Annotated in this window: 116 protein-coding genes, 1 tRNA gene and 1 pseudogene (2 of these 118 cut by a window edge); 63 read left to right on the plus strand and 55 right to left on the minus strand. The window is 70.6% G+C overall.

Annotated elements, in window-relative coordinates; translation table 11 throughout:
- Positions 1 to 147, minus strand: partial view of an ATP-binding protein gene (locus tag QFZ74_RS16360; protein ID WP_307621541.1) — the beginning only. It extends 246 nt beyond the left edge of the window; 147 of the gene's 393 nt are visible here — the first part of the coding sequence; it begins with the start codon at positions 145 to 147; the stop codon falls past the left edge of the window.
- Positions 148 to 326: 179 nt separating this feature from the next.
- Between QFZ74_RS16360 and QFZ74_RS16365 the strand changes: the two genes are divergently transcribed.
- From QFZ74_RS16365 to QFZ74_RS16375, 3 genes are all read left to right on the plus strand, one after another.
- On the plus strand, positions 327 to 1,169 hold the full coding sequence (locus tag QFZ74_RS16365) for a helix-turn-helix transcriptional regulator (protein ID WP_307621542.1): 843 nt from the start codon (positions 327 to 329) through the stop codon (positions 1,167 to 1,169).
- 11 nt (positions 1,170 to 1,180) lie between these two features.
- A complete protein-coding gene (locus QFZ74_RS16370) occupies positions 1,181 to 1,363 on the plus strand; it encodes a DUF397 domain-containing protein (protein ID WP_307621543.1) in 183 nt (60 codons plus the stop codon).
- Between the two features lie 308 nt (positions 1,364 to 1,671).
- Complete coding sequence (locus QFZ74_RS16375) at positions 1,672 to 1,998, plus strand: antibiotic biosynthesis monooxygenase (protein WP_307621544.1); 327 nt, start codon at positions 1,672 to 1,674, stop codon at positions 1,996 to 1,998.
- A 120-nt stretch (positions 1,999 to 2,118) separates the two neighbouring features.
- Here the strand turns inward: QFZ74_RS16375 and QFZ74_RS16380 are convergent, their stop codons facing one another.
- The gene (locus QFZ74_RS16380; RefSeq protein ID WP_307621545.1) at positions 2,119 to 4,431 is read right to left on the minus strand and encodes a heterodisulfide reductase-related iron-sulfur binding cluster; all 2,313 of its coding nucleotides are present in this window, start codon (positions 4,429 to 4,431) and stop codon (positions 2,119 to 2,121) included.
- 212 nt (positions 4,432 to 4,643) lie between these two features.
- Between QFZ74_RS16380 and QFZ74_RS16385 the strand changes: the two genes are divergently transcribed.
- The 5 genes from QFZ74_RS16385 to QFZ74_RS16405 all read left to right on the plus strand — a co-directional run bounded on the left by QFZ74_RS16385 (position 4,644) and on the right by QFZ74_RS16405 (position 9,997).
- Entirely contained in the window at positions 4,644 to 5,720 is a 1,077-nt protein-coding gene (locus QFZ74_RS16385) for an MraY family glycosyltransferase (protein WP_307621546.1), read from the plus strand.
- 94 nt (positions 5,721 to 5,814) lie between these two features.
- A complete protein-coding gene (gene dnaK / locus QFZ74_RS16390; RefSeq protein ID WP_307621547.1) occupies positions 5,815 to 7,656 on the plus strand; it encodes a molecular chaperone DnaK in 1,842 nt (613 codons plus the stop codon).
- On the plus strand, positions 7,653 to 8,315 hold the full coding sequence (gene grpE, locus QFZ74_RS16395; protein ID WP_307621548.1) for a nucleotide exchange factor GrpE: 663 nt from the start codon (positions 7,653 to 7,655) through the stop codon (positions 8,313 to 8,315). The genes dnaK and grpE overlap by 4 nt, the downstream gene beginning before the upstream one ends.
- A 45-nt stretch (positions 8,316 to 8,360) precedes the next feature.
- Entirely contained in the window at positions 8,361 to 9,539 is a 1,179-nt protein-coding gene (gene dnaJ / locus QFZ74_RS16400) for a molecular chaperone DnaJ (protein WP_307621549.1), read from the plus strand.
- A 5-nt stretch (positions 9,540 to 9,544) separates the two neighbouring features.
- Positions 9,545 to 9,997, plus strand: a complete 453-nt coding sequence (locus tag QFZ74_RS16405; RefSeq protein WP_307624176.1) for a heat shock protein transcriptional repressor HspR — start codon at positions 9,545 to 9,547, stop codon at positions 9,995 to 9,997.
- Positions 9,998 to 10,067: 70 nt separating this feature from the next.
- On the opposite strand, the gene QFZ74_RS16410 is transcribed toward QFZ74_RS16405, so the two are convergent.
- The 8 genes from QFZ74_RS16410 to QFZ74_RS16445 all read right to left on the minus strand — a co-directional run bounded on the left by QFZ74_RS16410 (position 10,068) and on the right by QFZ74_RS16445 (position 17,089).
- On the minus strand, positions 10,068 to 10,298 hold the full coding sequence (locus QFZ74_RS16410) for a hypothetical protein (protein ID WP_307621550.1): 231 nt from the start codon (positions 10,296 to 10,298) through the stop codon (positions 10,068 to 10,070).
- Positions 10,299 to 10,318: 20 nt separating this feature from the next.
- Positions 10,319 to 11,182: a peptidoglycan-binding protein gene (locus tag QFZ74_RS16415; RefSeq protein WP_307621551.1), complete on the minus strand. Its 864-nt coding sequence runs from the start codon at positions 11,180 to 11,182 to the stop codon at positions 10,319 to 10,321.
- Between the two features lie 35 nt (positions 11,183 to 11,217).
- Positions 11,218 to 11,865 carry a hypothetical protein gene (locus QFZ74_RS16420; RefSeq protein ID WP_307621552.1) on the minus strand — a complete coding sequence of 216 codons (648 nt, stop codon included), beginning with the start codon at positions 11,863 to 11,865 and terminating at the stop codon, positions 11,218 to 11,220.
- Positions 11,866 to 11,899: 34 nt separating this feature from the next.
- Positions 11,900 to 12,049, minus strand: a complete 150-nt coding sequence (locus QFZ74_RS16425; protein WP_307621553.1) for a hypothetical protein — start codon at positions 12,047 to 12,049, stop codon at positions 11,900 to 11,902.
- A 41-nt stretch (positions 12,050 to 12,090) separates the two neighbouring features.
- Positions 12,091 to 14,469 (minus strand): hypothetical protein, encoded by a 2,379-nt coding sequence (locus QFZ74_RS16430; protein WP_307621554.1) that lies wholly within the window; start codon positions 14,467 to 14,469, stop codon positions 12,091 to 12,093.
- Positions 14,456 to 15,292 carry a hypothetical protein gene (locus QFZ74_RS16435; RefSeq protein ID WP_307621555.1) on the minus strand — a complete coding sequence of 279 codons (837 nt, stop codon included), beginning with the start codon at positions 15,290 to 15,292 and terminating at the stop codon, positions 14,456 to 14,458. The genes QFZ74_RS16430 and QFZ74_RS16435 overlap by 14 nt, the downstream gene beginning before the upstream one ends.
- Before the next feature lie 138 nt (positions 15,293 to 15,430).
- On the minus strand, positions 15,431 to 16,408 hold the full coding sequence (locus QFZ74_RS16440) for a hypothetical protein (protein ID WP_307621556.1): 978 nt from the start codon (positions 16,406 to 16,408) through the stop codon (positions 15,431 to 15,433).
- Positions 16,409 to 16,438: 30 nt separating this feature from the next.
- Positions 16,439 to 17,089 (minus strand): hypothetical protein, encoded by a 651-nt coding sequence (locus QFZ74_RS16445; RefSeq protein WP_307621557.1) that lies wholly within the window; start codon positions 17,087 to 17,089, stop codon positions 16,439 to 16,441.
- 37 nt (positions 17,090 to 17,126) lie between these two features.
- On the opposite strand from QFZ74_RS16445, the gene QFZ74_RS16450 reads away from it, so the two are divergent.
- Positions 17,127 to 17,549: a hypothetical protein gene (locus QFZ74_RS16450; protein WP_307621558.1), complete on the plus strand. Its 423-nt coding sequence runs from the start codon at positions 17,127 to 17,129 to the stop codon at positions 17,547 to 17,549.
- Between the two features lie 45 nt (positions 17,550 to 17,594).
- On the opposite strand, the gene QFZ74_RS16455 is transcribed toward QFZ74_RS16450, so the two are convergent.
- The 7 genes from QFZ74_RS16455 to QFZ74_RS16485 form a co-directional block, all read right to left on the minus strand.
- The gene (locus QFZ74_RS16455) at positions 17,595 to 17,930 is read right to left on the minus strand and encodes a hypothetical protein (protein ID WP_307621559.1); all 336 of its coding nucleotides are present in this window, start codon (positions 17,928 to 17,930) and stop codon (positions 17,595 to 17,597) included.
- Between the two features lie 65 nt (positions 17,931 to 17,995).
- Positions 17,996 to 18,286 carry a hypothetical protein gene (locus QFZ74_RS16460; RefSeq protein WP_307621560.1) on the minus strand — a complete coding sequence of 97 codons (291 nt, stop codon included), beginning with the start codon at positions 18,284 to 18,286 and terminating at the stop codon, positions 17,996 to 17,998.
- Positions 18,287 to 18,391: 105 nt separating this feature from the next.
- Positions 18,392 to 18,988, minus strand: a complete 597-nt coding sequence (locus tag QFZ74_RS16465; RefSeq protein ID WP_307621561.1) for a phage tail protein — start codon at positions 18,986 to 18,988, stop codon at positions 18,392 to 18,394.
- Positions 18,989 to 19,083: 95 nt separating this feature from the next.
- On the minus strand, positions 19,084 to 19,485 hold the full coding sequence (locus tag QFZ74_RS16470) for a hypothetical protein (protein ID WP_307621562.1): 402 nt from the start codon (positions 19,483 to 19,485) through the stop codon (positions 19,084 to 19,086).
- Between the two features lie 250 nt (positions 19,486 to 19,735).
- Complete coding sequence (locus QFZ74_RS16475; RefSeq protein ID WP_307624177.1) at positions 19,736 to 19,936, minus strand: helix-turn-helix domain-containing protein; 201 nt, start codon at positions 19,934 to 19,936, stop codon at positions 19,736 to 19,738.
- 8 nt (positions 19,937 to 19,944) lie between these two features.
- Positions 19,945 to 20,490, minus strand: a complete 546-nt coding sequence (locus QFZ74_RS16480; RefSeq protein ID WP_307621563.1) for a hypothetical protein — start codon at positions 20,488 to 20,490, stop codon at positions 19,945 to 19,947.
- A complete protein-coding gene (locus QFZ74_RS16485) occupies positions 20,487 to 20,846 on the minus strand; it encodes a hypothetical protein (RefSeq protein WP_307621564.1) in 360 nt (119 codons plus the stop codon). The genes QFZ74_RS16480 and QFZ74_RS16485 overlap by 4 nt, the downstream gene beginning before the upstream one ends.
- 384 nt (positions 20,847 to 21,230) lie before the next feature.
- Between QFZ74_RS16485 and QFZ74_RS16490 the strand changes: the two genes are divergently transcribed.
- From QFZ74_RS16490 to QFZ74_RS16515, 6 genes are all read left to right on the plus strand, one after another.
- The gene (locus tag QFZ74_RS16490; protein ID WP_307624178.1) at positions 21,231 to 21,590 is read left to right on the plus strand and encodes a helix-turn-helix domain-containing protein; all 360 of its coding nucleotides are present in this window, start codon (positions 21,231 to 21,233) and stop codon (positions 21,588 to 21,590) included.
- A gap of 39 nt (positions 21,591 to 21,629) precedes the next feature.
- Positions 21,630 to 22,130, plus strand: coding sequence for a hypothetical protein (locus QFZ74_RS16495; RefSeq protein WP_307621565.1), 501 nt, complete (start codon positions 21,630 to 21,632; stop codon positions 22,128 to 22,130).
- 915 nt (positions 22,131 to 23,045) lie between these two features.
- Positions 23,046 to 23,420, plus strand: coding sequence for a DUF3592 domain-containing protein (locus tag QFZ74_RS16500; protein ID WP_307621566.1), 375 nt, complete (start codon positions 23,046 to 23,048; stop codon positions 23,418 to 23,420).
- The gene (locus QFZ74_RS16505; RefSeq protein WP_307621567.1) at positions 23,417 to 23,815 is read left to right on the plus strand and encodes a Uma2 family endonuclease; all 399 of its coding nucleotides are present in this window, start codon (positions 23,417 to 23,419) and stop codon (positions 23,813 to 23,815) included. The genes QFZ74_RS16500 and QFZ74_RS16505 overlap by 4 nt, the downstream gene beginning before the upstream one ends.
- A 338-nt stretch (positions 23,816 to 24,153) precedes the next feature.
- The gene (locus tag QFZ74_RS16510; RefSeq protein ID WP_307624179.1) at positions 24,154 to 25,260 is read left to right on the plus strand and encodes a sugar ABC transporter substrate-binding protein; all 1,107 of its coding nucleotides are present in this window, start codon (positions 24,154 to 24,156) and stop codon (positions 25,258 to 25,260) included.
- Positions 25,261 to 25,423: 163 nt separating this feature from the next.
- Positions 25,424 to 26,455 carry a helix-turn-helix transcriptional regulator gene (locus tag QFZ74_RS16515; RefSeq protein ID WP_307621568.1) on the plus strand — a complete coding sequence of 344 codons (1,032 nt, stop codon included), beginning with the start codon at positions 25,424 to 25,426 and terminating at the stop codon, positions 26,453 to 26,455.
- Here QFZ74_RS16515 and QFZ74_RS16520 read toward each other — a convergent pair.
- On the minus strand, positions 26,406 to 27,401 hold the full coding sequence (locus QFZ74_RS16520) for a helix-turn-helix transcriptional regulator (protein WP_307621569.1): 996 nt from the start codon (positions 27,399 to 27,401) through the stop codon (positions 26,406 to 26,408). The two genes, QFZ74_RS16515 and QFZ74_RS16520, sit on opposite strands and share 50 nt — an antisense overlap.
- Before the next feature lie 24 nt (positions 27,402 to 27,425).
- The gene (locus QFZ74_RS16525) at positions 27,426 to 28,421 is read right to left on the minus strand and encodes a helix-turn-helix transcriptional regulator (RefSeq protein WP_307621570.1); all 996 of its coding nucleotides are present in this window, start codon (positions 28,419 to 28,421) and stop codon (positions 27,426 to 27,428) included.
- Between the two features lie 313 nt (positions 28,422 to 28,734).
- Here QFZ74_RS16525 and QFZ74_RS16530 point away from each other — a divergent pair, with 313 nt between their 5' ends.
- On the plus strand, positions 28,735 to 29,070 hold the full coding sequence (locus QFZ74_RS16530; protein WP_307621571.1) for a hypothetical protein: 336 nt from the start codon (positions 28,735 to 28,737) through the stop codon (positions 29,068 to 29,070).
- A 288-nt stretch (positions 29,071 to 29,358) separates the two neighbouring features.
- On the opposite strand, the gene QFZ74_RS16535 is transcribed toward QFZ74_RS16530, so the two are convergent.
- Positions 29,359 to 30,582: an RNA-guided endonuclease TnpB family protein gene (locus tag QFZ74_RS16535; protein WP_307621572.1), complete on the minus strand. Its 1,224-nt coding sequence runs from the start codon at positions 30,580 to 30,582 to the stop codon at positions 29,359 to 29,361.
- A gap of 25 nt (positions 30,583 to 30,607) precedes the next feature.
- Here QFZ74_RS16535 and tnpA point away from each other — a divergent pair, with 25 nt between their 5' ends.
- Complete coding sequence (gene tnpA / locus QFZ74_RS16540; protein WP_307621573.1) at positions 30,608 to 31,024, plus strand: IS200/IS605 family transposase; 417 nt, start codon at positions 30,608 to 30,610, stop codon at positions 31,022 to 31,024.
- Between the two features lie 112 nt (positions 31,025 to 31,136).
- Here the strand turns inward: tnpA and QFZ74_RS16545 are convergent, their stop codons facing one another.
- A complete protein-coding gene (locus QFZ74_RS16545) occupies positions 31,137 to 31,538 on the minus strand; it encodes a pyridoxamine 5'-phosphate oxidase family protein (RefSeq protein ID WP_307621574.1) in 402 nt (133 codons plus the stop codon).
- A 164-nt stretch (positions 31,539 to 31,702) separates the two neighbouring features.
- Here QFZ74_RS16545 and clpB point away from each other — a divergent pair, with 164 nt between their 5' ends.
- Complete coding sequence (clpB, locus tag QFZ74_RS16550; RefSeq protein ID WP_307621575.1) at positions 31,703 to 34,300, plus strand: ATP-dependent chaperone ClpB; 2,598 nt, start codon at positions 31,703 to 31,705, stop codon at positions 34,298 to 34,300.
- Between the two features lie 61 nt (positions 34,301 to 34,361).
- On the opposite strand, the gene QFZ74_RS16555 is transcribed toward clpB, so the two are convergent.
- Entirely contained in the window at positions 34,362 to 34,865 is a 504-nt protein-coding gene (locus tag QFZ74_RS16555) for a hypothetical protein (protein ID WP_307621576.1), read from the minus strand.
- A gap of 188 nt (positions 34,866 to 35,053) precedes the next feature.
- On the opposite strand from QFZ74_RS16555, the gene QFZ74_RS16560 reads away from it, so the two are divergent.
- Positions 35,054 to 35,593: a YbjN domain-containing protein gene (locus tag QFZ74_RS16560; protein WP_307621577.1), complete on the plus strand. Its 540-nt coding sequence runs from the start codon at positions 35,054 to 35,056 to the stop codon at positions 35,591 to 35,593.
- A 12-nt stretch (positions 35,594 to 35,605) separates the two neighbouring features.
- Here the strand turns inward: QFZ74_RS16560 and QFZ74_RS16565 are convergent, their stop codons facing one another.
- Complete coding sequence (locus QFZ74_RS16565) at positions 35,606 to 36,796, minus strand: mannosyltransferase family protein (RefSeq protein WP_373462396.1); 1,191 nt, start codon at positions 36,794 to 36,796, stop codon at positions 35,606 to 35,608.
- 102 nt (positions 36,797 to 36,898) lie between these two features.
- Positions 36,899 to 38,098, minus strand: a complete 1,200-nt coding sequence (locus tag QFZ74_RS16570) for a pyridoxal phosphate-dependent aminotransferase (protein ID WP_307621578.1) — start codon at positions 38,096 to 38,098, stop codon at positions 36,899 to 36,901.
- A 116-nt stretch (positions 38,099 to 38,214) separates the two neighbouring features.
- On the opposite strand from QFZ74_RS16570, the gene QFZ74_RS16575 reads away from it, so the two are divergent.
- From QFZ74_RS16575 to QFZ74_RS16635, 13 genes are all read left to right on the plus strand, one after another.
- Positions 38,215 to 38,553, plus strand: a complete 339-nt coding sequence (locus QFZ74_RS16575) for a hypothetical protein (RefSeq protein ID WP_307621579.1) — start codon at positions 38,215 to 38,217, stop codon at positions 38,551 to 38,553.
- 412 nt (positions 38,554 to 38,965) lie between these two features.
- Positions 38,966 to 39,490 (plus strand): DUF2617 family protein, encoded by a 525-nt coding sequence (locus QFZ74_RS16580; protein WP_307621580.1) that lies wholly within the window; start codon positions 38,966 to 38,968, stop codon positions 39,488 to 39,490.
- Between the two features lie 134 nt (positions 39,491 to 39,624).
- On the plus strand, positions 39,625 to 41,238 hold the full coding sequence (locus QFZ74_RS16585) for a polyamine aminopropyltransferase (RefSeq protein WP_307621581.1): 1,614 nt from the start codon (positions 39,625 to 39,627) through the stop codon (positions 41,236 to 41,238).
- A gap of 60 nt (positions 41,239 to 41,298) precedes the next feature.
- Positions 41,299 to 42,261, plus strand: a complete 963-nt coding sequence (locus QFZ74_RS16590; protein WP_307621582.1) for an SRPBCC domain-containing protein — start codon at positions 41,299 to 41,301, stop codon at positions 42,259 to 42,261.
- Between the two features lie 34 nt (positions 42,262 to 42,295).
- Positions 42,296 to 43,093 carry an aldose 1-epimerase gene (locus QFZ74_RS16595; RefSeq protein WP_307621583.1) on the plus strand — a complete coding sequence of 266 codons (798 nt, stop codon included), beginning with the start codon at positions 42,296 to 42,298 and terminating at the stop codon, positions 43,091 to 43,093.
- 10 nt (positions 43,094 to 43,103) lie between these two features.
- Positions 43,104 to 43,652 carry an orotate phosphoribosyltransferase gene (pyrE, locus tag QFZ74_RS16600; protein WP_307621584.1) on the plus strand — a complete coding sequence of 183 codons (549 nt, stop codon included), beginning with the start codon at positions 43,104 to 43,106 and terminating at the stop codon, positions 43,650 to 43,652.
- 179 nt (positions 43,653 to 43,831) lie between these two features.
- Complete coding sequence (gene fbaA / locus QFZ74_RS16605) at positions 43,832 to 44,863, plus strand: class II fructose-bisphosphate aldolase (protein WP_307621585.1); 1,032 nt, start codon at positions 43,832 to 43,834, stop codon at positions 44,861 to 44,863.
- Positions 44,864 to 44,983: 120 nt separating this feature from the next.
- Positions 44,984 to 46,519: an MFS transporter gene (locus QFZ74_RS16610; protein WP_307621586.1), complete on the plus strand. Its 1,536-nt coding sequence runs from the start codon at positions 44,984 to 44,986 to the stop codon at positions 46,517 to 46,519.
- Between the two features lie 181 nt (positions 46,520 to 46,700).
- A complete protein-coding gene (locus QFZ74_RS16615) occupies positions 46,701 to 47,114 on the plus strand; it encodes a DUF3151 domain-containing protein (RefSeq protein ID WP_307621587.1) in 414 nt (137 codons plus the stop codon).
- A gap of 142 nt (positions 47,115 to 47,256) precedes the next feature.
- Positions 47,257 to 48,105, plus strand: a complete 849-nt coding sequence (locus QFZ74_RS16620; protein WP_307621588.1) for a tryptophan 2,3-dioxygenase family protein — start codon at positions 47,257 to 47,259, stop codon at positions 48,103 to 48,105.
- Complete coding sequence (gene kynU, locus QFZ74_RS16625) at positions 48,098 to 49,300, plus strand: kynureninase (RefSeq protein ID WP_307621589.1); 1,203 nt, start codon at positions 48,098 to 48,100, stop codon at positions 49,298 to 49,300. Before QFZ74_RS16620 ends, kynU begins: the two co-directional genes overlap by 8 nt.
- Before the next feature lie 69 nt (positions 49,301 to 49,369).
- On the plus strand, positions 49,370 to 50,245 hold the full coding sequence (locus tag QFZ74_RS16630; RefSeq protein ID WP_307621590.1) for an alpha/beta hydrolase: 876 nt from the start codon (positions 49,370 to 49,372) through the stop codon (positions 50,243 to 50,245).
- Positions 50,246 to 50,302: 57 nt separating this feature from the next.
- A complete protein-coding gene (locus QFZ74_RS16635) occupies positions 50,303 to 51,523 on the plus strand; it encodes a cytochrome P450 (protein WP_307621591.1) in 1,221 nt (406 codons plus the stop codon).
- Here QFZ74_RS16635 and QFZ74_RS16640 read toward each other — a convergent pair whose 3' ends face one another.
- Together QFZ74_RS16640 and QFZ74_RS16645 are read right to left on the minus strand one after the other, a co-directional pair.
- Positions 51,524 to 53,131: an ABC transporter permease gene (locus QFZ74_RS16640; protein WP_307621592.1), complete on the minus strand. Its 1,608-nt coding sequence runs from the start codon at positions 53,129 to 53,131 to the stop codon at positions 51,524 to 51,526.
- The gene (locus QFZ74_RS16645; RefSeq protein ID WP_307621594.1) at positions 53,128 to 54,057 is read right to left on the minus strand and encodes an ABC transporter ATP-binding protein; all 930 of its coding nucleotides are present in this window, start codon (positions 54,055 to 54,057) and stop codon (positions 53,128 to 53,130) included. The genes QFZ74_RS16640 and QFZ74_RS16645 overlap by 4 nt, the downstream gene beginning before the upstream one ends.
- 74 nt (positions 54,058 to 54,131) lie before the next feature.
- On the opposite strand from QFZ74_RS16645, the gene QFZ74_RS16650 reads away from it, so the two are divergent.
- Complete coding sequence (locus tag QFZ74_RS16650; protein ID WP_307621595.1) at positions 54,132 to 54,629, plus strand: GbsR/MarR family transcriptional regulator; 498 nt, start codon at positions 54,132 to 54,134, stop codon at positions 54,627 to 54,629.
- A gap of 229 nt (positions 54,630 to 54,858) precedes the next feature.
- Here the strand turns inward: QFZ74_RS16650 and QFZ74_RS16655 are convergent, their stop codons facing one another.
- A complete protein-coding gene (locus tag QFZ74_RS16655; RefSeq protein ID WP_307621596.1) occupies positions 54,859 to 55,695 on the minus strand; it encodes a diacylglycerol kinase family protein in 837 nt (278 codons plus the stop codon).
- A 194-nt stretch (positions 55,696 to 55,889) separates the two neighbouring features.
- On the opposite strand from QFZ74_RS16655, the gene QFZ74_RS16660 reads away from it, so the two are divergent.
- Positions 55,890 to 57,173: an adenylosuccinate synthase gene (locus QFZ74_RS16660; RefSeq protein ID WP_307621597.1), complete on the plus strand. Its 1,284-nt coding sequence runs from the start codon at positions 55,890 to 55,892 to the stop codon at positions 57,171 to 57,173.
- A gap of 179 nt (positions 57,174 to 57,352) precedes the next feature.
- Entirely contained in the window at positions 57,353 to 57,652 is a 300-nt protein-coding gene (locus QFZ74_RS16665; RefSeq protein WP_307621598.1) for a DUF3303 family protein, read from the plus strand.
- A gap of 4 nt (positions 57,653 to 57,656) precedes the next feature.
- Here the strand turns inward: QFZ74_RS16665 and QFZ74_RS16670 are convergent, their stop codons facing one another.
- From QFZ74_RS16670 to QFZ74_RS16680, 3 genes are all read right to left on the minus strand, one after another.
- Positions 57,657 to 58,307 (minus strand): hypothetical protein, encoded by a 651-nt coding sequence (locus tag QFZ74_RS16670; protein ID WP_307621599.1) that lies wholly within the window; start codon positions 58,305 to 58,307, stop codon positions 57,657 to 57,659.
- A gap of 139 nt (positions 58,308 to 58,446) precedes the next feature.
- A complete protein-coding gene (locus QFZ74_RS16675) occupies positions 58,447 to 59,139 on the minus strand; it encodes a GntR family transcriptional regulator (protein ID WP_307621600.1) in 693 nt (230 codons plus the stop codon).
- Between the two features lie 222 nt (positions 59,140 to 59,361).
- Positions 59,362 to 60,717, minus strand: a complete 1,356-nt coding sequence (locus tag QFZ74_RS16680) for an aspartate aminotransferase family protein (RefSeq protein WP_307621601.1) — start codon at positions 60,715 to 60,717, stop codon at positions 59,362 to 59,364.
- Between the two features lie 155 nt (positions 60,718 to 60,872).
- Between QFZ74_RS16680 and QFZ74_RS16685 the strand changes: the two genes are divergently transcribed.
- Complete coding sequence (locus QFZ74_RS16685; RefSeq protein ID WP_307621602.1) at positions 60,873 to 61,622, plus strand: hypothetical protein; 750 nt, start codon at positions 60,873 to 60,875, stop codon at positions 61,620 to 61,622.
- Between the two features lie 179 nt (positions 61,623 to 61,801).
- Here QFZ74_RS16685 and QFZ74_RS16690 read toward each other — a convergent pair whose 3' ends face one another.
- Positions 61,802 to 62,557: an SLATT domain-containing protein gene (locus tag QFZ74_RS16690; protein WP_307621603.1), complete on the minus strand. Its 756-nt coding sequence runs from the start codon at positions 62,555 to 62,557 to the stop codon at positions 61,802 to 61,804.
- Positions 62,558 to 62,843: 286 nt separating this feature from the next.
- On the opposite strand from QFZ74_RS16690, the gene QFZ74_RS16695 reads away from it, so the two are divergent.
- The 7 genes from QFZ74_RS16695 to QFZ74_RS16725 all read left to right on the plus strand — a co-directional run bounded on the left by QFZ74_RS16695 (position 62,844) and on the right by QFZ74_RS16725 (position 67,572).
- Positions 62,844 to 63,179, plus strand: coding sequence for a YbaB/EbfC family nucleoid-associated protein (locus tag QFZ74_RS16695; RefSeq protein WP_307621605.1), 336 nt, complete (start codon positions 62,844 to 62,846; stop codon positions 63,177 to 63,179).
- 93 nt (positions 63,180 to 63,272) lie between these two features.
- Positions 63,273 to 63,872, plus strand: a complete 600-nt coding sequence (gene recR, locus QFZ74_RS16700; RefSeq protein WP_307621606.1) for a recombination mediator RecR — start codon at positions 63,273 to 63,275, stop codon at positions 63,870 to 63,872.
- Positions 63,865 to 64,524 carry a DUF5063 domain-containing protein gene (locus QFZ74_RS16705; protein ID WP_307621607.1) on the plus strand — a complete coding sequence of 220 codons (660 nt, stop codon included), beginning with the start codon at positions 63,865 to 63,867 and terminating at the stop codon, positions 64,522 to 64,524. Before recR ends, QFZ74_RS16705 begins: the two co-directional genes overlap by 8 nt.
- 96 nt (positions 64,525 to 64,620) lie before the next feature.
- A complete protein-coding gene (locus QFZ74_RS16710; RefSeq protein ID WP_307621608.1) occupies positions 64,621 to 65,430 on the plus strand; it encodes a helix-turn-helix transcriptional regulator in 810 nt (269 codons plus the stop codon).
- Positions 65,427 to 65,669, plus strand: a complete 243-nt coding sequence (locus QFZ74_RS16715; protein ID WP_307621610.1) for a DUF397 domain-containing protein — start codon at positions 65,427 to 65,429, stop codon at positions 65,667 to 65,669. The genes QFZ74_RS16710 and QFZ74_RS16715 overlap by 4 nt, the downstream gene beginning before the upstream one ends.
- Before the next feature lie 275 nt (positions 65,670 to 65,944).
- Positions 65,945 to 66,943 carry a hypothetical protein gene (locus QFZ74_RS16720; RefSeq protein WP_307621611.1) on the plus strand — a complete coding sequence of 333 codons (999 nt, stop codon included), beginning with the start codon at positions 65,945 to 65,947 and terminating at the stop codon, positions 66,941 to 66,943.
- Between the two features lie 50 nt (positions 66,944 to 66,993).
- A complete protein-coding gene (locus QFZ74_RS16725; protein WP_307621612.1) occupies positions 66,994 to 67,572 on the plus strand; it encodes a Uma2 family endonuclease in 579 nt (192 codons plus the stop codon).
- A 5-nt stretch (positions 67,573 to 67,577) separates the two neighbouring features.
- Here the strand turns inward: QFZ74_RS16725 and QFZ74_RS16730 are convergent, their stop codons facing one another.
- Positions 67,578 to 68,285, minus strand: a complete 708-nt coding sequence (locus tag QFZ74_RS16730) for a TSUP family transporter (protein ID WP_373462485.1) — start codon at positions 68,283 to 68,285, stop codon at positions 67,578 to 67,580.
- Between the two features lie 220 nt (positions 68,286 to 68,505).
- Here QFZ74_RS16730 and QFZ74_RS16735 point away from each other — a divergent pair, with 220 nt between their 5' ends.
- The 4 genes from QFZ74_RS16735 (at position 68,506) to QFZ74_RS16750 (ending at position 73,092) form a co-directional block, all read left to right on the plus strand.
- Positions 68,506 to 69,798, plus strand: a complete 1,293-nt coding sequence (locus tag QFZ74_RS16735; protein WP_307621614.1) for an aspartate kinase — start codon at positions 68,506 to 68,508, stop codon at positions 69,796 to 69,798.
- The gene (locus QFZ74_RS16740) at positions 69,798 to 70,865 is read left to right on the plus strand and encodes an aspartate-semialdehyde dehydrogenase (protein WP_307621615.1); all 1,068 of its coding nucleotides are present in this window, start codon (positions 69,798 to 69,800) and stop codon (positions 70,863 to 70,865) included. Before QFZ74_RS16735 ends, QFZ74_RS16740 begins: the two co-directional genes overlap by 1 nt.
- A gap of 356 nt (positions 70,866 to 71,221) precedes the next feature.
- A complete protein-coding gene (locus QFZ74_RS16745) occupies positions 71,222 to 71,923 on the plus strand; it encodes a SigE family RNA polymerase sigma factor (RefSeq protein ID WP_373462397.1) in 702 nt (233 codons plus the stop codon).
- On the plus strand, positions 71,920 to 73,092 hold the full coding sequence (locus tag QFZ74_RS16750; RefSeq protein ID WP_307621617.1) for a hypothetical protein: 1,173 nt from the start codon (positions 71,920 to 71,922) through the stop codon (positions 73,090 to 73,092). The genes QFZ74_RS16745 and QFZ74_RS16750 overlap by 4 nt, the downstream gene beginning before the upstream one ends.
- A gap of 13 nt (positions 73,093 to 73,105) precedes the next feature.
- Here the strand turns inward: QFZ74_RS16750 and QFZ74_RS16755 are convergent, their stop codons facing one another.
- On the minus strand, positions 73,106 to 73,930 hold the full coding sequence (locus QFZ74_RS16755; RefSeq protein ID WP_307621618.1) for an SURF1 family protein: 825 nt from the start codon (positions 73,928 to 73,930) through the stop codon (positions 73,106 to 73,108).
- Positions 73,931 to 74,760: 830 nt separating this feature from the next.
- On the opposite strand from QFZ74_RS16755, the gene QFZ74_RS16760 reads away from it, so the two are divergent.
- Positions 74,761 to 75,204, plus strand: a complete 444-nt coding sequence (locus tag QFZ74_RS16760; protein WP_307621619.1) for an NUDIX domain-containing protein — start codon at positions 74,761 to 74,763, stop codon at positions 75,202 to 75,204.
- 70 nt (positions 75,205 to 75,274) lie between these two features.
- Here the strand turns inward: QFZ74_RS16760 and QFZ74_RS16765 are convergent, their stop codons facing one another.
- On the minus strand, positions 75,275 to 75,649 hold the full coding sequence (locus QFZ74_RS16765) for a recombinase family protein (RefSeq protein WP_307621620.1): 375 nt from the start codon (positions 75,647 to 75,649) through the stop codon (positions 75,275 to 75,277).
- Between the two features lie 487 nt (positions 75,650 to 76,136).
- Here QFZ74_RS16765 and QFZ74_RS16770 point away from each other — a divergent pair, with 487 nt between their 5' ends.
- The gene (locus QFZ74_RS16770; RefSeq protein ID WP_307621621.1) at positions 76,137 to 77,396 is read left to right on the plus strand and encodes an MFS transporter; all 1,260 of its coding nucleotides are present in this window, start codon (positions 76,137 to 76,139) and stop codon (positions 77,394 to 77,396) included.
- Positions 77,397 to 77,960: 564 nt separating this feature from the next.
- Here QFZ74_RS16770 and QFZ74_RS16775 read toward each other — a convergent pair.
- Complete coding sequence (locus tag QFZ74_RS16775) at positions 77,961 to 78,218, minus strand: hypothetical protein (RefSeq protein WP_307621622.1); 258 nt, start codon at positions 78,216 to 78,218, stop codon at positions 77,961 to 77,963.
- Positions 78,219 to 78,668: 450 nt separating this feature from the next.
- Positions 78,669 to 80,408 carry a recombinase family protein gene (locus tag QFZ74_RS16780; RefSeq protein ID WP_307621623.1) on the minus strand — a complete coding sequence of 580 codons (1,740 nt, stop codon included), beginning with the start codon at positions 80,406 to 80,408 and terminating at the stop codon, positions 78,669 to 78,671.
- A 111-nt stretch (positions 80,409 to 80,519) separates the two neighbouring features.
- On the opposite strand from QFZ74_RS16780, the gene QFZ74_RS16785 reads away from it, so the two are divergent.
- Entirely contained in the window at positions 80,520 to 82,346 is a 1,827-nt protein-coding gene (locus QFZ74_RS16785; RefSeq protein WP_307621624.1) for a prolyl oligopeptidase family serine peptidase, read from the plus strand.
- Positions 82,347 to 82,534: 188 nt separating this feature from the next.
- Here the strand turns inward: QFZ74_RS16785 and QFZ74_RS16790 are convergent, their stop codons facing one another.
- On the minus strand, positions 82,535 to 84,481 hold the full coding sequence (locus QFZ74_RS16790; RefSeq protein WP_307624181.1) for an NAD-binding protein: 1,947 nt from the start codon (positions 84,479 to 84,481) through the stop codon (positions 82,535 to 82,537).
- A gap of 176 nt (positions 84,482 to 84,657) precedes the next feature.
- Between QFZ74_RS16790 and QFZ74_RS16795 the strand changes: the two genes are divergently transcribed.
- The 3 genes from QFZ74_RS16795 (at position 84,658) to QFZ74_RS16805 (ending at position 87,948) form a co-directional block, all read left to right on the plus strand.
- Complete coding sequence (locus QFZ74_RS16795) at positions 84,658 to 85,692, plus strand: permease (protein WP_307621625.1); 1,035 nt, start codon at positions 84,658 to 84,660, stop codon at positions 85,690 to 85,692.
- Positions 85,689 to 86,516: a TIGR03943 family protein gene (locus tag QFZ74_RS16800; protein WP_307621626.1), complete on the plus strand. Its 828-nt coding sequence runs from the start codon at positions 85,689 to 85,691 to the stop codon at positions 86,514 to 86,516. The genes QFZ74_RS16795 and QFZ74_RS16800 overlap by 4 nt, the downstream gene beginning before the upstream one ends.
- A 127-nt stretch (positions 86,517 to 86,643) precedes the next feature.
- Positions 86,644 to 87,948: a hypothetical protein gene (locus QFZ74_RS16805; RefSeq protein ID WP_307621627.1), complete on the plus strand. Its 1,305-nt coding sequence runs from the start codon at positions 86,644 to 86,646 to the stop codon at positions 87,946 to 87,948.
- Here the strand turns inward: QFZ74_RS16805 and QFZ74_RS16810 are convergent.
- Positions 87,927 to 88,223, minus strand: a complete 297-nt coding sequence (locus tag QFZ74_RS16810) for a hypothetical protein (protein WP_307621628.1) — start codon at positions 88,221 to 88,223, stop codon at positions 87,927 to 87,929. The two genes, QFZ74_RS16805 and QFZ74_RS16810, sit on opposite strands and share 22 nt — an antisense overlap.
- Before the next feature lie 214 nt (positions 88,224 to 88,437).
- Here QFZ74_RS16810 and QFZ74_RS16815 point away from each other — a divergent pair, with 214 nt between their 5' ends.
- Positions 88,438 to 89,076, plus strand: a complete 639-nt coding sequence (locus QFZ74_RS16815) for a hypothetical protein (protein WP_307621629.1) — start codon at positions 88,438 to 88,440, stop codon at positions 89,074 to 89,076.
- A gap of 321 nt (positions 89,077 to 89,397) precedes the next feature.
- Positions 89,398 to 89,880 (plus strand): DUF5994 family protein, encoded by a 483-nt coding sequence (locus QFZ74_RS16820; protein WP_307621630.1) that lies wholly within the window; start codon positions 89,398 to 89,400, stop codon positions 89,878 to 89,880.
- Positions 89,881 to 89,935: 55 nt separating this feature from the next.
- On the opposite strand, the gene QFZ74_RS16825 is transcribed toward QFZ74_RS16820, so the two are convergent.
- From QFZ74_RS16825 to QFZ74_RS16870, 10 genes and pseudogenes are all read right to left on the minus strand, one after another.
- Positions 89,936 to 91,129 carry a PP2C family protein-serine/threonine phosphatase gene (locus tag QFZ74_RS16825; RefSeq protein ID WP_307621631.1) on the minus strand — a complete coding sequence of 398 codons (1,194 nt, stop codon included), beginning with the start codon at positions 91,127 to 91,129 and terminating at the stop codon, positions 89,936 to 89,938.
- Positions 91,130 to 91,279: 150 nt separating this feature from the next.
- The gene (locus QFZ74_RS16830; RefSeq protein ID WP_307621632.1) at positions 91,280 to 91,792 is read right to left on the minus strand and encodes a DUF5994 family protein; all 513 of its coding nucleotides are present in this window, start codon (positions 91,790 to 91,792) and stop codon (positions 91,280 to 91,282) included.
- A 222-nt stretch (positions 91,793 to 92,014) separates the two neighbouring features.
- The gene (locus tag QFZ74_RS16835; protein WP_307621633.1) at positions 92,015 to 92,263 is read right to left on the minus strand and encodes a hypothetical protein; all 249 of its coding nucleotides are present in this window, start codon (positions 92,261 to 92,263) and stop codon (positions 92,015 to 92,017) included.
- An 8-nt stretch (positions 92,264 to 92,271) separates the two neighbouring features.
- Positions 92,272 to 92,712: pseudogene (locus QFZ74_RS16840) on the minus strand (DUF5994 family protein); the annotation flags it as partial.
- Between the two features lie 356 nt (positions 92,713 to 93,068).
- Entirely contained in the window at positions 93,069 to 93,260 is a 192-nt protein-coding gene (locus QFZ74_RS16845; RefSeq protein ID WP_307621634.1) for a hypothetical protein, read from the minus strand.
- A 27-nt stretch (positions 93,261 to 93,287) separates the two neighbouring features.
- Positions 93,288 to 93,776, minus strand: coding sequence for an Asp23/Gls24 family envelope stress response protein (locus tag QFZ74_RS16850; RefSeq protein WP_307621635.1), 489 nt, complete (start codon positions 93,774 to 93,776; stop codon positions 93,288 to 93,290).
- A gap of 112 nt (positions 93,777 to 93,888) precedes the next feature.
- Positions 93,889 to 94,161 carry a hypothetical protein gene (locus QFZ74_RS16855; RefSeq protein ID WP_307621636.1) on the minus strand — a complete coding sequence of 91 codons (273 nt, stop codon included), beginning with the start codon at positions 94,159 to 94,161 and terminating at the stop codon, positions 93,889 to 93,891.
- A gap of 83 nt (positions 94,162 to 94,244) precedes the next feature.
- A complete protein-coding gene (locus QFZ74_RS16860) occupies positions 94,245 to 94,505 on the minus strand; it encodes a hypothetical protein (protein WP_307621637.1) in 261 nt (86 codons plus the stop codon).
- Positions 94,506 to 94,607: 102 nt separating this feature from the next.
- Entirely contained in the window at positions 94,608 to 94,835 is a 228-nt protein-coding gene (locus QFZ74_RS16865) for a hypothetical protein (protein ID WP_307621638.1), read from the minus strand.
- A 4-nt stretch (positions 94,836 to 94,839) separates the two neighbouring features.
- Positions 94,840 to 95,400, minus strand: coding sequence for a DUF5994 family protein (locus QFZ74_RS16870; RefSeq protein WP_307621639.1), 561 nt, complete (start codon positions 95,398 to 95,400; stop codon positions 94,840 to 94,842).
- A 274-nt stretch (positions 95,401 to 95,674) separates the two neighbouring features.
- Between QFZ74_RS16870 and QFZ74_RS16875 the strand changes: the two genes are divergently transcribed.
- Both QFZ74_RS16875 and QFZ74_RS16880 read left to right on the plus strand, forming a co-directional pair.
- On the plus strand, positions 95,675 to 96,205 hold the full coding sequence (locus QFZ74_RS16875) for a DUF5994 family protein (RefSeq protein WP_307621640.1): 531 nt from the start codon (positions 95,675 to 95,677) through the stop codon (positions 96,203 to 96,205).
- 143 nt (positions 96,206 to 96,348) lie between these two features.
- On the plus strand, positions 96,349 to 97,323 hold the full coding sequence (locus tag QFZ74_RS16880) for a magnesium transporter CorA family protein (protein ID WP_307621641.1): 975 nt from the start codon (positions 96,349 to 96,351) through the stop codon (positions 97,321 to 97,323).
- A gap of 160 nt (positions 97,324 to 97,483) precedes the next feature.
- Here the strand turns inward: QFZ74_RS16880 and QFZ74_RS16885 are convergent.
- From QFZ74_RS16885 to QFZ74_RS16895, 3 genes are all read right to left on the minus strand, one after another.
- Positions 97,484 to 97,557 (minus strand) — tRNA-Pro (locus QFZ74_RS16885).
- A 32-nt stretch (positions 97,558 to 97,589) separates the two neighbouring features.
- Positions 97,590 to 98,384, minus strand: coding sequence for a Pr6Pr family membrane protein (locus QFZ74_RS16890; protein WP_307621642.1), 795 nt, complete (start codon positions 98,382 to 98,384; stop codon positions 97,590 to 97,592).
- A 132-nt stretch (positions 98,385 to 98,516) separates the two neighbouring features.
- Positions 98,517 to 99,443: a metallophosphoesterase gene (locus QFZ74_RS16895; RefSeq protein WP_307621643.1), complete on the minus strand. Its 927-nt coding sequence runs from the start codon at positions 99,441 to 99,443 to the stop codon at positions 98,517 to 98,519.
- A 126-nt stretch (positions 99,444 to 99,569) separates the two neighbouring features.
- On the opposite strand from QFZ74_RS16895, the gene QFZ74_RS16900 reads away from it, so the two are divergent.
- Positions 99,570 to 100,037 carry a GatB/YqeY domain-containing protein gene (locus QFZ74_RS16900; protein WP_307621644.1) on the plus strand — a complete coding sequence of 156 codons (468 nt, stop codon included), beginning with the start codon at positions 99,570 to 99,572 and terminating at the stop codon, positions 100,035 to 100,037.
- A 111-nt stretch (positions 100,038 to 100,148) separates the two neighbouring features.
- On the opposite strand, the gene QFZ74_RS16905 is transcribed toward QFZ74_RS16900, so the two are convergent.
- The gene (locus QFZ74_RS16905) at positions 100,149 to 102,434 is read right to left on the minus strand and encodes a transglycosylase domain-containing protein (protein ID WP_307621645.1); all 2,286 of its coding nucleotides are present in this window, start codon (positions 102,432 to 102,434) and stop codon (positions 100,149 to 100,151) included.
- Between the two features lie 505 nt (positions 102,435 to 102,939).
- Here QFZ74_RS16905 and wblA point away from each other — a divergent pair.
- Complete coding sequence (gene wblA, locus QFZ74_RS16910; protein WP_307621646.1) at positions 102,940 to 103,278, plus strand: transcriptional regulator WblA; 339 nt, start codon at positions 102,940 to 102,942, stop codon at positions 103,276 to 103,278.
- A 259-nt stretch (positions 103,279 to 103,537) separates the two neighbouring features.
- On the opposite strand, the gene QFZ74_RS16915 is transcribed toward wblA, so the two are convergent.
- Together QFZ74_RS16915 and QFZ74_RS16920 are read right to left on the minus strand one after the other, a co-directional pair.
- On the minus strand, positions 103,538 to 104,893 hold the full coding sequence (locus QFZ74_RS16915; protein WP_307621647.1) for an ArsA family ATPase: 1,356 nt from the start codon (positions 104,891 to 104,893) through the stop codon (positions 103,538 to 103,540).
- Positions 104,890 to 105,882 (minus strand): ArsA-related P-loop ATPase, encoded by a 993-nt coding sequence (locus tag QFZ74_RS16920; RefSeq protein WP_307621648.1) that lies wholly within the window; start codon positions 105,880 to 105,882, stop codon positions 104,890 to 104,892. The genes QFZ74_RS16915 and QFZ74_RS16920 overlap by 4 nt, the downstream gene beginning before the upstream one ends.
- Before the next feature lie 71 nt (positions 105,883 to 105,953).
- Between QFZ74_RS16920 and QFZ74_RS16925 the strand changes: the two genes are divergently transcribed.
- From QFZ74_RS16925 to QFZ74_RS16940, 4 genes are read left to right on the plus strand one after another with little or no spacing between them, the layout of a single operon-like run.
- Complete coding sequence (locus QFZ74_RS16925) at positions 105,954 to 106,109, plus strand: DUF4177 domain-containing protein (RefSeq protein WP_100202903.1); 156 nt, start codon at positions 105,954 to 105,956, stop codon at positions 106,107 to 106,109.
- On the plus strand, positions 106,109 to 106,573 hold the full coding sequence (locus tag QFZ74_RS16930) for a RidA family protein (RefSeq protein WP_307621649.1): 465 nt from the start codon (positions 106,109 to 106,111) through the stop codon (positions 106,571 to 106,573). Before QFZ74_RS16925 ends, QFZ74_RS16930 begins: the two co-directional genes overlap by 1 nt.
- Positions 106,574 to 106,632: 59 nt before the next feature.
- Complete coding sequence (locus tag QFZ74_RS16935; RefSeq protein WP_307621650.1) at positions 106,633 to 107,511, plus strand: NUDIX hydrolase; 879 nt, start codon at positions 106,633 to 106,635, stop codon at positions 107,509 to 107,511.
- Entirely contained in the window at positions 107,508 to 108,356 is an 849-nt protein-coding gene (locus QFZ74_RS16940) for an MBL fold metallo-hydrolase (protein ID WP_307621651.1), read from the plus strand. Before QFZ74_RS16935 ends, QFZ74_RS16940 begins: the two co-directional genes overlap by 4 nt.
- Before the next feature lie 7 nt (positions 108,357 to 108,363).
- On the opposite strand, the gene QFZ74_RS16945 is transcribed toward QFZ74_RS16940, so the two are convergent.
- A protein-coding gene (locus tag QFZ74_RS16945; RefSeq protein WP_307621652.1) for a nucleotidyltransferase domain-containing protein crosses the window boundary here: on the minus strand, positions 108,364 to 109,120 show its 3' portion. The gene runs 65 nt beyond the window's last position; 757 of the gene's 822 nt are visible here — the last part of the coding sequence; the start codon falls outside the window, past its right edge; the stop codon is at positions 108,364 to 108,366.

Genomic DNA, 109,120 nt, shown 5'->3' on the forward strand with positions numbered 1-109,120 from the left:
GCCGAGCAGCTCCGAGGCGAGAAGCTGTGCGGGGTCGACGAGGGTGGGGAGTTGGTGGGACGTGAGGATGTCGGCGAGCGCGCGACGGCAGATGCCCACGGCCCGGGGGTCGTGGGGGACGTAGAGGGTGTACTCCCAGGTGGACATGGTGCTCCAGGTCGAGTGTGAGGGGCGGTGGCTTTGTCGCGGCCGTCCGGACAGGGCGGGGCGATGCAGTTCCGCTCCGGGGAGTGGCTGCTTCGTCACGTACAGTAGGGGTACATCTGTATCCCAGGCAAGCGGCATTGGGATAATGGAGACCTCAACTGGCCCGAGAGTGGGGGAACATGCCCGCAAGGAGTGTCATCACCGCACGTCAGGAGCGGCTTGGCGTGGAGCTGCGCAAACTCCGCGAGCGGGCCGGGCTGTCGGGTCGTGAGGCGGCGCGAGCGCTGGGTATCGCCGAGACCAAACTCTCCAGTACCGAGGTCGGGCGGGTCGGAGTCAGTGCGGAGCGCGTCCGGCACCTCGCGAGTGCGTATGCATGTGATGACGCCGAACTGGTCGACGTTCTGGTGGCCATGGCGACGGAGCGGGCGCGCGGCTGGTGGGAGGAGTACCGGGAGCGTGTACCGACCGGATATTTGGATCTTGCCGAACTGGAATGCCACGCCGTTGAGTTGAGGACCTTCCAGTGCATGCACATTCCCGCGCTGCTGCAGACCGAGGAGCAGATCCGGGCCATCTTCACGTCCACCGTGCCGAAGCTGACCGAGGAGGAGATCGAGGTCCGGACCCGGTTCCGGCTACGGCGGCAGGAGGTCCTCGGCGCGGTCGGTTATACGGCGGTGGTTCATGAGGCCGCACTCCGGATCCGAGCGGTCGACGCGAGGGCCACACGAAGGCAGTTGCTGCACATCCTGAAGCAGTCCGAGCGGCCTCAAGTCGCCGTGCACGTCGTCCCGTTCGGCGTGGACGGCTTCGCTGGGGTCGACATCCCGCTGGTCTACGTGAGCGGCCCTGTGCCGCAGTTGGACACGGTGCTGGCCGACAACCAGCATGGTGGAGCCTTCTTGGACGCTGAAGCGCAGCTCAGCAGGTACCGGGAGGTGCTCCGGATGCTGGAGGGCTTCGCGTTGGGGGCCGTAGAGTCGAGGGACTTCATCCACCACCTCGTACGGCAGCTGTGAAAGGTCCCGACATGGCGCAGTGCACCGTCTGGCAGAAGTCCTCGTTCTCCGGTGGCGGTGACTCCTCCGACTGCGTCGAGATCGCTGCTGCCCAAGAGGCCCTCCTCCTCCGCGAGAGCGACCGACCCGCCACCGTCCTCCGCACAACCCCGCCTCAACTAGCCCTTCTCATACGCCACCTGCGGACGCACTGAGGCACGGGAACGCCCCCGGGTTCCGGGAGGGCGGAACCCGGGGCAGTATCGGGAGGGGTGCCCCGACCCTCCTGGCCCACCGGGCCGTCGGGCGCATGAGCGGCCGCGGCCGGGTCGGCTCGGGAAGCGCGGGGGTGCGAGGCGCGGGGCGCGGGGGCCCGAGGTGCCTCAGGTGTCCGGAAAGGTCCCGTTCCTTGTCCGGCGCCATGTTCAACACCGCATGCGCGGAAAGGGTTGTATCGGCGCGCCGGGTGCGCTTCGGGGGGTGGGTGAGCCCGGCGGGTGGGGGCACCGGGCAGGATGGGCCCATGAGCGTAGTCAAGATCAACGTACTGACCGTGCCCGCCGAGCAGCGGGAGACGCTGGAGAAGCGCTTCGCCTCGCGGGCGCACGCCGTGGAGAACTCCGACGGCTTCGAGTGGTTCGAGCTGCTGCGGCCGGTCGAGGGCACCGACCAGTACCTCGTCTACACCCGCTGGCGGGACGAGGAGTCGTTCCAGGCCTGGATGGAGGGCCCGATGAAGGCCGCGCACCAGGGCGGCGCGGAGGGCGGCGAGCGGCCCAAGCCCGCCGCCAGCGGCTCCACTCTGTGGTCCTTCGACGTGGTCCAGCAGGCCGCCCCGAAGAACGCCTGACGCCACCCGAGAAGGCTGACGCCACGCGAGAACGCCTGACGCCGCCCCGGCGCACACACGACGGCGCCCCCTGCCTCGTACGAGAGCAGGGGGCGCCGTCGGCCTGTCGGGGGCCGGTCGTTACTTCACCGGCTCCGGCTCCGGGGTGTTCTCCGCCGCCGCGTCGTCCGCCGGGGGCTCGTCGTCCCCGTCGTCGGTGGCCGGGGTCTTCACGGAGGCCAGCAGGAGCTGGGCGACGTCCACGACCTGGATCGACTCCTTGGCCTTGCCGTCGTTTTTCTTGCCGTTGACCGAGTCGGTCAGCATGACGAGGCAGAACGGGCAGGCGGTGGAGACGATGTCCGGGTTCAGCGAAAGAGCCTCGTCGACGCGCTCGTTGTTGATGCGCTTGCCGATGCGCTCTTCCATCCACATCCGGGCACCACCGGCGCCGCAGCAGAAGCCGCGCTCCTTGTGGCGGTGCATCTCCTCGTTCCTGAGGCCCGGGACGCTGGCGATGATCTCGCGCGGGGGCGTGTAGATCTTGTTGTGGCGGCCCAGGTAGCAGGGGTCGTGGTAGGTGATGATGCCCTCGACCGGGGTGACGGGGATCAGCTTGCCCTCGTCGACCAGGTGCTGGAGCAGCTGGGTGTGGTGGATGACCTCATAGTCGCCGCCGAGCTGCGGGTACTCGTTGCCGAGCGTGTTGAGGCAGTGCGGGCAGGTGGCGACGATCTTCTTCGCCGACTTCGGCTTCCTGGTCGACTCGTCCTCGTCGTCCTCGCCGAACGCCATGTTCAGCGAGGCCACGTTCTCCATGCCGAGCTCCTGGAACAGGGGCTCGTTGCCGAGGCGGCGGGCGGAGTCACCGGTGCACTTCTCGTCGCCGCCCATGATCGCGAACTTGACGCCCGCGATGTGCAGCAGCTCCGCGAAGGCCTTGGTGGTCTTCTTGGCGCGGTCCTCCAGGGCGCCGGCGCAGCCGACCCAGTACAGGTACTCGACCTCGGACAGGTCCTCGATGTCCTTGCCGACGACCGGGATCTCGAAGTCGACCTCCTTGGTCCACTCCAGGCGCTGCTTCTTCGCCAGGCCCCAGGGGTTGCCCTTCTTCTCCAGGTTCTTGAGCATCGTGCCCGCCTCGGACGGGAACGCGGACTCGATCATCACCTGGTAGCGGCGCATGTCGACGATGTGGTCGACGTGCTCGATGTCGACCGGGCACTGCTCGACGCAGGCGCCGCAGGTGGTGCAGGACCACAGGACGTCCGGGTCGATGACGCCGCCCGCGGCGAAGCCGCTGTCGGACGCAGCCTCGGCGGTGCCGATGAGCGGGCGCTCGGCCTCGGCCAGCGCGGACGCCGGGACATCCTTCAAAGCATCGGCGGACGCCTTCTCCTCGCCCTCCATGTCCTTGCCGCCGCCCGCGAGCAGGTACGGCGCCTTGGCGTGCGCGTGGTCGCGCAGCGACATGATGAGGAGCTTGGGGGAGAGCGGCTTGCCGGTGTTCCACGCGGGGCACTGCGACTGGCAGCGGCCGCACTCGGTGCAGGTGGAGAAGTCGAGCAGGCCCTTCCAGGAGAACTGCTCGACCTGGGAGACGCCGAAGACGTCGTCCTCGCCCGGGTCGGTGAAGTCGATCGGCTTGCCGCCGGACGTCATCGGCTGGAGGGCGCCGAGCGCCGTACCGCCGGTGGCCTCCCGCTTGAACCAGATGTTGGGGAAGGCCAGGAAACGGTGCCAGGCCACACCCATGTTGGTGTTCAGCGAGACGACGATCATCCAGACGAACGACGTCCCGATCTTGATCATCGCGGTCAGGTAGACCAGGTTCTGCAGCGTCGTGACGCCGAGGCTCTTGAAGGCCAGGACCAGCGGGTACGAGGCGAAGTAGCCGGCCTCGTAGTGGTCGACGTGGTGCAGGGCGCCCTCGAGGCCGCGCAGCGTGTAGATCGCCAGGCCGATGGTGAGGATGACGTACTCGACGAAGTACGCCTGCCCGGCCTTGGAGCCGGCGAAGCGGGACTTGCGGCCCGGACGCGAGGGCAGGTTCAGCAGCCGGATGGCGATGAGCACGGCGATACCGAGAACGGTCATCACGCCGATGAACTCGATGTACATCTCGAACGGCAGGAAGCTGCCGATCACCGGCAGCACCCAGTCGGCCTTGAACAGCTGGCCGAACGCCTGGGCCAGGGTCGGCGGCAGCGTCAGGAAGCCGATCGCCACGAACCAGTGAGCGAAGCCCACGATGCCCCACCGGTTCATCCGGGTGTGACCGAGGAACTCCTTCACCAGCGTCACGCTGCGCTGGTAGGGGTCGTCGGTCCGGCTGCCCGCGGGGACGGGCTGGCCCAACTTGAAATACCGGACGAACTGGCCGATGGCGCGGGCGAGCAGCGCGACGCCGACCACGGTCAGGACCAGCGACACGATGATCGCGGCGAGTTGCATGGGGGCTCCTCGGGCCTGCGAGGGTCGTTTCGAGGTCTCCCTCGAAATTACTAAGCGGTAACTTATGCAGTCCGTCTGAGACTACCCGTATCTCCTCTCGCACTGTAGTCAGGCACGGGGTGATCTGGGTCGCTGGGCGGTCTGCCGGATCGGCAGGCAATCCGATCGTGTTATTCATCCCGAATTGCACTTTTCACCCCTAATTTAGAGCCGTGCTCTACGGGATCATCGCCGCCACCGCCGCCCTCCTCCTCGCCGCCGTGCTCGCGGTACTGCTGCGCGTGCCCGCCCTGCGCGCCGGGATCACCGACCGGCAGTGCCGACGGCCCCTGCCGCTGCTCGGCGGCGCGGCCGTCGTCCTCGCCACCGGCCTCGTCGCCGCAGTGGGCGAGTGGACGCAGGTCGCCCCGCTCGGCGACGGGGTCGGCCGGCTGCTCGTCGCGGGCTGCGCGGTCGCCGCGCTCGGACTGGTCGCCGACGTGTGGCGGCTGCGCGCGCGGGTGCTCGTCGCCGGTACGGCCGTCGCGGCGGCCTGCGTCGTGCCGTATGAGGAGACGGGCGTGGCCGCCGGGATCCTCGCCGTCGGCTGGATCGTCCTCACCGCCCTCGCCTTCCGGGCGCTCGACCACGCCGACGGTCTCGCGGGGACCGTCGGGGTCGTCACCGCCTTCGGGGTCGCGCTCTGCGCCGCCGCGGAGGTGATGGACGGACTCGCCGTCCTGCTCAGCGTGTTCGCCGCCGCCCTCACCGGCTTCCTCATGCACAACTGGCATCCCGCGCGCGTGGGTCTCGGCGCCTGCGGATCGCTGTTCACCGGCTTCCTGCTCGCCTCCGCCGCCGTGTTCACCCGGGCCGGGTACGGGATCGGGGCCGGCGCGGGCGTGCTGTTCGCGCTCACCGCCGTCGCGAGCGCCGACGTCCTGCTCGTGGTCCTCTCGCGGCTGATCGCCCGGCGCCCGCTGCTGCTGCGCGGCGGGCCCGACCACCTCGCGCACCGGCTGCGCCGACTGGGGCTCACCCCGCAGGGCGCCGCCGTCCTGCTGGGTCTCGGCTCCTTCTCCACCGTGCTGGTCGCGGTGCTCGCGCACACCGGGTGGGCCGGAGGGGCGGCGCTGTACTGGGTCGGCGCCGGCACGCTCGTCGTCGTCCTGCTTCTGCTGCGGGTGCCGGTGTACGGGCCGCGGCGCGACGTCCGGCGCGGAGTCCGGCGTGTGGACGTGCCCCGCGCGCGGGGACGTCGGATCGCATCCGTGCAGGCCGGAGGGCGGTTGCGCGTAAGGAACGGATAAGACTTGAGTCTTCTTCACTCAAGTCTGTTGACCGGTGGTGATCCTCATGCCACACTTGAGTCCGTTCCACTCAAGTCAGCTGGAGGAAATCACCATGGCACGTGCGGTCGGCATCGACCTGGGCACGACGAACTCCGTCGTGAGCGTTCTGGAGGGCGGCGAGCCCACCGTCATCACCAACGCCGAGGGTGCCCGGACCACGCCGTCCGTCGTCGCCTTCGCGAAGAACGGCGAGGTGCTCGTCGGCGAGGTCGCCAAGCGCCAGGCGGTCACCAACGTGGACCGGACCATCCGCTCCGTCAAGCGCCACATGGGCACGGACTGGAAGATCAACCTGGACGGGAAGGACTTCAACCCCCAGCAGATCTCCGCCTTCATCCTCCAGAAGCTGAAGCGCGACGCCGAGTCCTACCTGGGCGAGAAGGTCACCGACGCGGTCATCACCGTCCCGGCGTACTTCAACGACTCCGAGCGTCAGGCCACCAAGGAGGCCGGCGAGATCGCGGGTCTGAACGTCCTGCGCATCGTCAACGAGCCGACGGCCGCCGCGCTGGCGTACGGCCTCGACAAGGACGAGCAGATCATCCTCGTCTTCGACCTCGGTGGCGGTACCTTCGACGTCTCGCTGCTGGAGATCGGCGACGGCGTCGTCGAGGTGAAGGCCACCAACGGTGACAACCACCTCGGTGGTGACGACTGGGACCAGCGCGTCGTCGACTACCTGGTCAAGCAGTTCCAGTCCGGCCACGGCGTGGACCTGTCCAAGGACAAGATGGCCCTCCAGCGCCTCCGCGAGGCCGCCGAGAAGGCCAAGATCGAGCTGTCCTCGTCCTCCGAGACCTCGATCAACCTGCCCTACATCACGGCCTCCGCCGAGGGCCCGCTGCACCTGGACGAGAAGCTCACGCGCGCCCAGTTCCAGCAGCTGACCGCCGACCTGCTGGAGCGCTGCAAGACGCCGTTCCACAACGTCATCAAGGACGCCGGCATCAGCCTCTCCGAGATCGACCACGTCGTTCTCGTCGGTGGCTCCACCCGTATGCCCGCCGTCGCCGAGCTCGTCAAGGAGCTGACCGGCGGCAAGGAGGCCAACAAGGGTGTGAACCCGGACGAGGTCGTCGCCATCGGCGCCTCGCTCCAGGCCGGTGTCCTCAAGGGTGAGGTCAAGGACGTCCTGCTCCTCGACGTCACCCCGCTGTCCCTCGGTATCGAGACCAAGGGCGGCATCATGACCAAGCTCATCGAGCGGAACACGACGATCCCGACCAAGCGGTCCGAGATCTTCACCACCGCCGAGGACAACCAGCCCTCCGTGCAGATCCAGGTCTACCAGGGCGAGCGCGAGATCGCGGCGTACAACAAGAAGCTCGGGATGTTCGAGCTGACCGGTCTGCCGCCGGCCCCGCGTGGCGTCCCGCAGATCGAGGTCTCCTTCGACATCGACGCCAACGGCATCATGCACGTGACCGCGAAGGACCTCGGCACGGGCAAGGAGCAGAAGATGACCGTCACCGGCGGCTCCTCGCTACCGAAGGACGAGGTCGACCGGATGCGCCAGGAGGCCGAGCAGTACGCGGAGGAGGACCACCGCCGCCGCGAGGTCGCCGAGACCCGCAACCAGGGCGAGCAGCTCGTCTACCAGACGGAGAAGTTCCTCAAGGACAACGAGGACAAGGTCCCGGCCGAGATCAAGACCGAGGTCGAGGCGGCCGTCGAGGAGCTGAAGACCGCGCTCAAGGGCGAGGACAGCGCCGAGATCCGCACCGCCACGGAGAAGGTCGCCGCCGTCTCCCAGAAGGTGGGCCAGGCCATGTACGCCGACGCCCAGGCCGCGGGCGGTCCCGAGGGTGCCGCCGCCGGTGGTGCCAAGGCCGCCGACGACGACGTCGTGGACGCCGAGATCGTGGACGACGAGCGCAAGGACGGTGCCGCGTGACGGAGGAGACCCCGGGCTTCGACGAGAAGCCCGACGTCCCCTCCGGCGCCACCCCTGAGGACGCCGAGCCGCAGGCCGCCTCCCCCTCTTCGGAGGAGGCGGCGGCCCCGGCCGGGGACGCCAGCCAGATCGCCGGCCTGGTCGCCCAGCTGGACCAGGTGCGCACGGCGCTCAACGAGCGCACCGCGGACGTCCAGCGCCTCCAGGCCGAGTACCAGAACTACCGCCGCCGCGTCGATCGCGACCGGGCCGCGGTCAAGGAGGTCGCCATCGCGAACCTCCTGACCGAGCTCCTGCCCGTGCTCGACGACATCGGCCGCGCGCGGGAGCACGGCGAGCTCGTCGGCGGATTCAAGTCCGTCGCCGAGTCCACCGAGACCGTCGCGGCGAAGCTGGGGCTGCAGCAGTTCGGCAAGGAGGGCGAACCGTTCGACCCGACGATCCACGAGGCCCTGATGCACTCGTACGCGCCGGACGTCACCGAGACGACGTGCGTGGCGATTCTTCAGCCCGGGTATCGCATCGGCGAGCGCACCATCCGCCCCGCGCGGGTGGCCGTCGCCGAGCCCCAGCCCGGGGTCCAGGCGGCCAAGGCCGAGGGGACCGAGGAGAGCGGCGGATCCGACGACAAGGAGAGCGGTGGCCCGGACGAGGGCTGACGTAGACGCTCGGACAAGCACCGGTAGGAAGGAGGGACGTCGGGGATGAGCACCAAGGACTTCATCGAGAAGGACTTCTACAAGGTCCTCGGCGTCCCCAAGGACGCCACCGAGGCCGAGATCAAGAAGGCGTACCGGAAGCTCGCCCGCGAGTTCCACCCGGACGCCAACAAGGGCAACGCCCGGGCCGAGGAGCGCTTCAAGGAGATCTCCGAGGCGAACGACGTGCTCGGTGACCCCAAGAAGCGCAAGGAGTACGACGAGGCCCGCGCCCTCTTCGGCAACGGCGGCTTCCGCCCGGGGCCGGGCGGGGCGGCCGGCGGCAACTTCAACTTCGACCTGGGCGACCTCTTCGGCGGCGCCCAGGGCGGAGCCGGAGGCGGCGGCTTCGGCGGCGGGTTCGGCGACGTCCTCGGGGGCCTGTTCAACCGGGGCGCCGGCGCGGGTCCGCGGACGCAGCCCCGGCGCGGCCAGGACATCGAGTCCGAGGTCACGCTGAGCTTCACCGAAGCCATCGAGGGCGCCACGGTCCCGCTGCGGATGTCCTCGCAGGCGCCGTGCAAGGCCTGTTCGGGCACCGGCGACAAGAACGGCACGCCGCGCGTGTGCCCGACCTGCGTCGGCACCGGGCAGGTGGCCCGGGGCTCGGGCGGCGGCTTCTCCCTGACCGACCCGTGCCCCGACTGCAAGGGCCGCGGTCTCATGGCCGAGCACCCCTGTCCGGAGTGCAAGGGCAGCGGCCGCGCCAAGTCGTCCCGCACCATGCAGGTCCGCATCCCCGCGGGGGTGACGGACGGGCAGCGGATCCGGCTGCGCGGCAAGGGCGCGCCCGGCGAACGGGGCGGCCCGGCGGGCGACCTGTACGTCGTCGTGCACGTCGGCAGCCACCCGGTCTTCGGCCGCAAGGGCGACAACCTCACCGTCACCGTCCCGGTGACGTTCGCCGAGGCAGCCCTCGGCGGCGAGGTGCGCGTCCCGACGCTCGGCGGCCCCTCCGTCACCCTGAAGCTGCCGCCCGGCACGCCCAACGGCCGCACCATGCGGGCGCGGGGCAAGGGCGCGGTCCGCAAGGACGGCACCCGCGGCGACCTGCTGGTCACCGTCGAGGTGAGTGTCCCGGGGGACCTGACGGGGAAGGCTCGTGACGCACTCGAGGCGTATCGCGAGGCGACCGCGGGCGAGGACCCGCGGGCGGAGCTGTTCGAGGCCGCGAAGGGAGCATGAGCGTGATGGACGGCCGTCGACGCAATCCGTACGAACTGACCGAGGAGACCCCGGTCTACGTCATCTCGGTGGCGGCCCAGCTCTCCGGCCTCCACCCGCAGACGCTGCGCCAGTACGACCGGCTCGGCCTGGTCTCCCCCGACCGCACCGCCGGACGGGGTCGGCGCTACTCGGCCCGTGACATCGAACTGCTCCGCCAGGTGCAGGCGTTGTCGCAGGACGAGGGCATCAACCTGGCCGGCATCAAGCGCATCATCGAACTGGAGAACCAGGTCGTCGCGCTCCAGTCCCGCATAACGGAACTGGAGGCGGCCCTGGACGGCGCGGCGGCCGCCATGCAGCAGCGCGAGGCCGCCGTCCACGCCTCCTACCGGCGCGACCTGGTCCCGTACCAGGAGGTCCAGCAGACCAGCGCGCTGGTGGTGTGGCGGCCGAAGCGGCAGCAGTCCGCGGACTGATGGACTGATCCGCCCACGCACGACGAAAAGGGGCCGGGAGGTTCAACCTCCCGGCCCCTTTTCGTGTTTCTCAGTGCCCCACCGTCTCCCACAGCGTGATCGCGAGTGCCGTGCAGGACGTCACCGCCGCCAGGGACGGCAGCGGCCAGCGGGTGCGTTCCAGGGCGTCGAGGCGTTCCTCGTGGACGCCGAGAGTCTTGTCGGTCTGGTCGGCGCGTTGCAGGAGAAGGGCGAGGTCGCCGCGCGTGGTGGCGAAGCCGACGTCGACGGAGCGGCGCAGGCGTTCCAATTCCACGGCCACTTCACCCGCCTCCGTCGCGGTCACGACGCGCTGCCGCGCACGACAGGGACGCGCAGCCTGTCCCAGCTGGCGCGGCCCGGTATGCCATCAGCGGCCGCACCGACGTATCCGAGCCTGCGCTGCCAGGCCGCGTACGAGAGAACGTCCGCCTCGCCCCACACGGGGCCCGGCCCGACCGTGTAACGGCCGCAGCCCTCGGCCACCAGGCGCTCGCCGACGGCCGTGACGAGCGCGCTGCGCCGGCCCGGCACGAAGAAGGCGGCACCCGGGAAAGGGGCGTACGCCTGCGGCGCGGGTACGGGCTTGACGCCCAGCCGGGCCTCGATCCGGGTGCGCATCCCGGGCATCGAGAACGACGGGTCGATCTTGCGGCGGGTCCACTCCTTGTGGCCGATCACGCTCGCCGCCGACCAGCCGTGCGCCCGGCAGATGGCCGCCGACACCCGCTCCGCGGCGGCGAGTTGGGCCGCCGGGTACGGATCGCGGCCGTTGCCGAGGTTCTCGATCTCGAAGCCGTAGAAGCGGGCGTTGCCGTCGACGGCGTCCGGCCCCGGGGGCGGCGGGGTGCGCTCGGCGACGACCGCGTCGAGTACGGCCGTGGAGCCGGACCCGGCGTGGTTGGTGCGGCCGTATCCGACCAGGTGCACCGTGCCGTCCTTGGCGATCAGGCCGGTGCACAGCGGGCCGGGCAGCGCCGCGGTGCCGTCACGGCACAGGGTGAGGCTGCTGGTGCCGGCGGTGTGGTGCAGCATCACGCCGTGAACGGGGCCCCAGGGGCCCATGTGATTGCGGTTGTGAGTCTTCCAGGTGCCGTGCTCGACGAAGTGGACGCCTTCACCGCGCAGGGCGCGGGTGAAGGCGTCGGCGGTCAGCGGTGTGGCCATGGGCTGGTTCCTTGCCGGTAAGTCGCGGTGCGGGTCTACGGGATGGGGTCGACGCGTATGAACCGGTTGTCGAAGAACGAGGTGTTGGTGGACGCGCCGGACCGGTAGGCGGGCGTCGCCGTGTGGGTCGTGCCGATGGCGAGGCCGGTGACCAGGAACTGGGCGGAGACGGAGGTCCGGACGGTGCTGGTCGCGGCCGCCGCGCGGCTGTCGTCGGCTGTCAGGACCACCGTGTTCGCAGAGTTGCGGACGTTGGCCGAGATGAAGGAGCCGGTGGCGGTGGAAGCGCGGATGTAGCCTCCCACGGTGATGATGACCTGACCGGACGCCGGCACGGTGAACGACGCGTTCATCGGGTCGCCCGTGGCGTTTGCCAGCGTCTCGACGTAGGTGGTCGACGTGGTGTCGCCGTCGTCGAGGTTGACCCGGAAGACCGGGGACGGCGCCAGGGGCACCCAGGCGGTACCGGTGTGGTACATCATCCGGCCGGGCGTGCCGACCCAGGCGATCATCCCGGCGACCGGCGCGGTCACCTTGGCGTCGCGCGCGGTGGCGTCCGCGAACCGCAGCACCGCACGCCCGTCCACGGCGTCGGCGAGCGCCTTGAGATGGGCCGGAAGGTCGGCGGGGTCGGTGGGCTGCGGGTAGGGAAGACCGCTGATCGTTGTGAACTGCGTGGTCATGCTGGCTTCTCCTGACGCGGGGCGGGACGAGGGGTCATACGGCGGGGTCGACCGTGACGGTCAGCAGCTCCTCGCCGGGAATCGGCGCGGTGACGTACGGGGCGGGGTCGAGAGCGATCGCCTCGGCCAGCTCACGCAGCTGGTCCTCGGTCGGCTGCACGGGTTCCGGTGCGGGCTCGGACATAACGAACCTCCTTCGCGGACAAGGGAGTTGACGACACGCGGCTACACGTCGGCCCAGGTCGGGTTGGCCGCGAGCAGGTCGGCGAGCGTCGGGTACGCGGCGGCGACGGCGGCGTACGTCCGCGAGGTGTCCGGCGCGGGCGGCAGCGCCGGGACGTCCGGCGTGAGCCCCGCGTCGGCGGGCACGCCATTGGCCGACACACCGCGCAGGGCCAGCGTCTGCTGGACCCCGCCCTCCGCGGTCGCGGAGGTGGTGATGCCCACGACCCAGGCGAGGGTGTCGAGGACGGCCCCCGTCGTGTCCTGCACGCGCACCACGTCGCCGAGCTCGATGCGCGGGTCGTACAGCACCTGCACGTCCCCGAGCACCGGCACCGGGTACTCCCCGGCCTTGCGCATCGCCGCGGCCAACTGGCGTGCCGCGCCCAGGTCCTGGACCCAGTCGGAGGACTCGCCGTAGAACTCCTGGCGGCCGTAGAAGCGCTCGCTCGCGCTCCCGGAGACGTACGACACCCCCTCGCGCTCCACGGGATCGCGGTCGGGCTTGAGCGGGACGATGGTGATGGACGGCCCGCCGGCCTTGGTAACCGTGTAGAGCTTCTGCGCGGTGCGGTTGGTCAGGCGCAGCACGATGCTGCCGTCCTCGCGGCGCAACAGCGCCTCGACCGCACCCTTGACCGCCGGCGCGCCCGCCGCGTTCTGTGCCGAGACCCGGAAGTTCGAGCCGGACGTGAGGATCACATCGTCGTCCGTGTCCGGCGGGCCGATGTCGAGTTCGTCCTCGCCGAAGGTGTACGAGACGGTCAGCGAGCTGTTGGCCGGGATCTCCCGGACCTGGGTGTCTACCACGGCGTCCCCGCCGACGAGCCGCACCGCGCTCCAGTCCTTGGCGGGCTGGACGCAGAAGTTGCGGCAGGCGTCGATCTCCTCGGTGACGGTGAGCGCGGCGATGTCGCGCACCGACGTCAGCGTGAGATCGGGGGTGGTGGGCACGGTGGCGAACCGGGTGAAGTTGCGCCAGCGGAACCGTCCGCTCTCGTCGAGCTCCGCGGTCGACATGCTCGCCTTCGCGATCTGTCCGATCGCCTCCCACTGCGACCCCGAGACCTTGGGGATCATCCGCAGCGGCAGGATCGCCTCGTCCAGCTCGGCGGTCTTGGTCCAGGTGCCGGCCTGGCTGAACTCGGCGGTCGTCGGGACCGTGGTCATTCCGCTGGTGACCTGGACCCCTTCGGTTGCAATCGTGGTGGTCAGCCGTACCTTGCGCAGCTCGGCGACCGGCTGCGGTCCGCTGGTCGCGGTGAAGACGCCGGCTCCGCCCACCCAGGTGACGCCGTCGGGAGCGGTGAGCATCGGAGTGAAGCCGGGCAGCGCCTGACCGTTCGTCGAGGCGAACACGTCGACGAACACGCCGACGTGCCACACCCCTCGCTTGGTCTTCATGGCCGTCGCGTTCTGCGACCAGACCAGCCCGCTTCCCGGCACGGCAGGATCACTGCTGAGCGACCAGACCGTCACGGTTCCCTGGGAGAAGTTGAGGTCCAGGGAGAGAGTGCCGGTGTAGTTGCCCGTACGGTTCAGCTCCAGGTCGAGCCGGACGGTGTCGCCGATGCCGACCGCCGTGTTCACCCAGGCCTCGACGAACAGCCGGCTGCCGGGCACGGTGACCCGGCTGCGCGGGAACCAGGAGGCGATCACACCGCTGCTGCCGACCGGCAGCCCCGTCGGCAGCAGCGCCATCTCGTGCGGGGCGCCCATGCGCGACCAGGTGTAGTTCCGCGGGTCCGGCAGATCCTCCGGTATGCCGTACGGGGTGCCGAAACCGCCGTGCAGCGTGGCGTGGACGAGGCTCAGCGGCTGGCCCGCGACGAACTCCGGAGCCCGGGGCGGCGGACTCGTCAACAGACCCGCCTGGCGCAGTAGTTCGTCCACGCACCAGGTCGCGGTGGCCACAGGCCGCCCCCAGTACAACCCGGTGTACGGGCGCGGGAGTTCGGCCGGTGCCCGCAGCCGTTCGGCACCGTCCAGTGCGGTGAGCTGCACGGCGTCCGTCCCGGAGGCGGCGCTGCGGGTGCGCAGGGTGCCGCGGAAGGCGGGCAGCGGGGCGCCGCTGCCGACGCCCGACTCGTGGACGACCGACTGGCCCGGACGTGCGATGTCGCTGGTGGCGTGGCCGGCCCACGGGGAGTACAGCGCGGGCGCGGTGCTGCCGTCCGTACCGGAGATCTGCAGCTGCAGCTGGGCGGAGGAACTGCCGGAGAACGCCCGCATGGCGGGCGGCAGATCGGTGGCGTAGCTGCGCTCCAGCTGCCAGGACTGCACCTGCGCGGAGACGTCCTCGCCGCCGAGCCGGGTGGTGTGCGTGACGGTACGCTCGCCCGCGGCCAGTGCCGCCTCGGTGGCATCGTCAGCCCGTTGCACTGGTCACCTCCACGAGATCGATACCGACGGTGCGGTGCGGCAGCGGGCGTCCCGGGGTGTCGCTGTAGCCGGTGATCGACATGGTCGGCAGGCCGTCGCCGGGCACGTTGTCGGCCGCGGTGTCGCCGCCGTACGTCAGACAGGCCCCGGCCAGCGCGTACGTACCGGCCGTGCCGGGCTTTGCGGTGGGCGTGAGGTAGACGGTGCCGGCGGGGGTCGTGCCGGCGACGAACGGCCCGGCCGCGGAGACGCTGCTGATGACCGAGCCGTCGGCGCGCTTGAAGTCGAGGCCCACGGCGCAGGTCCCCAGGGCGGCGAAGGCGGTCGGCGCCCGGAAGGAGACGCGCAGGCCGGGCGGGGCCGGGAAGTTGGCGAGGCCTCCGTTGGTCCACTGGTTGCAGCGCCATCCCAGGTTGCTGGTGGCGTCGGCGGCGGTGAAGGCGAATACACCCGGCGTGGTCTCCGCAAGGGTGCCGTTCACCGACACCTTGAACCACTGCGTGATGCCCGCCGATCCGGTCGGGCCCTTACCCGCGGCCTGGGCGGCGGAGAGCACGTTGCCTGCGGCCGGGTCGATGAGCACGAGCGGGCCGGCCCCGTCCACGCGCCGGGCGAGCCGGTCCAGGACACGAGCGTCCTCCGGCGGCAGCAGGTCCCAGCTCAGCTTGATGCGCCGTACGGGGGTGGCGTTGCGGGTGATCGTGACCTGACCGGAGAGAGCCTTGAACTCGGCGACACCGAGGTCGGCGGCGCGCTCGAAGGACTTGGCGGCCTGATCGATCTCGTACAGGCTGCCCGGGGGACCGATCCATAGGTTGCCCATGGCGATCGTCCTTTCGTGGGTCGAGGGCGTCAAGCCCTGGGGATGAACGGCCGTTGGCTGCAGGCCGTTGGCCCTTCGTGCCGGAAAAACCAAAAAACCGACGACGGGACGTCGTCGGCTCATGACATACGAGTCGCCCTACCGCCGGGCGAGCTGGCGCTGTCCGAGGAACACGGCGCGGGCGATGGCCTGAGAGTCGACCTGGACGACCACGGGGCGCTGGGCGAGCTGCTCGACGGCAGCCGCGAGGCGCCGCGTTCCGCCGCCGGAGCCGATCATGTGCTCAAGCCGGGACAGCGGGATGACGGCCTCGGGCTCGCCGCCCTCGCCGATGACGGCGAGCCGGCCGCCGGCGCGGGCCGGGACGATGCCGCCCTGGGCGAGGGTGGGGATGTTCGGGATCTTCGGGATGTTGATCCGGAATTCCTTGCCGCCGATGAGCGGCACCCAGCTCGGGATCGAGACGTGGACCCGGTTCAGCGCGCCGATCATGAAGTTGATGCCGCTGATGTAGGCGCGGGGCAGGGCGGTGAAGGCGTTGATGATGCCCTTGAGGATGGACTTGATCGGCCCGGCGTGCGACCTGATGGCGCCGACGATGGCGTTCCAGGCCCACTTGACGCCCTTGGCCAGCAGGGCGGTGACCTTGTCCATGTTGATGAACTGCGCGATGAGGGGTCCGAGCAGCGTCATCACCAGTCCGAAGGGGCTGGCCGCCATGGCCAGGTTGAGCCCCTTCTGTGCCAGCGAGGCCCCCTTGAGGCCCTTGCCCAGGCCGCCCATGGACTTCCCGCCCCGGTCGGCGTTCTTGCCGGCCTTGCCGACGGACTTCTCTACGGCGTCGGACTGGCGCTTGACGTCACGCAGGGCGTTCTTGGCCTTGTCGGAGGAGCCGCGGAGCTTGTCGAGGGAGGATTTGAACTTGTCGGTGCTGCTCTTGGACTTGGCCACGGCCTGGTCGGCGCTGTTCGCGCGGCTGCGGAGGGTGTTCAGCGCGCTGCCGCTCTTGGCGGTCGCGTCCTTGAGCCGGGACACGGCGGTGGCCGACGTACCGGCGCGCGAGCGCAGCCGGTCCAGGCCCGCGGAGGCGTTCAGCAGGGACTGCTTCAGGTTCATGTGATTCCTTCCCGAGTGGGGGAAAGCGCGTCAGCCCAGGGCCACGGTCAGCGCGTTGACGCGGGTCTCCAGAGCACTGACCCGGTCGCGGGCGGTCGCCAGATCACGCGAGTTGAGGCTCTCGCGCACGTTCTGCCTGGTCGTGCGGTCCGTTCGCGCGAGACCGGCCACCCTGCCCTCAAGGGTCTGGATGCGCCGGTTGGAGTTGGCGATCTTGTTGTGCGCGCTGGTCGTGTGGTCCTGAAGTCGGGCGATTCCCTTTTCCATGCGGGTCAGCCGGTTCCCCGCGGCCGCCGCCTCCTGCCGCCGCCGATCCAGCTCATCCGCCTTGAGCCGGCGCAGCAGTCCCCACTTGTTCCGCTCGATTCCCTTGCTCTCGAAGAATTTGTCGATCGCCGGTTCCAGGCTGAAAAGCGGGGGAAGTTCGAGCTTGGCGATGGTGAAAGCGGTGACGAGACCCACGATTTCCGGGCTCTTCAGCTCTTCCCACAGGCTGCTCGCTGTTTCTTGCCGCACCCAGCTCTGTGTCGCCAGCACTTCCTTGTCGGAGTTGAGCGCGGCGGATTTGACATCACTTTTCCTGGTAAGTCCGGCCAGGGCGGATGAGTTGGCCTTCTTCTGCAACTCCGCGCGCAACTGGCCGATCTCTCTTTCGAGCTCGGCAGCTGATTTGTCGGCCATGGGTGCCCTTCCGTCGTGATCTTGGTAACATCGCTCCGTGAATCTGGGGGCCATTGCAGCGGTTTTCGAAATATGTGCGGGACTGGGCGCCGTGGGATGGGGGGTGAACCTCGGTGCGCACGGCCTGCGTGAACATCGCCGGAAAGTCACGCAAGAGGTCGAGATCCTCGATTCCGTCACCCTGCCGACGGGCATCTCCTACCGATTCACGCCCGTGACCGCGGTGAAGGGCGATGCGCCGGCAGGTGCCGCCGCCGAGGAATACTCCGGAACGCCCTGCAAGTTCGGCGATCCGAGTTTCTCGGCCGGGGACCGCGTCCTCATCGACCACGATCCCGGCCATCAACTGTTCTTCTATCCCGCGGGGCGGTATCCGCGGGCCCGGCTCTGGCCGATCGCGCTCACCGCGGTGGTGATCGGCTCGGCGTCGGCCGTGCTCGGGGTCGGCAACCTGCTGTGACCCCGCACGTCGGGGCGTGGCCGGGCCGTCCCTTCTCACCCGTTCTCACGCGAAGAACCGCCGGAGCTCCTCCGGGGACGGCAGCGAGGGCTGTGGAGCGCTCCCGGCGGGCTGGTCCGGCTCGTGGGGCCGCCCCGGGCGGTGCACGGGCTCCGGGTAGTCCAGGGACTCGCTGTCCTCGTCCGCGTTGACCGTCGCGAACATCCAGTTGGCTTCCTGGAGTTGGTCGACGGCATGGGCCAGGAGATAGTCCGTCACGCCCCAGTCGGCGACCTCGCCGCTGAGCTCACGGACGAGCGCGCTGTCCCGCGGCATGTGCTGGACCAGGACCGCCAGCCGGCGTGAGGAGAGCCGGCCGCGGTGCCAGTCCAGCAGGTCCACGCCGTAGTGGCGCAGCAGATCGGCCTCGATGGCCTCGGCGTGCTCTTCGACGAGCGCGTCGAGGCTCAGTCTTCCCCCAGGCCCAGCCCCGTCTCCTTGCCGTAGGCCTCCAGGATCGCGGCGATGTCCTGCATCGTGACGTCGTGCCGCTCGAAGCGCGTGAACTGCCGCTCTCCGAGGAGGAGTCGGAGCAGTCCGTCGACGTCGTTGTCGTCGAGGTCGCGCAGCTTGCGGGCGGTGGCGCGGCTCAGCTCGGTGGGCAGTTCGAAGGAGTCGTCGTCGAGCTCGAAGGTCCAGGCGCGGCCGAGCGCTTCGAGGCGCTGGGCGCGGGCGGCGTTGACGTTGAATCCGGCCATGTGGGGCTCCTGTTCGGTGCGACGTGCGTGAGGTGAGGGACGTGACGGGGCCGGAGCCCGGCAGGCCCCGAGGAGGGGCTGCCGGGCTCCGGGAGGGGTGCCGGATCAGGCCAGCGCCGCCGGGTCGTTCACCAGCCACGTGGCGAGCGGCTTGGTCGGGTCGTCGCCGGACAGGGCGGTGAAGGTGACGCCGAGCTTGACCGCGCCGGTGCGGCTCAGCGACAGCTCCTCCACCTCGGACACCGCGCCGTACGGGATGACCAGGCGGTACCGCAGGTCCTTGGTGCCGTTGTTGTCCGAGAAGTCGATCGCCAGCGCGCGCTGGTCCTGGCCGCCGGGGGCGCCGGAGATGTCGATCTTCTGGGCGGTCGGCTCCGGGGTGGAGCCGGCGGTCACCACCGAGCTGGACGCGAGCCCCAGGTAGAACGGGAAGGTGTCCTTGTTCATCTGGAGCAGCTGGAACTTCAGCGTCAGGTCGCGGTCGGAGAGCATGAAGCGCGCCGGGGCCATCGACTGCCAGGTGTCGACCGGGTCGTTCTTGTCCTTCTTGTTGAACTTGACCCCGTCGGACGAGGTGAAGCCGAGGTTCACCCAGGGGGCGGCCAGCGCGGTGGTCTCCTTCGGCATCGTGGTGCCGACCGGGGCCGTCCAGACGGTGCCGGTGCCGGCGATGCGGACCTCGGTGTTCTTGAAACCTGCCATGTCTGCTCCTCAGTGGGAATCAGTGCGGATCGGTGCGAGGCGTTCGAGGTGGGCGAGGCGGTACGGGTGGTGAGCGTCGCCAGGACTCCGGGGGCTCACGCGGGCCGGATCGACAGCCGGACGGTGGCCAGATAGCGGTTCCCGGCCGGGCGGTTGTAGTCCGGCAGCCAGCGCGGACCGTCCATCTCGTCGACGTCCGTGACGACGGCCGTGCCGTACTTCGTGTCGACCAGCTCCAGCACGCAGGCACGGGCCGCGAGGGCGATGCCGTGCGCGGTGGTCTTGTCGGGCCCGTAGACCTCCAGGTCGATCAGCGGCTTGTCGAGGTGGAGGTCGTCGGTCCAGGCGCCGCCGGCCCGGGAGACGAGGACGACCTGCTGGGTGCCGTCGAACCCGGCGGGCGGACGGTTGTCGACGGTGGTCCCGGTCAGTTCGGGCCGGGTCTTGAGGAAGTCGACGACGAGCCGTTCCGCGTCGGGAAAGGTCAGGATGGCCACATGGACGCTCCCTTCCGAAGGGGCGGGGCGGAAGAGCGAGAGAGGGGCCCGGTCGCGACGAGAGGACCCCGGGCAGCACGAAGCGGCAGGTCCGCCGCCCGGTGCACGGGCGCAGCTCTGCCGCTGCATTCAGTGTGACGGGTAGGGCGCACACCCGCAACTGACGCTGCGTCAGAAGGCGTCGGGCCCCGTCGCGGCGTGCGCGACGGGGCCCTCGGGGACGTGTGCAGCTGGAGCGGCGTGGGAACGGCTATGCGGCGACGCCGTCGTCCGGTCGGTCTCGCCGGCGTCCGTAGTACGTCGTGCGCTCGGCGGCGAAGACGTCCTCCAGCCGGTAGAGCTGTCGCCGCCCCTGCTGTCCGGCGGCCCGCAGGTGCCCCCGCTGCACCCATTTACGGATCGTCGCGGCCGTGACCCCGGCCTCAGTGGCGGCCAACTCGATGGTGATCATAGGGGCGTTCACGAGACGGTCTCCTCCGGCTCCAGCACATGACGGCACACGGGATTGACGCAGCGCACCTCGGCCCGTTCGGGGAACGCGCGCAGCGAGACGGAGTCGCAGACGGGGCAGCGGCCGGCGATCCGTACGATCTGTTCCGGATCTCCCAGGGCGCGGGCGCAGCGCCCGGCCATCCGCCGCGTCTCGTCCTCGACGTGCGCCGCGAGGTCGGCGTCCGCGGCGATCCGGTCGAGGAGCCCGGCGATGCGGCGTAACCGCTCGGGGACGGCGGCGGGGCGGACCGGGCGCAGACCGAGCCGTTCGCGTACGGCTTCCTCCAACTCGACCACGCCGTCGGTGATGTCGCGCACGGTGTCGGAGACGAAGAGCCGCACGGGCGGGGCGCCCGGGCTGGAGGAGCGCGACCCGCGGACCGGGCTCGTCGGTCGGCTGCCGTGGCTCGGGGCCAGTTCCTCGATCAGGTCGGGGAAGCGGCGGACGAGGGAGCCGATCCACTGGGCGGCGCCGGCCGGAACGTGGTGCGGGCGGGCGGCGAAAGGCGTCATGCGGCCCTCGTCTCGCGGTCGTACGGGACGGACTCCCGCCATTCCCCGGCGAACGGCCGGTTGTCCGCGACCACCCGTCCGTTGCGCCACAGCCGCCCCGAGCACACCCCGTCGAACCACGAGCGGGACGGTTCCACGGCGGCCTCGCATCGGGCGGCGATCGGACATTGGTTGCAGGCGCGCAATGCCGGGGTCGCCACGGAGGGCGTACGGGCGAAGATCACTTGCTGGGGGAGACGGGCGCAGGCGGCGTCGCGGCGCCAGTCGAGGGCTTCGTCGGCGGGTGAGAGCTGGGCTAACGGATCGCTGTATTGCCTGATGGAGGCCGGTATGGCGGGTCTTTTTCGCTCGAGCACGTGCAACCCCTCCCCAAAGATGGGAACATTAGTTCGAACATTGCGGACGCGCGATCAGAGTCGCATGATGCGTGCGCGTGCGCAAGTGACTACGTTGACAGGGGAGGAGGTGTGTTCCTGGGTCGGTATCGATGCGTCAACTCGGCGCAATCAAGGGGCGATTGACCGGATCTTCACCATTAACGCGCGAGCGCGCACCCCTATGGTGCGTGCGCGATCGGTACGCTTTCCCCCGCGACGAGGGGAGAGCAGGACATGAGTTCTAGCTCGTGGGCAAGTGCCCGCAATGACCAGCGGCATCCCGAGGAAGACTCCGTACGACCTCGCCCCGGGGGACCACGCACGGACGGGCTCGACGAGTTCGCCACGTGGGTGGAGGGCCTGATGCGGGAGCGCGGGTACGTCATCGACGGGCCGCGCGGCGGCGGCAAGTCGAAGCTCGCCGACGACGCCGGGGTGCACCGCGCCGCGGTGACGCGGCTGTTGCAGCGGCAGAGCATGCCGGACCTGGAGACGATGCGGCGCCTGGCGGCCGTGCTCGACGTACCCCTGCGGAACATGCTGATCCGCTCCGGACGGCTGTCCGAGGAGGATCTTCCGCTGGAGGTGAGTCGGAGGGTGAGTGAAGGGGTACCACCAGAGCGGCTCAGCCCGGAGGAGGCCGCCCGCAGAATGGGCGTGCCGGCCGAACTCCGTGCGCTGTTCGTCAACGTGGCCCGGCAGTTCCTGCCGGACGGCTCTTAGGGGAAGAGCCGCTACACGGGGGTGTGAAGGAGTGCGGACATGGACGGCGAGGGGGGCGGTGGTCACCGTGACGCGGAGGACGCCGGCGAGGCGGGCGGGAGCGGCTCGGCCGAGGAGCGGCTTACGCACCTGCTGGGCGGCCTGCTGATCGAGCTCGGGGAGAAGGTGCGGGAGGCGGGCCCCGAGGGGGTGCGCGTCATGACCGAGGAGGAGGTCCAGGAGGCCAACCTCCGCTGGTACCGCACGGGTTGGGAGGAACACGCGCGCGCGGTCCAGGCGAGCCAGGAGCGTACGGCCGCGGCGGGCCACCCCGCCGACCCGGACCCCCTGTCCGAGGCCGGCCGCCTCCTGCGCTTCCCGCAGCCCCCTGCCAGGCCCGCGACGGACCCGCACGCCCGCGCGCTCCCTCTCCCGATCGTGGGCGCGGGCGACGCGACCGTACGCGAACTGATGCCCCACCGCCCGAGGTCGGGGGAGCCGGCGGGGGGTCGTGAGCGGGTACGGGGGCGGCGCGGCGGGGAAGGGCGGGGCGAGGAGTGAGCGTGAGCGGGATTTCGGGCCTGGAGCTCACGGGCCGGGGCGAGCGGGTGCTGGATGTGACCGCCCGGTGCCCCGGCGAACGCGTACTGCCCTAGGCGCGGGTGGGGCTCCTCAGCCGTTCCTTCGACATCTACGGGGTCAGGGAGAAGGGCCGGCGGTCCAAGGAGGAATACCTGGGGAGGTCGGGCCTGGGCCGGGGGCGGGCTCAGATGCCGTTCCCTGCGGGGATCTGCTCCCGTCTTCGCATCACCGGCGGGACGACGCGTAAGGCGGGGCGGCGGCGCATCGGGTTCCGACCTCTCGCTTCCTTGCCGGAACTCGCCATGGAAAACGCGGGCGCCGCGTCGCAGTTCTTCTCGGTCGACACGCCAGGCCTCGAGGTGTCCGTCGACCTGGCGATCGAGAGGGACGGCCTGGTGGGGGCCACTGTCGCCATGGGTGCTGCGGGTCTCGAAGAGCTTGTGACGCCGGGTTGCAGATCGGGTTCGAGGGGGCGGCGAGCGTGACGAAGCTGCATGAGCACGGCCGTTGGGACGCGGTCGACGTCGTTGCCAACGGAGTGTTCTTCGCGGCCGCCCCCCGGCTTCGGAAAGCGGATCCCGGCCCGGCACCGGTTGCGGCCGGTGCCGTCCTCCTGGAAGGGATCCGGATCGCCAGGCCCCGGAGCGGGACCGGACGGTTCGACGTTGCGTGCGGCCGACGTGCCGATCGACGATTTCAGCGAGCGCCAGGTGCGCGCGAAGCCGTGGGCCGAGCCGCTCACTCGGTTCGAGATCGCGCATTTACACGGCCATGGCCCTCGGTACCGTGGCCGGTCTCGTCGTGGCGAGCTTCCTCTGACGGCCGTGCGGAGGGCTCCCCTCGGCGGGCTCCTGGCTCCACACTGACGTCACGGGTAACTGGATCCTCGCTGCTGTGTTGCTGGCACTTCCACTTTCCTTACTGGTCTGGCTGGGCCTTTATCCCCTGTGGGTCGACCGGAGGCTGCGCCGTGTCGGCGTCGTGCCGGGGACGTGCAGGAACGTCCACGTGTCGGAAGACCGCTACTCGACGAGTTTCGAATTCGTCACGGCCGACGGATCGCCGGCCATGTACATTTCTCCGCTGTCCGACGGGGCGTGGGCCTCCCCGGGAGAACGGGTCGCCATTGTGTATGACCCGGCGAATCCCTGGCGGCGGGCACGCAGCCGGAACGAGTTGGACACCCGATCCGAAGCGTGGACGATCCTCTGGCAAATAGCGGGGGTCGAGCTTTGCATGCTCGTTATGGTCTGGTTCGTGGTCCTGTGAAAGCCAACGTCATCCACCAGCGCAAGGGCTGGATCCCCGACGCCTTTGTCGCTCCCGAGGACCTGATGCCGTACGCGGATGAAGACGGTCTGGGGGTAGAGGCGAAGGCGCTTCATGTCGCCGTCGAGGTCGTCTCCCCCGGCAGGCGCAATCAGGACCGCGACCGCATCGGCAAGCGCCGCGAATACGCTCGCGCCGGCATCCCCGTGTACGTCCTCATCGACGACTACGACGGCCAGGGCGCCGTCACCCTCTTCACCGGCCCCCGCCGTCCCGACAAGGCCGACTGGGAGGACATCCACCGCGTCCCCTACGGCACCGACGTCACCATCCCCGAAGGTCCCGCCAAGGGCTTCGTGATCGGTGAGTCGGTTACAGGGCCGAGGCGGGGCTGACGGCCGGGCGCGGTTTCCCGCTGCCGGGCCAGGGGCTGGGAGGTTCCGTCTCGCGCGGCGCTGCCGCAGGCCGTGGTGGCGGCCGCTCGTGGTCTCGACGTGCCAGGCGGGCCTCGTTGCGCAGGTCCCTGCCTTCTCATGAACCCCCGCCGGGTGGAGGGGGCGTGAAGGGTGGTCGGGTAAGGTTCCCCCAATCTTCACAGGCCTGCGGAGTGTGGTGTTGTGCACTCGTTAAGTAATTTCCCTTGACGTCAGGTGTTGGCGCCGCGTTGGCTTTTCAGTCACCTGGGCCGCAATGAAGCACCCATGTCCCGTACGCACCCGAAGTGAGCCTGCACATGCGTCGTATCGCCATATCCGTGGCCGTATCCACGATGACCCTCTCGCTCGCCGGCTGCGGCGTCCTGGACGCGACGGGGGGTGTCAGCGACGCGAGCCCGACCAAGGGCGACGCCATCACGGTGGGGCTGCTGCTGCCGGAGACCGCGAACACACGGTACGCGAGATTCGACCATCCGATCATCGCGGACAAGGTCGCCGAACTCACCGCGAAGCACGGCAAGGTGGACTACGCCAACGCCAACGCGAGTGCGGCCCGGCAGGCTCGGCAGATGCGGAAGATGGTGGACGACCGGGTCGACGTCATCCTGGTCGACGCGGTCGACTCGCACGCCATCGCGCCCGAGGTCAAGCACGCCAAGGACGAGGGCATCCCGGTCATCGCCTACGACCGGCTGGCCGAGGGCCCGATCGACGCGTACATCTCCTTCGACAACGAGCTCGTCGGCGAGGTGCAGGGGCGTTCGCTGCTGGACGCGCTGGGCTCGGGCAGCGGTGTGCACAACAAGATCGTCATGATGAACGGCTCGCCCACCGACCCCAACGCCCGCCAGTTCAAGGAGGGCGCCTTCTCCGAGCTGAACGGCAAGGTGACGATCGCGCAGAAGTTCGACACCACGGAGTGGAAGCCGGAGATCGCCCAGGCCAACATGGCCCAGACGATCCGGCGCATGGGCGCGAGCAACATCTCCGCCGTCTACGCCGCCAACGACGGCATCGCGGGCGGCGTCATCAAGGCCCTCAAGGCCGCCGGCGTCACCCATCTCCCGCCGATCACCGGCCAGGACGCCGAACTCGACGCGGTGCAGCGGATCGTCACCGGCGAGCAGTACATGAGCGTCTACAAGTCCTACCCGGACGAGGCCCAGGCCGCCGCCGAGATGGCCGTCGCCAAGGTCCAGGGCAAGAACATCCAGTTCGACGCCCTCACCCGCGACAAGGTGGACAGCCCCACCAACCGGGGCATCCCGGCCCAGCTCGTCCAGGTGTCCGCGCTGACCAGGCGCACCATCAAGCAGACGGTCATCGCGGACGGGATCTACAGCGTCGACGCCATCTGCACCCCCAAGTACAAGGCCGCGTGCGCGGCCGCCGGGCTCAAGTAACCGGCCCCCGCCGGACCTTCCCACTTTCCGCGTCCCGGACGGTCCGGGCCGCGCGTGGCGCCCCCTCGGGGCGCTGCTCCTGCCCCGATCGTGTTGCGGCGCCCGTTCAGGCCGCGCATAGTTGCGCTGCGGAAGTGGCAGCACACCGGGGGTGATATGCGCGATGGCCGGGCGCAGGGCTCAGGAGCATCCACACGGACCGGACCGTCTGTGCGGCGCCGGAGACCGGGTGTACTCCCGTGCCGTTCGCCGGGGCCGGGTGCCGCGTACGGACGCCGAGTCGGTGCCCTGCCTGCTGGAACTGGCCCTGCTGCACCCCGACCCCGACGACATGTCCTGGCTGGTGCCCACCTCGCCGCAGGAGGTCATGACCCGGCTGCTGCGCGGGGTGCATGACGAGGTCAAGGAGAGCCAGCTGCGGGTGGGTTCGGCGGTGGCGGCCTTCGAACGGTACGCCGGCCTCGGCCAACGGCTCCCCACCTCCGCCTCGACGGCCGTCGAGGGTACGGCGATCCGCGTCCTGGACGGGCTCTCCCGCATCCAGGCCGCCATGGACGAGGCGACGGAGGCCTGCACCACCGAGGTGCTCACCGTGCAGCCCGGCGGCATCCGCCGCGAGGACGAACTCACCGAGGGGCTGCACCGGGCCCTGGCCCTGCGCGGCCGGGGCGTGCGCATGCGCGACCTGTACACCCACGTGGCCCGGCACGGTCACGGGCTGCTGAGTTACCTGGAGCTGATGGGCGACGCGGTGGAGGCCCGCAGCCTCGACGAGGTGATCGACCGCCTCATCCTCTTCGACCGTACGGTCGCTTTCATCCCCGCCAGCACCGACCACACGGTGGCCCTCGAACTACGCCACCCGGCCCTGGTCGGCTACCTGGTGACCGTCTTCGAACGCCTGTGGCGCCTGGCCGTCCCTCTGACCGCCCCGCTCCCTGACACCCGTATCGAGGGCATCTCCCACCGCGAACAGTCCATCGCGGCCCTGCTGGCGGAAGGCCACCAGGACGCGGTGATCGCCGAACGCCTCGGCATCAGCGTCCGCACCGCCCGCGCCCACATCGCCCGCCTCTGCGAGACGCTGGGCGCGGCGAGCCGTACGCAGTTGGGCGTGCGTATCGCCCAGGTGGGCCTCAACACGGTCACCCTCCAGCCCCCGGCCCCTGATCGAGAATCCCCGACCGCGCGATGAGGTACCCGAGCTGAGCCCGGCTCTCACTGCCGAGGGTGGCGGCGAGTTTGGCTATGTGGACTCGGGCGGTTCGGATGTTCAGGCCGAGGCGCTCCGCTATGTCGGCGTCCGTGCGCCCCTCGATGAGAAGAGAAGCGATGGCGTGCTGGCGAGGCGTGACGCCGTTCAGGGAGGGCGGCTCCACGGCGTCGGGGTACATGGGGGTGGCCAGACGCCAGAGGCGGTCGAAGGTCTTGGCGAAGTACTTGATGAGGGCCGGATGGCGGACTTCGAGGGCCGTCCTGCCGTCGTCGTCGGCCGGAATGAAGGCAACCGTGCGGTCGACGACGATGAGCCGGTCGGTCAGCTCATCGAGGCTGCGCGCCTGGTTGTCCCCGTGCAGTCTCTGGCAGTAGGCGTAGGTGGCCGGTTGGTGGCGCAGGGTGTGCTGATAGAGCGTACGGATGTGGCCGCCCCGGTCGAGCAACGCCTGGTCACGGTCGAATGCGACGGAGCGGCCGATCTCGATCCGCTCGCTGATGTGGCTGATGTGCGGCTGGATGGAAAGGACCTCTTCCTCCGCCATGGCCTCGGTGATCGCACGGTTGATCCGCTCGGTGCTGCTCAGGAGGCGGAGAGTGGGGGTCTCCGTCGCCGTGGGGCGCCGGCCGTCGAGCCGCATCAGCGGCTCGAACATCTCCACCAGCCGGTCCTCGCGTCTGCGTTCGTCCGCGATCCGCGCCCGGAAGCCGCGCAGTAGCTGGTTCAGGACGACGGCCGGGGGGACGGGCTCCAGCCTGTCCAGGTCGTCGATGGCGGGGTCCAGCAGACCGAGGTCGGTCAGGCAGGGGGCCTCCGCCGTGTCCTCGGTGCGGATGTGTCCTTCGCGCAGGGCGTGTTCGTACAGCCTCGCTCCCGCGTCGCAGAGCTCCTCGATTCCGTGTTCCGGGTGTGGTTCCGGTGTCACTGCGGGCCCTCCTCCCGTCCGCGGTCAGTGGTCGCCGTGTTGTCCCGGGAGCAGGTTGTCCTGCTCCAGGATTCCCGACTGGGCGATGAAGTAGCCGAGTTGGGCCCGGCTTCCGCTGCCCAACGCCTGGGCCAGCTTGGCTATGTGGGCGCGACAGGTCCGCACGTTCATGCCGAGGCGGCGAGCTATGGCCTCGTCGACGTGTCCCTCTACCAGGAGCTTCGCAATGGAGTGCTGGATGTCGGTGATGCCGTCGTGGGCGGGCTGGTAGGGCCTGCCGACGCTCAGGGGGACGGCCCTGCTCCACATGAACTCGAAGACCTTGATCAGGTAGCGCACCAGCCCGGGGTGGCGTAGCTCCAGCGCGACCTGCTGGTCGTCGCGGGTGGGGATGAAGGCGACCGTCTCGTCGCAGATGACGAGTCGCTCCACGAGTTCGTCGATGGTTCGGTACTCAGCCTTGCCGTCGGCGAGTTGTGCGGTGTAGGCGAGTTTCTCCGGGCTGTAGCGGGCGGTGTGCTGATACAGGGTGCGGATCCGAAGGCCACGTTCGATCAGTGGTCGGTCGCGCTCCAGCCCGCGCAGCAGACTGAGTTCGGACCGGTGGTCGTTCGGCTGGATCGTCAGCATCTCCGTCTGGCACTGCTCCGTGGCCAGGTTGAGCGCCGTGTTGATACGGTCGCCGCCCTCGAGAACTGTGATCGAGTCGCTGGTCGCAGTAATCTGCGTACTGAGTGCCATGAACGGCTCGAAGGCGTCGGCGAGTTGGATCGACAAACGTCGGCGTTCGGTGATCTCGCGTTCGATCGGGCTGAGTCGTTGGGCGAGCGCGACCACGGGGGGCACTGGGCGCAGCCAATCCGGATCGTCGGGATCAGGGTGGAGCAGCGCCAGTTCCACCAGGCAGGGAGCAGCTTCCGCGTCGGCCCGAGCCACACGCCCCGTGCGCAGAGCCGCGGTGTATATACGGCCACCGTCTGGGCACAGCTCCGTCACCGCGTGGGGATGTGTCCCTTTCATGTGATTCGTTGTCAAATCTCCACCCCCCAGGGTCCTGAATATGCAGGAACATGATGCACCGATTGTGTGGCCATGATGTGCCCGAATGAGCCATCGTCGTACCCGACGGGGACAGGGGACCTTCAAGTGAGGACGAAGCCCGCTATGCACACGAAACTGCTTCGCTCGGTGCTTGTCGCCGCCTTCTCCGTCATGGTGGCAGTCGGCCTGTCTGGCGGCTCCTACCAAGCTAAGAACGACGTTCGGGCGGATAGCGCCTGGCCGTCGGTGGCAGCGAACCTCGTCGGGACCGAAAGCGGAGCTGTGAGCTGACGTGACTACCCCACCGGACGACAGATCCTTCCGCCGCGAGATGGCCACCGCCTACCGCTCCGGCTGGCACTTCATCGACCTGGTCACCGCCATCCCCCACAGTGGTGACTCGCTGATGGTGACCGTCTTCGGTGAGCCGGTCGTCGTGACGCGGGACGAGGAAGAGGACGTGCGGGCGTACCGGTGTCTTCGTAAGCCCCGGGGGGCCCCGCAGCCCGTGCGGTGTGCCGTCCGTTATGGAATGATCTTCGTGAACCTGGACCAGCGCGATCACCGGCTCGCAGGGTCGGAGATCGCGGATCTGAGGACCATCTCGGCCACCCCCCGCAGTGCCTGACGCGATTCCCCCGTCGTAACAGATCGCTCAGGTGCTTCCCCCCGCAGCGGCGTCACCGTGACCTGAACACGGTGACGCCGCTGCAGTTTTTGGGGGGTCATTTCGGGGTATCCGCCCGTTCTCATGGTGGCCGGAATCCGCCGCGCCGGCTCAGCCGCGGCCCATGGTCCGGTCCACCGCGATCTCCATCACCACGCGGGACGGGTTGTTCGGCGACGGCGTCCGTTCTTGACTTGCACCTCGGGCTGAAGCCCGAGGATTCTGGCCTTCCGTTCCGTTCCCGTGCCGCTACGCGGCACGGGCTTGGGTCGAGAATCCGTGGCTTCCTGTTTCTTCGCGCTGTGCCAGAGCGAGTTCTGGTCTTATCGGCGCTCCGCAGGCCGATACCGCCAGTCCGGCGGCCGTCTTCACGTTGATCGCGGCATTGATGTCCCGGTCGTGGACCGCGCCGCAGGCGGCGCACGTCCACTCCCGGACATCGAGGGGCTTGGGCCCGTCCTGGACGCCGCAGGTGGAACAGGTCTGGGAGGTCGGCTCGAACCGGCCGATCTTCACCAGGGTGCGTCCGTACCGCTCCGCCTTGTACTGGAGCATGTTGATGAACGATGACCATCCGGCGTCGTGCACGGACTTGGCCAGCTTGGTGCGTGCCAGTCCCACCACGGACAGGTCTTCCACGGCGATCCCTTGGTTCTCGGAGATCAGCTGGGTGGAGAGCTGGTGGTGGAACTCGTGGCGGGCGTCGGTGACCTTGGCGTGGGCGCGGGCAACCTTGCGGCGGGCCTTCTCCCGGTTCTTGGATCCCTTCTGTTTGCGGGACAGCTCGCGCTGGGCCTTCTTCAGCTTCTTCTCCGCGCGGCGCAGGAAGCGCGGGGAGTCGATTTTCGTGCCGTCGGACAGGACCGCGAAGTGGGTCAGGCCGAGATCGATGCCGATGGTCTGGTCGGTGTCGGGCATCCGTGCCTGGTCGGTGGCAGGGTCGGTGTCGATGACGAAGGAGGCGAAGAACCTGCCGGCCGCGTCCTTGATGACGGTGACCGAGGTAGGGGTGGCGGGCAGGGTACGGGACCACTTCACCTTCACCGGACCGATCTTCGGCAGGTTCAGACGGCCACTGCCGGTGAGGTGCCAGCGGGCATTGGCGGTGAACCGGATCGACTGCCGGGCGTCCTTGCGGGACTTGAAGCGGGGCGGGCCGATCTTGGGGCCCTTGCGGGTGCCCTTGAGGGAGGCGAAGAAGTTGCGGTACGCAGTCTCGACGTCGCGCAGGGACTGCTGCAGGACGACCGCGGAGACCTCGCCCAGCCAGGAGCGTGAGGTGGTCTGCTTCGCCTGGGTGATCAGGCGGGTGGACAGCTCGCCGATCTTCGGGAACGGCTGCTGGGCCGCTCTGGCGTCCTCGCGGGCACGCACCGCGTCGTTGAACACGACGCGGGCGCACCCGAACGCCTTCGCCAACGCCCTCTGCTGGCCGGGGTCCGGGTACAACCTGAAGGCGTACCGGAGCTGCATGACGGCCACGCTACATACGTGGGTTATGGGTGAGATGCAGAAGATCAGAACTGGTAGGCACTGTGCTTTCGTGATGCACGTTCACTTGGTCTTCGTGACCAAGTTCCGGCACAGAGTGTTCACCGATGCCTACTTGAGGCGCATGGAGGAGATCATGCGATCCGTGTGCACAGACTTCGAGTGCGAGCTGGTGGAGTTCAACGGCGAGGACAACCACGTTCACCTGCTGGTGAACTTCCCGCCCAAGGTCGCCGTGACCAAGCTGGTCAACTCCCTCAAGGGCGTCTCCTCGCGCCGTCTGCGCCAGGAGTTCCCCGACCTGGTACGCCACTACTGGCGGGCCAACAAGCTGTGGTCCGGCTCCTACTTCGCCGGAACCGTGGGCGGCGCCCCGCTCACCGTGGTCAGGCAGTACATCGAACAGCAGAACCGGCCGGTGTGAGCACCGCCCGGCTCCGCCGGGACCAGCCCTCGCGACACTCCGCACCGCAGACGAAGAACTGCGGTGTCCGGCTCCGCCGGACCTGAATCCGCGACGCTCCGCGTCGCCACCATCAGATTCGCTTCACTCCCGGCGTGAACGCCGGGGCACTGCGAAATAAATCCCGGTAGCGCTCGGCGTACCGTCGCTCCGCCTCCGCGACCCGGTTCCGGTCCGCGTGGACGGTCGCCGTGCCCTCCAGGGTGGCCCAGCGCCGGCCGTCGACCTGGCAGACGGCGACCCGGGCCCCGGCCGGACCCGCGGCGCGCACGTTGGCCGCCTTCGTGCTCGCGGTGTTGGTGATGATCCGGGCGATGCGCGTCTCCGGGTCGTAGGTGACGCCCACCGGCACGACGTGCGGGGTGCCGTCGGGGCGCAGCGTCGTGAGGGTGCACAGGTGGCGTTCCCGCCAGAAGGCGAGGTACCGCCCGTCGGGAGCGCCCGGGTCCGCCGAATATCCGGAATGTGCCGTCATGACCTCGGAAGTTAACCCCTAAAGGTGTCGCGGGCTTCACCTTGAGCGGAGTAGACTCAACTTTGTGCACGACGGTTGGGTCAGCGAGTAGGTCGGATGCGTGGCCCGGCCGCCCGTGATGACGATGGACGTGGTGGAGAGACGACGAGGAGGAGTACGCGAACGTGGACGCCGAGTTGACCAACAGGAGCCGGGACGCGATCAACGCGGCAAGCAGCCGAGCCGTGACCGAGGGGCACCCGGACCTGACCCCCGCACATCTGCTCCTGGCCCTGCTGCAGGGACAGGACAACGAGAACATCGTCGACCTGCTCGCCGCCGTCGACGCCGACCAGGCAGCCGTACGCGGCGGAGCCGAGCGCGTGCTCGCCGGGCTGCCCAGCGTGACCGGGTCCACCGTCGCGCCGCCGCAGCCCAACCGGGAACTGCTCGCCGTCGTCGCGGACGCGCAGGCGCGGGCGAAGGAACTCGGCGACGAGTACCTCTCCACCGAGCACCTGCTCATCGGCATCGCCGCGAAGGGCGGCGCGGCCGGCGAGGTGCTCGTGCGGCAGGGAGCGGACGCAGACAAGCTGATGGACGCCTTTCAGAAGGCGAGGGGAGGACGCCGGGTGACCACTGCGGACCCGGAGGGGCAGTACAAGGCCCTGGAGAAGTTCGGTACCGACTTCACCGCCGCCGCGCGCGAGGGCAAGCTCGACCCCGTCATCGGACGGGATCACGAGATCCGGCGCGTGGTGCAGGTGCTCAGCCGGCGCACCAAGAACAACCCGGTGCTCATCGGTGAGCCCGGTGTCGGCAAGACCGCTGTGGTCGAGGGGCTCGCCCAGCGGATCGTGAAGGGCGACGTGCCCGAGTCGCTGAAGGACAAGCGGCTCGTCGCGCTCGACCTCGGTGCGATGGTGGCCGGCGCGAAGTACCGCGGTGAGTTCGAGGAGCGGCTGAAGACCGTGCTCGCGGAGATCAAGGAGTCCGAGGGCCGGATCATCACCTTCATCGACGAGCTGCACACCGTCGTGGGGGCCGGTGCCGGCGGCGACTCCGCCATGGACGCGGGCAACATGCTCAAGCCGATGCTCGCCCGCGGTGAGCTGCGCATGGTCGGTGCCACGACCCTGGACGAGTACCGCGAGCGGATCGAGAAGGACCCCGCCCTGGAGCGGCGCTTCCAGCAGGTGCTGGTCGCCGAGCCCACCGTCGAGGACTCCATCGCGATCCTGCGCGGGCTCAAGGGCCGCTACGAGGCGCACCACAAGGTGCAGATCGCGGACAGCGCGCTGGTCGCGGCCGCTACCCTCTCCGACCGGTACATCACCTCCCGCTTCCTGCCCGACAAGGCCATCGACCTCGTCGACGAGGCCGCGTCCCGGCTGCGCATGGAGATCGACTCCTCGCCCGTCGAGATCGACGAACTCCAGCGCGCCGTCGACCGGTTGAAGATGGAGGAGCTGGCCCTCGACAAGGAGACCGACGCCGCGAGCCGCGAGCGCCTGGACAAGCTGCGCCGCGACCTCGCCGACAAGGAGGAGGAGCTGCGGGGCCTGACCGCCCGCTGGGAGAAGGAGAAGCAGTCCCTCAACCGGGTCGGTGAGCTGAAGGAGAAGCTCGACGAGCTGCGCGGACAGGCCGAACGCGCCCAGCGCGACGGCGACTTCGACTCCGCCTCCAAGGTGCTCTACGGCGAGATCCCCCAGCTGGAGAAGGAGCTGGAGGCCGCCTCGGAGGCCGAGGAGGAGGCCGCCCGCGACACCATGGTCAAGGACGAGGTCGGCCCCGACGACATCGCCGACGTCGTCGCCTCCTGGACCGGCATCCCCGCCGGCCGCCTGATGGAGGGCGAGACGCAGAAGCTGCTGCGCATGGAGGACGAGATCGGGCGGCGGCTGATCGGCCAGAGCGAGGCCGTTCAGGCCGTGAGCGACGCCGTACGCCGCTCGCGCGCCGGGATCGCGGACCCCGACCGGCCCACCGGCTCGTTCCTCTTCCTCGGCCCCACGGGTGTCGGCAAGACCGAACTCGCCAAGGCGCTCGCCGACTTCCTCTTCGACGACGAGCGGGCCATGGTCCGTATCGACATGTCGGAGTACGGCGAGAAGCACAGCGTCGCCCGGCTGGTCGGCGCGCCTCCCGGCTACGTCGGCTACGAGGAGGGCGGCCAGCTGACCGAGGCCGTGCGGCGGCGCCCGTACAGCGTCATCCTGCTCGACGAGGTCGAGAAGGCCCACCCCGAGGTCTTCGACATCCTCCTGCAGGTGCTGGACGACGGCAGGCTGACGGACGGCCAGGGCCGTACGGTCGACTTCCGCAACACGATCCTCGTGCTGACGTCGAACCTCGGCAGCCAGTACCTGGTCGAGCCGGCGACCAGCGAGGAGGAGAAGAAGGAGCAGGTGCTGGAGGTCGTCCGGGCCTCCTTCAAGCCGGAGTTCCTCAACCGCCTCGACGACCTGGTGGTCTTCTCGGCCCTGAACAAGGACGAGCTGGCCCGGATCGCCCGGCTCCAGATCGACCGGCTGGCGGGGCGGCTGGCCGAGCGGCGCCTGGCGCTGGACGTCACGCCGCAGGCCCTTCAGTGGCTGGCGGAGGAGGGCAACGACCCGGCGTACGGCGCCCGTCCGCTGCGCCGCCTGGTGCAGACGGCCATCGGCGACCGGCTCGCCAAGGAGATCCTCGCCGGCGAGGTCAAGGACGGCGACACGGTCCGCGTGGACGCCGTCGGCGACGGCCTGATCGTGGGCCCGGCGACCGGCAAGACGCTCTGACGAAGCCGGACGCGTGACGGACGGACGGCCCGCCCCGGATCATCGGGGCGGGCCGCCGTGCTCACACGGTGAACGCCGAGAACTGCACCAGGGCAGTGCCCGGGCCCTTGTACCTCACGTCGATCTGTACGGCATTGGCCTGGGCGCCGGGACCGAGCCCGGTCCGATCCAGATCCAGGCAGAGATCGACGCCGTCGCCGCAGAACTCCGTGTCCGGCGCCGGTGCGCCGGGATACGTGGCCCGCAGCCACGCCCGCACATCGTCCCGGGGCAGCCGGAACCAGGCCTCGTAGTCGGTCTCCTGCCAGGCCCGGAGCGTGCAGTGCCCGTCGTGGGCGCCGTGCGGCAGCCTCGCGCCGCCGAACGCCAGCGCCTCGGCGCACGGCACCTTCTCGGGCCCCCCGCCGAGCGGGTAGTCCGGGTCGGCCGTCATCACCTTCACGGCCAACGCGGCCAGCAGGACCAGCCGCAGCGCCGGCAGGGCCATGATCGCCGTGAACAGTCCCCATCGGGTCCCGCCGCGACCGCCCGGCCGCGTCCCCGTCCCGCTCCGCAGCGACACCATGCCCGTCCCCCTCGTGTCCACCGGACGCACCGGCTTACTGCGAGCGACCGGATCATGTCAATGAAGGCTCAACCGGTCACAGGGGTGGCGGAGGTTGCCCGCCATGGGGGAAGAGAGAGAGGGTGGGTCGTATACGTCGGGCCTCATCGAGGGCCGGACGAGACTGACGACCGCAGGAGTCTCCAAGTATGTCCATCGACCCGTCCTCGATTCCGAACTTCGGGGGCCAGCCCGAGCCCGAGCCCCAAGGACCGGCGGGCCCCGTCGTCCCGGATCAGGACCTCGTGAAGCAGCTCCTCGATCAGATGGAGCTCAAGTACGTCGTCGACGAAGAGGGTGACCTCGCGGCGCCGTGGGAGCAGTTCCGTACGTACTTCATGTTCCGCGGAGAGGCCGAGCAGGCCGTCTTCTCGGTGCGGACCTTCTACGACCGTCCCCACAAGATCGACGAGAAGCCGCAGCTGATGGAGGCGATCGACGACTGGAACCGGCGGACCCTGTGGCCCAAGGTCTACACCCACACGCATGACGACGGCACCGTCCGCCTCATCGGCGAGGCGCAGATGCTGATCGGCACGGGTGTCGACCTCAACCACTTCGTCTCCTCGACGGTCAGCTGGGTGCGCGCCGCGATCGAGTTCGACCGGTGGCTCGTGGAGCAGCTCGGCCTGGAGCAGGACGTCGACCAGACCGACGAGGCGGGCGAGGACAAGGGCGACGAGGAGTAGTCTCCGCCGGACCTACAGCGGAGTGTCGGCGTAGACCACCAGGTAGGCGCCGTACGCGAACGAGAGCCCGGCCAGGGCGCAGGCCACGACGGCCGCGCGCCAGGGCCGGGCTCTCGCCGTGCGCGCCAGGGCCGAGGCGAGCGGCAGCAGCAGCGGGAAGGCGGCCAGCAGGAAGCGCGGCTTGCACTGGTGGTAGCTCGACCCGCCGAGCGTCACCAGCAGCAGGACGCCGCTGTAGACCAGCAGGGGCAGCGGCACGCGGTCCTTGAGGAGCCGCGCGTACAGCAGGGCGGCGGCCGCCACGAGGGCCAGGGCGACGTAGTACACGAGCGCGTCCCCGTCGCGCAGCAGGTGCTTGGTGAAGCGCAGCGTGCCGAGCCCGAGGTCGAAGCGGGAGCCCCAGCCGGCCTGCACCGCGAAGTAGCCGCCGAGCAGGTCGCCCTTGCGCTCGCCGACCCACAGCACGTACGCCGCCCAGCCCGCCGGCGCGAGCGCGGCGCCCGTCCACAGTCTGGGGGAAACCCGGCCGCGCGCCTGCCAGGCCTCGGCCGCCGCGGCCACGATCACCGCCGCCGCCACCGCGAACCCGTTGGGCCGGGACAGCCCCGCCAGGGCGGCCAGCAGCCCCGCCCGTACCCAGTGCCCGCTCAGCACCGCGTACAGCGACCAGGCGGCGAAGGCCGTGAGCAGCGGTTCGGTGTAGGCGGTCGACAGCACGACCGAGTGCGGCAGCAGCCCCCACAGCAGCACCAGGGCGACGGCGACGGCCCGCCCCCGCAGCCGGGCGCCGACCGCGTAGATCCCCCAGGCGGCGACGGCGGACGCGGTCCAGGACACCACCAGCGCGGCGGCGCCCGCGCTCAGCGGGGTCACGGCGGTGAGGGCGCGGATCAGGCCGGGGTAGAGCGGGAAGAAGGCCAGGTTGCTGAGGGCGAAGCCGGGCTTGTAGAAGGTGGCGCCGTAGCCGTGGGCGGCGATCCCGAGGTACCACAGCGAGTCCCAGGACCGGCCGAGCAGGGCGAGCGGCTGCTTGCCCTCGCCCCGGGCGACGGCGGCGAGCACGGCCACCCCGGCGATCCGGACCGCCACGAACAGGCCGACGGCCGTGACCGCGGCGGGGATCCGGAGCGGCCGGGCCTTCTCGGCGCCCGCGTCCGGCTTCGGTGGGGCAGGTGTGGTTGCGGGGGTGCTGACGTGGTTCACACGGGCATCTTGCGGGACGAAAGCGGCGTATCGGGCGATTGTCGAGCCGCGCCCCGGCCCGCGTCAGCCGCTCGGCCCGCCGGGCCTCAGCCCCGCCGGGCCTCAGCCCCCGAGCGTCTTCAGGCGGCGGGCCGCCTCCTCCAGGACGGACGGCTGTTTGCAGAAGGCGAAGCGGACGAACGGGGCGCCCTCCTCGCGGTGGTCGTAGAAGACCGCGTTCGGGATGGCGACGACCCCGGCCCGCTCCGGCAGGGCGCGGCAGAAGGCGAAGCCGTCCTTCTCGCCGAGCGGGCGGATGTCGGTGGTGACGAAGTACGTGCCGACGGGCCTGAAGACGCCGAAGCCCGCCTCGGCCAGCCCCGCCGCGAGCAGGTCCCGCCGGGCCAGCATGTCCGCGCGGAAGCCGTCGAAGTAGGAGTCGGGCAGCGACAGCGCCTCGGCCACCGCGTACTGGAACGGCCCCGCCGAGACGTACGTCAGGAACTGCTTCGCCGAGCGGACCGCCGCGACCAGCTCCGGCGAGCCCGTCACCCAGCCGACCTTCCAGCCGGTGAACGAGAACGTCTTGCCGCTCGACCCGATCGAGACCGTGCGCTCGCGCATCCCGGGGAACGTGGCCAGCGGCAGGTGCTCGGCGTCGTCGAAGACCAGGTGCTCGTACACCTCGTCCGTCACCACCAGCAGGTCCCGCTCCACCGCCAGCTCGGCGATCGCGGCCAGCTCCCCGCGGGTGAGCACCGTGCCGGTCGGGTTGTGCGGGGTGTTGATCAGCAGCAGCCGGGTGCGGTCGGTCACCGCCGCGCGCAGCTCGTCGAGGTCGAGCCGGAAGGCGGCGGTGCCGTCGGGGGCGGTGTGGGGGCGGAGGGTGACCGGCACGCGCCTGCCGCCCGCCAGCGCGATGCCCGCGGCGTAGGAGTCGTAGTACGGCTCGAAGGCGATGACCTCGTCGCCGGGCTCCAGCAGGGCCAGCAGCGAGGCGGCGATCGCCTCGGTGGCGCCCGCCGTCACCAGGACCTCGGTGTCGGGGTCGTACGCCAGTCCGTAGCGGCGCTGCTGGTGCGCCGCGATCGCCGTGCGCAGCTCGGGGACGCCCGGACCCGGCGGGTACTGGTTGCCGCGGCCGTCGCGCAGCGCGCGCACCGCGGCCTCCCGGACCTCCTCGGGGCCGTCGGTGTCGGGGAATCCCTGACCGAGGTTGATCGATCCGGTGCGGGCCGCGAGCGCCGACATCTCGGCGAAGATCGTCGTCCCGAACTCGGCGAGCCGGCGGTTGAGGAGCGGGCGTGAGGTCATGCGGGCCATCCTGCGCCGAAGCTCTGGAGTTCCTCAACTCCGCTTTGACCGGTGAGACGGCCGGGCATCCCCGTTGCGAGGCGCCCACGGGGGGCCGCTTCGGGGGAACGGAAGGAAGGTGCGCCATGACCTTCGTCATCATCCTGGCGGCGATCGTGATCGTGTACGTCGCGATCGTGGTCCATGCGGGACGCAAGGACCGCGGCGGCAAGGCGGTGCGCGGGCGCGGGCCGCGGGCGGCGGTGTCGCGCCGGGCGTCGTACGGCGGCAGCGGCAGCGCCAGCGGCAGTTGGTGGGCGGGCGGCGGTGACTCCGGCGGCTCGTCCCCGGGAGGTCACCACGGGGGACACCACTCCGGCGGACACCACTCCTGCGGGGGCGGGCACTCCTCCTGCGGCGGGGGTCACTCCTGTGGCGGCGGGTCGTCCTGCGGGGGCGGCGGCGGATGCGGTGGAGGCAGCTGACACGGGGCAGCTGAGCTCCGGACGCGGGGGAACCGCATCCGCACCGGACGTGGGGGAACCGCACTCGGACCGCACCCGGACCGCACTCGGACCGCGTACCGGGCGCCCGCCGGGAACGCATGGCCGGCGGGCGCTTGCGCGCATGAAGTGCGCGCCCGGCGCACGCCGTGGTTGAACAGTTGAGCTGTGGGGCCCTCTGAGGGATGGAAACCCGACGAAGTTGGGTAAAAACGCTGTGGCGGCGGCACAGTTCGTGATTCCCTCTAAATCACCAACGCAGCCCCCTGGACGTCCTCCAGGCGCCTTCACCCCGGCTGGGCAGGCCGGGTCGACGCGGCCGAACTTCCGGCGTCGGCCGAGGTGCGCCGGACCAAACTCCCTCTTCTTCTTTGCGTGTTAGCGGAGCCGATCCATGCTCACGACCCTGAACACCTCCTACAGCGACACAAGTGCGGCCGACCTCGCCTGGGCCCTGGGCCGCGAGCCGCTCCCCGCACTGGCCACCCTCGACCTCGAACTGTTCGGGACGAAGCTGCAGTTGAGGCTGCTGGGCGCGTCCCACCAGGTACTCGTGGAGGGGGAGCGGGTCACCTGCTCGGAAACGGTGGCGTGCATCCCGGGGTCCAGGACACCCCTCCCGCTGGGCGTCGCCAAGCGCGTCGGCGACTGGGAGTACGAGTTCGCGGCGCGCGTCGAGGCCCTCACGCCGGGCTCGTTCGCGGGCCGCGCCCAGGAGTTGCTGGCCCTCGTCTCCGAGCACCCGCACGGCCTCGCCGGCGTCTTCCCCGGCAGCCCGTACGCGTTCACGGCGCTGCTCGCCCACCGCCACGAGGGCCAGGTGCACTGGCGTACGTGGCACGCGTACCCGCAGGACGGGCAGTTGGTGGCGACGCGTACCCGGGTCGGGGCGCGGGTGCCCGCGGCTCAGTCGTGTTAGGGCCTGTCCTGGGCGGCATCCGCGCGCGAACGGGGCGTCACGGGCGGCGACATAAACACCGTGCGTGTCAACCGCCCGTAGTTCCACACGTGTGGGTGACGAAGCGTGCCGACGGTGTGACGTAACGTCGCAGCGTGATCGATCCGCACCCGCCCGTCCTCCCCGGCGCCCCGCCGCCCCTGGGCGCTCCCGCGCGGCTGCCCGTCCGGCCGGGGATCGGACGGTTCCTGGTCCTCGTGGTCGTCTTCGTCTGCGCGGCCTGCGGGCTCGTGTACGAACTCGAACTCGTCGCCCTCGCCTCCTACTTGATGGGCGACTCGGTCACGCAGGCCTCCGTGGTGCTGTCCGTCATGGTGTTCGCGATGGGCGTCGGCTCGCTCGCGGCCAAGCGGCTGCGCCGGCACGCGGCCGCCGCGTTCGGCGTGGTCGAGGCGGTCCTCGCCCTCGCCGGCGGGTGCAGCGCGATGGCGCTGTACGCCGTCTTCGCCTGGACCGGCGGCTGGGCCGGACTGTGGGCCGACGGACCGCGCTGCCTGCTCGTCGGCTTCTGCCTCGCCATCGGGCTGCTCATCGGCGCGGAGGTCCCGCTGCTGATGGAGCTGATACAGCGCGTGCGCCGCCAGGACCCGGGCGGAGCGGTGGCCGACCTGTTCGCGGCGGACTACGTCGGCGCGCTCGTCGGCGGCCTCGCCTTCCCCTTCTTCCTGCTGCCGTTCCTGGGCCAGTTGACCGGCGCCCTGCTCACCGGCACTGTCAACGTGGTGGCCGGGGGCGCCCTGATCCTCGGCCTGTTCCGGCACGACCTGACCCGCCGCGCCCGCTGGGTGCTGCTCGTCGCCAACGTCACCGCCCTCGGCCTGCTCGCCTCCGCCGCCGTCCTCGTCGGCGACTTCGAACGCGCCGCCCGGCAGGCGGTGTACGGCGACGACGTCCGGGTCGCCCTCCAGACCGACGTCCAGGAGGTCGTCGTCACCGGCGGCACCCACGGCCGCCCGCTCGATCTGTTCCTGGACGGCCGGCTGCGCGTCGGCGGCCGCGACGAGCACCGTTACCACGAGGCGCTCGTCCACCCCGCGATGACCGGCCCCCACGCGCGCGTACTGATCCTCGGCGGCGGGGACGGGCTGGCCGCGCGGGAGGTGCTGCGGCACTCGGGCGTCCGGCGGGTGGACGTGGTCACCCTCGACTCGGGCCTCGCGCACCTGGCCCGCCGCGACCCGGGACTGTCCGCCCTCAACGGCCATGTGTACGGCGACCCCCGCGTCCACGTCACCACGACCGAAGCCTTCCGCCGGCTGCGCGCGACGCCCCCGGCGTCGTACGACGTGGTGATCGCCGACCTGCCCGACCCGGGCTACACGGCCGGCACCAAGCTGTACTCCCAGGAGTTCTACGGCCTGATCCGCCGCGCCCTGCGGCCCGGCGGGCGCGTCGCGGTGCACGCCGGGCAGGTCTCGGGCAGCACCCGGGCCTTCTGGACGGTGGACGCGACCCTCCGCGCGGCCGGTCTCGCCACCGCCCCCTACCGCGTCCCCGCGCCCGACCGCTCGGCCGGCGCCCGCGCCCCGCGCGACTGGGGCTTCGTCCTCGCCGGGACGGGACCGTCCGCGCCGCCCCTCCGGCTGGACCCGCGCGCTCCCCGCCCGCGCGCGCTGACCGACGCCCAGCTGGCGGCCGACGCCCGTGCGGCGGCCCGTACCCGCATCCCGGGACTGCCCGCGTCGACGCTCGCTCATCCGCGGTACTGAGGTGACCCACCGGCCCGCGTGAGGGTGTGGATCCGCCGCTCGTGGGTAGGGTCTGGGGACATGGAGCACGAGGTTTTCGTTCCGGTCCCGGCCGAGCGGCTGAGGGAGGCGCTCGGCGATCCCGTGCGGGTCGCGCGGGCCGTTCCGGGGCTCCAGCAGGACGCCGGCGCCGAGCCGCTCGTGGGGCGGCTGAAGGTGCGGGTCGGCGGTCACTCCATCACCTACCGCGGATCGATGCGCGTCGCGGCGCACGGCGACGGTTCGTACGCCCTCGAAGCCGACGCGACCGAGGCCCGCGGCACCGGCGCGGTCAAGCTCGCCCTCACCCTGCGTCTGCGGGACACGGACGGCGGCGCGGCCGTCGGTGTCGACGGCACCGTCTCCGCGGACGGCCGGATCACCGAGCTCCAGCCCGACGCGGTGGTCACGGCCGCGACGCGCCTGCTGCACCGCTTCGTGGAAGCGCTGGCGGCCGAACAGACCGAGGAAGCGCACAAGGCCCAAGCGGCCAAAGCGGCCCAGGAGGCCCAGGAGGCCCCGGAGGGCCCAGAGGCTCAGGAGGCCCCGGAGGGCCCAGAGGCCCAGGAGGCTCAGGAGGGCCCAGAGGCCCAGGAGGCTCAGGAGGGCCCAGAGGCCCCGAAGGCTCAGGAGGGCCCAGAGGCCCCGAAGGCCCCGAAGGCCTCGGATGCCCCGGAGACGACGGACGCGGCGGCCCAGGAGGCCGAGCCCGAGGCGCGGCCCTCCGTCTTCGACACCGCGGTCCCGCCGCCCTCCCTGGACCCCGCCACCGAGGACTTCGCCGAGGCGGTCGTCCCCCCGGCCGAGGCGGCCCACGCGCGGCGGACGATGATCGGGCGCAGCGCGGAGGAGGTCGACCACGCCCCGCCCCGCGGCCGCTACGCCCCCGTACCGGCCCCGCAGACCGTCGCCGCGAGCACGACACTCCGCTGGGCGGCACCGGCAGCGGCCCTGGTGCTGGCGTCCGCGATCGTGGTGGGACGCGCGCTGCGCAGGCGCCACTGACCGCCCTCTTGATCGGCCCAGTAGGGTCGGCCTCGTGAGTAACGAAGACATCACGCTGACCGCGGGCGACGCGGAAGTGAGCGTGCGGCCGGGCAACGGCGGCCGTATCGGAGGACTTCGGGTCGGCGGGCTCGAACTGCTCCGGCAGGGAGACCGGTTCGGGTGCTTCCCGATGGTCCCCTGGTGCGGGCGGATCCGGGACGGACGCTTCCTCAACGGCGGCACCGTCCACCAGATGCCCCTCAACTCCCCGCCGCACGCCATCCACGGCACGGCCCGCGACGGCGCCTGGCGCACCGCCCGGGCCTCCGCCGACGAGGCGGTCCTCACGTACGACCTGGTCGACCCCTGGCCCTACCCGGCCCGTGTCACCCAGGTCGTCGGGCTCGCCGAGGACAGCCTCACGCTGACCATGTCCGTGGAGACGTACGAGTCGTCCTTCCCGGCGCAGATCGGCTGGCACCCGTGGTTCAACCGGAACCTCGGCGGCGAGGGTGCGCAGGACGCGCGGCTCGACTTCAGCGCCGCCTGGCAGGAGGAGCGCGGGGCGGACCATCTGCCCACCGGCCGCCGGATCGACCCGGCGCCCGGTCCCTGGGACGACTGCTTCGGGATGCCCGGCGGCGTCGACGTCACGGTGACCTGGCCGGGGCAGCTGGAGCTGAGGCTGGGCAGCCGGGAGGAGTGGGTCGTGGTCTACGACGAGCAGGACGCCGCCGTGTGCGTCGAGCCGCAGACCGGACCGCCCAACGGGCTGAACAGCATGCCGCGCCTGGTCACCCCGCTCGAGCCGCTGGAGGCCACCACCACCTGGAGCTGGCGCCGCCTCTAAGCTGGGCGGCATGACGGACACTCGCGGCGCGCTGCTGCAGCAGATCAAGGACAAGGCCGTGGTGCACGGCAAGGTGACCCTGTCGTCGGGCAAGGAAGCCGACTACTACGTCGACCTCCGCCGCATCACCCTCGACGGTGAGGCGGCCCCGCTGGTCGGCCAGGTCATGCTGGACCTGACCGACGACTTCGACTTCGACGCCGTCGGCGGGCTGACGCTGGGCGCCGACCCGGTCGCGACCGCGATGCTGCATGCTTCCGCCGCGCGCGGGAAGGTGCTCGACGCGTTCGTCGTGCGCAAGGCGGGCAAGGCGCACGGCCTGCAGCGCCGGATCGAGGGCGCGGAGGTCAAGGGCCGGCGGGTGCTCGCCGTCGAGGACACCTCCACCACCGGCGGCTCGGTGCTGACCGCGGTCGAGGCGCTGCGCGAGGCCGGTGCCGAGGTCGTCGCGGTGGCCACCATCGTGGACCGTGCGACGGGCGCCGCCGAGGCGATCGCCGAACAGGCCCAGGTGCCTTACGTGTTCGCCTTCTCGAAGGACGACCTGGAACTGGACTGACGTACGCCGGCCGCCACGGCCCCCTGGCCGCGGGACAGGGCACTGTCCACTCCTCGACCAGGGGCCTGGATCATCGGCGCATGTCTGGAAAGATGGGGACGACGCCGATGTCACCCCCAAGGTCTGGGTCCGGGCCGTAGTACGCACAACGCCAACCCGCACACTCAAGGAGCGGACAGATGCCCATCGCAACCCCTGAGGTCTACCGCGAGATGCTCGACCGGGCGAAGGCAGGCAAGTTCGCCTACCCGGCCATCAACGTCACCTCCAGCCAGACCCTGAACGCGGCGCTGCGCGGCTTCGCCGAGGCGGAGAGCGACGGCATCATCCAGATCTCGACGGGCGGCGCCGAGTTCCTGGGCGGCCAGTACAGCAAGGACATGGTCACCGGCGCGGTGGCCTTGGCCGAGTACGCGCACATCATCGCCGAGAAGTACCCGGTGACGGTCGCCCTGCACACGGACCACTGCCCGAAGGACAAGCTCGACGGCTACGTCCGTCCGCTCATCGCGGTCTCCGAGGAGCGCGTGAAGGCCGGCGGCAACCCGCTCTTCCAGTCGCACATGTGGGACGGCTCCGCCGAGACCCTCGCCGACAACCTCGCCATCGCCGAGGAGCTCCTGGCGCGCGCCGACGCCGCCCGGATCGTCCTGGAGGTGGAGATCACCCCGACCGGCGGCGAGGAGGACGGCGTCTCCCACGAGATCAACGACTCGCTGTACACGACGGTCGAGGACGCGATCCGTACGGCGGAGGCCCTCGGCCTCGGCGACAAGGGCCGCTACCTGCTCGCCGCGTCCTTCGGCAACGTCCACGGCGTGTACAAGCCGGGCAACGTCGTGCTCCGCCCCGACCTGCTGAAGCAGCTGAACGAGGGCGTCGCCGCCAAGTTCGGTCTGCCGGCGGGCAGCCAGCCGTTCGACTTCGTCTTCCACGGCGGCTCCGGCTCCACGGCGGAGGAGATCGCGACCGCGCTGGAGAACGGCGTCGTCAAGATGAACATCGACACCGACACGCAGTACGCCTTCACGCGTCCGGTCGCCGACCACATGTTCCGCAACTACGACGGCGTCCTGAAGGTCGACGGCGAGGTCGGCAACAAGAAGGCCTACGACCCGCGCACCTGGGGCAAGCTGGCCGAGGCGAGCATGGCGCAGCGCGTCGCCGAGGCCGCGCGGAACCTGCGCTCGGCGGGCACGAAGATCAAGTAAGGGCGTTCTTCGAGGACCCTTTCCGGTGAGCCCGGCGCTGCATGGCGCCGGGCTCGCTGTCGTCCGGGCTCGCTGTCATTCGGGCTCGCTGTCCTGCGGGGGGCCCGGTATATGTGGGGCATGCCCGATGTCCGGCTGGCCTCGCCCCAGGGCAAGTGGATCGTGCTCACCACGGTGCTCGGCTCCAGCATGGCGCTGCTGGACTCGACCGTCGTCAACGTCGCCCTGCCCACCATCGGCCGCGATCTGAACGCGAGCCTGTCCGCCCTGCAGTGGACGGTCAACGCGTACATGCTCACGCTGGCCGGGCTGATCCTGCTCGGCGGCTCGCTCGGCGACCACTACGGGCGCCGCAGGATCTTCCTGATCGGGGTCGTCTGGTTCGCGCTGGCCTCCCTGCTGTGCGGCCTCGCCCCGACCGACATCGTGCTCATCGCCGCGCGGGCCCTCCAGGGCATCGGCGGCGCGCTGCTGACCCCCGGCTCACTCGCCCTGATCCAGGCGTCGTTCCATCCGGACGACCGGGCGAAGGCCGTGGGGCTGTGGTCGGGGTTCGGCGGCATCGGGGCGGCCGTCGGCCCGTTCCTCGGCGGCTGGCTGGTGGACGGGCCCGGCTGGCGCTGGGTGTTCCTGCTGAACGTCCCGCTCGCCCTGCTCTGCCTGCCCGTCGCCCTGCGGCATGTCCCCGAGTCCTCCGACCCCACGAGCCGCGGCCGCTTCGACGTCCTCGGCGCGGCGCTCGGCGCCGTCTCCCTCGCCCTGGTGACGTACGCGCTGATCGAGGCCCGCAGCGGCTCGGTCGCCGTCCCGGTGACGGCCGTGCTGGGCGTGCTGGCGGGCATCGCCTTCCTGTACGTCGAGAAGCACCGCCCCGCCCCGATGATGCCGCTCGACATCTTCGCCTCCCGCCAGTTCACGGCGGTCAACCTGGTCACCCTGTGCGTCTACGCGGCGTTCGGCGGCTTCTTCTTCCTCACCGCGCTCCAGCTCCAGACCGTCTCCGGCTACTCGGCGCTCCAGGCCGGTACGGCGCTGCTGCCGACGACCGCCCTGATGCTGCTGTTCTCGGCCCGCTCGGGCGCCCTCGCCGACCGCATCGGCCCGCGCATCCCCCTCACGATCGGCCCCCTGCTGTGCGCCGCCGGCATGCTCCTGATGGTGCGCGTGGGCAAACATGCGAACTACCTCACCGACGTGCTGCCCGCCATGGTGGTGATGGGCGCGGGCATGGTCACCCTGGTGGCCCCGCTGACGGCGACCGTCCTCGCCTCGGTGGAGACCGCGCGGGCGGGGCTGGCCAGCGGCATCAACAACGCGGCGGCCCGCGCGGCCGGCCTGGTCGCGGTGGCCGCGCTGCCCCTGCTGACCGGCATGGCCCCCGACGCCTACCGCTCGGCCGACGCATTCGACGCCGCCTTCGACCGCGCGATGCCGATCTGCGCGGCCGTCCTGGTCATCGGCTCCGTCCTCGCCTTCACCACGGTCCGCCGACCGACCCCACCCTGCGCCCACCCCCACTGCCGCACCCACGGCTGCGTGACCCACCCACCCCTGGAAGGCACGAACACCCTCCCCCCGGAGGGCGAACCGGCGGGACGGGGCGGCGGGACGGGGGCTCACGACACCGACCGGAACGACGGGAAGCGGCTGCGGTGACGCCCGCGTGACGCATGCGCGCGTCGCCGCCCTGCGCGCGCCGTTCCCTGCCGCCTGCCCCGCGAGGGAACGCGGTGGGGCGGCGGTGACGGGCTGGGCGGTCTTCGGCGGCTGCCGGTGGTCACGGCCGGCCGGACCCGGCCGGGAGGGCGCCGTGGGTGGGCGGTGACAGACTGAGGGCATGACGCTTCACGAAAACCTGCTCGGAGGGCCGCCTCCGACCCATCTGCCCGACGACCCGGGGCCGCGTGAGCTGCTCGCCGGGGGCACCGCGCCTGCCGAGGTCGCCGCCCAGCACCCGACCTCCTCGCTCGCCTGGGCCCAGCTGGCCGACGACGCGTTCGAGCGGGGCTCGGTCGTCGAGTCGTACGCCTACGCCCGTACGGGCTACCACCGCGGCCTGGACGCCCTGCGCCGCAACGGCTGGAAGGGCCACGGGCCGGTGCCGTGGGACCACGAGCCCAACCGCGGCTTCCTGCGCGCCCTGCACGCCCTCGCCCGCGCCGCGCAGGCGATCGGCGAGCAGGAGGAGTACGAGCGCTGCTCGCAGTTCCTGAAGGACTCCTCGCCGACGGCGGCCCAGACCCTGGGCTGACCAGGCGCTCGGTGTGGCCCGTCCGGTGCGGACGGGCCTTGCCGTAAACCCCGTGATCGCCGACGATGCGAGTGGGGACCGGGGCCCCCGTGCCGGCATCGGCAGGGGCGGACCGCTACCCGGAGTACAACAGGAGACAGCGATGTCCCACCAGGCTCACCCCCCTTTCGAGGCCGCTGAGCCCGAGACCCCGCATCTCGACTTCGCGGGCACGACGCCGTACGAGGACTACGTCCGCGCCGACGTGCTCACCCACCTCCAGCACACCCTCTCCGACGACCCCGGCGAGATGGTCTTCCTGGTCACCACGCAGGTGATGGAGCTGTGGTTCACCGTCATCGTGCACGAGTGGGAGACCGCGGCGCGCGCCCTGCGCTCGGACGACGTGCCGGTCGCGATCGACGCGCTGAAGCGTTCAGTACGGGAGCTCCAGGCGCTGAACGCCTCCTGGAAGCCGCTCGCCCAGCTCACCCCGGCCCAGTTCAACTCCTACCGCTCCGCCCTCGGCGAGGGCTCCGGCTTCCAGTCGGCGATGTACCGCCGCATGGAGTTCCTGCTCGGTGAGAAGTCCGCCTCGATGCTGGTCCCGCACCGCGGCGCGCCGCGCGTGCACGCCGAGCTGGAGAAGGCCCTGCACGAGCCGAGCCTGTACGACGAGGTGGTCCGCTTTCTCGCCCGCCGCGGGCACGCGATCCCCGAGGACGTCCTCGGCCGCGACGTGACGCTGCGCTACGAGCCCTCGCCGGCCGTCGAGGCCGCCTGGACCGCCGTCTACGCGGGCGAGAAGGGCACCGAACTCGCCCGGCTGGGCGAGGCGTTGACCGACGTCGGCGAGCTGGTGTGGCGATGGCGCAACGACCATCTCCTCGCCACCCGCCGCGCGATGGGCGCGAAGGCCGGCACGGGCGGCTCCGCCGGGGTGGCCTGGCTGGAGCGGCGTGCGCAGAAGAACGTGTTCCCCGAGCTGTGGACGGCGAGGTCCCATGTCTGAGTCCCCGCGTGCGCTGATGGCGGAGAAGGCCGCGAAGCTGGACGCGGCCGACGAACTGGCGTCCACGCGCGAGCAGTTCGTCCTCGACGACGTCGTCTATCTGGACGGCAACTCGCTCGGCGCGCTGCCCGCGCACGTCCCCGACCGGGTGGCGGACGTCGTCCGCCGTCAGTGGGGCGAGCTGCGCATCCGCTCGTGGGACGAGAGCGGCTGGTGGACCGCGCCGGAGCGGATCGGCGACCGGATCGCGCCGCTGGTGGGCGCGGCGCCGGGCCAGATCGTGGTCGGCGACTCCACGAGCGTCAATGTCTTCAAGGCACTGGTGGCGGCCGTACGGATCGCGGGCGAGGGGCGCGACGAGATCGTCGTCGACGCCACCACCTTCCCCACGGACGGCTACATCGCCGAGTCGGCGGCCCGGATGACGGGGTGCACGCTGCGTCCGGTGGACCCCGCGCGGGTCCGCGAGGCGCTGGGCGAGCGTACGGCGGCCGTCCTGCTCAACCACGTCGACTACCGCACCGGGCGCCTGCACGACCTGCCCGCTCTGACCGCCGCCGTCCGCGCGGCGGGCGCGGTGTCGGTCTGGGACCTGTGCCACAGTGCGGGCGCGCTCCCGGTGGGCCTGGACGAGCACGGCGTCGACCTGGCGGTGGGCTGCACGTACAAGTACCTGAACGGCGGCCCGGGTTCGCCCGCCTATCTCTACGTACGCCGTGCTCTGCAGGACGTCTTCGACTCGCCGCTGCCCGGCTGGAACTCCCACGCGGAGCCCTTCGGCATGCGCGGCGCGTACGAACCGGCGGCGGGCGCCCTGCGCGGCCGGGTCGGGACGCCGGACATCCTGTCGATGCTCGCCCTGGAGGCGGCGCTGGACGTGTGGGACGGGGTGCCGGTCGAGGCGGTGCGCGCCAAGTCCCTCGCGCTCACCGACTTCTTCCTTGAGTGCGTGGCCGCCTATGTGCCTCAGGGCGGGGTGGAGTCGCTGACGCCCGCCGCGCACGAGGAGCGCGGCAGCCAGGTGGCGCTGCGCTGTGCGGACGCGGGCGAGGTGATGAGGCGGCTCATCGAGCGGGGCGTGGTCGGCGACTTCCGCGCGCCCGACGTCCTGCGCTTCGGTTTCACCCCGCTGTACGTCGGCTTCGCGGACACCGAGCGTGCGGCGAGGGTACTGGCGGACACGCTGAGCCGATAGCGTGCCGTCCCGCCCGTCCCCGCACGTCACGTCCCGTCCCGTCCCGTCGCTGAGCTGAGAGGTTGGAGCATGCCGGACGACGCCGCAGCCGCCCGTGCCGCCGCCGAGGAGGAGTCGGCGTTCGCGCACCCGCCCGTCGAACCCGAGGCCACCGCCGCGTACGGCGACCACCCCGACCAGGTGGTCGACTTCTACGCGCCGCGGGGCGTAGAGACCCCGGCGCCGCTGGTCGTGGTCCTGCACGGCGGCGCCTGGCGGGCTCCGTACGACCGGCGGCACATCACGCCGTTCGCCGGTCACCTGGCCCGCCGGGGGTTCGCCGTCGCCAACGTCGAGTACCGGCGCGGCGGCGTGCTCCCGGCGCAGGGCGGCGACGGGCCGGTGGCGGGCCGCTGGCCGGACACCTTCGACGACGTCGCGGCCGCGCTCGACGCACTGCCCGGCCTGGCTCGCGCGGCGCTCCCGCAGGCCGACCCGCGGCGCACGGTGCTCACCGGGCACTCGGCGGGCGGGCACCTGGCGCTGTGGGCGGCGGCCCGCCACATCCTGCCCGCCGACGCCCCCTGGCGCACCGCCCGGCCCGCCGCGCTGCGCGGGGTGGTCGCGCTCGCCCCGATCGCGGACTTCGCGGTCGCTCAGAAGCTGGAGGTGTGCGGGAACGCGGCCGTGCAACTCCTCGGCGGTTACGACAAGTTCGAGGACCGCCGCCCCTACGCCGATCCCTCCCTCCTCCTGCCCACCGGCATCGCCACCACCGTCGTACAGGGACGTACGGACCTGGTCGTCCCGCAGGCGGTCGCCGAGGCGTACGCGCAGGCGGCGGAGAAGGCGGGCGAGATGGTCGGGCTCACGCTCCTGGCGGACGTCGGTCACTTCCCGTTGATCGACCCGGCGGCGGACGCGTGCGCGGTGGCGGCGGAGGAGATCGCGCAGCTGGCCTGGTGACCCGGGGACTCCGTCACCCCTGGTCGGCGAGCCGGGCGCCGGGTTAACGTCCGCTGCATGGCAGCTGCTGCGGACCTCGCCTTCGATCCCTGGGACCCGGACTTCCTCGCCGATCCGTACCCGGCCTACGCCGAGCTGCGGGCGCGGGGGCGGGTGCTCCACTACGCGCCGACCGGGCAGTGGCTGGTCCCGCACCACGCGGACGTGGCCGCGCTGCTGCGCGACCGGCGGCTCGGGCGGACGTACCAACACCGGTTCACGCACGAGGAGTTCGGCCGCACCGCGCCCCCGCCCGAGCACGAGCCGTTCCATGTCCTCAACGACCACGGGATGCTCGATCTGGAGCCGCCGGACCACACCCGCATCCGGCGCCTGGTGTCGAAGGCGTTCACGCCGCGCACGGTGGAGCGGTTGAAGCCGTACGTCCACGCGCTGGCGGACGACCTGGTGGCGGCGCTGGTGGAGGCGGGCGGCGGCGATCTGCTGACGGACGTGGCCGAGCCGCTGCCGGTCGCCGTGATCGCGCAGATGCTGGGCATCCCGGAGTCGGACCGCCCTCGACTCCGGCCGTGGTCGGCGGACATCTGCGGGATGTACGAGCTGAACCCGTCCGAGGAGACGGCGGCGCAGGCGGTGCGGGCGTCGGTCGAGTTCTCGGAGTACCTCAAGGAGCTCATCGCCGCCCGCCGCAGCGAGCCGGGCGACGACCTGATCTCCGGTCTCATCGCGGCGTACGACGAGGGCGAGCGGCTGACCGAGCAGGAGATGATCTCGACCGCCGTGCTGCTGCTGAACGCCGGCCACGAGGCCACCGTCAACGCCACGGTCAACGGCTGGTGGGCGCTGTTCCGCAACCCCGGCCAGCTCGCCGCCCTCCGTGCGGACCACTCCCTGATCCCGTCCGCCGTCGAGGAGTTGATGCGCTACGACACCCCGCTCCAGCTCTTCGAGCGCTGGGTCCTGGACGACATCGAGATCGACGGCACCGTCATCCCGCGGGGCGCGGAGATCGCCATGCTCTTCGGTTCAGCCAACCACGATCCGGCCGTGTTCACCGACCCGGCCCGTCTGGACCTGGCCCGCGAGGACAACCCCCACATCTCCTTCAGTGCCGGTATCCACTACTGCATCGGCGCCCCGCTGGCCCGTATCGAACTGGCCGCCTCCATGGGCGCGTTGCTCGACAAGGCTCCGACCCTCACCTTGGCGGCGGAGCCGGAGCGCAAGCCGAACTTCGTGATCCGGGGGCTCGACGGGCTGAGCGTGGAAGTGGGCTGATCAGGTGGTGAGGTCCCGCCGCCGCAGCCCCGTCAGTCCCGCGCCCACCAGTGCCACCGCCAGTCCCAGCAGGATCAGCACCGGGCGCCACTCCATCGCGCCGCCCGGCAGCTTCGGGAGGTGGGCGAAGGGGGAGAGGTCCAGGACGAGTTGGGGAGCGTCGAGGGCCGGGCCCACCCAGCCGATCAGGAGGACCGCCACGGCCACGGCCCAGGCTGCCGCCGCCGCTCGCGGGAGCACGCCGTACAGCAGGACCGCCACCCCACCGATCACCCAGATCGCGGGGAGCTGGACGAGGCAGGCGGTCAGGAGGGGGCCGACCTCCTTGCCGTAGCCGGCGACGAAGCCGAGTGCCGCCAGGAGCATGATCAGGGCGGCGCCGCCGAAGGCGATGACCAGGTGGCCGGCCGCCCAGCGCAGGCGTCCCACCGCACAGGCCAGCACCGGTTCGGCGCGGCCCGCGGTCTCCTCGCCGTGCGGGCGCAGGACCGACGCGACGACGTACAGGCTCGCGATCAGACCCATCATGCCGACCATCGAGGCGAGGAACATGTCCGCGAGGGCGCTCTGGCCGCCCATCCGCTCGAAGATCTGCCGCGCCTTGTCGTTGTCCTTGACCAGCTCGGCCGCGCCGTCCGTCAGCCCGCCGTAGACGACACCGGCGAGGAAGAAGCCCACCGACCAGCCGAGGACGGCGCCCCGCTGCAGCCGCCAGGCCAGCGCGCCCGCCGAGCCGAGGCGGCCGGTGGCCGGTCCGGGCAGGGTGGGCAGGAAGCTCATGCCCACGTCGCGGCGGCCCGCTAGTTCGTACGCCACCGTCGCCTGGAGCAGCACCGCCGCCACGAACAGCAGCAGCACCCACCAGCGTTCGGCCGCGAAGGAGCGCTGGTTCTCCAGCCAGCCCAGCGGCGACAGCCAGGTCAGGACGGACGAGCCCTCGGCTGTGGTGGAGTCGCCCGCCGCGCGCAGGACGAAGGCGGCGCCGAGGACCGCCGCCGTCAGGCCCCGGGCCAGGCGGGCGCTCTCGGTCAGCTGGGCGACGATCGCCGCCATCGTGGCGAAGACCATGCCGACGCCCGCGAGCCCGAGCCCGAAGGACAGCGCTCCGGCGGCGCCCCATCCGGCCAGTCCGGCCATGACCAGCAGCGCCAGGACCGCGTTCGCGACCGCCGCGGTCAGCAGGGCCGCCGTCAGGGAGGCCCTGCGGCCCACCATCCCCGACGCCACCACCTCCTGGCGGCCGCTCTCCTCCTCGTCCCGGGTGTGCCGTACGACGACGAGGAGGCTCATCACCGCCGCGAGCGCCCCGGCGTACACGCCGACGCGCCAGGCAGTCAGCGCGCCGATCGAGGTGTCGAAGACGGGCCCGGTGAGGGCGCGCAGGGAGGCGTTGGAGTCCAACTGATTGAGGAGATCGGCGCGTTGGGCAGCCGTGCCGTACAGGCTGTTCAGCGTGTTCGGCATGGAGAGGACCATGAGCAGGTTCACCGCGACCCAGACGGGGATCATCACCCGGTCGCGGCGCAGCGCGAACCGCACCAGGACGCCGGTGCCGGCCAGTTGGCGGGAGTGGCGGATGCCTTCCGCGGGGGCGGCGAGGGCGGTCATCGGCCCGCCTCGCTGAACTCGGCGTGGTCGGCCCTGTCCGTCCTGTCGTCTTCGTAATGCCGCAGGAAAAGCTCCTCCAGCGTGGGCGGGGTCGAGGTCAGTGAGCGCAGCCCGGTCTCGGTCAACTCCCTGAGGACGGCGTCGAGTTTGTCGGTGTCGACCTGGAGGCTGACCCGGTGGCCGCGTACGTCGAGGCCGTGGACGCCGGGGAGGTCCGCCAGTCCGTCGGGCGGGCCCGCGAGTTCGGCCGTCACGCTGGTGCGGGTGAGATGGCGCAGCTCGGCCAGCGAACCGGTCTCCACGGTGTGGCCCTTGCGGATGATGCTCACCCGGTCGCACAGCTCCTCGACCTCGCTGAGGATGTGGGAGGACAGCAGGACCGTCCGCCCCCGGTCCTTCTCCTCGCGCACGCAGGCCTGGAAGACCTCCTCCAACAGCGGGTCCAGGCCCGAGGTCGGCTCGTCCAGGATCAGCAGGTCGACGTCCGCGGCGAAGGCGGCGACCAGGGCGACCTTCTGGCGGTTGCCCTTGGAGTAGGTGCGGCCCTTCTTGGTCGGGTCCAGCTCGAAGCGCTCGATCAGCTCGGCCCGCCGCCGCTGGTCGAGGCCTCCGCGCAGCCGCCCGTACAGGTCGATGACCTCGCCGCCGGAGAGGTTGCGCCACAGGGTCACGTCGCCGGGGACGTAGGCGATCCGGCGGTGCACCTCCACGGCGTCGGCCCAGGGGTCGCGGCCCAGCACCTGCGCGGCGCCCAGGTCGGCGCGCAGCAGGCCGAGCAGGACCCGGATGGTGGTGGACTTGCCGGCGCCGTTGGGACCGAGGAAGCCGTGCACCTCACCGGCGTCGACGTCCAGGTCGAGGCCGTCCAGGGCATGGGTGCGGCCGAAGGACTTGTGCAGTCCCGAGGCGCTGATTGCCTTCGTCATGGTTCAGAACGTACGCTTCTTTCAGAAAATTGTGAAGTTAAGGAAGCGCATGAATCTCGGCTAGGGTGGAGCGTATGAGCGAAACAGCCGGGGCCGAGCGGGACACGGGAGCGGTGTCGAAGTTCGTCGAGTCCTTCGCGGCCCAGCTCGTCGAGGCCGGGATGCAGCGGATGCCCGCGCGCATCTTCGCCGCGCTGCTCTCCTCCGACGAGGGTGCGATGACCTCCGCCGAGCTGGGCGAGCAGCTCCAGGTCAGCCCCGCCGCCGTCTCCGGCGCGGTGCGCTACCTGGCGCAGCAGCACATGGTGGCCCGCGAGCGCGAGCCCGGCTCACGCCGCGAGCGCTACCGGGTGCACAGCGACCAGTGGTACGAGGCGCTGACCAACCGCGAGGCCGTCCTCAAGCGCTGGGAGCACGCCCTGCGCGACGGCGTCACCAGCCTCGGCGCCGACACCCCCGCGGGCCGCCGCATGGCCGAGACGCTCGCGTTCTTCGAGTTCGTCGACGGGGAGATCGCGGCCATGATGGAGCGCTGGCGAGTTCACCGGGACAAGACCTTCGGCCGCGACTGAGCCGCTGCTGGACAACTCCGGCTCCAGGGCCTCTCGTTTGGATCATGCCGGGCTCGCGGGCCCTGGCACCATTCCCCCAAGCTCTTCGGGCAGGGGGACGCCCCCAGTCGCGTGGTCGTCGGTTGCCATGGCTCCCCCATGACGCCCTCCTCCGCCTTGCGACGCACGGCACCAGACCCCGCTCCCTGATCCCGGCCTGATCCAAACGAAAGACCCTTAAGGCCCCCGCTCACGATGACGGCACCGTGAGCCCCCAAGCCCCCTCCGCCACCCGCCACGTCCGTCTGCGTACCGGGCCCGCGACCGCCGCGTCCGCGCGGTAGCGGAAGTCCGTGCCGGTGACCGTCACCGTGCGGCCGACGGCGCGCAGCGGGGCGGCCTGGGCACCGACCGAGACGGGCCAGACCTCGACCTCCGCCAGGCCGCCGCGGCCGGGGGTCATCGCGAGGCCCTGCACCGGCTGGTCCAGATCGACGAGGGTCGACCCGTCGATCTCCACGCGCAGCCGCGCGGGGCCGGGGTCGCACGCGGGTGCGCCCAGGCCCAGGGTGCGCCGCAGGGAGACGTACGTCATGCGCAGCCACGGGACGCCCGCGTCCGGCGGGACCGGTTCCGGCTGCCGGGCCGGGCGCAGCGGCGGGATCCGCAGGGCGCCCAGCACCACCCCGTCGCTGTCGTCGACCAGCAGGTCCAGCCGGCGCTCGACGCCGTCCAGCACCGCCCGCGCCGCCGCGACCGTCCCTGTCGGCACGCCCAGGGTCGCCGCGAGGGCCTGCGCGCCGCCCACCGGCACCACCGACAGCGCGCAGCCGGCCAGCTCCCGCCGCCGGTGCAGCAGGGACACCGCCCGGATCAGGGCACGGTCGTCGCCCACCACCACCGGCCGCCGCGACCCGCGGCGCGCCAGCGCGCGGGCGAACTCCTCCGGGTCCTCGGGCAGGCACACCTTCGTGGCCGCACCCGCGCTGAGCACGTCTTTCGCGATCCGCACGGACTCTCCGTCCGTGTGCCGGGCGACCGGATCGATGACCACCAGGAGCTGATCGGACGTCGCGAAAGTCGCCACCTCGGTCCTGCCTCGCTTCCTCGGGTAGCATCTTGGTGCAAGAGCCCCTTGCGCTATTGCGCCAGGGGCTTCGTCTATTCCGGGGCATCCGGTCCGACGGTTTGCGGCCAACGACGGCCGCGGCGGCACGCGACGGTGACCCGTCCGTACGTCCCTGACCTTGGACATGCCCCACCCGGAAGGGGTGTACGCGCGTGCCCGCACTTGTGCTGCTCGGTGCTCAGTGGGGTGACGAAGGCAAGGGAAAGGCGACGGACCTGCTCGGTGGTTCCGTCGACTATGTAGTGCGCTATCAGGGTGGCAACAACGCCGGCCACACGGTGGTCGTCGGTGACCAGAAGTACGCACTGCACCTGCTCCCTTCCGGAATCCTGTCACCTGGATGTACGCCGGTCATCGGCAACGGTGTCGTCGTCGACCCGTCGGTCCTGCTCTCCGAGCTGAGCGGTCTGAACGAGCGTGGCGTCGACACCTCGAAACTCCTCATCAGCGGTAACGCGCACGTCATCACGCCGTACAACGTCACCGTCGACAAGGTGACGGAACGCTTCCTCGGAAAGCGCAAGATCGGCACCACCGGCCGCGGCATCGGCCCGACGTACGCGGACAAGATCAACCGCGTCGGCATCCGCGTGCAGGACCTCTACGACGAGTCGATCCTCCACCAGAAGGTGGAGGCCGCCCTCGACGTCAAGAACCAGGTCCTCACCAAGCTCTACAACCGGCGCGCCATCGCCGCCGACCAGGTGGTCGAGGAGCTGCTGGGCTACGCCGAGCAGATCAAGCCGTACGTCGCCGACACGGTGCTGCTCCTCAACCAGGCCCTGGAGGACGACAAGGTCGTGCTCTTCGAGGGCGGCCAGGGCACGCTGCTGGACATCGACCACGGCACGTACCCCTTCGTCACTTCCTCCAACCCGACCGCCGGTGGCGCCTGCACCGGCGCCGGCGTCGGCCCGACGAAGATCAGCCGGGTCATCGGCATCCTGAAGGCGTACACCACCCGCGTCGGCGCCGGTCCGTTCCCGACGGAGCTGTTCGACGAGGACGGCGAGGCGCTGCGCCGGATCGGCGGCGAGCGCGGTGTGACCACCGGCCGTGACCGCCGCTGCGGCTGGTTCGACGCGGTCATCGCCCGCTACGCCACCCGCGTCAACGGTCTGACCGACTTCTTCCTCACCAAGCTGGACGTGCTCACCGGCTGGGAGGAGATCCCGGTCTGCGTCGCGTACGAGATCGACGGCAAGCGCGTCGAGGAGCTCCCGTACTCCCAGACCGACTTCCACCACGCGAAGCCGATCTACGAGACGCTGCCCGGCTGGTCGGAGGACATCACGAAGGCCAAGACCTTCGCCGACCTGCCGAAGAACGCCCAGAACTACGTCAAGGCGCTGGAGGAGATGTCCGGCGCCCCGATCTCCGCGATCGGCGTGGGCCCGGGCCGGGACGAGACCATCGAGATCAACTCGTTCCTGTAGGCACGGGCCTGTAGGCACGGATCGACCGTCGCGTCACCGCCCCCGTCCGGCAGCTGCCGGACGGGGGCGGTTCGCGTTCCGGGCGTTCTGGGCCCGGATGTCCCTCGATACGGGCGCGCGAAACCGCATAATGCGCACGAACCGGAATGATCCGGACTCGAGTGAGCGGGAGATGCGGCATGCGCGTGATGTTCAAGGCGACGCTGGACACGGAGAAGGCCAACGAAGTCGTCCGCGAGGACCAGATGGCGGAGTTGATGAAGGAGATCGTCGACCGCATCAAGCCCGAGGCGGCCTACTTCGGGCCCCTCGGAGGCCGGCGGACGGTGCTGATGGTCGTGGAGATGCGGGACAGCTCGGAGCTGCCCCCCTTGGTCGAACCGTTCTTCACCCAGCTGAACGCCGAGATCGAGGTCGTCCCGGTGATGAACGCGGACGACCTGCAGAAGGGGCTCTCCCGCATCTCCCGCCTGCCCTGACCGGTCAGCTGAACACGATCATCGAGCCCTGGGCCAGGCTCCGTGTCGCCGCGGCGTGCAGGCCCAGCCAGACGTGCCGCTCGCGGGCGAACGGGCTCGCGTCGTACGGCGCCGGGACCGCGGGCTCCTCCAACTCCGTGGGCGCCTGCGGCGGTTCGGGAGCGGTGGGCGGGTTGGCCGGGTCGATGCCGATCGACGGGGCCACCAGCTCCAGCTCCCGCAGCAGGGTGTGCGAGGAGCCCAAGGGGCCGCCGCCGGAGAGGAGTTCGTCGCTGGAGAGCGGGTGCGGGAAGTCCACCGGGACGTACGCGCCCGCGTGGTCGTAGTGCCAGACCAGGTGCGACTGCTGAGCCGTCGACTCGAACATCTCCAGCAACTGCTCGTAGTCGCCGCCCAGTTCGTCCACCGGGGTCACCGGCAGGCCGCACACCTGGAGCAGATAGGCCCGACGCAGGAAGTGCAGCGCGTCGTAGTCGAAGCCCGCCACCGGGGCGACCTCGCCGGACAGGCCCGGCATGTACTGGTACACCGGCACCGGAGGCAGTCCCGCCTCGGCGAGCACCGCGTTGTACTGCGCGAGTTCCTCGGCGAACGGGTTCTCGGGGGTGTGGCACAACACGTCGACGAGTGGTACCAGCCAGAGGTCACAGGCCAAAGAGAGCTCCTCGTATCGGCACGCGGGCGCGCACGGCACGGTGTCACGGTGTGAAGGAAGCGTAGTCGCTACGGCGTCGCGCGGGCCCCCTCGTGCGGGTCACCGTACCCGCACAACCGCGCACACCTCGGGCGGCCGCTCACGGACCGGCGAGGGACTCCATCAGGCAGAGGGCGTGCTCGTTGGCCGCGGTGACGATCGCGTGGGCGGCGGCGACGTCGCGGCGGGAGAGGGCGTCGACCAACTCGGTGTGCCCCGCCCACAGCCGTCCGCGCAGGTCCGGCAGGCGCCGCAGATGATGCACCGCGCACACCCAGGACCGCAGCCGCAGCCGGTGCAGGAAGTCGGCGAGGTAGGGATTGCCGAACAGACAGCTCAACTCGCGCCAGAAGCGCAGGTCGTAGCCGATCAGAACGGTGAGGTCGCCGGCCGCCGCCGCGCGCTGCGCCTCCTCGCCGCGCCGCCGGACCGTGGCGAGGAGCGCGACGGTGCGGGGGTTGTCGGCCTCGCGGAAGGCCTCGTGCGCGGCGGCGAGGGCCTGGAACATGCCGTCGGTGACCAGGCGGCGGGCCTCGATCATGGCGCGGTAGTCGGCGAGCGTGTACTCCGGGACCCGGAAGCCGCGGTGCTGGTCGGCCTCCAGGATGCCCTGCGCGGACAGGTCGACCAGGGCCTCGCGGACCGGGGTCGCCGAGACGCCGTACTGGTCCGCGATCTCCTTCACGGTGAACGCGCACCCCGGCTGGAGCCGCCCGGCCAGCACCTCGTCGCGAAGCGCGTCCGCGATCTGCTGGCGGAGGGTACTGCGGGTCACGGCGCCGTTGCCCGGCATGGTCGTCGGCCCCTCCTCACGCGCGCGGATGGCGTACTCGCGTAGATGTCGTAGATGTCTCCGAGCACGCCACCTTACGCGGTCGCGATTCGCGGCGTTCATCCCGCTCGCCGGGTACGGCGCCCCCGGGCCGTCGGGGGCGCCCGGCCACGTGGCGATCAGTCAGGGGAGCCCGGACGGGGCCGAGTTGCTCACTCGCCCCCTCCGGGTGCCCCGGTCTTCCTACTCCGTGTACTCGTCCGCCACGGTCAGCGCAGCGTCCAGGGCCGCGAAGCCCTCTTCCAGCTCGGCCTCGGTGACGTTGAGCGGGGGCACCACATGGGTCCGGTTCATGTTCACGAACGGCCACAGGCCCCGCTGCCTGGCGGCCGCCGCGAAAGCGGCCATCGGGGCGTTCGCCTCGCCGGCCGCGTTGTACGGCACCAGGGGCTCGCGGGTCTCCCGGTTCCGCACCAGCTCCAGCGCCCAGAACATGCCCACGCCGCGCACCTCGCCGACGCTCGGGTGCCGCTCGGCCAGCGCGCGCAGCCCCGGCTCCACGACGGACTCGCCCAGCTTGGCCGCGTTCTCGACGATGCCCTCCTCCGCCATCACGTTGATCGTGGCGACGGCGGCGGCGCAGGCCAGCGGGTGCCCGGAGTACGTCAGTCCGCCGGGGTACGGGCGCCGGGCGAAGGTCTCCGCGATCGCGCCCGAGATGGCGACACCGCCGAGCGGCACGTAGCCCGAGTTCACGCCCTTGGCGAAGGTCATCAGGTCGGGCACGACCCCGGCCAGGTCGGCCGCGAACCACTCACCGGTCCGGCCGAACCCGGCCATGACCTCGTCCAGGACGAAGACGATCCCGTACTTGTCGCAGATCTCGCGCACACCGGCCAGATAGCCGGGCGGCGGAAGCATGATCCCGGCGGTGCCCGGGATGGACTCCAGGATGATCGCGGCGATGGTGCCGGGCCCCTCGAAGGCGATCGTCGTCTCCAGGTGCTCCAGCGCCCGCGCGCACTCCTGCTCCTCGGTCTCGGCGTAGAAGCGCGAGCGGTAGAGGAACGGCGCCCAGAAGTGCACGGCACCGGCCGTGCCGCTGTCGGAGGCCCAGCGGCGCGGGTCGCCGGTGAGGTTCACCGCCTGCTGGGTGCCGCCGTGGTACGAGCGGTACGCCGAGAGCACCTTGGGGCGCCCGGTGTGCAGCCGCGCCATGCGCACGGCGTGCTCGACGGCGTCCGCGCCGCCGTTGGTGAAGAAGATCTTGTCGAGGTCGCCGGGCGTCCGCTCGGCGATCAGCCGGGCCGCCTCCGAGCGCGCCTCGACGGCGAACGCGGGCGCGAAGGTCGTCATCGACGCGGCCTGCTCCTGGATCGCCGCGACGACCTTCGGGTGCTGATAGCCGATGTTGGTGAAGACGAGCCCGCTGGTGAAGTCCAGGTAGCGCTTTCCGTCGTAGTCCCAGAAGTACGACCCTTCGGCGCCCGCGACGGCGAGCGGGTCGATGAGCTCCTGCGCGGACCAGGAGTGGAACACGTGGGCACGGTCCGCGGCCTTCACCGCGGCGCCGGCTTCGGGATGGGGCTGTGGAGTCATGCGGCCGAGCGTAGATGTACCCGCCACCGACGCGACATCGGCGTCTTGTTCGCTGGACAGCCGTTTCGCGCGACAGGTTGTCGATGAACCACCGGCCGGTGCACGCCCGCACTATCCTCACCCCGTTGCACACCTGAGGGGGAGGCGGCGCAGCCATGGAGAAGCGGAAGGGCCCGGACGAGGGGGCGGCGGAGACGCACACGTCCACCCCGCCCGAGGCCTACGGGTGGCCCTCGCAGCACGCACAGCAGCATCCTTCGCCGCACGAGCCGCCTGCGGTGCCCGCGGTGCACGACCACGGCTGGGGCGCGCCGCCGGAGACGTTCGGGACGGGGGCCGGGGATCCGGGGCGCGGGGACGTGCGGTCCACCGTGCTGCTCGTCGTCGTGGCGCTGATCGTCGCGCTCGGGGCGGGCGGGAGCGTGTTCGCGCTGCTGAACGGCGGCGGGGACGAGCCGGGGCCCGGTGACGCCAAGGCACCGGCCACATCCGCGCACACCGCGCCGGGGTCCTCCGCGGCACCCACGAAGAGCGCCGGGGCTGCGGCCGACGGCGCGATCCCCGAGGAGTTCCTCGGGACCTGGAAGGGCGCGATCGACAACGCGAGCGGCCACAGCACTCGTCGGCTCACCCTCCGGCAGGGCGCCGTCGGCGACACGGTCCTCTCGCTCGTCGCGGACGGCCCGGCCGGCGACTCCACCTACCACTGCGTCTTCGAGGCCGCGCTCACCGGGGACCCGCACGCCGGACGCCTGGAGATCGGCCCGTCCCGCGTCACCACCGGCGAACCGGCGTCCTCCTGCACACCCGGCGCCGCCTCCGAGATCACACTCCTCCCGGACGGCCGCCTGCGCCGCGTCAACAAGGACTCGGACGAGGCGCTGACGTACACGAAGGGCGACTGACGCTCCGCGTCGTCGCTGTGCCAGGGCCGGCCACTGCTCCCGTGGGGTCTGCCGCTGCTTCGGCCGCCGCTTCGCCGCGAGAAGCCGTGTCCGCACGCTCGGGCCGGGCAGCGGCGGCCGTACGCGCGAAGGGGCCGCCCTGCCGCCCTGCCGCCCTGCCGCGCTCCGTCCGCCGGAGGCTACCGCGGCTCCGGGGGGCGCTGGCGCGGCATGTTCGGGCGGGCGTTCGCCGTGCCGCCCGGGGGCATCGGGAACCGCCCGAAGGGGCTCGCGGTGTCCGGCCGGGGGCCGGACGCCACCCCGCTCTGGATGCCGAGGGGAGCCGAGCCGGTGCGGAACTCCACCATCCAGTCCGCCGTCTCGGTGCGCACCAGCTCCGTCACGTCCTCCGAGAAGCGCCGCAGCAACCCCAGGCACCGGTCCGCGGCCTCGCTCGCCGTGCCCTCCGCCGGGCCGAGGATCTCCCGGACGCTCTCCGACGCCCAGTCGAACTGGAGCACCTGGAGCCGGCGCTGCACCGCCTGCGCGGTCGCGACGTCCCTTATCCATCCCGAGGTCAGGCCGAAGAACCGGTCGACGGCCAGGCAGGCCACCGCGAGCAGCAGCGCGAGATATCCCCAGGGCGCGCTGCCGCCGATCGCCCCGGTCAGGTCCAGCAGGGGCAGCGCGGCCCCGGACACCGCCCCGGCCGCCGTGCCCACCCGCAGCGCACGTGCCCCGCGCCGCTTCCACAGCCGGTCCGTGAGATACCAGGACGCCGTCTCGAGCGCCCCCCGCTCCACCCACCGGTACAGCTCGTCGAGCCGCTCGGCCGGCTCGCCCCAGTCCCCGAGCGGGAACGCCCGCCCCGTCAGGTCCCCCGGCCGCAGCCCGGCCGTATCCTCGCCCCGCCCGTCCTGCGCCGGACCCTCGGGCTGCATCTCCGGCTGACCCACCCGGCACTCCCTACTGATCACCACTACTGATCACCAACGATCACATTGCGTGACATTGGATGCTGATGCGCGGCCCCCTTACTACCGCCCAACGGGTGGCGATGACGGAGCTTTTGCTGCTGTTCCGCCCGTAAGAGGGGCTTGATCAGGTATAGGACCGGTGATGTTCTCACTCGAAAGAGTGGCAGGGCGGTGGCCGCGTGGACCACGTAGGCTCATGCACAGCAGAAGCGAACACCGACCGAGCGCAACCCAGAGCGACGAAGAACGGGACCAGGAGCTGATCATGATTCCCGGTGGCGGCCAGCCCAACATGCAGCAGCTGCTCCAGCAGGCGCAGAAGATGCAGCAGGATCTCGCGCAGGCCCGTGAGGAACTGGCGAACACGGACGTCGACGGCGAGGCGGGCGGCGGCCTGGTGAAGGCCACCGTGTCCGGCGTCGGCGACCTCAAGGCGCTGAAGATCGACCCGAAGATCGTGGACCCCGAGGACACCGACACCCTCACCGACCTGATCATCGCGGCCGTCCACACGGCCAACGAGAACGCGCAGACCCTCCAGGAGCAGAAGCTGGGCCCGCTGGCCCAGGGCCTGGGCGGCGGCTCGGGCCTGCCGTTCTGATGTTCGCCCCCCGCGGGGCACCCGTGACGCCTTCCTAGGACAGGCGGCGGCCGACTACGGTACGTACCGAAAGACACAAGGAAAGGCACTCCGTTGTACGAAGGCGTGGTCCAGGACCTCATCGACGAGCTGGGGCGACTGCCCGGCGTCGGTCCCAAGAGCGCGCAGCGGATCGCCTTCCATGTCCTTCAGGCCGAGCCGGCCGACGTACGCCGCCTGGCCCAGGCCCTTCTCGAGGTGAAGGCGAAGGTCCGCTTCTGCGCCACCTGCGGCAACGTGGCACAGGAGGAGCTGTGCGGGGTGTGCCGGGACGCCCGCCGCGACCCCTCGGTCATCTGCGTGGTCGAGGAGCCCAAGGACGTCGTCGCGATCGAGCGCACCCGCGAGTTCCGGGGCCGCTACCACGTGCTCGGCGGGGCGATCAGCCCCATCGAGGGCGTCGGCCCCGACGACCTGCGCATACGGGAGCTGCTGGCCCGGCTGGCCGACGGCACGGTCACCGAGCTCATCCTGGCCACGGACCCCAATCTCGAAGGCGAGGCGACGGCGACGTACCTCGCCCGCATGATCAAGCCCATGGGTATGAAGGTCACCCGCCTGGCCAGTGGCCTGCCGGTGGGTGGCGACCTGGAATACGCGGACGAGGTCACCCTCGGCCGGGCCTTCGAGGGGAGACGACTCCTAGATGTCTGACGCCACGCTGCACGCCACGACGCAGAACCCGGACGACTTCGCGGTCCAGATCGCCGACCAGATCGAGAGCTTCCTGGTGGCCGTCACGGAAGTGGCCAGAGGGGACGAGCCCGGCTCGACGGTGCCCTTCCTCCTGCTGGAGGTCTCCCAGCTCCTGCTGGCCGGCGGCCGCCTGGGCGCGCACGAGGACATCGTCCCCGACGAGCGCTACGAGCCCGACCTGGGCCCGGAGGCGGACGTCGACGAACTCCGCGAGAACCTGGCCCGCCTGCTGGACCCGGTGGACATCTACTCGGAGGTCTTCGACCCGTACGAGCCCCGCAAGGCGCCCGTGCCGGCCCGTATCTCCGACGACCTCGCGGACGTCATCACCGACCTGCGCCACGGCATGGCCCACTACCGCGCGGGCCGCATCACCGAGGCCCTGTGGTGGTGGCAGTTCTCCTACTTCTCCAACTGGGGCTCCACCGCCTCCGCGACCCTGCGCGCCCTGCACTCCATCCTCGCCCACGTCCGCCTCGACCAGCCCCTGGAGGAACTGGACGGCCTGGACACCGACCAGGACGTGGGCGACGAGGCCCTGGAGGTCGAGGCCGGCCGCGTCATGGCGGAGGAGATCGCGGGCCCGCTGGGGATGCGCCCGGCGAAGTAACCCGTTTCGGTCACATCGAGCCCCTCATCTGTCTACGCTCAGTAGCGGACGAGGGGCTTCGTTGTGTGCGGTGCGGTGCGGTCGGAGGTGGCTGCCATGTCGGTCGACTACAACAACCAGCGCCCAGTGGCGTGGCGTTACGGCGGCGACCAGCTCAAACGCTGGCGCACGAGGGCGGACGTCAGCCGGGAGAAGCTCGCGTCCGAGGCCAACTACTCCCCGGAGACGATCGCGTCGATGGAGCGCGGGGTGCGCAGGCCGACCTCGCGCGTGCTCGACGTGGCGGACGAACTGTGCGGGGCGCAGGGGATGTTGAGTGCGGCGAAGGAGTACTTGAACCGGGAGCGGTTCCCGGCGCGGGCGCAGGACTTCATGGAGCGGGAGAAGGAGGCGATCTGCCTCTGGTCGTACGAAGTCACGTACATTCCGGGGTTGTTGCAGACGCCGGGGTACGCGCGAGCCCTCATCGACAATCACGTTCCGCCTCTGGACGATGAAACGGTGGAGGAGCGGATCACGGCTCGGATGGAGCGGCAGGCTCTCCTCACGGACCGCAAGCCGCCGGTGGGGCTGAGCTTCGTTCTCTATGAGGCGGTGTTGCGCAGCCCTCAGGTGGATGACGAACAACTGCACCGCCTGCTGGAAGCGTCCCGCCCGAGAAACGTCGTCGTGCAAGTACTGCCGTTCGAACGGGCCATTCCTGCCGCGCTCATGGGGCCCATGGTGTTGCTGGAGACCCGCGACCATGAGCGAATCGCCTTCACGGAAGGCGCGTTCCACGGCGAGCTTTCGGCCGATCCAGGTGTTGTCAGCCGTGTGACGGAGCAGCTAAGCATGATCCGTACCCAGGCGCTCAGCCCCGCTGAGTCGGCCGGTTTCATCGAGCGGATGGTGGATCAGTCGTGAGTGACCAGCGGAAGTGGTTCAAGTCGAGCTACAGCGACGACGAAGGCGGCAACTGCGTCGAGGTCGCCCTGTCGTGGTTCAAGTCGAGCTATAGCAACTCCGAAGGCGGCAACTGCGTCGAGGTCGCCCTCTCCGCCGCCGTCCACGTCCGCGACTCCAAGGCCCCCGCGGGCCCCGAACTCCACATCCCCGCCCCCGCCTGGTCGGCGTTCATCGCCGCAGTTCAGCCCGAGGCTTGAGCCTCGGGCTTCGAGCTCTTCCATGGGTTTCCGGGCTGGGTGAAAACCAACCCAACCAACCAAGCTTGTAGGTGAGTTGAAGCCGCCTACCTCGAAAGTGTGACTTTCTGTGATCGGCTTGCGCTGGAGAGTAAAGCCGCTCTAGGTTCGCGGCAATAGATCGGCCCCGGTCGGTGCGCCAACACCGGCTCCGGGGCCTAGACCTACGGATCGAATGAGAGTCGATCGTGGCTTGCACTCACCCTAGCCCCGCCCTGCCGTCCCCGCAGCACCCCATGGCCAAATCGGGCTACGGCAAACGCTCCGCCGGTGACGAAAACCCGCACGGCGACCCGGACTTCGCACATCTGAGCCCCCGTGACCGCGAGATCGCCGTCTTCGTCGACCACCTCGACGACGGTCACGCGATGGGCTACAAGGCGATCGCCGCCGTACATCCCCGTTACGGCCAGCAGGCCGTGCGCACGTCGCTGAAGCGCGTCACCGCGGCCGGCCACCTGCGGCACATCCGCGAGCACCTCACCGTCGAGGACAACTCGATGCGCTGGGTCACGCGGACGTACTGGTCACGTACGCCCAGGTCGCCGGAGTGGTGGGCGGAGTTCGTGCGCGAGCGCAAGGGCCTGGACGTCACCGACCAGTACGAGTCGGGGCTGGCGCGGGCCGAGGAGGCGGCCGCCGAAGCCGCTCCGGCCGAATCCGCCCCGGCCGCACCCGACCAGCAGCCCTCCGAGGAGCCCTCGGACGAGCCCGGCGCCGCCTACCGCACCCTCGCCGACCTGCGTGACGCCGACCCACGCATGTCCCTGTCCGCGGCGGACTGCCGTTCCCTCGAATCCCTCGCCGCGCAGTGGCTGGCCCTCGGCGCGACGCCGCAGGAGATCACCAAGGCCCTGACCGACGGGCTTCCGCCCGCGGTCACCAACCCGGGCGGACTCGCCCGCAAGCGACTGGAGGACAAGATGCCCCCGACGAAGGCGAAGATCCGGCAGAAGGCCGGCCGCCGTGCCCGTGTCAGCCGCGTGATCATGGCCTGCGTCACCTGCGACGCGGACGAGCGGACGGCGGAGATCATCGAGGGGATCTGCCGCGAGTGCCATGCCGAGATCGAGGCGGAGGAGGCGGAGGAGGCATGCGGTCCGCCGCCCGGGTACGTCCCCGAGACGTTCCTGCGCGACCCGGCCGACGACACCGGCGTGGTCGACGTGACCCACTGGGCGGCCGAGGTGCGCAGGGTGGCCGGGATGCGACCCAGGGCCGGGAGGGTCGTATGAGCGTGCAGGAGGCGCCGGTCGGGGCACCATGGAGTCGAGGAGGCGACGCCATGACCCCCAGGACCGAGAACCAGCCGCAGATGTCCGTCGAGGACTTCGAGGAACTGGAACGCCATGCCCCGGAGACCGTGTGGCTGGAGTTCATCAACGGGAAGGTCGTGGTCAAGCCCATGCCGGACGGCAATCACAGTGAGATCGTCGCCTGGCTTCAGAAATACTGCATGCAGCACCGCCCCGATGTGTGGCTGCATGCAGAACGGGGCCTCAAAACGGAGCGCTACCGGAAGGGGCGCGCACGCGCGGATGGCGTTCTTGTGCCCTGGGGGGCTCTCAAGGGGCACGGTGAGTGGTCAGACACCGACAAAGCTCTGATGGCCGTAGAGGTCACCTCTTGGGATACCGACGCAGCTCAGCGTGATCGCGTTGACAAGCCCGATGGGTATGCGGCTGCCGGCATTCCCGTCTACGTCCTCGTCGACCGAGTTGACTGCACTGTCACCGTCTTCAGCCATCCCGAGGGTGGTCGGTATCGCCAACAGGTGAACAAGCCGTTCGGTGCCGCCTTGGAGATTCCGGACCCCGTCAACATCACCCTCGACACCGAACCCCTCAAGGAGTTCGTCGACTGACCGCCTCACAGCCCCCAAAGCCCCTTGCCCAGCGTGGTCACCCCGCCCGTCAGCGCGAGCGCCAGCACCAGCAGGCGCGCGCGTTTCTCGGAGACGCGGCCGGCGACGGCCCGGCCGATCGCCGCGCCCGTCACCAGGGCGGCGGCCACCGCCGTCCAGTGGCCGGCGGTGAGATGGGGCAGGCCGTTCGCCGTGATCGACAGGATGTTGACGACCACGCTGTAGAACTGGGCGTTGGGCACGAACTCCCGTACCGTCCAGCCCGCGTTGACCGCGTACAGGGACACCGGCGGGCCGCCCACGCCCGCCGCCGCGTTCATGAAGCCGCCGAGCGCCCCGGCGGTCACCGCGCCGCCGCGGCCACGCAGCGCCGGGACCTGGGCGCCGTACATGACCAGCAGCACGCTCACCGTCACCAGCGCGCCCATCACCGACAGCAGCAGGGGCTCGGGGAGCCGGCGCGTCATCCAGGAGCCGGCCGGGACCGTGCACGCCGCCGCCGCGCACAGCGGCACCATCGCGCCGGGCCGCACCTGCCGCCAGCCGCTCGCCAGTCCCACCGCGCTGATCGCCCCGCCCGCGCAGTTGGCGAGCACGACCCCGTCGGCCGGGCCGAGCACGAGGATCAGCGCCGGCACGGCGACCAGGGCGAAGCCCATCCCGGTGAGCCACTGCACGCTCGCGCCGAGGAGCACCGCCCCGGCCAGGAACATCTCCGTCATGGCATCCCTCGTGGCACCGGCAGAATGATTGAAAATTAATGCACAGCCATCACTCGCGTGACAGTGGGCAGGGAGTACGACGACGGCAGCGGACGGACATCTCACCATGCGGTACCGCAGAGGTGAGATTCCGCCGCTCGATAGACTGAGCCGACCCGTAGTACACCGTCGTATGTGCGGGTGACGAACACGGACTGAGCGAGGAGCGCACGTGGGCCTTGTCGTGCAGAAGTACGGAGGCTCCTCCGTAGCCGATGCCGAGGGCATCAAGCGCGTCGCCAAGCGGATCGTGGAAGCGAAGAAGAACGGCAACCAGGTGGTTGTCGTCGTTTCCGCGATGGGCGACACGACGGACGAGTTGATCGATCTCGCCGCGCAGGTATCCCCGATGCCTGCCGGGCGTGAGTTCGACATGCTGCTGACCGCCGGGGAGCGGATCTCCATGGCCCTGCTGGCCATGGCGATCAAAAACCTGGGCCACGAGGCCCAGTCGTTCACCGGCAGCCAGGCGGGTGTCATCACGGACTCGGTCCACAACAAAGCCCGGATCATCGACGTCACGCCGGGCCGGATCCGTACCGCGCTGGACGAGGGCAACATCGCCATCGTCGCCGGTTTCCAGGGTGTCAGCCAGGACAAGAAGGACATCACCACGCTCGGCCGCGGCGGGTCCGACACCACGGCCGTGGCGCTCGCCGCCGCGCTCGACGCCGAGGTCTGCGAGATCTACACCGACGTCGACGGCGTGTTCACCGCCGACCCGCGGGTGGTGAAGAAGGCGAAGAAGATCGACTGGATCTCCTTCGAGGACATGCTGGAGCTCGCGGCCTCCGGCTCCAAGGTGCTGCTCCACCGCTGTGTGGAGTACGCCCGCCGCTACAACATCCCGATCCACGTCCGCTCCTCCTTCAGCGGGCTCAGGGGCACGTGGGTCAGCAACGAGCCAGTCGTTCACACGACACAGCAGCAAGGGGAACAGAAGGTGGAGCAGGCCATCATCTCCGGTGTCGCGCACGACACCTCCGAGGCCAAGATCACGGTCGTCGGCGTGCCGGACAAGCCGGGCGAGGCCGCCGCGATCTTCCGTACCATCGCCGACGCCGAGATCAACCTCGACATGGTCGTGCAGAACGTGTCCGCCGCCTCCACCGGCCTGACGGACATCTCCTTCACCCTCCCGAAGACGGAGGGCCGCAAGGCCATCGACGCCCTGGAGAAGAACAAGGGCGGCATCGGCTTCGAGTCGCTGCGCTACGACGACCAGATCGGCAAGATCTCCCTCGTCGGCGCCGGCATGAAGACCAACCCGGGCGTCACCGCCGCGTTCTTCGAGGCGCTGTCCGACGCGGGCGTGAACATCGAGCTGATCTCCACCTCGGAGATCCGCATCTCGGTCGTCACGCGCGCCGACGACGTGAAGGAGGCCGTCTGCGCCGTGCACACGGCCTTCGGTCTCGACTCCGACACCGACGAGGCCGTCGTCTACGGAGGCACCGGCCGCTGATGGACCGGACCGTGCCGACCGGCCGTCCGACGCTGGCAGTCGTGGGGGCGACCGGCGCCGTCGGCACGGTCATGCTCCAGATCCTGTCCCAGCGCGCGGACGTCTGGGGCGAGATCCGCCTGATCGCCTCCCCGCGCTCGGCCGGCCGCAAGCTGGCCGTGCGCGGCGAGGAGGTCGAGGTCGTGGCCCTGTCCGAGGAGGTCTTCGACGGGGTCGACGTCGCCATGTTCGACGTCCCCGACGAGGTCTCCGCGCACTGGGCGCCGCTGGCCGCCGCCAAGGGCGTCGTCGTGGTCGACAACTCCGGCGCCTTCCGGATGGACCCCGAGGTGCCCCTGGTGGTGCCCGAGGTCAACCCGCACACCGCCCGGGTGCGGCCGCGCGGGATCATCGCCAACCCCAACTGCACGACCCTGTCGATGATCGTCGCCCTGGGCGCGCTGCACGCCGAGTTCGGGCTGCGCGAGCTGGTGGTGTCGTCGTACCAGGCGGTGAGCGGGGCGGGCCGGGCCGGCGTCGAGACGCTGCGGGACCAGCTGTCCCTGGTCGCCGGTACGGAGCTGGGCAGCACCCCCGGTGACGTACGCCGTGTCGTGGGCGAGCGGACGGGGCCGTTCCCGGAGCCGGTCGCGCTGAACGTCGTACCGTGGGCCGGGTCGCTGCGAGAGGACGGCTGGTCGTCGGAGGAGATGAAGGTGCGGGACGAGTCCCGCAAGATCCTCGGACTGCCCGCTCTTCCGGTCGCCGTGACCTGCGTGCGCGTCCCGGTGGTCACCACGCACTCCCTGACCGTCCACGCCCGCTTCCAGGGCGAGGTCACCGTCGACGGCGCCCGCGAGATCCTCGCCACCGCACCGGGTGTCGTCCTGTTCGACGATCCGGCCGCAGGCGAGTTCCCGACCCCCGCCGACGTCGTGGGCACCGACCCCACCTGGGTCGGCCGGGTACGGCGGGCGCTCGACGATCCCACCGCGCTCGAACTCTTCGTCTGCGGCGACAATCTCCGCAAGGGAGCCGCGCTCAACACCGCGCAGATCGCCGAGCTGGTGGCGGCGGAGTTGTCGTAGCTTCCCGGCCGCACGAAAAAAGGCGCGGCCGACCACCGATTCGTTTGTAGGATCTGTTGAGCAACTGTGGTCAGACGCCTGTCCGGACCACTTGATCAGGGCCCCCTCGGCATCCGAAGATTTCCTCCCCGTTCTCCGCAACCGCGCGGAGGGCGGGGCGCGTCTTTGCGGTCGTCCTCCGGGGGCGTGGGGGCGCCTTTTCATATGGGACATAAAGGAAGAGCTGGGCGCATGACGGCATATGAGGCACTGTCAGTGGTGCCGCCGGACGTGGAAACCCTTCCGGCGACGAGATCTGGCGCAAATTCGATGCCCGGCGCGTACAACCCCATCGGGGATGAACGTGTCCAACTGGCGTGGCAGAGGTACTCGAACTATCCCCCGCGCTCTTCGAGCAGGGGATACTCCCGGCGACCCGCGGCGCGGCCCTTCGGCCGCCCCGTGCGGCGCTCCGTCCCCGTACACCCGGGGCTTCCGGCGGCATGCCGGTGATCGCCCCCATGCCCGCAGCGCGGCCGGCCCGCATCCCCAGCCAGCGTGACGGCGCCGAGGAGACCACGGCGGCCGGTACGACCGTCGACCATCTCACCGAGACCTACCGCGCGCACTACCGCTCGCTGCTCGGTCTCGCCGCGCTCCTCCTCGACGACACCGCCTCCTGCGAGGACGTCGTCCAGGAGGCGTTCATCCGGGTGCACTCGGCGCGCAAACGCGTCCGCGATCCGGAGAAGACCCTCGCCTATCTGCGGCAGACGGTCGTCAACCTCTCGCGTTCGACGCTGCGCCGCCGCATCCTCGGCCTGAAGCTGCTCGCCAAGCCGATGCCGGACGCGGCGAGCGCGGAGGAGGGGGCGTACGACCAGCTGGAGCGGCGCGACCTCATCCAGGCGATGAAGGGTCTGCAGCGCCGCCAGCGCGAGGTCCTGGTCCTGCGTTACTTCGCGGACATGACCGAGGCGCAGGTCGCCGAGACGCTCGGGATATCGCTCGGTTCGGTGAAGGCGTACGGTTCACGCGGCATCGCGGCCCTGCGGCTGGCGATGGGAGCGACCGCATGAGCGACCGCGCCCCGGACAGCGGCGACCACGAGCGCCACGAGCCCTACGCCTGGCACGAGCCGACGCAACGGCACGAGCAAGAGCACACGCAATCGCACGCTGGGAACGGAACTGTGAACGACGGCCCCGACGAGAAGGGCCCCGAGGGGCTCGGCCCGGACGAGTTGGCCCTGCGCCGCATGCTGCACTCGGCGGTCGACTCCATGGAGCCCCGCGACGGCACGCTGGACCACCTGCGACGCGCGGTCCCCGCACGACGGGCGCGCAAGCGCCAGGCCACCGTCGGCATGGTCGCGGCGGCCCTGTTCGTCGGCACCGCCATCCCGGCCCTCGTGCACGTCTCCCACTCCACCGGCTCCCCCAACACCTCCATCGCCGGCCAGGCCTCGCAGGCCCAGGGCGGCACCGGCCAGGGCAAGGACCCGGCCGGGGGCGTGGGCAGCGTCGCCGGCAGCGAGGGCCATGCCGCCAAGGAGCACCAGCAGGGCAGGAAGCACGGGGACAAGGGCAAGGGCGGCGCGTCCAGCACCGCCGGCAGCACCGCCGGCGCGGGCCCCTCGGCCTCCACCGACGCCGGCGCCCCGCTGTGCACGGCGGAGCAGCTGGGCGGCACCGCGACCGCCGACGCCCCCGACTCCGCGGGCGTCGTCTACGGCACCTTCCGGGTCGCCAACATCTCCGCCACCCGTTGCTCCGTCGCCGGCGTGGGCACTGTGGGCGCCGTTCCGTACGGCGCCGCCGACCCGGCCAGGATCGCCACGGCCCGGCACGTCGCCGGGGACGCGGCGACCAGCCTGCCCGACCCGTCCACCGAGCTCACCAGCCTGGTCCTGCTGCCCGGTTCGGCCTACGAGGAGAAGTTCGCCTTCGTTCCCTCGGGAGCCTGTCCGACGCCGGGCACCGGCGGCACGGGCGGCACCGACGGCGGTACGCCCACAGACTCCCCGACGACCGAGCCGTCTCCGCCCGTGGACGCCGGGACCACGTCGGGCTCCGACGACGGCGCGCCCTCGGGCACCTCGCCCCAGATGGTCACCGAGGAGGGCCCGGCCGACGGCAGCATCGGGGTGTCGCACACCCCGGCCCCGGGTGGACCGACGGTGTCGACGACCGTGGGCAACGCGTGCGCGGGAACCGTGTACTGGACGGGGCTGCTGCCGGGGGCGTAGCGCCGGCCGGTTCTCAGACGCCGGAGGGGTGGGAGACGCTCTCCCGCCCCTCCTCGTTCGTGTCGTCGCGCGTCTCCTCGCCGGACGCCAGCCCGAGGGCGGCGTCCCGGCGGAACTCCACCTCGCGGCGCACCAGCCGGAACCACATGAAGACGACGAAGCCCGCGAAGACGAACCACTCACCGGTGTAGCCGAGGTTCTGGAACGCCTTGAGGTCCAGCCCGGTGCCGCCGGGCGCGGTCGCGGGCACCGCGGTCATCCCCGCGTCGCCCTTGTCGAGTGTGATCCAGGCGTCGTACACCCGGTACGGCACGAGGTTCACCAGCGACGCCGAACTGATCGCCGCCGTCTGCCCGGACGGCAGTCCGCCGCCCGCGCCGACGCCGTTGTCGCCGGGCGTCTCGGAGGCCTGGAGCGCGCCGGTCACGGTGACCTTCCCGGCGGGGGCGGCGGGCGCCTTCGCCGCGTCCGCGGGGCCGGGCAGCCAGCCGCGCACCACGGGCAGGGCGCGTCCGGAGTCGGTACGGAGCATCGTCAGCACGTAGAAGCCGCGCTTGCCGCCGAGCTCCCGGTCGGGAACGAGGAGCTGCTCGCCGTACCGGCCGCTCACGGTGGCCCGCATGCCCGACGTGCGCTTGTCGACGGGCAGCAGCTCGGCGAGCGGCCGGGCCGCCTGGCGGTGGGCGGACGCCGCCTGTTCGGTGGCGGTGCGGTGGTCCTGCACCCGCGCCTCGAACCGGCTCAGCTGCCACGACCCCATGAAGACGCAGAAGGGGATGGCGAGCAGCACGAAGACGTTGATGCCCCACCAGCGGGGTGTCAGCAGAAACCGGTACACACCGCCAACGGTACGGGGCCCACGCGGCGCGGCGGGGGCGGGGGTGGGGGACGTCACGGGGCGCTCTCAGGGGCCCTCGGGGGCGCGCGGAGGCGTCGGGGAATCGCCACCCGCCGGAGTTATCCACAGGCTGAGGACGCTCGCAGCGGAAAGTCGGTGCGGCCAGGCACTATGGGGTCCATGACTGGGGCCTCGATTGCCGGTCACTCCTCGGCGAGTGGGCCGTGATCTTTACCCGACAACACCAAGAGACGTGGGCCTCTCCCGCCGGTCGAATGAAACTGGTTGCTCGCTCAGAAGATTCGGTCGGGAGGCGGCAAGCGTGAGCAATCCGAGAACAACGATGAGTGGTCCGGTAAGCCTGACCATGCCCCTTCCCCCGCCCGAACCTGCGCCCGGCTGCGGGGTTTGCGCTGCCCTGGCTGCGCAGCGGCGGGCAGCACGTGACAGGGGTGACCTGTCGGCGGCGACGGATGCAGACGTGGAGATTCGCAATCATCCGCACAAGACGCGGGGACGGCAGCGACCCGCTCCGTCCTGCGGTACGTGAAGCACCGGATCACGCAGCACCCGGACACTGACGTGACCTTCGAGGCGGAGTGCCTGAGCTACGAGTGCGGATGGACGGCGCAGCCGTCGGATGATGGCGCGGCGGTAGACGTTGAGTGCATGAGTCACACGGGCCGGACAGGACATGGCGCGTTCCGGCGTCTCTGTACGTCGTTCGCTCTGGTGGTCCGGGACGAGTGACCGGGCAGACCCCCGGCGCGCTGAGGAGACGGCAAGCACCACGGCCGAAGCACGCCGGAAGGGCTGCAAGAATCGCGTGTATGGAGCAACAAAGTGCGACGGGCGCTGAGCCGAGCCTCCGTCAGGAGGATCACTTGGTCGTCGTGGCTGCGGCTGTCGTGGAGCAGGGGCGGCTACTGGTCGTGAGCAAGAAGGCGGCACCCGAGGTGTTCTACCTTCCGGGCGGGAAGCCTGATCCGGGTGAGACGCCAGCCGAAGCGCTGGCACGGGAACTCGACGAGGAACTCGGGGTTTACCCGGTCGAGCCGCAGCTCCTGGCTGACATCGAAGCCGTGGCCGCGCTGGAGAAGGTGCCCATGCGCATGACGGTCTTCACGGCCGGGATCAGCAACCTTCCCCAGCCAGCGGCCGAACTGGCGGACATGCGGTGGATCAACGGCGACGAGCCGGATGTTCAACTTGCTCCGGCCGTGAGGGACCAAGTCATACCGCTCCTGAAGCGCAGTGGCCTGCTGGCTGCCTAGGACTCCAGCTGCATGACAACTGCCCCTGGCGTTATGCCGGGGCCCGTCTGTATGGGGCTGTGCGCCTGCCTCAGGCGCTCTCTCCGATGTGTCGGTAAAGGGTGGCGCGGCAGATCCCCAGGGCCTTAGCGATGGCTGTGACGCTCTCGCCCTTGGCGTGACGGGCGCGAGCTATGGCGAGCTTGTCCTCATCGATCACGGAGGGGCGTCCGCCATGTCGGCCCCGTCGGGCCGCAGCATCCAGCCCTTCCAACGTCTTCTCCCGGATGCCTTCCCGCTCGACCTCTGCGGCCACGGCCAGCACGGCGAACACGATGGCACCCGCGCCGTTCGGGTCGTACAGACCCTGGAGGGGACCGGACAGGAGTTCCAGGTGGACGCCGTCCGCCTGGAGGGTGGCGGACAGGGTCATCAACTCGGCGGCGTTACGGGCAAGACGCTTCATCTCCACATCGATAGTTTGTGAGACGGCTTGTTCTTGGTCCTGGTGGTCACCGTCGTGCCCGGCGGAAGCCTGTCTTTGCTGGCCACGGCAAGGCGCTGTGCGCCTGGCTCGCGGCGTGCCGCGCTGCGGTCGGACCTGACTGGGCGTCCGTCCTGTCGGTCGATCAGGTCAGCGCACAGCCGTTCGTCTGGCGACGGCAGGCAGCGGTGACGGCAAGGGCAGGGCCAGGGAGGTGGCGCAAGGGGGTGAGGGTGTGACCCCCCTGACCCCGGAAAGAGGGACCGCGGAGTCTTAGCAGCTCAGATTCCGCCGCGGTTTCAGGGGCGTTCTGTCGCCGCCTGGAGCGTCGGGCAAGCGTGCATAAGCGCAGGTGAACAGCCATTTAGTCTGCTTGCTACGTCGCGTCGAGCTGCACAACTTTGCACCGCTTTGGCTTAGCTCATCATTCTGTGCCGGCGAAGCACTCCTATGGGAGAGACTGTCAGTCATGACTGAAACCGCGCAGCCGGTCGATCAGAGCACGGCCCAGGAGGAGCAGTGGTTGACCCCCGGTGTGCGGGGGATCGGCTCGGCCAGCTTCCTTGCCGACGTGGGTCATGAGATACCCACTGCCTTGCTGCCCTCTTTGCTGACCTCGACGCTGGGTGCACCGGCCGCAGCCCTCGGCGCGATCGAAGGCATCTCCGATGCTCTAGCCGGCGCAGCCCGCTTCGGAGGTGGAGTCCTCGCAGACGACCCAGCGCGACGGCGGAAGGTGGCTGTCGGTGGATACGCCACGACGGCTGTCCTCGGTGCAGCAACGGCAGGGGCGACGGCTGTGTGGCAGGTCGGCATCCTGCGTGCCGCAGCCTGGACGGCTCGCGGTCTGCGCGTCCCGGCACGTAACGCGCTGCTCGCGGACATCGTTCCGGCCAAGGTGTACGGGCGGGCGTACGGCTTCGAGCGGATGATGGACAACCTTGGTGCCATCTTCGGCCCGCTGCTCGCGCTCGGCCTGGTCGCGTGGGTCGGCGTTCAGTGGGCCATCGGCTTGTCGGTGATCCCCGGACTGCTGGCCGCTGTCGCCATCATCTATGCCATCCGTAAGACCCCACGCCCCACGAGCCGTGACAAGGTTCCGCTGAAGATCCTCATCCGACCTGTGCTTCGTGGTGGCCTCGGCAAGCTCATGGGTGCGGTAGCCGCCTTCGAGGTGGGCAACGTCGCTGCGACTCTCCTGATCCTGCGCGCCTCAGAGTTGCTCACTCCAGGGCACGGCACGAAGACGGCCACTACGATCGCGCTGGGGCTGTACACCGCGTACAACGTGGCCGCCACGCTGGCTTCCGTCCCCGCTGGTCGTCTCTCTGACAGGCTCGGCGTTCGCGGTCCGGTGCTCGTGCTGACGGGCGGTGTTGCCGCCTTCGCCGTTGCCTACGGGCTTTTCGCCGTCAGTGGCGCAGTGGTGGCCTTCCTCGCTGTTCCGTTCGTCCTGGCTGGCGTCGGCATCGGTGCGGTTGAGACAGCGCAGCACTCGGCCGTCGCCGCTCTCGCTCCGAAGGAAGTGCGAGGCTCCGCGTTCGGTTTGCTCGCCACGGTGCAGTCACTCGGCAACCTCGCCGCCAGCGGCATCGCGGGCATCCTCTGGAGCACTGTGTCTCCGACTGCTGCGTTCGCCTACCTCGCTGCCTGGATGGCCATCGCTCTGGCCGGTCTGCTTGTGACAGCGCCACGCCTGATGCAACGGCGAGGGAGTGCAGGGGAGTGAAGGCTCAAGGCGTCTTGCCGAAGTAGCTTCGCTCTGTGGACCGCGTAAGCGGCCCCCTTCCCTTTGCGGCTTCGAGCTGTAGGGGCGCGGCAGCGCCCCACCTGAAGCTTCCTGGGCTTCCTGCTGTCGGCCCCTTCCGGGCCGCCCTCTTGAAGGGGCTTCGGACTGTGTCGGCCTTCAGGCCGACCCCTGCCGCTTACCTCTTCGCCGCTGCCGGCTTGCCAAAGGGGGGCGCTGCCGCGCCCCCACATCTGCTTGCCGCTGAACGTCAGGCGCTTTCTGCTGTCGGCCCCGAGAGGGGCCGCACCGAAGGGGAAGACACATTGCTCTGTGGCGGCCAGGAGGCCGCCCTCTTCGTCAGCCGCTTGCTCAAGGAGGCGCTGCCGCGCCCCACATCTCTTAGCCGCATGACTCGCCTTGCTCTTTAACAGAGAAGACATAGAGGGGAGTATGAATAACCCCAGCTCAGAGGCTTGCACTGACACACCGCACGTGTCGTTCGAGCGTTGATCTACACATCCTGTGTGTCAGTTGCCCGATGGAATCACACGTCCTGTGTGTAGGTCAGGGCTGCCAGTGCTTCACCTTCCTGATGCCGTGTTCCTCGCACGTCCTGTCACCGATGCCCTTCTGAAAGCGGTGAAGGGGGAGCACGAGGCATCGCCGGTTCGACTCGGCCTCGACCATCGCCCAGCCCTTCGCATGCCGGATGTGGTTGTTGAGCGCGTTGTTCGTCAACGGTGTGCCGTGCTTGTCGGCGAGCACTTCGTTCAGCTTGCCCTTGGGGAACTCGGCGTGGCCCAAGTAGTTCGCCCATCCCATCGCGGCGTACTCGACACGGATGGACGTAGTCGAAGCGCGGGTTTCGTGCCCGCTGCTTGTACTCATCCTGCGAGATGGCGGCGTAGTCACCGTCGAACTGAAACGCGTTGCGACCCACGTGGACGCAGTTCCTTCCTGTGCGGCGCATACGGGTGCGCCAGTAACCCCCGCCGGACGGCGGGACATGTGTCTCCTTCTCTTTCGCGGGGGTGGACCGGCCAAGGCTGGCGGTCTCTTCACAGGTGAGCGCCCAGGGCTTTCGGCTCTGGACTCGGTCTCGTGCAGTCGGGAGTGACGGCGGCGACCTGGCACGCATCGTACAAGCCCGATCGGTCCGCTCCGAGGGAAGGGTGGGCCAGAGATCGCAGCGCGGCCCCTGAGGCGCGAACAGCCCCCGACCCAGGGAAGTCTAGGCTGGGGGCTGCAAGGGCGTTCAGTGAGCGCCTGCGGTCACGCTGCACGCAGCGTGGAGACGAAGACCGATGCAGCCTCGGGGAAGGTCTCCACGGTCTTGGCTCTCACCTTCTGCAGCGTCTCGGGGGGTTCGGCCGTGCCGTACGTCTCGACGATGGTCGCTCGCTGCTCCGCGTCCATCAGGGGAATCGGGTCCATCCAGTGGGCCGGGACGTTCCAGCCGGTCTCTCCCCAGTCGGAGAGTTCGGCCCCGTCTACTCCACCAGCAATGGCGAACTCCTTCAGGTTGCCGAAGTGGACGACGGCCCCGCGCTTCATGCCTGGCATCGGGTCCCGCCACACCATGACCCTGACGTTCCGCTCGCTCAGGAATTCGCGCCGGTCCTGAGTTCCCATGGCCTTCCACTTGTCGGCCCACGTCCGGCCTGTGGGCTGGAAGACGACCGTACGAGGGCGGACGGGGTGCGCTTCGAGTTCGGCGATCTTCTTCGTGAGGTTTTCCAGGGTGCGCCAGTACGACTGCTCCTTGGCCTCGGTGTCGTACTTCCCTTCCGCGTAGTCGCTCTCCAGCTTGTTCAGTCGCTGACGCTTCTGTTCGAGCTCGGCCGTGTGGTCTTCACCGGGGTCCACCAACTTGACCATTTCCGGGGCGTGGCCGATGGCCCCGATGAGTGCTTCGGTGAAGACGGCTTCGAGTTCGGACTCACCGACCGTGGCCACGGCGGAACAGGCGACAGAACGGTTTCGAGAGGTGCACCGGTAGTCACGGTACGTCTTGGTCTCGCCGTTCTTCAGGGTCTTCGTCGTGTGGTGGCAGACCATGCGGCTACCGCAACTCCCGCAGATGGCAATGCCTGTGAGCAGACAGGCGGTGTCACGGCGCCGGACCTTCTTCAGGCGGGTGCGTGCGGCGAGCGCCTTGTTGGCGGCCTCCCAATGGCCGAGCTTCAGGATCGGCTCGTCTGCGATGACGCTCGGCTCCCCCTCCTCGGTCTCCCAGATCTCCCCGTTGTACGTCTGGTAGCCGACGCAGACCGGGTTCTGGATGACGCGCGCGATGGTGGCGGGCTTCCACAGGATGCCCTTCACCGGCTTGCCCGCGAGCGAGCGGAGATGGTCGGACCACGTCATGATGCCGCGCCGGTTGAAGTCCTCGGCGATCGTGTACGTGGAGTCGCCGTCACGGACGCGTTTGGCGATCTCCCGGAGTAGTTCCGCGTACACGGGATCAGGCGTCAGGATCCGGTGCTCGTCCTCCGAGTCGATAGAGAGGTACCCGAAGGGCTGCGGTCCGCCCGTGAAACGGCCCAGTTCACGCAGGGTGCGCATGCCGCTCGCGACGTTCTTGCGGATCTTCCGGTGCTCCTCCTCGGCGAGGACGGACAGCACCTTCGCGACCGCGCTTCCACCGGCCGCCTGGGTGTTCAGGCTGCCGTCGACGGTGACGATGTGCTTGTTGTTCTCCTCCACCCAGTCGAGCAGTTCGGAGAAGTACCGCACCTTTCGGGAGATGCGGTCGATGCGGGGGAACGCCAGTGCATCCCACTCCTCCAGGCGGTCGGTCAGCCATGGCCGGAGCTGTTCCCGCTGAAAGGGATTTGTTGTGCCGGATGTGTTGGTGTCGAGTGCCCACCCGACTATGAGGCGTCCCTGTCCGGGCGTGTCGGCCCAGTATTGGAGGTCGCGCCTCTGGGCGCCGATGGAAAGGGAGTTCTCGTCTTCCGTGCGGGTCACCGACTGTCGACCGCAACCCACTACTCGAACGTTTGTTTGCATTACCTTGATCTTGCCTCGTTCTGCGCTAAAGCCGAAGTGAAGGGGAATGGCGTCGTAGAACCATCCGGTGATCCGTAAAACGACCTAGCGCCGATCGGGTTACATAGGGGCATGAGCGACGCAGAAGCAGAGGCCATGCCCGACTGGGAGAAGCGGTTCCGTGCACCGCGTGTCTCCCTGCCTGACTGGGCGGAAGACGCCCCCGATCATTCGCTGTTCGTGTCGAACGCGACCGGGACCTACGAGCTGTACGCCTGGGACCGGAAGACCGGGCGCCAGCGACAGGTCACGGACCGGCCGGATGGCACCACGGATGGGACTCTCTCGCCCGACGGTGAGTGGATCTGGTGGTTCGACGACGGCATGGGTTCCTCCGTTCCAGACTTGCCGTCATATGGGGACGAGTTCGGCGTGTGGCGCCGCCAGCCGTTCGCGGGCGGCGAGGACGAGCTCGCGACGCCGGGCCTTGAGCCCTCCTACCCGGCGGGCGTGGCCCTGTCCCGGGACGGCCGTACGGCGGTCGTCGGCCGCTCGACGGACGAGGACGGTACGACGATCCACGTCACGCGCGAGGGCGAGACCCCGGCGGAGATCTACCGCCACCGCGAGTCGGCGGGCGTGGGCGACCTCTCCCACGACGGCACACTGATCGCCATCGAGCACACGGAGCACGGCGACGCGATGCACTCCGCGCTGCGCGTTCTGCGCCTGGACGGCACGACGGTCGCCGAACTCGACGACAGCGAGGGCGGCACGCGCGAGCTGGGCCTGGAGATCCTCGGCTTCGCACCCGTCGACGGCGACCCGCGCCTCCTCATCGGCCACCAGCGGCGCGGCCGCTGGGAGCCCCTGATCTGGGACGTGGCGACCGGCGAGCAGACGGACCTCGCCCTGGAGCTGCCGGGCGACGTCAGCGCCGAGTGGTACCCGGACGGCACCGGCCTGCTCATCGCCCACGCCTTCGAGGCCCGCAGCGAGCTGTTCCGCTACGACCTGGCGACCGGCGCGCTGACGAGTATCCCGACCCCGCAGGGCTCGGTGTCCGGCGCGACGGCCCGCCCCGACGGCAGCGTGGAGTTCCTGTGCTCCTCGGCCGCCGAGCCGCCGGCGGTCCGCTCGACGACCGGCAAGGTGGTCCTGGATCCGCCCGGCATGACATGCCCGCCGTCGGTTCCGGTGGAGGACGTGTGGGTGGAGGGCCCCGGCGGCCGCATCCACGCCCTGATCCAGAAGCCGGCGGGCGCGACCGGCCCGCTCCCCACGGTCTTCGACCTGCACGGCGGCCCCACCTGGCACGACAGCGACTCCTTCGCCGCGGGCCCGGCGGCCTGGGTGGACCACGGATACGCGGTGGTCCGCGTCAACTACCGCGGCTCCACGGGGTACGGCCGGGCCTGGACGGACGCCCTCAAGCACCGGGTCGGCCTGATCGAGCTGGAGGACGTGGCCGCGGTCCGCGACTGGGCGATCGCCTCCGGCCTCGCCGACCCCACCCGCCTGATCCTCACGGGCGCCTCCTGGGGCGGCTACCTCACCCTCCTCGGCATGGGCACCCAGCCGGACGCCTGGACCCTGGGCATCGCGGTCGTCCCGGTCGCCGACTACGTCACGGCGTACCACGACGAGATGGAGGCCCTGAAGGCCATGGACCGCACCCTGCTGGGCGGCACCCCGGAAGAGGTCCCCGACCGCTTCCGCGCCTCCTCCCCCCTGACCTACGTCGACGACGTCAAGGCCCCCCTCTACATCTCCGCCGGCGTCAACGACCCCCGCTGCCCCATCCGCCAGATCGACAACTACGTCAAACGCCTGGAATCCAGGGGCGCGCCCCACGAGGTCTACCGCTACGACGCGGGCCACGGGTCACTGGTGGTGGACGAGCGGATCAAGCAGGTGAGGTTGGAACTGGACTTCGCGCGGCGGCATTTGATGCGGTAGGGGAGGAGGGGGGAGGGGAGAACGGGGGCGACAGGGCCTGGCTCGGGCAGGGGTGCAGGGGGCAGAGCCCCCGCCGGGGTCTGGGGCTGGAGCCCCAGGGCAGGGGTGACCCTTTGTCCAACCGATTCGGGCGGGTGGGTGGAAAAGCACCGGGGTCTGGGGCGGAGCCCCAGGGGCGGGGTGACCTCTCAGCCGACCGAGCCGGACGGCTGGGTGGGCGCGCGTCGGCCCAGCAGCTCCGCCAGCCCCCTCCGAGTCGCGGCCACCACCACCCGGTCCCCCGCCTCCAGCACATGATCGAGAGAAACGTCCGGCCGTCCCACCAACGCCAGCACCCGCCACTTCCCGGCCCGGAATGCGTCGTCCACCGTCCGCCCCTCCAGCTGCGCATGCCCGCCCACATCCACCGCGGCGAACAGCAACACCCGCCGCTCCACCGGGATCGCCCCGAGAATCTGCCGCCCCAGCATCGCCCCCGCGAACGCCGGCGCCGCCAGATGCGTCACGCTCCGGCTCCGGGTCAGCGCCCGCGGATGCGCGGCCCGCAGCGTCCGGTACACGGCGGTGGCGAAATCGTCGTCGTACAACCGCAGTACGACCCGCAGATCGGGCCGCACGGACCGTGCGTACAGCACCGCTTCCAGATTCGTCGTGTCCGCACTCGTCACCGCGAGCAGCGCATGCGCCCGATGGATCTTGGCGGCCTCCAGCACCCCCTCCTGCGTCACGTCCCCGAGCACCACCGGCACCCCCAGCCGCCGAGCCGTCGCCAGCCCCCGCGCCTCGGCGTCCGCCTCCACGCACACCACCGGAATGTGCAGCTCCCGCAGCCGCGTCAGCACCCGCGTGCCGATCTTCCCCAGCCCCAGCAGCACCACGTGCCCGCCCAGCCCGCGCGGCGGCTTCCGCAGCGCGGAGGCGGTCCGGAAGGTCCCGAGCGCCTCGAGCACCGCGGCCAGCAGCACCGGCAGCAGCAGCAACCCGGCCAGTCCGGAGAGCAGTTGGAGCACCTCCCGCCCGGTCGACTGCCCGACGGCCGGATCGGAGATCCCGAACAGGTCCAGCAGCGTCAGATAGAACGCCGCCAGTGGATTCATCTCCGTCACCAGCCACAGCGTCAGCACCAGCGCGAAGACACACGCCACGATCCCCGCCAGTGACCATCGCAGCCGTCGCGAGAACAGCGAGGCGAACGACGGCACGACCCCGGCGCGCCCCGCGGGCAACGGCGGCCCGGCGGCGTACGACACCTGCTCCAGGACGACGGTCCCGCGCCCCGTGGCCTCGGCCACCTCCGCCTCGTCGGGCAGCAGCCGCGGCCCGCGCGACCCGCTCCCCTCGGAACCGTCGGCCCCGGCCGGGTCGCTGCTGGTCGTCGAGAGCAACGCGAGGGTCCGCAGGCCGGGTTGCCCGGATCCGGCGGAGACCCGGCCCACCCAGCCGGGCGGCCGTTCCACCGCGCGCAGCAGCACCTCGTCCGTCTGGACCACCTTGCTGGTACCGGCCACCGCCGTGGCGGCCAGCGCGGGCGCGGCGGTGTCGGCGTCGGACAGCACGATGGTGGACGCGTCCCCGCTGCTCCCGCCCGAGCCGTCGTCGCCGTCTCCCTCCCCACCGGCGAACGCCAACGCGGCCGCCTGGTCGAGGAGTTCCTCGATGTGCTGCCCCAATCGCCGGTTGTAGAGCCGCAGGACGAGCCGGAGTCGCGGATTGAGCCGGCGGGCGGTGAGGGCGGCACGGATGTTGGTCTCGTCGTCGTCGTACACGAGCGCCAGCGCGACGGCCCGTTCCACACCCGCCTCAAAGAGCACGCCCTCGGTCGGCTCGCGCGCCTCCAACACGCGCTCCAGACCGCCGACTTCACTCACCCGCCCGTTGCCGGCCGGCGCCCCGCTCCCGCTGCCGCTGCCGCTGCCGACGCCGCCACCGTTGCCGCCGTTGCCCGCGCCCCACCCGACGGCCGCACTCACCATCCGGTCCAGCAACGAAGCCGAGCCGTCCCGCACCCGCCCGACCCCCGGCGGCTGCGTGGTGCGCGCGAACGCCGGGACGACGAGCGTCACCTGCTCCCCGTACACCCCGCGCAACTCGGCCGCGAGCCGGTGCGCGAGCCCGTCGTCCCCGCACACGACCATGTGCGCGTGGCCGCCGTACGTGCCCTGGCCACCGGACCCACCTTGATACGGAACGCTCCCCACAAGGGCAAAGACTGCCCCATCGGGACGCGTGGTTCCAGGACCCGCTGAACGCGGGCGCCCGAGCCGCCGTAGTGAAGGGGAGGCAGAACGAGCACGCCGGAGGTACCCCACCCGTGGCCATCGCCGAGGAGACCCACCCCGGAACCGTCCCTGCTCCGACGGCGACCAACTCGCCTGATCCCCCCGGGGATCAGGAACGCTGGCACCCCAACTCCTCCCTCCTCATGACCCTGTTGCTCCTCCTGGCGCTGGTGTTCCAGGGGCCGGTCCGCGGGGCCCTGGCCACACCGGTGATGCAGAGCTGGATGACGGTGTTCGTCGCGGTGGCCGTCCAGGCGCTGCCCTTCCTCACCCTGGGCGTCCTGCTCTCGGCGTCGATCGCGGTGTTCGTACCGCCCTCCTTCTTCGCCCGTGCCCTGCCCGCCCGTCCCGCCCTGGCGGTACCGGTCGCCGGGCTGGCGGGCGCGGTGCTGCCGGGCTGCGAGTGCGCGTCGGTGCCCGTGGCCGGAGCGCTCGTACGGCGCGGAGTCACCCCGGCCGCGGCTCTCGCGTTCCTGCTCTCCGCGCCCGCGATCAACCCGGTCGTCCTGACGGCGACGGCGGTCGCCTTCCCCGGCGAGCCGGAGATGGTACTGGCGCGGTTCGCCGCGAGCCTGCTGGTGGCGTGCGCGATGGGATGGCTGTGGCAGCGGGCCGGGCGGACCGACTGGCTGCGCCCGCCGGCGCACGCGGCGTACGAGGGCCGTGGCAAGGGCGAGGCGTTCTGGGGGTCGGTCCGGCACGACCTGATGCACGCGGGCGGCTTCCTGGTCCTCGGCGCGATGGCCGCGGCGACGCTGAAGGCGATGGCCCCGGCGAGCTGGCTGCGTACGGCGGCCGGGAACCCGGCGTTCTCGGTGCTCGCCCTTGCGGTCCTCGCCGTCCTGCTGTCGATCTGCTCGGAGGCGGATGCGTTCGTGGCGGCGTCGCTGACCCAGTTCTCGCTGACGGCCAGGCTGGCGTTCCTGGTGGTGGGCCCGATGATCGACCTGAAGCTGTTCGCGATGCAGGCGGGCACCTTCGGCCGCGGCTTCGCGCTGCGCTTCGCCCCGGCCACCTTCGCCCTCGCCATCGCGGGCGCGGTCCTGACCGGGGCGGTGCTGCTGTGAACCGGCAGGCCCAGGCGGCGGTCCTCCTCCTGACCGGCGCGGCCCTCCTGCACGCGGGCCTCACCGACCTCTACCTGCGCTACGTCAAGGCGGGCCTGCGCCCGCTGCTCCTGACGGCCGGAGCCGCCCTGATCGTGACGGCGCTGGCGACGGCCTGGTACGAGTGGAGAGGCGCGGGCGGGAGGAGGCAACCGCAGCCGAAGAACGCCGAGTTCGAGCCCGTGCCCGAGCCCGAGTTCGAGCCCGAGCGCGAGCCTGAGTCCGAGCCCGAGCGCGAGCCTGAGTCCGAGCCCGAGTTCGAGCCCGAGCACGGGCACGAACCTCGCATCGCCTGGCTCCTAGTCCTCCCCCTCCTCGCCCTGATCCTCGTCGCCCCGCCCGCCCTCGGCTCGTACAGCGCGCTGCGCGCCGGGACGGGCCTGCAACAACAGCCGTACGAGTACGGGAAGTTGTCGCACCGGGACCCCGTCCCCCTCAGCCTGGCCGACTACGCGGGCCGCGCCGCTTTCGACCACGGCCGCTCCCTCGACGGGCGCCACGTCCGGGTCACCGGCTTCGTCGTCGTGGACCGTACGGGTGCTCCGTATCTGGTCCGCATGGCCCTCAACTGCTGTGCCGCGGACGCCCAGCCGGTGAAGATCGGCCTCACCGGGCGGATCCCGCCGGTCCTGCGGCCGGACGCCTGGCTGGAGGTGACGGGCACCTACACCGCGCGGCAGACCCGGGACCCGGTCAACGACGGCCGGATCCCGTTCCTCCGCGTCACCTCGTCCCGGCCGGTACCGGAGCCGCACGACCCGTACGACGAGACCTGGAACAACTGAGCGGGGACGGCGGCCCACCCGAACGGCTCCGTCCCCGCCACTCGAACGGCTCGGCCCGGTTCGCCTCCTGCGCCGCCTGCGGTTGTGCTGTCATCAGCGGACTCGGCGAGCGACGAGGAGGACGCCCATGACGGACGGCCCCACCTCCGACGCGGACGACCTGAGGCAACTCCGCGCGCGGGTCACCGCGTTGGAGGCCGCGGCGTCGGAGCGTCCCCCGCGTCACCGCGCCCGTTCCTTCCTGGCCGCCGTGCTCATCGTCATCGGCTGCGTGCTGGCCCCCTTGGCCATGGTCTCCGCGTGGACGGCCGACGTCATCGGCGACACGGACCGGTACGTGGAGACGGTCGCCCCGCTCGCCTCCGAACCGGCGGTCCAGGCGGCCGCCGCCACCCGCGCCGCCGACGCGGTGACGGACCACCTCGATCTGACGAGGCTCCTCGAAGGCGTCGCCCCGAAGGACCGGCCCCGCCTGGAGAAGGCGCTCGGCAAGCTGGGCGGCGCCCTGGAGGGGGCCGTCGGCAGCTTCGTGCAGAAGAAGTCGCAGGAAGTGGTGGCCTCGGGCACCTTCCAGAAGTTCTGGACGGACGCCAACCGCAGGATCCACCAGACCGTCGACAAGGCCCTGACCGGCAAGGGCGGCGGGGCCGTCGAGCTGAACCAGAACTCGGTGAGCATCGACCTGGCCCCGGTCATCGAGCAGGTGAAGAAACGCCTGGTCGACGCCGGACTGACGCCCGCGCAGAAGATCCCGGTGATCCACACCGACCTCACCGTCCTCAAGTCGGACGACATCGGCCGGCTCAAGACGTACTTCCGGGTGCTGCAACTGGCCGGGAACTGGCTGCCGGTCATCGCGGTGATCCTCGCCGCGGCGGGTGTCCTGCTCTCGGCCCGGCGCCGCCGAGCCCTCGTCGCCACCGCCCTGGGCTTCGCCGTCGCCGCGCTCGTGCTCGGCATCGCCCTGACCGTCTTCCGCGTCGGCTACCTCGACCATCTCCCGGCGAACGTCTCCCAGGCGGCGGCCGAGGCGGTCTACGACACCTTGATCCGCTTCCTGCGCACGTCGGTCCGCGTGGTGATCACCCTCGGCGTGGTGATCGCGCTGGCGGCCTGGCTGACCGGCCCGGGGCACCACGCGACGGACGTACGCCGTCTGTGGCACGCGGGCATCGCCGCCGTCCGCACCACGGCGGACCGGCTGGGCCTTCGCACCGGCCCGGTGGGGCCGTTCGTCCACCGCTACCGCCGCTGGATCACCTGGATCCTGGTGGCGGGGGCCGTGGTCGCCTTCCTCCTGTGGACCCATCCGACGGGCTGGGTCGTGGTCGGCCTGGTCCTGGCCCTGCTGTTCGCGCTGTCGATCGTGGACTTCCTGGCCGAGGAGGAGAAGCCGGCCATGCAGCCCGCTCAGAGGCTCCAGTCCCCCTGACGGGCCGCCTCCAGCGCCTCCTCGCGCTCCTCCATGAACCGGATGCCCTGATGCGACAGCGAGACGATGGCGGGCGTCTTGTGCGAGGTCCACTCGACGCTGATCAGCCCCTCCCCGGCCAGATAGGCGCAGGCGGCCGCGAGATCCTCGTCGGGCAGCCCGAGCTGCTCACGGAGCGTCGCTCCGCTGGTCTCGGGACGGTTCTGCTCGATGGCCCCGTACAGCGTTCTGAGGACCGCTTTCCGGTAGGCCTTGCGTTCATGGAGAGTCGCCATGTCTGTCGCTCCCGGGCTCGTGGCCGACGGTGCGTACGTCTCTTGTGCCTTATGTGAAGCCTATGCCGCCCGTGCCCCGGGCGGACGGCCCCGGGCGGACGGCCCCGGACGGTCCGCGGCGCCGACCCTCAGGGGTCGTACGGGGTCGAACCAGGGACGGTTCAGGGTTCTTCCCGATCGTGGCGAGGGGCGTCCGAGTGCCACGTTGGTCTCCATGACGACATCCCGCTCGGCATACCCGCAGTTCCTCTACGGCCCCCTCCTGCTCGGGGCGTACGGGCTGCTCCGGATCCTCGACGGCCTGGACGGTGAGCGCGGCCCCGGCCCCGCGTGGACCGCAGGACACCTGTGCTTCCTCGCCGGCGTTCTGCTGCTCGTCCTCGGGTACCACCGGATTCGTCCGCTCACGCTCGACACCCGCCTGACCACGGCGGCCTTCTGGACGACGTGCGCGGGGGCCCTGGCCCTGGGCGTGCAGTTCACCGCCGACGTCGTCTCCGGCTTCGCGGCGGCCGATCACCAGGCGATGTCCGACATCGTGGGCCGCTTCATGGCGATACCGGGCGTGGAGCCGGCGTTCTACGCGTACGGCCCGCTGCTCTTCTTCCTGGGCCAGCTCACGCTGACCGTGCAACTGGCCGCCCGGAAGGTGCTCAAGCCATGGGCCCCGCCGCTGGTGCTGGCCGACAGCCTCCTGGCGTACGCCGACAAGGACTTGATACCGCTGGGCGCGGCGCTGCTGCTGTACTCGTACGCGCCGCTGTACCGGGGGAGGGTTCTTGTGGCGGAGGGGGACAACGTCCCTCTTGCGCAAGGCCAACGAGGGGGACGTGGTGAAGGAACAGGGGCGTAAGCGGGGTGCCCGTTGGTGGGTCCCGTTCGGGGGGATCGCGTCTCCTTGGGCGTGCGACGTGCCCCACAAACGCATCGGGCCCGGCCTCCGTTTCCGGAAGGCCGGGCCTGTACTGGACTGCCGGGATGGCCGTGACTGTCTGCGGGCCGACGGCGCGAAGCCGGTCCGGCGCGCGCCGTTCTGGTGCAGCGCCCCGGCCAGGCAGGACCGCGTCCCCGCTGGCGTCCGACTGCCACGATGGCCGTCGACGGCAGAGGAGTAGCGTGGGAGGTGCGAGGCGAGTCCCGTGTTCGCACCGGTTCCCGAAGACGGGTGGCCCTCATGATCATTCCTGATTCACCCCACTGTTCAGGGCAGCTGCCCAGTGGCGTTCACGAAGGTGTGCGGCCGGGGTGCGCGTTGCTCCGGCTGGAGACGACGGAGTCGCGCGAAGGTGTCCTCGACGGGGCGTGGTGGCCGCGGTCGCGTGACATCGGTGCCGAACTGCCCGCGCTGCTGAGCGCCCTCACCGAGCACCTCGGACCCGTGACCCGTGTCGGGCTCGACACCGCGGCCTGGGAAGGGCTTCCGACGCGGATCGTCGTCGACGACCGGGTGGTGCACATCGACTCCTTCCCGGTGGGTGACGACACCATCCTGATCACCCGGGGCGACCGGGACCTCTTCTCGCTGCTCGTGATCCCGCCGCAGGCGACACCCGAGGTCGCCTGCGCCGCGATGGCCCAGGCCGTCCGGGCCGACAACATCACCCAGGCGGAACAGATCCTCATCGACACCGGAAGCGGGCAGGAGCCGTCGCACTGATGCGCCGCGCCTCGGCCGAGGCCGGCGGAGAGCGGCCGTACGCCAGTGGGTGAGGTCAGCCGCGCCACTCCACCAGGAGCAGCGTCGCGTCATCCGTGGTGTGTCCGCCCCGTGCCCGTCGGAGCGTGTGGGACAGGGAGCGCACCACCGCCCGGACCCCGCGGCCGGTTCTCTCCAGCCGGTTCACCCATTCGATCAGCTGATCCTCCCCGAACTCCTCCCCGCCGGCCCTGTGCTCCTCGATGAGGCCGTCGGTGAAGCAGAGGACACGGTCTCCGCGTTCCAGCCCCAGCTCGCTGATCGCGGGTGCTGGGCCTCCCAGGCCCACGGGGAGAGTCGTCGGGGCGTCCAGCCGGCGCGTGACACGGTGGTTGTGGACGAGGATCGGCGGCGGGTGCCCGGCGTTGACCCACCGCATCCGTCCCGTCGTCGTGTCCAGCCGCATCATCTGCGCGGTGACGAAGTGGTCGGGACCGAACTGCTGCGCCACGGCGCGGTCCATGAAGGCGTAGATCTCCGACAGTCCGGTGCCGAGCCGGCGTGCGTGACGGTAGGCGCCGATGGCCACGGTGGCCATCGTGGCCGCGTCCAGCCCGTGCCCCATCGCGTCGATCATGGCCACGTGGAGGACGTCTTCGTTGAGGGCGTAGTCGAAGCTGTCGCCTGCCACGTCGTAGGCGGGTTCCAGGATCCCGGCCACGGCCACCCGGGGCATGATCATCGCCAAAGGCGGCAGCAGAGCCCACTGGATCTCCGCGGCGATGCTCATCGGTTCACCACGTCGGACATGGAAGAACAGGTCGGAGTAGCCGTGCTTGGTCACCAGCAGATCGGCCACCAGGCCGGAGATCCTGTGCAGCAGGCGGCGGTCGTGCTCATCGACGCTGTCCAGCGTCACTGCCATGACCCCCACCTGGTCGCCGCCGTCAAGCAGGGGCAGATGGACCCGCACACCGTCGTCCTCGGGCAGCTCGACAGGGTGTGCGTCCAGAAAGCAGCGCCCCGCGTCGGAGTCGTCGATCAGCTGCGGCTCCCCGCCCGTGAGGCCCTCGCCGGGCAGGGGTACGAGGAGCAGCTGGCCGTAGTCCTGGAGCAGCACCTGCGGACGGCGGCCGCCCATTCGCTCGACCACATCGGCGACCAGCGGCCCGATGAGATGAGGCGGAAGCTCGTGCGCGCCATCGAGGATCCTCCCCAGCAGGGCTTCCCCGAAGCTCTCGGAGCGGTCCGTGTCGCGTCCGGCCGTCATCCCCTCACCTCGCCGGGATCCGCGTCTGCCGGGGCCGGCGGGCTGGGACGGCGAAGGGACTGCTCGTGTCATCGCTCCATCGAGGGGTCGCCGACGACCGGACGGGCCGCCGGGCCGCGGGGTCGTCGGGGGCGGACCGTGTCGGGCCTGTCACGTGAGTCCGGGTCCTCCTTCCGACTCCCATGTGGCTTCTCCGTCGAGGCCGTCCTCGGTGAGTGCCAGGATGCGCGGAGCCGACAGCGGGTTCTCGGGGTCGGCGGCAGCGGTCAGCAGGTGCGCGGCCGCTCCGGCCGGCTCGTCGGGCGGGATGACCAGCAGTTCCCAGCGTCCGATGGTGCCGCACTCCAGGGTGATGGCATGCGCCTCGGAGGGAAGGTCGGTCAACGACACTTCGATCACATGGCCGGGCGCCATCACCGTCTGCGGGGCATTCGGCCAGGACGCCGTGTCCACGGTGACGCGGGTGACGGTACCGACAGCCGGGTCCAAGGAGCCGACCAGCGCGGGCAATTCCAGTTCCAGCGCGTCGCAGCGCGGCCACCAGGCTCCGTCCAGCGGGCCGTGGCTCCCGTCCGGCGTGAGGCTCAGCCGGGGCAAGGGCATCCGGTAGGTGTGCGCGTCACCTGGTGACATTACGTCGGCGGGCTTTGTGATGGCATCCATCGTGCGATCCCGTCCCGGGCGGCCTTCGACTGCCCGCGTCTGCCACTCGCCGGGAACGGCCCCGCCGTGGTCGTGCGGCCGAACAGCTCTTGGTAACACATCAGCCTACTCCGGCCGGGACAGGCGGCACGGCGCTCCACCGTTGAGGGGCGACAAGCGACTTGGCTGTCCCGGCGGCAGGCTCAGGCCGTCCCATTTCTAATAGGTGGGATCACCCTGGGTCTAATAGGTGGGATCACCCTGGGAGGACTGGCTGGTCAGCAGCCAGGAGCGCGCCGGCTCCGCCATGTGCGTGGTGTCCACGGTGAGGTGGAGACGTGTTCCGCCCTCGGCTCCGGCTGGGTAACTGCGCTGTTCGGTGGCGTCGAAACAACGCCGGAGAACCTCCGCGACATGGCGAGCCGCCTCCGGGGTCGCGGCGATGATACGGACCTCCGCGTGCCCGGCCGACGGCAGTTCCGATGACTTCATGGTGACCCCTCGTCGGCCATCAGATCGCTGGCGGTGCGGAGGCTTCCCGGAGCGGTTGCCGCCGTCATCAGCCGGGCGGCGGCGGCCGGCTCCGTCTCCGGCGGGATCACCAGCAGGTCCAGGCGGCCCACCGTGTAGGAGAGGAGGATCAGCTTGTACGGGTCCTGCTCATCGGCGAACCATCCGACGTGCACGATGTGGCCGGTGACGGGCACCTTGCGCGGGATGACGGGCCAGTAGGTCGGGTTCACGATGGCGCGCGTGATGCGACCCCAGCGCGCGTCCAGCGCGTCCGTCAGGGTGGGGATCTCCCGGAGGAGATCGCGGGAGCGGGGCCACCAGGCACCGTCCAGGAGACCTGGATCCGGACACGGCGGCGTCAGGGACAGCCGGGCCGGCGCTGAGGGGAGCCGCTCCTCGATGATCGTACGGTCGGTGGTCGCAGTCATGACGCGGACCTGTCCCCGGGGCTGGTCTTCGACGGACGTCCCGGTGTTGTCGCTCGCCAGGAACGACACCGGCATGGTGGCCGGTGCGCGAAGTACTCCCGGTGCTTTCACTCTACGCCGGGTCCCTGACCTGGTACTGCACTGTCGGGGTGGCGGGATTTGAACCCACGACCTCTTCGTCCCGAATGAGGTTCGGCCAAGATCGCCACCGAGCGGTTTGCTGTTTTGCCTGGTCAGGGCGTTGGGGTGGGGCGGTCTCGGGTGGCCTCGAAGGGGCTTGGTGAGCGGGTTGGCTCCCAGATGGCTCCCAGTTCCGCTGCCCTTCGCGGGCTGGCTCTGTTCGGGGTTTGCGCGGTTCAGGCGTCGAGGCGGCGCTTGGCGAGCCAGGTGACGATCTCGGTGTCGTGGTGGTCGAAGAACAGCGAACTGCCGGTGCGCAGCACGACCTGCGCGACCGACTTGCCGTACTCCTTGCCGATCTCGGCCAGCAGGGGGTCGGTGAGCAGGTCACCGTCTTTCCTGCCGCCTGCCGGGCAGCGTCGGCCCACTCGTGCGGTTACGGCGATTGCCGGCGGTTACTCGAGCTGCCGCTCTGGTTGTTCCTCGTACTCGTCGGGCAGATACACATCGTCGACCGCGATGTTGACCTCGACGACTTCCAGACCGGTCATCCGCTCGATGGCAGCGATCACGTTCTCTCTGACGTCGCCCGCGACATCGATGATGGAGACGCCGTACTCGACGACGATCTCCAGATCGACCGCGGTCTGTACCTCGCCGACCTCGACCTTCACCCCGCTGGTGACGGACTTCCCGCCGGCACCGGGCATACGTTCACGCATCGCCCCCATGCCACGGGCGAACCCACCGCCCATCGAATGGACTCCCGGCACGTCCCGGGCGGCCATCCCGGCAATCTTCGCCACCACACCGTCGGCGATCGTGGTACGGCCACGCGACCCTGGATCGCTTCCGTGCGGCACCCCCGTCCTCTTCCCGCCGCGCTCGCCCGATGACACCGCGCGGGGGGTCTCGGGCCGGTTCGGCAGTCCGGTATCCGCCATCTTCGGTCACCTCTTTTCCGAGGCACAGGTGGTCTGTCGGGTCCCTCTCCCTGTGGCGTGTGCCGGTGACGCAACGGCCCCGGCCGGAGCCCTGAGGGCGGGGTGTGCCGTGTCAGCCACTGTCCTGCTCCTCGGTCTCCATCAACTGGATCCCCTTGTGCGTCAGTGTGACCATCGCGGGTGTGTTTCCTCGCTCCCAGTCGACCTGGATCAGTCCCTCGGCCGCCAGGTACGTGCACGCGGCGGCCAGGTCCTCCTCGGGCATCGCGGGATCCTCGCGCAGCTGCGCCCCGGTGAGGCCGAGGAGGCGGTTGCCTTCGATGGCCTCGTACAGGGTCTTCATGATCGTCTCGCGGTAGTGCTGCCGCTCGTGCAACGTCGTCATGGTCGCCTGCCTCTCGTGCCGGCGCCGGCGGAAACCCGTACGTCCGGGGCGGTGTCCTCCCTCCCCGCTGAGGGGCATCCTCCTCAGACCTCGTCCGGCTGTGTGTGATCGCCCCGGGAGGACTGGCTGGTCAACAGCCAGGAGCGCACCGGCTCCGCCATGCGCGTGGTGTCCACGGTGAGGTGCAGGCGTGTTCCGCCGTCGGTGGATACGGGGTAGCTGCGCGCTTCGGTGGCGGCGAAACAACGGCGGAGAGTCTCCGCGACATGGCGAGCCGTCTCCGGGTCCGCGGCGACGATACGAACCTCCGCGTGCCCGGCCGACGGCAGTTCCGGTGACTTCATGGTGACCCCTTGCTCTCTAAGGGCGATGTGCATCAGGGGCGACGTGCAGGCGGGTGTGACGGCCGTCGCCCCACACCCACCCTGGCTGGAAGCAGGCCGGCGTCATCGGCGGCTCCTCTCTCGATGCTCACGGCATGTGGCGTCGGCAGGAGGATCCTTCGGTACGGCGGCACGTGGGCTCTTACGGATCCGCCGACCGATTCCCGGCAGGGCGTCGCTGTAGCGGAACGCCCCGATCCTGTCGTCATGCTGCGCGTTGAGCCGGTGGATCAGGAACATTCCCGCGATGATCATGAAGATGATCACGGCGACGGTGACGGCTGTCTCCACGTCGTCACCTCCTCAGGGCGGAACTCGAGGTCCCGGTCGAGGTTCCGGCGGCCGAAGCGGCTCCGCCGTCGGTCTCCCGTTCCTCATCCCGGTTCCGGGCCTCTGCCGCGTCGTGGCTCATGGCCTCGTCGGCCATCAGGCCACTGGCGGTGCGGATACCTCCCGGAACGGCTGCTGCTGCCATCAGCCGGGCGGCAGCGGCCGGCTCCGTCTCCGGAGGGATCACCAGCAGGTCCAGGCGGCCCACCGAGTAGGAGAGGAGCATCACTTTGTTCGAGTCCTGCTCGTCGGCGAACCAGCCGACATGCACCGTGTGCCCGGTGACGGGGACCTTGTGCGGGATGACGGGCCAGTGGGTGGGGTTCACGGTGACGCGGGTGATCCGACCCCAGCACGCGTCCAGCGCGTCCGTCAGTGTGGGGATCTCCCGGAGGAGATCACGGGAGCGGGGCCACCAGGCACCGTCCAGGAGACCTGGAACCGAGCCGGTCGGAGCCAGGGACAGCCGGGCCGACGCCGATGGCAGGTGCTCTTCGATGATCGTAGGTTCGATGGTCGCAGTCATGACGCGGACCTGTCCCCGGGCTTCGTCTTGGAGGCCGGTGTTGTTGCTCGCCGGAAATGGCACCGGCACGGCGGCCGGTGTGCGAAGTACTCCCGGTCCTTTCACTCTACGCCGCCCCGAGGCTCCGGGACGTGCGCGTGAGCAGGCATTTCACCGAGGCAACGAGTCCGGAACCGCCGGCGAGCGCAGCAGGTACGCCGACGCCCGGCTTACGGTGAGAGGACGAGGGCCCGCGTTCGGCGGTGCCCCCGAATCCCGCAGACGGGCGCACGCCATGACCGAATCCGACATCCCTCGCGCCTCCGGGCTCCTGCCGGACGCGATCCATCGGGCCGCGAAACCGGGGACAGTTCTTCTGCGGCTGGAGACGACACAGTCTCGGGAAGGCAACTTCGACGGCGCGTGGTGGCCGCGTACCCGCGACATTGGCGCGGAGCTGCCCGGCCTCATCCAGGTGCTGACCGGACACCTGGGCCCCATCACGCGTGTCGGCCTGGACGCTGCCGCATGGGACGGACTTCCCACACGCCTGGTCATCGACGACCGGGTCGTCCATATCGACTCCTTCCCGGTCGGTGATGGCACCATCCTGATCACTCGGGGCGACCAGGACCACTTCTCCCTTCTCGTGGTCCCGCCGCACGCGACAGCCGACGCCGCCCGTGCCGCGATGGCCAGAGCCGTCCGGGCCGACAACATCACCCGTGCCGCACAGATCCTCATCGACACCGGCACCCATCAGGCACACCCGATTCCCGCGGAGAGCCCTCGGACCGACGAGGAACGCCACGAGCCCGAGGAATGACGTCTGGAGGTCCGGGCGTGCGTAGGGCTGTCTCCGCCGGACGGCGCCTGCTTCAAGGCGATCGAGGGGGGTGCCGCCCGTCGGGGTGGATGCCCGGTAGTGGTGTCCGCTGATGTTCCGCTGGTGCCGTTAGGGTGCGCGACATGGCCCGTACCCGGCTGTACCGCGACGGCTCCCTGGTCGAGGAGGACTTCCCGGTCCGGGACATCTCCCAGCATCTGGCGGATCCGTCTTCGACCGTGTGGTTGGACCTGTACCGCCCGAACCGCGCCGAGTTCACGGCGGTCGGCGAGGAACTCGGTCTCCACGAGCTGGCTCTCGAGGGCGCGCTGCACGAGAGACAGCGGGCGAAACTCGACAACTACCGCACCCATCACTTCCTGAGTGTCTACGGGGTTGCCGTCGCCCCGGACGGCGCAGGACTGACGATGAGCGAGCTCGCGGTCATCCTCACGCCGCAGGCGCTGATCACCGTCCGCAAGGACCCCGCGTTCGCCCTCGACGAGCTCGTCGCCCGCTGGGACCGTACCCCGGCTCTGGCGGCACACGGGGTCGCCTTTCTGCTCCACGGTCTGCTCGACCATGTCGTCGACGGGCACTTCGCCGCGGTACAGCAACTCGACGAACGCATCGAGGAACTGGACGCTCTGCTCTTCGCCGAAGGCGGCCGGCAGATCCAGACCGTACAGCGCCAGTCCTACGCCCTGCGGAAATCACTGGTCCGGCTCCGTCGCGTGGTCCTGCCCATGCGGGAGGTCGTCAACGCTCTCATGCGCCCCGACTTAGGAGTCGTCGACGGCCCCTTGCTGCCGTACTACCGCGATGTGTACGACCACGTGCTGCGGGCCGGCGAGTGGACGGAGTCGCTGCGTGACCTGGTGGCCTCGGTGATGGAGACCAACCTGTCGGTGCAGGCGAACCGGATGAACCTGATCATGAAGAAGGTGACGAGCTGGGCCGCGATCATCGCCGTGCCCACGGCGATCACCGGCTTCTACGGACAGAACCTTCCCTACCCCGGCTTCGGACACCAGTCGGGATTCATCGTTTCCAGCGCTGTCATCGTCGTTGTCTCTCTGGCGCTGTACTTCGCTTTCAAGCACTGGGACTGGCTCTGACCGCACACGCTCCTGCGCGCTCGTCGGCAGGCGGTCCTGGGAGCCGGTTCTCGAAGTCGACTCCCGAATGGTTCCCAAACGGCTCCCAAAATGGGCCCGTACAGCGCATCAGGCCCGGTGCTGATCTCTCAGCACCGGGCCTGACCTGGTTTTACGGCTGTCGGGGTGGCGGGATTTGAACCCACGACCTCTTCGTCCCGAACGAAGCGCGCTGCCAAGCTGCGCTACACCCCGATGTCGCTGCTGTCGCGGCGACGACGTTTACTTTAGCCCACTGGTGGCCGGAGACGAAATCCGGTTTTGGCGCGGCGTCGGACGGGGTTCGGGCGGAGGTGGTCGAGGGCCACCAGGAGGACCGCGAGGCCGTAGATGGCCAGGCCGACGAGGAGGGCGTTGGCGAGGACGCCGCGGTAGCCGTGGTCCGGTGCGTTCAGGAAGGGGTAGAGGACGCGGCCGGGGGTGCCGGGGGCGAGCAGTTCGGCTCGGGTGAGGCAGAAGGCCAGGTAGGCCAGGGGGTAGAGGAGCCAGCTCGCGGCCTGGCGCAGGTGCAGGCGGCCGGGCGGGGTGAGGAGGAGCCAGTCCGCGAGGGCCGCCAGCGGGAGCGCCACGTGGAGGACCTGGAGGAGGGTCCACTGGCCGTGCCACGGCGCCGGCAGCCGGGTCGCGTCCGTCATCGAGAACGGGGGTGTCGAGTGGTCCAGCAGCAGGTGGTAGACGAGGGCGCCGACCGTGACGTAGAGGAGCGTGGCGCCTGTCACGCCGGACGGGAGGGGGCGGCGGGCCGCCCACGCCCGCTGGGCCGACAGGGCCATGACCACGGCCAGCAGGATGCCCGTCTGGATGCTGAAGTAGCTCAGCATGCGCAGCGGGGCGCCGACCAGGAGTTCCACGGTCACCGCGGCGGCTGCCAGCAGGGCCACCAGGAGGCGGTAGGCCGCGGTCAGGGGGTGGCGGACGGGAGTCATCACCGCGGTGGCCGGCACGGCCGAGGGCAGCAGGATGGGCGCGTTCCTCGGGACCGCGGGGAGGTCCGGGATGTCCCTGGGTATCGGGGCCGTCATGCCCTCACGCTAAGCAGGTGGGGCAAAAGGGGCGATACGGGTGAGCCGGGTGGGTTAACGGCGTACAGGCGTACGTACGCCGTTGCTCCCGCCCGGCTCGGATCCGCGGACCTCCGGCGGCTACCTCTTCGGCTACCTCTTGCTCACCAGCGTCAGCAGCGTCGCCTCCGGCGGGCACGCGAACCGTACGGGCGTGTAGCGGTTCGTGCCGCAGCCCGCCGAGACGTGCAGGTACGACGTACGGCCCTGTGCCGTGTGCGTCGACAGGCCCTTCACGCGGTCCGTGTCCAGGTCGCAGTTGGTGACCAGGGCGCCGTAGAAGGGGATGCAGAGCTGGCCGCCGTGTGTGTGGCCGGCCAGGACCAGCGGGTAGTCGTCCGCGGTGAACGAGTCCAGGACGCGCAGGTACGGCGCGTGGACGACGCCCATCGAGAAGTCGGCCGTACCGGACGGGCCGCCGGCCACCCGGGCGTAGCGGTCGCGCTTGATGTGGGGGTCGTCCAGGCCGGTCAGCTCCACCGAGACGCCCTCGGTCTTCAGCGTCCCCCGGGTGTTCGTCAGGTTCAGCCAGCCCGCCGCGTCGAAGGCGTCCCGCAGGTCCTCCCACGGGTTGTGGATCGCGCCCACGACCGGCGGGTTGCCGTTCAGACCGTGCCGGCCGCTCGTCTTCTCCAGCAGGTAGCGGGCGGGGTTGCGGAGCTTGGGGCCGTAGTAGTCGTTCGAGCCGAAGACGTACGCGCCCGGGAACTCCATCAGGGGGCCGAGGGCGTCCAGGACCTCCGGGACGCCCTCCGGGTCGGACAGGTTGTCGCCCGTGTTGATCACGAAGTCAGGGCGCAGGCCGGCCAGCGACTGGAGCCAGCGGCGCTTCTTGCCCTGGCCGCTCACCATGTGGATGTCGGAGACCTGGAGGACGCGGAGCGGACGCATGCCCTCCGGGAGCACCGGGACGGTCACCCGGCGGAGTCTGAAGGCGCGGGCCTCGATCCCCGCCGCATACGCCAGACCGGCCGCGCCGGCCGCCATGATTCCCAGGGGTACTCCGTATCGCGCACGCATACGCCCATCGTGACAGACCACGTCAACGCGCTGAGCCAGGGCGTCCCTCAAGGAGAGGGGACGACGGCCCGGGGGCGCCGTAAATCGACGGGCGGCGCGGCCGGCGCACCTGCGACAATCGATGACATGACCACCACGCTCAAGTCGAAGCTGCACGACGACCTCAACGCCGCGATCAAGGAGCGCGACGGGCTCCGCTCCTCCACGCTGCGCCTGACGCTCGCCGCGATCACCAAGGAGGAGGTCGCGGGCAAGGAGAAGCGCGAGCTCTCCGACGACGAGGTCCTCAAGGTGATCACCAAGGAGGCCAAGAAGCGCCGCGAGGCGGCCGAGGCCTTCGCGCAGGGTGGTCGTGCCGAGCAGGCCGAGCGGGAGAAGGCGGAGGGCGAGGTGCTCGCCACGTACCTGCCGAAGCAGCTCTCCGACGAGGAGCTGAACCAGATCGTGGCCCAGGCCGTCGAGGAGGCCAAGGCCGCTGGTGCCGAGGGTCCGCGGGCCATGGGCGCCGTCATGAAGATCGTGAACCCGAAGGTGGCGGGCCAGGCCGAGGGCGGCCGGGTCGCCGCCGTCGTCAAGAAGCTGCTCCAGGGCTGACCGGCCCCCGGCTCCGAGTAGCCCTTACGAGGACCAGGGCCGCACCCCCGGATCCCGATCACGGATCCCGGAGTGCGGCCCTGTCGCGTTGCTCAGGTCCCCAGTGGGGCCTCAGGGGCGTCGGCCCCCGTTGTTGCCTCCGTTGTTCTGGCCGCCCGTGACGCCGCCGCCCGGGAGCGTGACGGAGGGCGCCGGGAGCGGGCCGCCGTTCTGGCCGCCGGTCTGGCCTCCGAAGAGGCCGCCGATGAAGCCGCCGGCGTTGCCGTTCCCGTCGCCGCGGCCGTTGCCCTGACCCCGGCCGCCCTTGTCCTTGTCCTTGTCCCTTTCGTCGTCCGGGATGTCGACCAGGGTGAAGGACAGCGCGGGCTTGCCCGCCAGGGCGCCGGTCACCGCGTCCTTCCAGATCGGGCCGGGGACGTCGGCGCCGTAGACCAGCGGGTGGTACGAGCCGCCGATGGTGATGTTCTTCATCTGCACGTCCTGCCGGGCGCTGCCGACCCAGACCGCGCCGGCCAGGTTGGGCGTGTAGCCGACGAACCACGCGTTCTTGCGTTCGTCCGTCGTACCCGTCTTGCCCGCGCTCTCCCGGTCGGTGAGGCCCGCCTGCTGGCCGGTGCCGGAGTCGACCACCCCGCGCAGCAGGGTGTTGATCGTGTCGGCGGTCTTCTCGTTCATCGCGCGTGAGCACGTCGACTTCGGGACCGGCAGCGACTTCTCCTCGTTGCCGACCTTCTGCGTGATCGCCTCGATGGCGACCGGCGTGCAGTACATGCCGCGGGAGGCGAACGTGGCGTACGCGCTGGCCATCGTGAGCGGGGACAGGCCGATCGAGCCGAGCGCGATGGCGGGCTTCTCGGGGAGCTTGTCGCCGTTGCCCTGCACCACGTGCAGCGCGTCGGTCATCTTGACCACCGGGCACAGACCGATGTCGGAGATCATCTGCACGAAGTAGGTGTTGACCGACTTCGCCATGGCCTCCTTCATCCGGTACGGGCCGACTTCCTCGCGGTTCTCGTTCTCGACCTTGTCGCGGTCGACGTTGACCCACGGCTTGCCGCCGCACGTCTGCACCGGGCTCGGGTACGGCATCTGGTACGGCGAGGGGTACTCCTGGGTCGCCGGCCTCCCGCCCTCGATCGCGGCCGCGGCCACGAACGGCTTGAACGTCGAGCCGGTCGGGAAGCCGAAGTTGGAGCCGCCCATGGAGTGGTCGACGGAGAAGTTGTACTCGGTCTCGTCCTTGCCGTAGCCGAACGGCTTCGACTGGCCCATGCCGAGGATCTTGCCCGTGCCCGGCTCGACCAGGGTGGCGGCCGCGGCGACCGGGTCGGACTGGTTGACGTGGTCCTTGAGCGAGGTCTGGACCGAGTCCTGCGCCTGCGGGTCGAGCGTCGTACGGATCGTCAGGCCGCCGCGGTTCCAGACCTTCGCGCGAGCCTCCCTGGTCTTGCCGAAGACCGGGTCGTTGAGGAAGACGTTCTCGACGTACTTGCAGAAGAAGCCCGAGCCCTTGACCGCCGTGATGCAGCCGTTCTTGGGCTGGCTCACGTGCAGCCCGAGCGGCTGGCGCTTGGCCTCCTCGGCCTCCGCGGGGGAGATGTCGCCGACCTCGGCCATGCGCTGGAGCACGATGTTGCGGCGCTTGGTGGCCTCGGCCTCGTCGTTCACCGGGTCGTAGCGGCTCGGCGACTGGACGATGCCGGCCAGGAGGGCGGCCTCCTGGAGGTTGAGGTCCTTGGCGTGCTTGGAGAAGTAGCGCTGCGAGGCCGCCTCGACGCCGTAGGCCTGCTCCCCGAAGAACGTGATGTTCAGGTAGTTCTCGAGGATCTTCTTCTTGCCGAGCTTCTCCTCGATCTGGATCGCGTACTTCAGCTCGCGGACCTTGCGGCCCAGCGTCTGCTGTGTGGCCTGCGCGACCTTCGTCGGGTCGTCGCCGGCCTCCTCGATGAAGTAGTTCTTCACCAGCTGCTGGGTGAGCGTCGAGGCGCCCTGGGCGACCCCGCCGCTCTGCGCGTTCTTGTTCAGCGCGCGCAGGACGCCCTTCAGGTCGATCGCGCCGTGCTGGTAGAAGCGCGAGTCCTCGATCGCGACGATCGCCTTCTGCATGTACGGCGAGATGTCCGTGAGGTCCATCACCGTGCGGTCGCGCGAGTAGACGGACGCGATCTGGTTGTTCTGGCTGTCGAGGATCGTCGTCCGCTGGCTGAGCTGAGGGCTCTTCAGATTGGCCGGGATCTCGTCGAAGCTCTTGACCGAGCCCTTGGCGGCGAGCCCGAGCGCGCCGGCCGCGGGCAGTGCGATGCCCGCCATCACCGCTCCGGCGAGCACACTGACACCGAGGAACTTGGCGGCCTGCTGCATGGGCGACAGACCACCGCCCGAGCGCTTCTTTGGCATGGGGGCAGCCTAATCCGAAGTGATGAGCATTCCGCGGGAGCGGGTGTTCCTCGGGATGTTCGAGTACCGGATCGTGACATCGCGGTTCGCCGGACAGGCGTGGATGCCTTGGCCTAAGCTGCTCTCAACTGTCACGGCAGCGCGGTCACGTATCAATACGTCCGGCGACCCCGAATCGTTCCGGATCTTCTCGGCTTTCTTCCGCGGATCGTTCCGTCGGGCATGGCAAGACGAGTGGGCGGCGTGTCCGAATTCGCCTCGTGTGTCATCCGGCGTCCGCTGTGGCGCATCACCACTGTCCCGGTTTGCCGGGATGATCACGCATGTCGCCAGCTCACTCCCGCGGGTGATCTGCCGGTAACCCATAGTCCGTTCGGGCCATTCAAGATTGGGCCCGAAGGGGGTGTTGCGCTGTGCCCACCTTCCGTAACGTCCTCAACTGGCGGCGGTGAATATGCCGCTGCCGCCGTGGGGGAGCCTCGATTCGGGAGAGGACGGCGCCGGTATGGGCTGGGTAACCGACTGGAGTGCGCAGGCCGCCTGCCGCACTACCGATCCGGATGAACTGTTCGTTCAGGGAGCAGCGCAGAACAGGGCCAAGGCGGTGTGCACCGGGTGTCCGGTACGCACCGAGTGTCTGGCCGACGCGCTGGACAACCGCGTCGAGTTCGGCGTGTGGGGAGGCATGACGGAGCGGGAGCGCCGCGCACTGCTGCGCAGGCGCCCCACCGTGACCTCCTGGCGCAGGCTCCTGGAGACCGCACGTCTGGAGTACGAACGGGGCGCCGGGATCGTGCCCCTGGACGACGACGAGGTGTACGAGAACTACGCGGCGGTGAGCTGAGGAGGATCCCTCGGCTCCGGCATGTGCCCGCGGCGTGGGAGCGCGGCGTGGGAGCGCGGCTCCGGTGCACGCGCACATGTCCAGGGCGCCGACGCCGGTGGCGTATGGCCGCGGCGCCTGCCTCCGGACCGCCTGCCCGTCATCGCCTCGGGCAGTGCTGCCGGCAGCCCGTGCCCGGCTCAGGTGGAGCTCCGTCGCCTGCCCGGCCGCGTCAGGCAGGACTTACGCACTTACGCACGTACGCCGGACAACTGGGCGTTCACGCCTCCGTGTCAGGCCCGTCCGAGGGTCGGCTCGCCAGGCGGTCGCCGATTTCCCGTAGGCCCGTGAGGTCGTGGACGTCGCCGGGGAGCGCGGCGACCTCCACCACCGGTACCTCGGGGTGGAGTGCCGCGAAACGGTCGCGGGTGCGTCGTTCGCGGGTGAGCAGGTGCATGCGGTCGGCGTGCAGCCTCAGCAGGCCTGCCGTGAGCCGGTCGACGACGCTGTCCGGTCCGGCGGGGGAGTGGGACGCGGACGCGGGCGAACCGGAGGGCGGGGCCGAAGATGAACTGCCGTGTGGATCGGGAGAGTTACGAAGTCCAGCTTTCCCGTCGCCCTGATCCACAATGCGGGGCTCCGCAAGATTTTCCGCCGCGGCCAGCGACCGCTCGGCGGACAGCCGGTCGGCGCCGCTGCCGTGGACGCGGTTGAGCACGAGCCCGACGAGCGGCATGCCCTCCGCGGCCAGCCGCTCCACGAAGTACGCGGCCTCGCGCAGCGCGTCCCGCTCTGGCGCCGCCACCACCAGGAACGCCGTGCCGGGTGCCTGGAGCAGCTTGTACGTGGCGTCCGCGCGCGTACGGAAGCCGCCGAACGTCGTGTCCATCGCGGAGACGAAGGTCTGGACGTCCTTCAGGAACGGCCCGCCGAGCAGCTTGCCCAGCGTGCCGGTCATCATCGACATGCCGATGTTGAGGAAGGCCATTCCGGCGCGGCCGCCGAGCTTCGCCGGCGCCGTCAGCACCCGGATCAACCGCCCGTCCAGGAAGGACCCCAGCCGCTTCGGCGCGTCCAGGAAGTCCAGCGCGGAGCGGGACGGCGGGGTGTCGACGACGATCAGGTCCCACTCGTCCGTCGAGCGCAGCTGGCCCAGCTTCTCCATCGCCATGTACTCCTGCGTGCCCGCGAAGCCCGCCGAGAGTGACTGGTAGAAGGGGTTCGCCAGGATCGTGGCCGCCCGCTCGGGGTCCGCGTGCGCCTCGACGACCTCGTCGAAGGTGCGCTTCATGTCGAGCATCATGGCGTGCAGTTCGCCGCCCGACTGCTCCCCGCCCCGGTCCTCGGTGCCCTTGACCCGGCGCGGGACGTTGTCCAGCGAGTCGATGCCCATCGACTGGGCGAGCCGCTTGGCCGGGTCGATGGTCAGCACCACGGCCTTGCGTCCGCGCTCCGCCGCCCGCAGCCCGAGCGCCGCCGCGGTCGTCGTCTTGCCGACGCCGCCCGAGCCGCAGCACACCACGATCCGGGTGTCCGGGTCGTCGAGCAGCGCGTCGACGTCGAGCGCGGGCGCGGGTGAGACGGGGGAGACCCGGTGACGGGCGGGGTCCTGTGCGTGGGCCGGGTCCGGACTCATGACATCCCCTGTTCTGACATGCCCTGCTCCCGCAATTCGGTGGCCAGTTCGTACACGCCCGCGAGGTCCATTTCCTCGGCGAACAAAGGCAGTTCGTGCAGCGGCAGATCCAGCTCGCGGAGGACCGCGCGCTGCTCGTGCTCCAGCGCGTACCGCTCGGCGTACTCCGCGGCCTGGTCGAGCAGCGGCGTCACCAGCCGCTCCGCGTTGCCGCCGCGGCGCGCGCCGCCCAGTCCGGCGGCCGACAGCGACTTGGCCACCGCGGTGCGCGGCACGGTCCGTACGAGTTCCAGGTCGGCGGCGTCCAGCACCTGCGGGCGCACCATGTTCACGATGATCCGGCCCACCGGCAGCCCCGCCGCCCGCAGTTCGGCGATGCCGTCCGCCGTCTCCTGGACGGGCATCTCCTCCAGCAGCGTGACCATGTGGACCGCGGTCTCCGACGACTTCAGGACCCGCATCACGGCCTGCGCCTGATGGTGTATCGGCCCGATCTTCGCCAGGCCCGCCATCTCGTCGTTCACGTTGAGGAAGCGGGTCACGCGCCCGGTCGGCGGCGCGTCCATGACGACGTGGTCGTAGACGAACCGCCCCTTCTTGTCCTTGCGCCGCACCGCCTCGCACGTCTTGCCGGTCAGCAGGACGTCCCGCAGGCCCGGCGCGATGGTGGTGGCGAAGTCGATCGCGCCGAGTTTCTTCAGGGCCCGGCCGGCGCTTCCCAGCTTGTAGAACATCTGGAGGTACTCCAGCAGGGCCTGTTCGGGGTCGATGGCGAGGGCGTGGACCTCACCGCCCCCCGGTGCGACCGCGATCTTTCTCTCCTCGTACGGCAGCGCCTCCGTCTCGAAGAGCTGTGCGATGCCCTGCCGGCCCTCGACCTCGACGAGGAGCGTCCGCTTCCCCTCCGTGGCCAGGGCCAGCGCGAGGGCGGCGGCGACCGTCGTCTTCCCGGTGCCGCCCTTGCCGCTGACGATCTGGAACCTGCTCACGTCTTCGAGACTAACCAGTCCGGCCACCGCCTACGCGGGAGGCTGTGGATAACAGCGGCTACAGTCGCCGTATGACCAAGTGGGAATACGCAACCGTGCCGCTGCTCGTCCACGCCACGAAGCAGATCCTGGACACCTGGGGCGAGGACGGCTGGGAGCTCGTCCAGGTCGTGCCCGGGCCGAACCCCGAGCAGCTCGTGGCCTACCTGAAGCGGGAGAAGCAGTAATGAGCGCTGTCGAGGCCAGGCTGGCCGAGCTGGGGCTGACCCTGCCCGACGTCGTGCCGCCGCTCGCCGCGTACCAGCCGGCCGTGCAGAGCGGCCCGTACGTCTACACCAGCGGTCAGCTTCCGATGGTGGACGGGCAGTTGCCGGTCACCGGCAAGGTCGGCGCCGAGGTGACCGCCGACGAGGCCAAGGCACTGGCCCGCACCTGCGCGCTGAACGCCCTGGCCGCCGTGAAGTCCGTCGCCGGTGACCTGGACCGCATCGCGCGCGTCGTGAAGGTCGTCGGCTTCGTCGCCTCGGCCTCGGACTTCACCGGCCAGCCCGGTGTGATCAACGGCGCCAGCGAGCTGCTCGGCGAGGTCCTCGGCGACAAGGGCGTGCACGCCCGCAGCGCGGTGGGTGTCGCCGTCCTCCCGCTGGACGCCCCGGTGGAGGTCGAGATCCAGGTCGAGCTGATCCCGTAGGGCCGGGACGGCCCCAGGGACCCCTCGAACATTCGCCCACCACGGGATAGCCTCCGCCCATGGCGAATGGGCAGTGGTATCCCCCGGAGTGGCCCGAGCGCATCCGCGCGCTCGCGGAAGGCACCCTCACGCCGGTGTCCCCGAGGCGCGCCGCGACCGTGATGCTCCTGAAGGACACCACCGGCGGCCCCGCCGTCCATATGCTGCGCAGACGCGCCTCCATGGCTTTCGCCGGGGGCGCGTACGCGTATCCCGGCGGCGGTGTCGACCCGCGCGACGACGATCACCGGATCCGCTGGGCGGGCCCCACGCGCGCGTGGTGGGCCGAGCGGCTCGGCGTCGACGAGAGCGGGGCACAGGCGATCGTCTGCGCGGCCGTGCGCGAGACGTACGAGGAGGCGGGCGTCCTGCTCGCCGGACCCGCCCCCGACTCGGTCGTCGGCGACACCACCGGCGACGACTGGGAGGCCGACCGCGCCGCCCTGGTCGCCCGTGACCTGTCGTTCGCTCAGTTCCTGGACCGGCGAGGCCTGGTCCTGCGCTCCGACCTGCTGGGCCCCTGGGCCCGCTGGATCACGCCGGAGTTCGAGTCCCGCCGGTACGACACCTGGTTCTTCGTCGCCGCCCTCCCCGAGGGCCAGCGCACCCGGAACGCCTCCACCGAGGCCGATCGCACGGTGTGGATCCGGCCCGGGGAGGCCGCGGCCTCGTACGACAAGGGCGAGCTGCTGATGATGCCGCCCACCATCGCGACCCTGCGTCAGCTGACCTCGTACGGCACCGCCGCCGAGGCGCTCGCGGCCGCGCCCGCGCGCGAGATGACGCCGGTGCTGGCCAGCGCCCGCCTGGTGGACGGGGAGATCGTCCTGTCCTGGCCGGGGCACGAGGAGTTCACCAAGCACATCCCGGCCACGCCGAGCGCGGGAGGCCCGGCATGACGCACGCAGCGGCCCTGCCCGGCCAGCCCCGGGGCGGTGTCCTCTCCGGGCCCGCCACCGCGCGCGCGGTCAACGTCCTGGCGCCCAACGCCTCCGCGATGACCCTGGACGGCACGAACACCTGGATCGTCTCCGAGCCCGGCTCCGACGTCGCCGTGGTGATCGACCCGGGCCCCCTGGACGAGGGCCACCTCCAGAACGTCATGGACACGGCCGAGCAGGCCGGCAAGCGCGTCGCGCTGACCCTGCTCACCCACGGCCACGCCGACCACGCCGAGGGCGCCGGCCGCTTCGCCGAGCTGACCCGCACCAAGGTGCGCGCGCTGGACCCGGCGCTGCGGCTGGGCGACGAGGGGCTGGCCGCCGGGGACGTGGTCGCGCTCGACGGCCTGGAGCTGCGCGTCGTCACCACCCCGGGCCACACCTCGGACTCGCTCTGCTTCCACGTCCCGGCCGACCGCGCGGTCCTGACCGGCGACACGATCCTCGGCCGCGGTACGACGATGGTGGCGCACCCCGACGGCCGCCTCGGCGACTATCTGGACTCCCTCAGGCGGCTGAGGTCGCTGACGGTCGACGACGGCGTCCACACCGTCCTCCCCGGCCACGGTCCCGTCCTGGAGGATGCCCAGGGCGCCGTCGAGTTCTACCTGGCCCACCGCGCCCACCGTCTCGCCCAGGTCGAGACGGCCGTCGAGAACGGCCACCGCACCGCCGCCGAGGTCGTCGCCCACGTGTACGCCGACGTCGACCGCTCCCTGTGGCCGGCGGCCGAACTGTCGGTCCGGGCCCAGCTGGAGTACCTGCGCGAGCACGGGCTGATCCAGGAGCCCGGGCTCGGCTGACTCGGGGTCAGTCCGGCCGGGGGGCCTTCGTGCCGTGCACGCGCGTGTACTCCGCCGCGAGCCACGGCCCGAGGTCATCGACGTACGACCGCAGGATGACGCCGTTGCCGCAGGGCTCGTGGCCGTACCGGGCCGCGGAGCGCATCTGCGCCGCCCGCCGCGGGTAGTACGCGCCGAACACCTCGGCCATCGCCGCCAGATCGCTGGTCCAGCCGTTCCACCGGGGCATCACCAGCGTGAACCCCGTCCGCACGAGGTGCCGCGACATGAACCGCACGAGGGGCCGCCTGGCCTCCTCGGTGTCCGCGGCCGCGGCGATCCGCTCGCGCCAGCGCGGGAGGAGCAGGGCGAGGTCCCCGTTGGTCTCGCGGGCCAGGAGCGCGTCGGGCCGGTAGCGGGGCAGGTGCGCGGCGAGATCCTCCCCGAGGAGGGGCGTGCACAGGCAGGAGACGAACCAACCCAGGTCGTACCGCTCCAGCTCGCTCAGCAGCCGCGCCCGGCTGTACAGGAGCGTCCCCACGCCGTCGATCTGCGGGAACGCGGCGTCGAGCGCTTCCCCGAGCGCACGGGCCGCCTCCCGGTCCGCGTCGTCCGGCTCCTCGTGCAGGGCGAGCAGCAGGTCGAGATCGCTGCGTCCCACGCGCGCGGTGCCGCGCGGAATCGACCCGTAGAGGTACGCGCTGTCGAGCCGCGCGCCGAAGGCCTCCGCCAGCCGCTCGCTCGCGGCCGCCACGACCGGGCGGAACGCGTCCGGCACGCGCGTG

The organism is Streptomyces sp. V3I7 (assembly GCF_030817495.1).
Taxonomy (GTDB): Bacteria; Actinomycetota; Actinomycetes; order Streptomycetales; family Streptomycetaceae; genus Streptomyces.

Excerpts from the sequence above, each read along its gene's own strand:
- QFZ74_RS16365 (WP_307621542.1), top strand. The coding sequence starts at position 327 with ATGCCCGCAAGGAGTGTCATCACCGCACGTCAGGAGCGGCTTGGCGTG.
- QFZ74_RS16370 (WP_307621543.1), top strand. The coding sequence starts at position 1,181 with ATGGCGCAGTGCACCGTCTGGCAGAAGTCCTCGTTCTCCGGTGGCGGT.
- QFZ74_RS16375 (WP_307621544.1), top strand. The coding sequence starts at position 1,672 with ATGAGCGTAGTCAAGATCAACGTACTGACCGTGCCCGCCGAGCAGCGG.
- QFZ74_RS16380 (WP_307621545.1), bottom strand. The coding sequence starts at position 4,431 with ATGCAACTCGCCGCGATCATCGTGTCGCTGGTCCTGACCGTGGTCGGC.
- dnaK (WP_307621547.1), top strand. The coding sequence starts at position 5,815 with ATGGCACGTGCGGTCGGCATCGACCTGGGCACGACGAACTCCGTCGTG.
- dnaJ (WP_307621549.1), top strand. The coding sequence starts at position 8,361 with ATGAGCACCAAGGACTTCATCGAGAAGGACTTCTACAAGGTCCTCGGC.
- QFZ74_RS16405 (WP_307624176.1), top strand. The coding sequence starts at position 9,545 with ATGGACGGCCGTCGACGCAATCCGTACGAACTGACCGAGGAGACCCCG.
- QFZ74_RS16415 (WP_307621551.1), bottom strand. The coding sequence starts at position 11,182 with ATGGCCACACCGCTGACCGCCGACGCCTTCACCCGCGCCCTGCGCGGT.
- QFZ74_RS16420 (WP_307621552.1), bottom strand. The coding sequence starts at position 11,865 with ATGACCACGCAGTTCACAACGATCAGCGGTCTTCCCTACCCGCAGCCC.
- QFZ74_RS16425 (WP_307621553.1), bottom strand. The coding sequence starts at position 12,049 with ATGTCCGAGCCCGCACCGGAACCCGTGCAGCCGACCGAGGACCAGCTG.
- QFZ74_RS16435 (WP_307621555.1), bottom strand. The coding sequence starts at position 15,292 with ATGGGCAACCTATGGATCGGTCCCCCGGGCAGCCTGTACGAGATCGAT.
- QFZ74_RS16440 (WP_307621556.1), bottom strand. The coding sequence starts at position 16,408 with ATGAACCTGAAGCAGTCCCTGCTGAACGCCTCCGCGGGCCTGGACCGG.
- QFZ74_RS16445 (WP_307621557.1), bottom strand. The coding sequence starts at position 17,089 with ATGGCCGACAAATCAGCTGCCGAGCTCGAAAGAGAGATCGGCCAGTTG.
- QFZ74_RS16460 (WP_307621560.1), bottom strand. The coding sequence starts at position 18,286 with ATGGCCGGATTCAACGTCAACGCCGCCCGCGCCCAGCGCCTCGAAGCG.
- QFZ74_RS16465 (WP_307621561.1), bottom strand. The coding sequence starts at position 18,988 with ATGGCAGGTTTCAAGAACACCGAGGTCCGCATCGCCGGCACCGGCACC.
- QFZ74_RS16475 (WP_307624177.1), bottom strand. The coding sequence starts at position 19,936 with ATGATCACCATCGAGTTGGCCGCCACTGAGGCCGGGGTCACGGCCGCG.
- QFZ74_RS16480 (WP_307621563.1), bottom strand. The coding sequence starts at position 20,490 with ATGACGCCTTTCGCCGCCCGCCCGCACCACGTTCCGGCCGGCGCCGCC.
- QFZ74_RS16490 (WP_307624178.1), top strand. The coding sequence starts at position 21,231 with ATGCGGGAGCGCGGGTACGTCATCGACGGGCCGCGCGGCGGCGGCAAG.
- QFZ74_RS16495 (WP_307621565.1), top strand. The coding sequence starts at position 21,630 with ATGGACGGCGAGGGGGGCGGTGGTCACCGTGACGCGGAGGACGCCGGC.
- QFZ74_RS16510 (WP_307624179.1), top strand. The coding sequence starts at position 24,154 with ATGCGTCGTATCGCCATATCCGTGGCCGTATCCACGATGACCCTCTCG.
- QFZ74_RS16515 (WP_307621568.1), top strand. The coding sequence starts at position 25,424 with ATGGCCGGGCGCAGGGCTCAGGAGCATCCACACGGACCGGACCGTCTG.
- QFZ74_RS16525 (WP_307621570.1), bottom strand. The coding sequence starts at position 28,421 with ATGAAAGGGACACATCCCCACGCGGTGACGGAGCTGTGCCCAGACGGT.
- QFZ74_RS16535 (WP_307621572.1), bottom strand. The coding sequence starts at position 30,582 with ATGCAGCTCCGGTACGCCTTCAGGTTGTACCCGGACCCCGGCCAGCAG.
- tnpA (WP_307621573.1), top strand. The coding sequence starts at position 30,608 with ATGGGTGAGATGCAGAAGATCAGAACTGGTAGGCACTGTGCTTTCGTG.
- QFZ74_RS16545 (WP_307621574.1), bottom strand. The coding sequence starts at position 31,538 with ATGACGGCACATTCCGGATATTCGGCGGACCCGGGCGCTCCCGACGGG.
- QFZ74_RS16555 (WP_307621576.1), bottom strand. The coding sequence starts at position 34,865 with ATGGTGTCGCTGCGGAGCGGGACGGGGACGCGGCCGGGCGGTCGCGGC.
- QFZ74_RS16560 (WP_307621577.1), top strand. The coding sequence starts at position 35,054 with ATGTCCATCGACCCGTCCTCGATTCCGAACTTCGGGGGCCAGCCCGAG.
- QFZ74_RS16570 (WP_307621578.1), bottom strand. The coding sequence starts at position 38,098 with ATGGCCCGCATGACCTCACGCCCGCTCCTCAACCGCCGGCTCGCCGAG.
- QFZ74_RS16575 (WP_307621579.1), top strand. The coding sequence starts at position 38,215 with ATGACCTTCGTCATCATCCTGGCGGCGATCGTGATCGTGTACGTCGCG.
- QFZ74_RS16580 (WP_307621580.1), top strand. The coding sequence starts at position 38,966 with ATGCTCACGACCCTGAACACCTCCTACAGCGACACAAGTGCGGCCGAC.
- QFZ74_RS16590 (WP_307621582.1), top strand. The coding sequence starts at position 41,299 with ATGGAGCACGAGGTTTTCGTTCCGGTCCCGGCCGAGCGGCTGAGGGAG.
- pyrE (WP_307621584.1), top strand. The coding sequence starts at position 43,104 with ATGACGGACACTCGCGGCGCGCTGCTGCAGCAGATCAAGGACAAGGCC.
- fbaA (WP_307621585.1), top strand. The coding sequence starts at position 43,832 with ATGCCCATCGCAACCCCTGAGGTCTACCGCGAGATGCTCGACCGGGCG.
- QFZ74_RS16610 (WP_307621586.1), top strand. The coding sequence starts at position 44,984 with ATGCCCGATGTCCGGCTGGCCTCGCCCCAGGGCAAGTGGATCGTGCTC.
- QFZ74_RS16615 (WP_307621587.1), top strand. The coding sequence starts at position 46,701 with ATGACGCTTCACGAAAACCTGCTCGGAGGGCCGCCTCCGACCCATCTG.
- QFZ74_RS16620 (WP_307621588.1), top strand. The coding sequence starts at position 47,257 with ATGTCCCACCAGGCTCACCCCCCTTTCGAGGCCGCTGAGCCCGAGACC.
- kynU (WP_307621589.1), top strand. The coding sequence starts at position 48,098 with ATGTCTGAGTCCCCGCGTGCGCTGATGGCGGAGAAGGCCGCGAAGCTG.
- QFZ74_RS16630 (WP_307621590.1), top strand. The coding sequence starts at position 49,370 with ATGCCGGACGACGCCGCAGCCGCCCGTGCCGCCGCCGAGGAGGAGTCG.
- QFZ74_RS16635 (WP_307621591.1), top strand. The coding sequence starts at position 50,303 with ATGGCAGCTGCTGCGGACCTCGCCTTCGATCCCTGGGACCCGGACTTC.
- QFZ74_RS16640 (WP_307621592.1), bottom strand. The coding sequence starts at position 53,131 with ATGACCGCCCTCGCCGCCCCCGCGGAAGGCATCCGCCACTCCCGCCAA.
- QFZ74_RS16645 (WP_307621594.1), bottom strand. The coding sequence starts at position 54,057 with ATGACGAAGGCAATCAGCGCCTCGGGACTGCACAAGTCCTTCGGCCGC.
- QFZ74_RS16650 (WP_307621595.1), top strand. The coding sequence starts at position 54,132 with ATGAGCGAAACAGCCGGGGCCGAGCGGGACACGGGAGCGGTGTCGAAG.
- QFZ74_RS16665 (WP_307621598.1), top strand. The coding sequence starts at position 57,353 with ATGCGCGTGATGTTCAAGGCGACGCTGGACACGGAGAAGGCCAACGAA.
- QFZ74_RS16675 (WP_307621600.1), bottom strand. The coding sequence starts at position 59,139 with ATGCCGGGCAACGGCGCCGTGACCCGCAGTACCCTCCGCCAGCAGATC.
- QFZ74_RS16680 (WP_307621601.1), bottom strand. The coding sequence starts at position 60,717 with ATGACTCCACAGCCCCATCCCGAAGCCGGCGCCGCGGTGAAGGCCGCG.
- QFZ74_RS16685 (WP_307621602.1), top strand. The coding sequence starts at position 60,873 with ATGGAGAAGCGGAAGGGCCCGGACGAGGGGGCGGCGGAGACGCACACG.
- QFZ74_RS16695 (WP_307621605.1), top strand. The coding sequence starts at position 62,844 with ATGATTCCCGGTGGCGGCCAGCCCAACATGCAGCAGCTGCTCCAGCAG.
- QFZ74_RS16705 (WP_307621607.1), top strand. The coding sequence starts at position 63,865 with ATGTCTGACGCCACGCTGCACGCCACGACGCAGAACCCGGACGACTTC.
- QFZ74_RS16710 (WP_307621608.1), top strand. The coding sequence starts at position 64,621 with ATGTCGGTCGACTACAACAACCAGCGCCCAGTGGCGTGGCGTTACGGC.
- QFZ74_RS16720 (WP_307621611.1), top strand. The coding sequence starts at position 65,945 with ATGGCCAAATCGGGCTACGGCAAACGCTCCGCCGGTGACGAAAACCCG.
- QFZ74_RS16725 (WP_307621612.1), top strand. The coding sequence starts at position 66,994 with ATGACCCCCAGGACCGAGAACCAGCCGCAGATGTCCGTCGAGGACTTC.
- QFZ74_RS16730 (WP_373462485.1), bottom strand. The coding sequence starts at position 68,285 with ATGTTCCTGGCCGGGGCGGTGCTCCTCGGCGCGAGCGTGCAGTGGCTC.
- QFZ74_RS16740 (WP_307621615.1), top strand. The coding sequence starts at position 69,798 with ATGGACCGGACCGTGCCGACCGGCCGTCCGACGCTGGCAGTCGTGGGG.
- QFZ74_RS16750 (WP_307621617.1), top strand. The coding sequence starts at position 71,920 with ATGAGCGACCGCGCCCCGGACAGCGGCGACCACGAGCGCCACGAGCCC.
- QFZ74_RS16760 (WP_307621619.1), top strand. The coding sequence starts at position 74,761 with ATGGAGCAACAAAGTGCGACGGGCGCTGAGCCGAGCCTCCGTCAGGAG.
- QFZ74_RS16765 (WP_307621620.1), bottom strand. The coding sequence starts at position 75,649 with ATGAAGCGTCTTGCCCGTAACGCCGCCGAGTTGATGACCCTGTCCGCC.
- QFZ74_RS16770 (WP_307621621.1), top strand. The coding sequence starts at position 76,137 with ATGACTGAAACCGCGCAGCCGGTCGATCAGAGCACGGCCCAGGAGGAG.
- QFZ74_RS16775 (WP_307621622.1), bottom strand. The coding sequence starts at position 78,218 with ATGGGATGGGCGAACTACTTGGGCCACGCCGAGTTCCCCAAGGGCAAG.
- QFZ74_RS16780 (WP_307621623.1), bottom strand. The coding sequence starts at position 80,408 with ATGCAAACAAACGTTCGAGTAGTGGGTTGCGGTCGACAGTCGGTGACC.
- QFZ74_RS16785 (WP_307621624.1), top strand. The coding sequence starts at position 80,520 with ATGAGCGACGCAGAAGCAGAGGCCATGCCCGACTGGGAGAAGCGGTTC.
- QFZ74_RS16790 (WP_307624181.1), bottom strand. The coding sequence starts at position 84,481 with ATGGTCGTGTGCGGGGACGACGGGCTCGCGCACCGGCTCGCGGCCGAG.
- QFZ74_RS16805 (WP_307621627.1), top strand. The coding sequence starts at position 86,644 with ATGACGGACGGCCCCACCTCCGACGCGGACGACCTGAGGCAACTCCGC.
- QFZ74_RS16810 (WP_307621628.1), bottom strand. The coding sequence starts at position 88,223 with ATGGCGACTCTCCATGAACGCAAGGCCTACCGGAAAGCGGTCCTCAGA.
- QFZ74_RS16815 (WP_307621629.1), top strand. The coding sequence starts at position 88,438 with ATGACGACATCCCGCTCGGCATACCCGCAGTTCCTCTACGGCCCCCTC.
- QFZ74_RS16820 (WP_307621630.1), top strand. The coding sequence starts at position 89,398 with ATGATCATTCCTGATTCACCCCACTGTTCAGGGCAGCTGCCCAGTGGC.
- QFZ74_RS16825 (WP_307621631.1), bottom strand. The coding sequence starts at position 91,129 with ATGACGGCCGGACGCGACACGGACCGCTCCGAGAGCTTCGGGGAAGCC.
- QFZ74_RS16830 (WP_307621632.1), bottom strand. The coding sequence starts at position 91,792 with ATGGATGCCATCACAAAGCCCGCCGACGTAATGTCACCAGGTGACGCG.
- QFZ74_RS16835 (WP_307621633.1), bottom strand. The coding sequence starts at position 92,263 with ATGAAGTCATCGGAACTGCCGTCGGCCGGGCACGCGGAGGTCCGTATC.
- QFZ74_RS16850 (WP_307621635.1), bottom strand. The coding sequence starts at position 93,776 with ATGGCGGATACCGGACTGCCGAACCGGCCCGAGACCCCCCGCGCGGTG.
- QFZ74_RS16855 (WP_307621636.1), bottom strand. The coding sequence starts at position 94,161 with ATGACGACGTTGCACGAGCGGCAGCACTACCGCGAGACGATCATGAAG.
- QFZ74_RS16860 (WP_307621637.1), bottom strand. The coding sequence starts at position 94,505 with ATGAAGTCACCGGAACTGCCGTCGGCCGGGCACGCGGAGGTTCGTATC.
- QFZ74_RS16870 (WP_307621639.1), bottom strand. The coding sequence starts at position 95,400 with ATGACTGCGACCATCGAACCTACGATCATCGAAGAGCACCTGCCATCG.
- QFZ74_RS16875 (WP_307621640.1), top strand. The coding sequence starts at position 95,675 with ATGACCGAATCCGACATCCCTCGCGCCTCCGGGCTCCTGCCGGACGCG.
- QFZ74_RS16880 (WP_307621641.1), top strand. The coding sequence starts at position 96,349 with ATGGCCCGTACCCGGCTGTACCGCGACGGCTCCCTGGTCGAGGAGGAC.
- QFZ74_RS16890 (WP_307621642.1), bottom strand. The coding sequence starts at position 98,384 with ATGACGGCCCCGATACCCAGGGACATCCCGGACCTCCCCGCGGTCCCG.
- QFZ74_RS16895 (WP_307621643.1), bottom strand. The coding sequence starts at position 99,443 with ATGCGTGCGCGATACGGAGTACCCCTGGGAATCATGGCGGCCGGCGCG.
- QFZ74_RS16900 (WP_307621644.1), top strand. The coding sequence starts at position 99,570 with ATGACCACCACGCTCAAGTCGAAGCTGCACGACGACCTCAACGCCGCG.
- QFZ74_RS16905 (WP_307621645.1), bottom strand. The coding sequence starts at position 102,434 with ATGCCAAAGAAGCGCTCGGGCGGTGGTCTGTCGCCCATGCAGCAGGCC.
- wblA (WP_307621646.1), top strand. The coding sequence starts at position 102,940 with ATGGGCTGGGTAACCGACTGGAGTGCGCAGGCCGCCTGCCGCACTACC.
- QFZ74_RS16915 (WP_307621647.1), bottom strand. The coding sequence starts at position 104,893 with ATGAGTCCGGACCCGGCCCACGCACAGGACCCCGCCCGTCACCGGGTC.
- QFZ74_RS16925 (WP_100202903.1), top strand. The coding sequence starts at position 105,954 with ATGACCAAGTGGGAATACGCAACCGTGCCGCTGCTCGTCCACGCCACG.
- QFZ74_RS16930 (WP_307621649.1), top strand. The coding sequence starts at position 106,109 with ATGAGCGCTGTCGAGGCCAGGCTGGCCGAGCTGGGGCTGACCCTGCCC.
- QFZ74_RS16935 (WP_307621650.1), top strand. The coding sequence starts at position 106,633 with ATGGCGAATGGGCAGTGGTATCCCCCGGAGTGGCCCGAGCGCATCCGC.
- QFZ74_RS16940 (WP_307621651.1), top strand. The coding sequence starts at position 107,508 with ATGACGCACGCAGCGGCCCTGCCCGGCCAGCCCCGGGGCGGTGTCCTC.